This is a genomic window from Pseudomonas endophytica (assembly GCF_001411475.1).
Taxonomy (GTDB): domain Bacteria; phylum Pseudomonadota; class Gammaproteobacteria; order Pseudomonadales; family Pseudomonadaceae; genus Aquipseudomonas; species Aquipseudomonas endophytica.
In genome coordinates this window covers 1-114,528 of record NZ_LLWH01000112.1, presented here as the reverse complement: position 1 = coordinate 114,528, position 114,528 = coordinate 1, and the positions used below count along the sequence as shown (strand labels likewise).

The 114,528-nt window shown below is 53.6% G+C and carries 106 protein-coding genes, 6 tRNA genes, 3 rRNA genes and 1 pseudogene (1 of these 116 only partly in view); 84 read left to right on the top strand and 32 right to left on the bottom strand.

Going from position 1 to position 114,528, the window contains the following annotated elements; genetic code table 11:
• On the bottom strand, positions 1-946 hold the 5' portion of the coding sequence (locus tag AQS70_RS08885) for a carboxyl transferase domain-containing protein (RefSeq protein WP_055102445.1). 659 nt of this gene lie to the left of the window's left edge; the window shows 946 of its 1,605 coding nt (coding positions 1-946); the start codon lies at positions 944-946; the stop codon falls past the left edge of the window.
• Positions 947-1,090: 144 nt separating this feature from the next.
• The gene (locus AQS70_RS08880; RefSeq protein WP_055102444.1) at positions 1,091-2,254 is read right to left on the bottom strand and encodes an isovaleryl-CoA dehydrogenase; all 1,164 of its coding nucleotides are present in this window, start codon (positions 2,252-2,254) and stop codon (positions 1,091-1,093) included.
• Positions 2,255-2,459: 205 nt separating this feature from the next.
• On the opposite strand from AQS70_RS08880, the gene AQS70_RS08875 reads away from it, so the two are divergent.
• Positions 2,460-4,142: an AMP-binding protein gene (locus AQS70_RS08875; protein WP_055102443.1), complete on the top strand. Its 1,683-nt coding sequence runs from the start codon at positions 2,460-2,462 to the stop codon at positions 4,140-4,142.
• 638 nt (positions 4,143-4,780) lie between these two features.
• Here the strand turns inward: AQS70_RS08875 and AQS70_RS08870 are convergent.
• The 3 genes from AQS70_RS08870 to AQS70_RS08860 all read right to left on the bottom strand — a co-directional run bounded on the left by AQS70_RS08870 (position 4,781) and on the right by AQS70_RS08860 (position 7,158).
• A complete protein-coding gene (locus AQS70_RS08870) occupies positions 4,781-5,677 on the bottom strand; it encodes a hydroxymethylglutaryl-CoA lyase (protein ID WP_055102442.1) in 897 nt (298 codons plus the stop codon).
• 90 nt (positions 5,678-5,767) lie between these two features.
• Positions 5,768-6,166, bottom strand: coding sequence for a MerR family transcriptional regulator (locus tag AQS70_RS08865; RefSeq protein ID WP_055102441.1), 399 nt, complete (start codon positions 6,164-6,166; stop codon positions 5,768-5,770).
• 38 nt (positions 6,167-6,204) lie between these two features.
• Positions 6,205-7,158 (bottom strand): LysR family transcriptional regulator, encoded by a 954-nt coding sequence (locus tag AQS70_RS08860; RefSeq protein ID WP_055102440.1) that lies wholly within the window; start codon positions 7,156-7,158, stop codon positions 6,205-6,207.
• Between the two features lie 156 nt (positions 7,159-7,314).
• Between AQS70_RS08860 and AQS70_RS08855 the strand changes: the two genes are divergently transcribed.
• Positions 7,315-8,529 carry an acyl-CoA dehydrogenase gene (locus AQS70_RS08855; RefSeq protein WP_055102439.1) on the top strand — a complete coding sequence of 405 codons (1,215 nt, stop codon included), beginning with the start codon at positions 7,315-7,317 and terminating at the stop codon, positions 8,527-8,529.
• Here the strand turns inward: AQS70_RS08855 and AQS70_RS08850 are convergent.
• Both AQS70_RS08850 and xthA read right to left on the bottom strand, forming a co-directional pair.
• Positions 8,526-9,842, bottom strand: coding sequence for a substrate-binding domain-containing protein (locus AQS70_RS08850; protein WP_055102438.1), 1,317 nt, complete (start codon positions 9,840-9,842; stop codon positions 8,526-8,528). The genes AQS70_RS08855 and AQS70_RS08850 overlap by 4 nt on opposite strands.
• A gap of 225 nt (positions 9,843-10,067) precedes the next feature.
• On the bottom strand, positions 10,068-10,880 hold the full coding sequence (gene xthA, locus AQS70_RS08845; RefSeq protein WP_055102437.1) for an exodeoxyribonuclease III: 813 nt from the start codon (positions 10,878-10,880) through the stop codon (positions 10,068-10,070).
• Positions 10,881-11,047: 167 nt separating this feature from the next.
• Here xthA and AQS70_RS08840 point away from each other — a divergent pair, with 167 nt between their 5' ends.
• The 3 genes from AQS70_RS08840 to AQS70_RS08830 all read left to right on the top strand — a co-directional run bounded on the left by AQS70_RS08840 (position 11,048) and on the right by AQS70_RS08830 (position 17,166).
• Complete coding sequence (locus AQS70_RS08840; protein WP_055102436.1) at positions 11,048-11,698, top strand: GNAT family N-acetyltransferase; 651 nt, start codon at positions 11,048-11,050, stop codon at positions 11,696-11,698.
• A gap of 63 nt (positions 11,699-11,761) precedes the next feature.
• Entirely contained in the window at positions 11,762-13,489 is a 1,728-nt protein-coding gene (locus AQS70_RS08835; RefSeq protein WP_055102435.1) for an autotransporter assembly complex protein TamA, read from the top strand.
• Entirely contained in the window at positions 13,486-17,166 is a 3,681-nt protein-coding gene (locus AQS70_RS08830; RefSeq protein WP_055102434.1) for a translocation/assembly module TamB domain-containing protein, read from the top strand. The genes AQS70_RS08835 and AQS70_RS08830 overlap by 4 nt, the downstream gene beginning before the upstream one ends.
• A gap of 108 nt (positions 17,167-17,274) precedes the next feature.
• Here the strand turns inward: AQS70_RS08830 and AQS70_RS08825 are convergent, their stop codons facing one another.
• Positions 17,275-18,270, bottom strand: coding sequence for an aldo/keto reductase (locus AQS70_RS08825; protein ID WP_055102433.1), 996 nt, complete (start codon positions 18,268-18,270; stop codon positions 17,275-17,277).
• Positions 18,271-18,380: 110 nt separating this feature from the next.
• On the opposite strand from AQS70_RS08825, the gene AQS70_RS08820 reads away from it, so the two are divergent.
• Both AQS70_RS08820 and AQS70_RS08815 read left to right on the top strand, forming a co-directional pair.
• Positions 18,381-19,310 carry a LysR family transcriptional regulator gene (locus tag AQS70_RS08820; RefSeq protein WP_055102432.1) on the top strand — a complete coding sequence of 310 codons (930 nt, stop codon included), beginning with the start codon at positions 18,381-18,383 and terminating at the stop codon, positions 19,308-19,310.
• A 98-nt stretch (positions 19,311-19,408) separates the two neighbouring features.
• On the top strand, positions 19,409-19,597 hold the full coding sequence (locus tag AQS70_RS08815) for a hypothetical protein (protein ID WP_055102431.1): 189 nt from the start codon (positions 19,409-19,411) through the stop codon (positions 19,595-19,597).
• Here AQS70_RS08815 and AQS70_RS08810 read toward each other — a convergent pair.
• A complete protein-coding gene (locus tag AQS70_RS08810; RefSeq protein ID WP_055102430.1) occupies positions 19,594-19,980 on the bottom strand; it encodes a hypothetical protein in 387 nt (128 codons plus the stop codon). The genes AQS70_RS08815 and AQS70_RS08810 overlap by 4 nt on opposite strands.
• 332 nt (positions 19,981-20,312) lie before the next feature.
• Positions 20,313-21,314, bottom strand: coding sequence for a FecR family protein (locus tag AQS70_RS08805; protein ID WP_055102429.1), 1,002 nt, complete (start codon positions 21,312-21,314; stop codon positions 20,313-20,315).
• 161 nt (positions 21,315-21,475) lie between these two features.
• Between AQS70_RS08805 and AQS70_RS08800 the strand changes: the two genes are divergently transcribed.
• Complete coding sequence (locus tag AQS70_RS08800) at positions 21,476-21,748, top strand: PepSY domain-containing protein (protein WP_055102428.1); 273 nt, start codon at positions 21,476-21,478, stop codon at positions 21,746-21,748.
• Positions 21,749-21,981: 233 nt separating this feature from the next.
• Here the strand turns inward: AQS70_RS08800 and AQS70_RS08795 are convergent, their stop codons facing one another.
• Positions 21,982-22,239, bottom strand: a complete 258-nt coding sequence (locus AQS70_RS08795) for a DUF2790 domain-containing protein (RefSeq protein ID WP_055102427.1) — start codon at positions 22,237-22,239, stop codon at positions 21,982-21,984.
• Between the two features lie 210 nt (positions 22,240-22,449).
• The gene (locus AQS70_RS08790; RefSeq protein ID WP_055102426.1) at positions 22,450-22,692 is read right to left on the bottom strand and encodes a DUF2790 domain-containing protein; all 243 of its coding nucleotides are present in this window, start codon (positions 22,690-22,692) and stop codon (positions 22,450-22,452) included.
• 267 nt (positions 22,693-22,959) lie between these two features.
• Here AQS70_RS08790 and zapE point away from each other — a divergent pair, with 267 nt between their 5' ends.
• A complete protein-coding gene (gene zapE / locus AQS70_RS08785) occupies positions 22,960-24,075 on the top strand; it encodes a cell division protein ZapE (protein WP_055102425.1) in 1,116 nt (371 codons plus the stop codon).
• Between the two features lie 55 nt (positions 24,076-24,130).
• Here the strand turns inward: zapE and dkgB are convergent, their stop codons facing one another.
• From dkgB to AQS70_RS08755, 6 genes are all read right to left on the bottom strand, one after another.
• Positions 24,131-24,937 carry a 2,5-didehydrogluconate reductase DkgB gene (gene dkgB / locus AQS70_RS08780; protein WP_055102424.1) on the bottom strand — a complete coding sequence of 269 codons (807 nt, stop codon included), beginning with the start codon at positions 24,935-24,937 and terminating at the stop codon, positions 24,131-24,133.
• Positions 24,938-25,146: 209 nt separating this feature from the next.
• Positions 25,147-26,064 carry a hypothetical protein gene (locus AQS70_RS08775; RefSeq protein WP_055102423.1) on the bottom strand — a complete coding sequence of 306 codons (918 nt, stop codon included), beginning with the start codon at positions 26,062-26,064 and terminating at the stop codon, positions 25,147-25,149.
• Between the two features lie 165 nt (positions 26,065-26,229).
• On the bottom strand, positions 26,230-27,126 hold the full coding sequence (locus AQS70_RS08770; RefSeq protein WP_055102422.1) for a hypothetical protein: 897 nt from the start codon (positions 27,124-27,126) through the stop codon (positions 26,230-26,232).
• Between the two features lie 319 nt (positions 27,127-27,445).
• Positions 27,446-28,840: an efflux transporter outer membrane subunit gene (locus AQS70_RS08765; protein ID WP_055102421.1), complete on the bottom strand. Its 1,395-nt coding sequence runs from the start codon at positions 28,838-28,840 to the stop codon at positions 27,446-27,448.
• A gap of 7 nt (positions 28,841-28,847) precedes the next feature.
• Positions 28,848-30,818, bottom strand: coding sequence for a MacB family efflux pump subunit (locus AQS70_RS08760; protein ID WP_055102420.1), 1,971 nt, complete (start codon positions 30,816-30,818; stop codon positions 28,848-28,850).
• Positions 30,819-31,991, bottom strand: a complete 1,173-nt coding sequence (locus tag AQS70_RS08755; protein WP_055102419.1) for an efflux RND transporter periplasmic adaptor subunit — start codon at positions 31,989-31,991, stop codon at positions 30,819-30,821. It abuts the gene before it with no gap.
• A gap of 310 nt (positions 31,992-32,301) precedes the next feature.
• On the opposite strand from AQS70_RS08755, the gene AQS70_RS08750 reads away from it, so the two are divergent.
• From AQS70_RS08750 to AQS70_RS08725, 6 genes are all read left to right on the top strand, one after another.
• Positions 32,302-32,781 (top strand): sigma-70 family RNA polymerase sigma factor, encoded by a 480-nt coding sequence (locus AQS70_RS08750; RefSeq protein WP_055102487.1) that lies wholly within the window; start codon positions 32,302-32,304, stop codon positions 32,779-32,781.
• Positions 32,782-33,448: 667 nt separating this feature from the next.
• Complete coding sequence (gene mgtA, locus AQS70_RS08745) at positions 33,449-36,211, top strand: magnesium-translocating P-type ATPase (protein ID WP_055102418.1); 2,763 nt, start codon at positions 33,449-33,451, stop codon at positions 36,209-36,211.
• 367 nt (positions 36,212-36,578) lie between these two features.
• The gene (locus tag AQS70_RS08740; RefSeq protein WP_055102486.1) at positions 36,579-37,205 is read left to right on the top strand and encodes a response regulator transcription factor; all 627 of its coding nucleotides are present in this window, start codon (positions 36,579-36,581) and stop codon (positions 37,203-37,205) included.
• A complete protein-coding gene (locus AQS70_RS08735; RefSeq protein ID WP_055102417.1) occupies positions 37,206-40,475 on the top strand; it encodes a transporter substrate-binding domain-containing protein in 3,270 nt (1,089 codons plus the stop codon). It abuts the gene before it with no gap.
• Between the two features lie 109 nt (positions 40,476-40,584).
• The gene (locus tag AQS70_RS08730; protein WP_055102416.1) at positions 40,585-40,914 is read left to right on the top strand and encodes an ANTAR domain-containing protein; all 330 of its coding nucleotides are present in this window, start codon (positions 40,585-40,587) and stop codon (positions 40,912-40,914) included.
• 82 nt (positions 40,915-40,996) lie between these two features.
• On the top strand, positions 40,997-41,482 hold the full coding sequence (locus tag AQS70_RS08725; RefSeq protein ID WP_055102415.1) for a GNAT family N-acetyltransferase: 486 nt from the start codon (positions 40,997-40,999) through the stop codon (positions 41,480-41,482).
• A gap of 62 nt (positions 41,483-41,544) precedes the next feature.
• Here the strand turns inward: AQS70_RS08725 and AQS70_RS08720 are convergent, their stop codons facing one another.
• Positions 41,545-43,287, bottom strand: coding sequence for a phosphoethanolamine transferase CptA (locus tag AQS70_RS08720; protein ID WP_055102414.1), 1,743 nt, complete (start codon positions 43,285-43,287; stop codon positions 41,545-41,547).
• A gap of 352 nt (positions 43,288-43,639) precedes the next feature.
• Here AQS70_RS08720 and gnd point away from each other — a divergent pair, with 352 nt between their 5' ends.
• From gnd to nudC, 5 genes are all read left to right on the top strand, one after another.
• A complete protein-coding gene (gnd, locus tag AQS70_RS08715) occupies positions 43,640-44,620 on the top strand; it encodes a phosphogluconate dehydrogenase (NAD(+)-dependent, decarboxylating) (RefSeq protein WP_055102413.1) in 981 nt (326 codons plus the stop codon).
• A complete protein-coding gene (gene zwf, locus AQS70_RS08710; RefSeq protein ID WP_055102412.1) occupies positions 44,617-46,140 on the top strand; it encodes a glucose-6-phosphate dehydrogenase in 1,524 nt (507 codons plus the stop codon). Before gnd ends, zwf begins: the two co-directional genes overlap by 4 nt.
• On the top strand, positions 46,137-46,958 hold the full coding sequence (locus AQS70_RS08705) for a Cof-type HAD-IIB family hydrolase (RefSeq protein ID WP_055102411.1): 822 nt from the start codon (positions 46,137-46,139) through the stop codon (positions 46,956-46,958). The genes zwf and AQS70_RS08705 overlap by 4 nt, the downstream gene beginning before the upstream one ends.
• 122 nt (positions 46,959-47,080) lie before the next feature.
• Positions 47,081-47,893: a crotonase/enoyl-CoA hydratase family protein gene (locus AQS70_RS08700; protein WP_055102410.1), complete on the top strand. Its 813-nt coding sequence runs from the start codon at positions 47,081-47,083 to the stop codon at positions 47,891-47,893.
• A 43-nt stretch (positions 47,894-47,936) separates the two neighbouring features.
• On the top strand, positions 47,937-48,767 hold the full coding sequence (gene nudC / locus AQS70_RS08695) for an NAD(+) diphosphatase (protein ID WP_055102409.1): 831 nt from the start codon (positions 47,937-47,939) through the stop codon (positions 48,765-48,767).
• Here nudC and AQS70_RS08690 read toward each other — a convergent pair.
• Together AQS70_RS08690 and AQS70_RS08685 are read right to left on the bottom strand one after the other, a co-directional pair.
• Positions 48,735-49,520, bottom strand: coding sequence for a TSUP family transporter (locus AQS70_RS08690; RefSeq protein WP_055102408.1), 786 nt, complete (start codon positions 49,518-49,520; stop codon positions 48,735-48,737). The two genes, nudC and AQS70_RS08690, sit on opposite strands and share 33 nt — an antisense overlap.
• A gap of 175 nt (positions 49,521-49,695) precedes the next feature.
• Positions 49,696-50,805, bottom strand: a complete 1,110-nt coding sequence (locus AQS70_RS08685) for a sigma-54 interaction domain-containing protein (protein WP_055102407.1) — start codon at positions 50,803-50,805, stop codon at positions 49,696-49,698.
• A 333-nt stretch (positions 50,806-51,138) separates the two neighbouring features.
• Between AQS70_RS08685 and AQS70_RS08680 the strand changes: the two genes are divergently transcribed.
• Both AQS70_RS08680 and AQS70_RS08675 read left to right on the top strand, forming a co-directional pair.
• Positions 51,139-52,308, top strand: a complete 1,170-nt coding sequence (locus AQS70_RS08680) for a cysteine desulfurase family protein (RefSeq protein WP_055102406.1) — start codon at positions 51,139-51,141, stop codon at positions 52,306-52,308.
• A 55-nt stretch (positions 52,309-52,363) separates the two neighbouring features.
• Positions 52,364-54,175 (top strand): aminopeptidase P family protein, encoded by a 1,812-nt coding sequence (locus AQS70_RS08675; protein WP_055102405.1) that lies wholly within the window; start codon positions 52,364-52,366, stop codon positions 54,173-54,175.
• A 62-nt stretch (positions 54,176-54,237) separates the two neighbouring features.
• Here the strand turns inward: AQS70_RS08675 and AQS70_RS08670 are convergent, their stop codons facing one another.
• Complete coding sequence (locus AQS70_RS08670; RefSeq protein WP_055102404.1) at positions 54,238-54,519, bottom strand: hypothetical protein; 282 nt, start codon at positions 54,517-54,519, stop codon at positions 54,238-54,240.
• 162 nt (positions 54,520-54,681) lie between these two features.
• The gene (gene rhtA / locus AQS70_RS08665) at positions 54,682-55,569 is read right to left on the bottom strand and encodes a threonine/homoserine exporter RhtA (RefSeq protein ID WP_055102403.1); all 888 of its coding nucleotides are present in this window, start codon (positions 55,567-55,569) and stop codon (positions 54,682-54,684) included.
• Positions 55,570-56,170: 601 nt separating this feature from the next.
• On the opposite strand from rhtA, the gene AQS70_RS08660 reads away from it, so the two are divergent.
• The 54 genes from AQS70_RS08660 (at position 56,171) to bfr (ending at position 97,016) form a co-directional block, all read left to right on the top strand.
• A 16S ribosomal RNA gene (locus AQS70_RS08660) occupies positions 56,171-57,707 on the top strand.
• A 122-nt stretch (positions 57,708-57,829) separates the two neighbouring features.
• Positions 57,830-57,906, top strand: a tRNA-Ile gene (locus AQS70_RS08655).
• A 30-nt stretch (positions 57,907-57,936) separates the two neighbouring features.
• Positions 57,937-58,012, top strand: a tRNA-Ala gene (locus tag AQS70_RS08650).
• Between the two features lie 236 nt (positions 58,013-58,248).
• Positions 58,249-61,142: ribosomal RNA gene (locus tag AQS70_RS08645) — 23S ribosomal RNA — on the top strand.
• Between the two features lie 152 nt (positions 61,143-61,294).
• Positions 61,295-61,410, top strand: a 5S ribosomal RNA gene (gene rrf, locus AQS70_RS08640).
• Together the 16S, 23S and 5S rRNA genes with 2 tRNA genes alongside form the textbook arrangement of a ribosomal RNA operon.
• A gap of 177 nt (positions 61,411-61,587) precedes the next feature.
• Positions 61,588-62,538, top strand: coding sequence for a bifunctional biotin--[acetyl-CoA-carboxylase] ligase/biotin operon repressor BirA (birA, locus tag AQS70_RS08635; RefSeq protein WP_055102402.1), 951 nt, complete (start codon positions 61,588-61,590; stop codon positions 62,536-62,538).
• Positions 62,528-63,268, top strand: coding sequence for a pantothenate kinase (locus tag AQS70_RS08630; protein ID WP_055102401.1), 741 nt, complete (start codon positions 62,528-62,530; stop codon positions 63,266-63,268). Before birA ends, AQS70_RS08630 begins: the two co-directional genes overlap by 11 nt.
• 10 nt (positions 63,269-63,278) lie before the next feature.
• The gene (locus AQS70_RS08625) at positions 63,279-63,728 is read left to right on the top strand and encodes a hypothetical protein (RefSeq protein WP_241492816.1); all 450 of its coding nucleotides are present in this window, start codon (positions 63,279-63,281) and stop codon (positions 63,726-63,728) included.
• A gap of 141 nt (positions 63,729-63,869) precedes the next feature.
• Positions 63,870-63,954, top strand: a tRNA-Tyr gene (locus AQS70_RS08620).
• Between the two features lie 24 nt (positions 63,955-63,978).
• Positions 63,979-64,052, top strand: a tRNA-Gly gene (locus AQS70_RS08615).
• A 24-nt stretch (positions 64,053-64,076) separates the two neighbouring features.
• A tRNA-Thr gene (locus AQS70_RS08610) sits at positions 64,077-64,152 on the top strand.
• A 243-nt stretch (positions 64,153-64,395) separates the two neighbouring features.
• Positions 64,396-64,471: transfer RNA gene (locus AQS70_RS08605), tRNA-Trp, on the top strand.
• A gap of 45 nt (positions 64,472-64,516) precedes the next feature.
• Positions 64,517-64,885, top strand: coding sequence for a preprotein translocase subunit SecE (gene secE / locus AQS70_RS08600; protein WP_055102400.1), 369 nt, complete (start codon positions 64,517-64,519; stop codon positions 64,883-64,885).
• Between the two features lie 9 nt (positions 64,886-64,894).
• Complete coding sequence (nusG, locus tag AQS70_RS08595; protein ID WP_026014126.1) at positions 64,895-65,428, top strand: transcription termination/antitermination protein NusG; 534 nt, start codon at positions 64,895-64,897, stop codon at positions 65,426-65,428.
• Positions 65,429-65,548: 120 nt separating this feature from the next.
• Positions 65,549-65,980 (top strand): 50S ribosomal protein L11, encoded by a 432-nt coding sequence (gene rplK / locus AQS70_RS08590; protein WP_008008888.1) that lies wholly within the window; start codon positions 65,549-65,551, stop codon positions 65,978-65,980.
• Positions 65,980-66,675: a 50S ribosomal protein L1 gene (gene rplA / locus AQS70_RS08585; RefSeq protein WP_055102399.1), complete on the top strand. Its 696-nt coding sequence runs from the start codon at positions 65,980-65,982 to the stop codon at positions 66,673-66,675. Before rplK ends, rplA begins: the two co-directional genes overlap by 1 nt.
• 195 nt (positions 66,676-66,870) lie before the next feature.
• Positions 66,871-67,371: a 50S ribosomal protein L10 gene (gene rplJ / locus AQS70_RS08580; protein ID WP_003444392.1), complete on the top strand. Its 501-nt coding sequence runs from the start codon at positions 66,871-66,873 to the stop codon at positions 67,369-67,371.
• 80 nt (positions 67,372-67,451) lie between these two features.
• On the top strand, positions 67,452-67,817 hold the full coding sequence (gene rplL, locus AQS70_RS08575) for a 50S ribosomal protein L7/L12 (RefSeq protein WP_048373854.1): 366 nt from the start codon (positions 67,452-67,454) through the stop codon (positions 67,815-67,817).
• Between the two features lie 219 nt (positions 67,818-68,036).
• Complete coding sequence (gene rpoB / locus AQS70_RS08570; RefSeq protein WP_055102398.1) at positions 68,037-72,110, top strand: DNA-directed RNA polymerase subunit beta; 4,074 nt, start codon at positions 68,037-68,039, stop codon at positions 72,108-72,110.
• A gap of 64 nt (positions 72,111-72,174) precedes the next feature.
• Positions 72,175-76,374, top strand: coding sequence for a DNA-directed RNA polymerase subunit beta' (rpoC, locus tag AQS70_RS08565; protein ID WP_048373851.1), 4,200 nt, complete (start codon positions 72,175-72,177; stop codon positions 76,372-76,374).
• Positions 76,375-76,590: 216 nt separating this feature from the next.
• Complete coding sequence (gene rpsL / locus AQS70_RS08560) at positions 76,591-76,962, top strand: 30S ribosomal protein S12 (protein WP_002555494.1); 372 nt, start codon at positions 76,591-76,593, stop codon at positions 76,960-76,962.
• A 123-nt stretch (positions 76,963-77,085) separates the two neighbouring features.
• Positions 77,086-77,556 carry a 30S ribosomal protein S7 gene (gene rpsG / locus AQS70_RS08555; protein WP_055102397.1) on the top strand — a complete coding sequence of 157 codons (471 nt, stop codon included), beginning with the start codon at positions 77,086-77,088 and terminating at the stop codon, positions 77,554-77,556.
• A gap of 30 nt (positions 77,557-77,586) precedes the next feature.
• A complete protein-coding gene (gene fusA / locus AQS70_RS08550; RefSeq protein ID WP_055102396.1) occupies positions 77,587-79,692 on the top strand; it encodes an elongation factor G in 2,106 nt (701 codons plus the stop codon).
• A 35-nt stretch (positions 79,693-79,727) separates the two neighbouring features.
• A complete protein-coding gene (tuf, locus tag AQS70_RS08545; RefSeq protein ID WP_048373848.1) occupies positions 79,728-80,921 on the top strand; it encodes an elongation factor Tu in 1,194 nt (397 codons plus the stop codon).
• A 143-nt stretch (positions 80,922-81,064) separates the two neighbouring features.
• The gene (rpsJ, locus tag AQS70_RS08540; protein WP_003186070.1) at positions 81,065-81,376 is read left to right on the top strand and encodes a 30S ribosomal protein S10; all 312 of its coding nucleotides are present in this window, start codon (positions 81,065-81,067) and stop codon (positions 81,374-81,376) included.
• 81 nt (positions 81,377-81,457) lie between these two features.
• Positions 81,458-82,093, top strand: coding sequence for a 50S ribosomal protein L3 (gene rplC / locus AQS70_RS08535; RefSeq protein WP_055102395.1), 636 nt, complete (start codon positions 81,458-81,460; stop codon positions 82,091-82,093).
• A gap of 12 nt (positions 82,094-82,105) precedes the next feature.
• Positions 82,106-82,708: a 50S ribosomal protein L4 gene (gene rplD / locus AQS70_RS08530; RefSeq protein ID WP_048373846.1), complete on the top strand. Its 603-nt coding sequence runs from the start codon at positions 82,106-82,108 to the stop codon at positions 82,706-82,708.
• Positions 82,705-83,004, top strand: a complete 300-nt coding sequence (gene rplW, locus AQS70_RS08525; RefSeq protein WP_003444375.1) for a 50S ribosomal protein L23 — start codon at positions 82,705-82,707, stop codon at positions 83,002-83,004. Before rplD ends, rplW begins: the two co-directional genes overlap by 4 nt.
• A 14-nt stretch (positions 83,005-83,018) precedes the next feature.
• Complete coding sequence (rplB, locus tag AQS70_RS08520) at positions 83,019-83,843, top strand: 50S ribosomal protein L2 (RefSeq protein ID WP_055102394.1); 825 nt, start codon at positions 83,019-83,021, stop codon at positions 83,841-83,843.
• A 16-nt stretch (positions 83,844-83,859) separates the two neighbouring features.
• Entirely contained in the window at positions 83,860-84,135 is a 276-nt protein-coding gene (gene rpsS / locus AQS70_RS08515; protein ID WP_003232420.1) for a 30S ribosomal protein S19, read from the top strand.
• Positions 84,136-84,148: 13 nt separating this feature from the next.
• On the top strand, positions 84,149-84,481 hold the full coding sequence (gene rplV, locus AQS70_RS08510; protein ID WP_003444373.1) for a 50S ribosomal protein L22: 333 nt from the start codon (positions 84,149-84,151) through the stop codon (positions 84,479-84,481).
• A 13-nt stretch (positions 84,482-84,494) separates the two neighbouring features.
• The gene (rpsC, locus tag AQS70_RS08505; protein ID WP_003176422.1) at positions 84,495-85,181 is read left to right on the top strand and encodes a 30S ribosomal protein S3; all 687 of its coding nucleotides are present in this window, start codon (positions 84,495-84,497) and stop codon (positions 85,179-85,181) included.
• Between the two features lie 12 nt (positions 85,182-85,193).
• On the top strand, positions 85,194-85,607 hold the full coding sequence (gene rplP / locus AQS70_RS08500; protein ID WP_019409905.1) for a 50S ribosomal protein L16: 414 nt from the start codon (positions 85,194-85,196) through the stop codon (positions 85,605-85,607).
• Positions 85,607-85,798: a 50S ribosomal protein L29 gene (gene rpmC, locus AQS70_RS08495; RefSeq protein WP_003444371.1), complete on the top strand. Its 192-nt coding sequence runs from the start codon at positions 85,607-85,609 to the stop codon at positions 85,796-85,798. Before rplP ends, rpmC begins: the two co-directional genes overlap by 1 nt.
• 2 nt (positions 85,799-85,800) lie before the next feature.
• Positions 85,801-86,067, top strand: a complete 267-nt coding sequence (gene rpsQ / locus AQS70_RS08490) for a 30S ribosomal protein S17 (protein WP_003444370.1) — start codon at positions 85,801-85,803, stop codon at positions 86,065-86,067.
• Between the two features lie 23 nt (positions 86,068-86,090).
• Positions 86,091-86,459 carry a 50S ribosomal protein L14 gene (gene rplN, locus AQS70_RS08485; protein WP_002555479.1) on the top strand — a complete coding sequence of 123 codons (369 nt, stop codon included), beginning with the start codon at positions 86,091-86,093 and terminating at the stop codon, positions 86,457-86,459.
• Between the two features lie 11 nt (positions 86,460-86,470).
• Positions 86,471-86,785, top strand: coding sequence for a 50S ribosomal protein L24 (gene rplX, locus AQS70_RS08480; protein WP_048373841.1), 315 nt, complete (start codon positions 86,471-86,473; stop codon positions 86,783-86,785).
• A gap of 22 nt (positions 86,786-86,807) precedes the next feature.
• On the top strand, positions 86,808-87,347 hold the full coding sequence (rplE, locus tag AQS70_RS08475) for a 50S ribosomal protein L5 (RefSeq protein WP_003186044.1): 540 nt from the start codon (positions 86,808-86,810) through the stop codon (positions 87,345-87,347).
• 13 nt (positions 87,348-87,360) lie between these two features.
• Positions 87,361-87,666 carry a 30S ribosomal protein S14 gene (gene rpsN / locus AQS70_RS08470; RefSeq protein ID WP_019409906.1) on the top strand — a complete coding sequence of 102 codons (306 nt, stop codon included), beginning with the start codon at positions 87,361-87,363 and terminating at the stop codon, positions 87,664-87,666.
• A gap of 212 nt (positions 87,667-87,878) precedes the next feature.
• Complete coding sequence (gene rpsH, locus AQS70_RS08465) at positions 87,879-88,271, top strand: 30S ribosomal protein S8 (protein WP_048373837.1); 393 nt, start codon at positions 87,879-87,881, stop codon at positions 88,269-88,271.
• A gap of 12 nt (positions 88,272-88,283) precedes the next feature.
• Positions 88,284-88,817, top strand: a complete 534-nt coding sequence (gene rplF / locus AQS70_RS08460) for a 50S ribosomal protein L6 (RefSeq protein WP_003176412.1) — start codon at positions 88,284-88,286, stop codon at positions 88,815-88,817.
• A gap of 10 nt (positions 88,818-88,827) precedes the next feature.
• Positions 88,828-89,178: a 50S ribosomal protein L18 gene (rplR, locus tag AQS70_RS08455; protein ID WP_003444364.1), complete on the top strand. Its 351-nt coding sequence runs from the start codon at positions 88,828-88,830 to the stop codon at positions 89,176-89,178.
• Between the two features lie 3 nt (positions 89,179-89,181).
• Positions 89,182-89,682 carry a 30S ribosomal protein S5 gene (gene rpsE, locus AQS70_RS08450; RefSeq protein ID WP_003186035.1) on the top strand — a complete coding sequence of 167 codons (501 nt, stop codon included), beginning with the start codon at positions 89,182-89,184 and terminating at the stop codon, positions 89,680-89,682.
• Positions 89,683-89,684: 2 nt separating this feature from the next.
• Positions 89,685-89,861 (top strand): 50S ribosomal protein L30, encoded by a 177-nt coding sequence (rpmD, locus tag AQS70_RS08445; protein WP_003176408.1) that lies wholly within the window; start codon positions 89,685-89,687, stop codon positions 89,859-89,861.
• Between the two features lie 3 nt (positions 89,862-89,864).
• The gene (gene rplO, locus AQS70_RS08440) at positions 89,865-90,302 is read left to right on the top strand and encodes a 50S ribosomal protein L15 (protein WP_003176407.1); all 438 of its coding nucleotides are present in this window, start codon (positions 89,865-89,867) and stop codon (positions 90,300-90,302) included.
• Positions 90,303-91,631, top strand: a complete 1,329-nt coding sequence (secY, locus tag AQS70_RS08435; RefSeq protein ID WP_055102393.1) for a preprotein translocase subunit SecY — start codon at positions 90,303-90,305, stop codon at positions 91,629-91,631.
• A 28-nt stretch (positions 91,632-91,659) separates the two neighbouring features.
• A complete protein-coding gene (rpmJ, locus tag AQS70_RS08430) occupies positions 91,660-91,776 on the top strand; it encodes a 50S ribosomal protein L36 (RefSeq protein WP_002555468.1) in 117 nt (38 codons plus the stop codon).
• Between the two features lie 129 nt (positions 91,777-91,905).
• Positions 91,906-92,262: a 30S ribosomal protein S13 gene (gene rpsM / locus AQS70_RS08425; RefSeq protein ID WP_019409909.1), complete on the top strand. Its 357-nt coding sequence runs from the start codon at positions 91,906-91,908 to the stop codon at positions 92,260-92,262.
• A 30-nt stretch (positions 92,263-92,292) separates the two neighbouring features.
• Positions 92,293-92,682, top strand: coding sequence for a 30S ribosomal protein S11 (gene rpsK / locus AQS70_RS08420; protein WP_002555466.1), 390 nt, complete (start codon positions 92,293-92,295; stop codon positions 92,680-92,682).
• A gap of 18 nt (positions 92,683-92,700) precedes the next feature.
• A complete protein-coding gene (gene rpsD, locus AQS70_RS08415) occupies positions 92,701-93,321 on the top strand; it encodes a 30S ribosomal protein S4 (RefSeq protein WP_003444359.1) in 621 nt (206 codons plus the stop codon).
• A gap of 22 nt (positions 93,322-93,343) precedes the next feature.
• A complete protein-coding gene (locus AQS70_RS08410) occupies positions 93,344-94,345 on the top strand; it encodes a DNA-directed RNA polymerase subunit alpha (RefSeq protein WP_003176403.1) in 1,002 nt (333 codons plus the stop codon).
• Positions 94,346-94,387: 42 nt separating this feature from the next.
• Complete coding sequence (rplQ, locus tag AQS70_RS08405; RefSeq protein WP_047277870.1) at positions 94,388-94,774, top strand: 50S ribosomal protein L17; 387 nt, start codon at positions 94,388-94,390, stop codon at positions 94,772-94,774.
• 173 nt (positions 94,775-94,947) lie between these two features.
• Positions 94,948-96,396, top strand: a complete 1,449-nt coding sequence (locus AQS70_RS08400) for a catalase (RefSeq protein WP_055102392.1) — start codon at positions 94,948-94,950, stop codon at positions 96,394-96,396.
• A gap of 155 nt (positions 96,397-96,551) precedes the next feature.
• Entirely contained in the window at positions 96,552-97,016 is a 465-nt protein-coding gene (gene bfr, locus AQS70_RS08395; protein ID WP_048373825.1) for a bacterioferritin, read from the top strand.
• Positions 97,017-97,104: 88 nt separating this feature from the next.
• Here bfr and uvrA read toward each other — a convergent pair whose 3' ends face one another.
• Positions 97,105-99,939: an excinuclease ABC subunit UvrA gene (gene uvrA / locus AQS70_RS08390; RefSeq protein WP_055102391.1), complete on the bottom strand. Its 2,835-nt coding sequence runs from the start codon at positions 99,937-99,939 to the stop codon at positions 97,105-97,107.
• A 225-nt stretch (positions 99,940-100,164) separates the two neighbouring features.
• On the opposite strand from uvrA, the gene AQS70_RS08385 reads away from it, so the two are divergent.
• From AQS70_RS08385 to AQS70_RS08365, 5 genes are all read left to right on the top strand, one after another.
• Positions 100,165-101,556 (top strand): MFS transporter, encoded by a 1,392-nt coding sequence (locus AQS70_RS08385; RefSeq protein ID WP_055102390.1) that lies wholly within the window; start codon positions 100,165-100,167, stop codon positions 101,554-101,556.
• Between the two features lie 9 nt (positions 101,557-101,565).
• Positions 101,566-102,090, top strand: coding sequence for a single-stranded DNA-binding protein (locus AQS70_RS08380; protein ID WP_055102389.1), 525 nt, complete (start codon positions 101,566-101,568; stop codon positions 102,088-102,090).
• A gap of 267 nt (positions 102,091-102,357) precedes the next feature.
• The gene (locus AQS70_RS08375; protein WP_055102388.1) at positions 102,358-104,481 is read left to right on the top strand and encodes a mechanosensitive ion channel family protein; all 2,124 of its coding nucleotides are present in this window, start codon (positions 102,358-102,360) and stop codon (positions 104,479-104,481) included.
• A 134-nt stretch (positions 104,482-104,615) separates the two neighbouring features.
• Positions 104,616-105,500, top strand: a complete 885-nt coding sequence (locus tag AQS70_RS08370; RefSeq protein ID WP_055102387.1) for a sugar nucleotide-binding protein — start codon at positions 104,616-104,618, stop codon at positions 105,498-105,500.
• Positions 105,493-106,422 (top strand): NAD-dependent epimerase/dehydratase family protein, encoded by a 930-nt coding sequence (locus AQS70_RS08365; protein ID WP_055102386.1) that lies wholly within the window; start codon positions 105,493-105,495, stop codon positions 106,420-106,422. The genes AQS70_RS08370 and AQS70_RS08365 overlap by 8 nt, the downstream gene beginning before the upstream one ends.
• Before the next feature lie 68 nt (positions 106,423-106,490).
• On the opposite strand, the gene AQS70_RS08360 is transcribed toward AQS70_RS08365, so the two are convergent.
• The 5 genes from AQS70_RS08360 to AQS70_RS08340 all read right to left on the bottom strand — a co-directional run bounded on the left by AQS70_RS08360 (position 106,491) and on the right by AQS70_RS08340 (position 110,491).
• Entirely contained in the window at positions 106,491-107,189 is a 699-nt protein-coding gene (locus AQS70_RS08360) for an OmpW/AlkL family protein (RefSeq protein WP_055102385.1), read from the bottom strand.
• 119 nt (positions 107,190-107,308) lie between these two features.
• On the bottom strand, positions 107,309-107,833 hold the full coding sequence (locus AQS70_RS08355) for a DUF3299 domain-containing protein (protein ID WP_055102384.1): 525 nt from the start codon (positions 107,831-107,833) through the stop codon (positions 107,309-107,311).
• Between the two features lie 10 nt (positions 107,834-107,843).
• A complete protein-coding gene (locus tag AQS70_RS08350) occupies positions 107,844-109,109 on the bottom strand; it encodes an ABC transporter permease (RefSeq protein ID WP_055102383.1) in 1,266 nt (421 codons plus the stop codon).
• A gap of 1 nt (position 109,110) precedes the next feature.
• Complete coding sequence (locus AQS70_RS08345) at positions 109,111-109,821, bottom strand: ABC transporter ATP-binding protein (RefSeq protein WP_055102382.1); 711 nt, start codon at positions 109,819-109,821, stop codon at positions 109,111-109,113.
• Positions 109,822-109,924: 103 nt separating this feature from the next.
• A complete protein-coding gene (locus AQS70_RS08340) occupies positions 109,925-110,491 on the bottom strand; it encodes a DUF2796 domain-containing protein (protein WP_055102381.1) in 567 nt (188 codons plus the stop codon).
• Between the two features lie 133 nt (positions 110,492-110,624).
• On the opposite strand from AQS70_RS08340, the gene AQS70_RS08335 reads away from it, so the two are divergent.
• The gene (locus AQS70_RS08335; protein WP_055102380.1) at positions 110,625-110,966 is read left to right on the top strand and encodes a hypothetical protein; all 342 of its coding nucleotides are present in this window, start codon (positions 110,625-110,627) and stop codon (positions 110,964-110,966) included.
• 95 nt (positions 110,967-111,061) lie between these two features.
• Here the strand turns inward: AQS70_RS08335 and trxA are convergent, their stop codons facing one another.
• The 3 genes from trxA to AQS70_RS08320 all read right to left on the bottom strand — a co-directional run bounded on the left by trxA (position 111,062) and on the right by AQS70_RS08320 (position 113,104).
• Entirely contained in the window at positions 111,062-111,937 is an 876-nt protein-coding gene (gene trxA / locus AQS70_RS08330; RefSeq protein ID WP_055102379.1) for a thioredoxin, read from the bottom strand.
• A 67-nt stretch (positions 111,938-112,004) separates the two neighbouring features.
• On the bottom strand, positions 112,005-112,658 hold the full coding sequence (locus AQS70_RS08325) for a class I SAM-dependent methyltransferase (RefSeq protein ID WP_055102378.1): 654 nt from the start codon (positions 112,656-112,658) through the stop codon (positions 112,005-112,007).
• Positions 112,655-113,104 (bottom strand): YbaY family lipoprotein, encoded by a 450-nt coding sequence (locus tag AQS70_RS08320; RefSeq protein WP_055102377.1) that lies wholly within the window; start codon positions 113,102-113,104, stop codon positions 112,655-112,657. The genes AQS70_RS08325 and AQS70_RS08320 overlap by 4 nt, the downstream gene beginning before the upstream one ends.
• 194 nt (positions 113,105-113,298) lie before the next feature.
• Between AQS70_RS08320 and nrdR the strand changes: the two genes are divergently transcribed.
• Both nrdR and ribD read left to right on the top strand, forming a co-directional pair.
• On the top strand, positions 113,299-113,763 hold the full coding sequence (nrdR, locus tag AQS70_RS08315) for a transcriptional regulator NrdR (protein WP_003444283.1): 465 nt from the start codon (positions 113,299-113,301) through the stop codon (positions 113,761-113,763).
• Positions 113,760-114,528 (top strand): annotated as a pseudogene (ribD, locus tag AQS70_RS08310) (bifunctional diaminohydroxyphosphoribosylaminopyrimidine deaminase/5-amino-6-(5-phosphoribosylamino)uracil reductase RibD); the annotation flags it as partial. The gene nrdR and the pseudogene ribD, both read left to right, overlap by 4 nt.

Below are 114,528 nucleotides of genomic sequence, written 5' to 3'. Positions count from 1 at the left end.
CGAGTACCGAACCGTCCACCAGCCGGGCGATGACTTCGCGAACATCAAAAGGCTGTTTGGCATCCGCCGGCACGATGCCGTACAGATCGTTAGCGGGGTAGAGCGGCGCCAAGGGTGTGCGGTATTGCACTTGACCCAATTTGCGCCAATTGAGGTTGGCCACGCTGCGTCGGGCAAGCGCCAAAGCATGCTCGTCACTGTCGGCGTAATGGTCGGCGACGCCAGAAACCTTGCAGTGCACATCAGCACCGCCCAGATCTTCTGCACTGACCACTTCGCCGGTTGCTGCTTTAACCAAAGGTGGCCCGGCTAAGAAAATCGTGGCTTGTTGGCGCACCATAATCGCTTCGTCGGCCATGGCGGGCACATAGGCACCGCCGGCGGTGCACGACCCCATGACCACCGCAATTTGCGGGATCCCAGCCGCGCTCATGTTGGCTTGATTGAAGAAAATCCGCCCAAAGTGCTCGCGGTCTGGGAATACTTCATCCTGGCGCGGCAGGTTGGCGCCGCCCGAGTCCACTAAATAAATACAGGGCAAGCGATTTTGTTCAGCAATGGTCTGTGCCCGCAGGTGCTTTTTTACCGTAAGTGGGTAATAAGAGCCGCCTTTGACCGTGGCATCGTTGGCCACAATCATGCATTCCACCCCTTCAACCCGACCAATACCCGCGATAATTCCGGCTGCCGGAACGTCTTCACCGTACACGCCGTAGGCGGCAAGCTGGCTCAGTTCCAGGAAGGGTGAGCCGCTGTCGAGCAGGCGTTCAATGCGCTCGCGGGGCAGTAACTTACCGCGTGAGGTGTGACGTTCTTGTGCCTTGGCGCCGCCGCCTTGCTGCACGTGCTCAAGCAACGCGTGCAAAGCGTCGACGTGTTTGAGCATGGCGTCGCGGTTAGTTGCGAACTCCGCTGAGCGCGGGTTGACCGTCGTCTTCAAAATCATGGGTTTATTCCAAAAAGTGTTGCAGACAAGCTGCAAGCGCTAAGCCTCAAACGCCAAGTGTAGAGCGCAAGGGCTAGAGGCCCTTGCGCTTACTGGCAGCTTGAAACTTGAAGCAGTCGCCCAGCGACCGACACCTGACGAAATTCATTTCGTCTCATTAAAGAGTTCGCGACCAATCAGCATGCGACGGATCTCGCTGGTGCCCGCACCGATTTCATACAGTTTGGCGTCACGCAGCAGACGCCCGGCGGGGAACTCATTGATGTAGCCGTTACCGCCCAGAATCTGAATGGCGTCGAGAGCCATTTGGGTGGCGCGTTCAGCGCTATACAAGATCACCCCAGCGGCGTCTTTACGTGTGGTTTCGCCGCGCTCGCAGGCTGCGGCAACCGCATACAGATAGGCGCGGCTAGCGTTGAGCTGGGTGTACATATCCGCAACCTTGCCTTGGATTAGCTGGAATTCGCCAATGCTCTGGCCAAACTGTTTGCGGTCATGGATATACGGCACCACCAGATCCATGCATGCCTGCATGATCCCGGTCGGGCCGCCCGAGAGAACGACGCGTTCGTAGTCGAGGCCGCTCATTAATACTTTTACCCCTGCGTTGAGGGGGCCTAGTAAGTTTTCTTGCGGAACTTCAACGTCGTCAAAAAACAACTCGCAGGTGTTAGAGCCGCGCATGCCTAGCTTGTCGAAATGGGTGCTGCGGCTGAAGCCTTTCCAGTCGCGCTCGACAATAAACGCGCTGATACCGTGTGGGCCTTTTTCTAGGTCGGTCTTGGCGTAAATCACATACGTGTTGGCGTCAGGGCCGTTGGTGATCCAGGTTTTGCTGCCATTGAGCACGAAATGTTCACCGCGCTTGTCGGCACGCAATTTCATTGACACCACGTCTGAACCAGCGTTTGGCTCGCTCATGGCCAAGGCACCAATGTGCTCGCCGCTGATTAGCTTGGGCAGGTATTTAAGTTTTTGTGCATGGCTACCGTTCCGGTTGATCTGGTTCACGCACAGGTTTGAATGTGCGCCGTACGAGAGGGCTACCGAGGCAGAGCCGCGGCTGATCTCTTCCATGGCAACCACGTGGGCCAAGTAGCTGAGGCCAGCACCACCGTACTCTTCAGATACGGTAATCCCGAGCAGCCCCATGTCACCAAATTTGCGCCACATGTCAGCCGGAAACAGGTTGTCTTTGTCGATTTGTGCCGCGCGTGGGGCCAGCTCGGCAGCTACGAAAGACTGCACTTGGTCGCGCAGCATGTTGATGGTTTCGCCTAGCGCGAAGTTTAAAGTCGGGTAGCTCATGGGGCACCTTGGTCGTTGTTCTTGTAGGGGCGTTAACAGCATCGCCATGGATAAGCTTTACGTTAACGTAAGCTTGGCGCTTAAAGCTGTCAACGACCTTTACGTTAACGTCAACTTGGTTCAGAGTAACTGCGACTCTGTACAGCGAGAACGCGCGGGTGAGCGCATTACTCGTACTCCCAAAACAATCACAAAAGGAGTTGTCATGAAGCCGCAATCTGTTCCCAGTTACAGCCAGGGCGCGCAAGATAAGCCGTTGCTGGCGATGACCATCGGTCAGGCGTTTGATCAAACCACTGCCCGTTACCCCAAAGGTGAGGCGCTGGTGGTGCGTCATCAACATCAGCGTTACAACTGGACTCAGTTGGCTCAGGCCGTGGATGTGCATGCCAGAGCGATGCTGGCGCTGGGCATGCAAAAGGGCGATCGTTTGGGCGTATGGGCGCCTAACTGTGCCGAGTGGTTTATCTGCCAATTTGCCAGCGCGAAAATTGGCGTGATCTTGGTCAATATTAATCCGGCATACCGCTTGTCAGAGTTGAAGTACGTGCTCAAACAATCGGCGTGCCAATGGATCGTCAGTGCGAGTGCGTTCAAAACCTCGAACTACCACGCCATGCTTCAGACGTTGCTCCCGGAGTTGGGCGAGCATCCGGTTGGGCAGCTTGAGAGTCAGTGTTTCGAAGATTTGCGCGGCGTGATCAGTCTCGACGCTCAGCCCCCGGCGGGTTTCTTGCCTTGGCCGCAGTTGGCCACATTAGCCCAAGGCGTTAAGGCACAAGACCTGTATGCGCGGCAGGCCAGTTTGCAGCTCGACGAGCCGGTGAACATTCAATACACCTCGGGTACTACCGGATTCCCCAAGGGCGCGACCCTCAGTCACCGCAACATCCTTAATAACGGCTACATGGTAGGCGAGAGTCTGGGGCTGACGTCCGCAGACCGACTGGTGATTCCGGTGCCGTTGTATCACTGCTTTGGCATGGTGATGGGTAACTTGGGTTGTGTGACCCATGGCACCACCATGATTTACCCGAGTGAGGCCTTTGACCCGACCCACACTCTGCAAGCTATCGCTGAGGAGCGGGCCACCGGGTTATACGGGGTGCCGACTATGTTTATTGCCTTACTCGACCATCCGCAGCGTGCCGATTTTGACTTATCGAGCCTACGTACCGGGATCATGGCTGGCGCAACTTGCCCGATAGAAGTGATGCGCCGCGTCATCAGTGAGATGCACATGCGCGAGGTGCAAATCGCGTATGGCATGACCGAAACCAGCCCGGTGTCTATGCAGACCGGGCCTGATGATGATCTGGAGTTGCGTGTTACGACCATTGGGCGTACCCAGCCACACCTTGAAAACAAGGTGATCGACGCCGAAGGTAATGTCGTTGCTCGAGGTGAGATCGGAGAGTTGTGCACCCGTGGTTACAGTGTGATGTTGGGCTATTGGAACAACCCGCAGGCGACCCTTGAAGCCATCGACAATGAAGGTTGGATGCACACGGGTGACTTGGCCGAAATGAATGAACAGGGGTATGTGCGCATTGTCGGGCGTAACAAGGACATGATCATCCGTGGCGGAGAGAACATTTACCCACGTGAGCTGGAAGAGTTCTTTTTCACTCACCCTGCGGTAGCCGATGTGCAGGTGATTGGTATTCCTGATGAGAAATACGGCGAAGAAATTGTGGCGTGGATCAAGTTTCATCCAGGGCATACGGCCAACGAACTTGAGCTGCAAACCTGGTGCAAGTCGCGGATCGCCCACTTCAAAACGCCTCGCCACTTCAAGTTTGTTGAGGTGTTTCCGATGACCGTGACGGGCAAGATCCAAAAATTCAAAATGCGCGAAATCAGTATTCTGGAGATTCGCAACGTGTAGGTCCTGTAGGAACTGCCGAGGTACGATGGCTGCGATCTTATGCTTTTGAAGGTCATAAGATCGCGAACAAGTTCGCTCCTACACAGGGAAATGCAGAAAGCACAAAGGGGAGCCTAAGCTCCCCTTTAACGTGTCGTTGCGTGCTCTTTTTTTATTATTGAAGGGCGGTTTATTGTTGTTTTTGGAACTCACCCTTTGCTGCGTTTTTGGCGATCCCCATTCGGGATCAAGAGCAAACGTATTTTTTTGAGCGCTGATCCACTTTTATCACTGGCTATCAAACCTGTGATCCAACCTGAACGGGTGCTACCTGAGGGTAGTTTTATTGTTCTCTGCCCGGTTGCGAGGTGGCTCTTAAGCTCCCCGGAAAAGTAAACCTTCTCCAAAAAAATCTGTTAGCTGCGTCTCTGCCGTGTTGTTTTTGTTATGTCAGAGTCGTTTCGTATTGTTCTTATTATGTTGCTGCGGTTTTTATTCTTGTTATGCCATAGAGATAGCAGGAGCCGTGCCAACTTTATAAAACCCTTTAAAATCAATGACTTGAAATTTAAGGTATTAAAAAACCGGCCTGGACAAGGGCCGGTTTGTTTCCGTGTTACTCGTTTGGGTGAGGGTGCGGTAACACAAAGCCACACTTTTTAGCCCTCACGAGCCTTCGCCACCCGTGACCCGGTAACACGTCCCAGCACGTTGCAGATGTGCTCGCCGGCCAGTAGCAGTTTGTCCATGTCGACCCCCGTCTCAATGCCCATACCGTTGAGCATGTACAGCACGTCTTCAGTCGCAACGTTACCGCTGGCGCCTTTTGCATACGGGCAGCCGCCCAAGCCCGCAACCGAGCTGTCGAAGACGTTTATACCTTCGAGCAAACTGGCGTATATGTTGACCAGTGCCTGTCCGTAGGTGTCATGAAAGTGCCCGGCGAGTTTTTCGCGTGGGATAAACGCCCCTACGGCCTCAAACATCGTGCGGGTTGCGGTTGGGGTGCCGGTGCCGATGGTGTCACCCAGTGACACTTCGTAACAGCCCATGGCGTATAGCTCTTTGGCCACAGCGGCGACTTGTTGTGCAGACACTTGGCCTTCATACGGGCAACCCAGTACGCAAGAAACATAACCGCGCACGCTGATGCCATGTTGTTTGGCGGCCTCAATGATGGGCACAAACCGCTCCAGGCTTTCACTGATCGAGCAATTAATATTGCGCTGTGAAAACGCTTGCGACGCGGCCGCGAACACGGCAACCTCTTTTACTCCAGCGGCGACGGCGTCCTCAAAACCACGCATATTCGGCGCCAGTGCCCCATAGACAACGCCCGGCTTGTGCTTGATCTGGGCAAAGACTTCAGCCGAACCGGCCATTTGCGGCACCCACTTTGGTGAGACGAAACTTCCCACTTCGATATAACCCAATCCGGCGTCTGTCAGGGCATTAACCAACTGCACCTTATCGGCCACGCTGATGGGCTGGGCTTCATTTTGCAAACCGTCGCGCGGGCCGACTTCAATCAGGCGTACATGGGTGGGGAATGTCATGGGGGATCACCTGTCACTATGGCTAGCCCTGTGGGAGCGCTTTTGGACGATCAAAAAATCGCGATCAAGCGCGCTACAGGGGTTGGATGTTTAGAGGGCTGTCTGATTTTTTATTGTGTGCTCAAGCGCTTGAATACAGCGCTCTTCAGCGGTATCCAGCTCAAGTTGCATTTGCTGAATATCCAAAAGCTGTTGTTCCAGTTGTTCGCGGCGCTCGGTTATTTTAGCCAGCATGCTGTTCAACTGTTTCTGATTGCCGCTGCTTGGATCGTAAAGCTCAATCAGCTCACGGCATTCAGCCAGCGAAAAACCGATGCGTTTACCTCGTAAGATCAGCTTCAAGCTGACTTTATCCCGCGCACAATACACCCGCTCCTGTCCCCGCCGTTCGGGAGCAAGCATGCCTTGCTCTTCATAAAAACGAATGGCGCGGGGGGTGATATCAAGTTCGCGGGCAAGATCGGAAATGCTGTACGTCTGGCTGCTCATGGGCATGCTCTAAAAGGATCATGCCGTAAAACTAAGGGTTAGTTGACGTTTACGTCAAGCAAGCGCTGTGTCTCGGCCTTTTTCTCCAGCGCCACTTGCTGCTGGCACACCTCTATCAATTGCTCGCGCATCCAGCGATTAGCTGGGTCTTGCTCGGTGCTTTCGTGCCAGTACAAATGGGTTTCCACATTCGGTAACTCGCTGATAGGCAGCGCTACAAAATGTAAACCGTGGCGCCGAGCAAAACGCTCTGGCACGGTCATGACCATGTCGGTTTGCTGCAAAACATTCGAGGCCATCAGGTAATGCTGCGAGCGCAGTGTGATTTTGCGTTGCAGACCGATTTTACCCAGCGTCAAATCCACTTGGCCCAGCCCGTTGCGGCGGGTCGAAATGTGTACATGGGTCAGCGCCAAATACTCATCGAGGTTGATGCTGCTCTTGTTAGCCAAGGGATGGCCTTGGCGCATGGCGCACACAAAACGGTCTTCCATCAGCTTGATGTGGCGCACTTGTAGATCAGCATTTAGCGGTGCATCAATCGTGAAATCTAAACGTCCTGCTGCTAGGTCGCTGGTTGTCTCACGGCGGTGGGCCAAAAAGCTTTCAATCACGACCGCCGGTGCCTGTCGACGCAGGCGCTGAAACAGCGGCGGCAAAATAACCGCCTCGCTCAGGTCGGTCATGCTGATACGAAACGTCTTATTCGCTTGTAACGGATTAAACGTGCGGCTTTCTTGCACCGATACGCGCAATAAGGCCAAGGCGCTGCGAACCGGGCTGATGATGTTTTGCGCCATCGGCGTAGGCACCATGCCCTGAGCCGTGCGCACAAATAACGGGTCGTTGAAGGTTTCACGCAAACGGGCCAGCGCGTTGGAGACCGCAGGCTGTGTAATGCCGATAATTTGTCCGGCGCGGGTCAGATTGGCTTCGGTGTAAATGGCGTCGAAGACGATAAACAGATTGAGGTCGACCTTGCTCAGATTCATGGTGCGGGCTCTTGCTATTAGAAATAAGACAGCCTGGTGAGTTTTATTTTGCTTATGAATGGTCATACAGACTGTTAATGCACGGCGTAAATGGCGCGACGCTGAATTAGCATCACGACAACGCCTACTCGCATTCACAGTAAAAGGTAGCCACCTATGGATTTCGCTTACTCACCGAAAGTTCAGGCTCTGCGCGAACGTGTGATCGCGTTCATGGACGCTTATGTCTATCCGGCGGAGGCGATTTTTGAGCAGCAGGTGGCAGAAGGCGATCGCTGGCAGCCGACTGCGATCATGGAAGAACTCAAATTTAAGGCTCAAGCCGAGGGCCTATGGAACCTTTTTTTGCCGGAGTCTGAGCTGGGCGCCGGTTTAACTAACCTGCAATACGCGCCCTTGGCCGAGATTATGGGCCGCTCGATGCTCGGATCTGAGCCGTTCAACTGCTCCGCACCGGACACTGGAAACATGGAGGTGTTGGTGCGCTACGCCACTGGGCAGCAAAAACAACAATGGTTAGAGCCGTTATTGCGTGGCGAGATTCGCTCGGCGTTCGCCATGACCGAGCCGGAGGTCGCCTCATCCGATGCCACTAATATGGCTGCCCGTGCCGTGCGTGACGGTGATGAATGGGTAATCAACGGTCGCAAGTGGTGGACCTCAGGGGCGTGCGATCCACGCTGCAAAATCCTGATCTTTATGGGCATGAGTCATCCTGACAATGCGCGGCATCAGCAGCACTCAATGATCTTAGTGCCCGTCGAGACACCCGGCGTGAACATCGTGCGCCCGTTGCCGGTGTTCGGTTACGACGATGCGCCGCACGGGCACGCCGAAGTGCAGTTCAATAATGTGCGTGTGCCTTATGAAAACGTCTTGCTTGGCGAGGGGCGGGGGTTTGAGATTGCCCAAGGCCGTCTTGGCCCTGGCCGCATCCATCACTGCATGCGCTCAATCGGCATGGCTGAACGCGCATTGGAGCTAATGTGTCAGCGCTCGCTCCAGCGCACGGCGTTTGGAAAACCGTTGGCACGCTTGGGCGGCAATATCGACAAAATCGCCGACTCGCGGATGGAGATCGACATGGCACGGCTGCTTACCTTGAAAGCGGCCTACATGATGGACACCGTGGGTAATAAAGTGGCGAAAAGCGAGATCGCGCAAATTAAGGTGGTTGCCCCTAACGTCGCGTTGAAGGTGATTGATCGAGCGATTCAGATCCATGGCGGAGCAGGGGTTTCACAAGATTTCCCGCTGGCCTACATGTACGCCATGCAACGCACGTTGCGCTTGGCGGATGGCCCGGACGAAGTTCACCGGGCGGCAGTGGGTAAGTTTGAGTTAGCTAAATACGCGCAAGCGGCACCTTAGTCTACCCAGACCTCAACCCGACGATTCTTCATTCGGCCTTCATCTTCGGTGTTGGTCGCCACCGGCATGTTCGCGCCATAGCCGCGAATATCGCGCAGCACCACGCCGAACTTTTCCAGCTCACGGCGCACGGTCATGGCCCTGAGTTTTGACAGCAGTTGTGCGCGTTCAGGGTTGTCTTTGACATCACCAAAGCCCACCAGCGTCACGTGTTTGTTGAGTTTGTCGTGCGACTTTAAGTAGTCAATCACGCGTAACAGATCTTGGCGGGCTTTGTTATCGAGCGTGGCGCTGCCTTCGGCAAAACGAAAATTGACCGACAGACGCTGGGCCTGATGGGTCAGTGCCTGATATTGCGCGGGCATGTGTGCGCCGGGTTGAACGTGGCTGGCCCGGACGCTTTGTGCGACAAAACCATTTTGCGCCACGATGGCCTGCCCTCTAGGGCTTTGCGTGAACGTGACTAGCGCCTTAGCCAGTGCATTTTGGCTGGTGGGCGGCAGATAAAAAAACAGGCGTCGAGACAGCGGATAATCTTCGCTGGCGATCAGGCTGTTGAGTGGCAGCATTGGCTGCGACGGCCCATCAACAATGGCCAAAGCTTTGGCGTTGCGAATGTAAGGCAAGCCGATAAAACCAATAGCATGTGGGTCTTGACTGACTGCATCGGTCAACGCTTCGCTGGATTCAAAACGCTGTGCGGTGGCGCTCAGGGGGTGGTTGGCTGGGCTTAGCACCAGCTCTTTAAATGTGTCCCAAGTACCGGACTGATCATCTCGGGCATACAGATTAATTCTCCCGCCAATACCGCCCAATGCCTCCCACGTGTTGATTTCACCGTTAAAGACCTTGGCCAACTGTTCCGTGTTGAGCTGACTTAACGGGTTTTGCGGGTGCACGATAATTGCCAGCCCATCAATGGCAATGACATGCTCTGCTTCAGGGCTTTTTAGATCGCCGAGCGCTCGGAGCGCGAGCAGTTCGCTGTCTTTGATCGGTCGTGATGAAGCCACCAGATCGGCTTGCCCTGCTTTGAGTGAGCTAAAGCCAGTGCCAGAGCCATGCGCACTGACATCGACACGGATCTGCTGGCCCAAGGTTTTGGTCGCCACGATGCTGTATTCATTGGGCGGTGTTACCGGGACGCTATGAACATCGTGAAAGCCTTGCTCAATCAGCATCTGGGTCACCAGCGCGGGGCTGAGGTTGGCGCCGATGGTGTTAGAGCCCTGAATACGCAAATCCGCAACAGGTCGAGCCAAGGCCAGTTGCGTGATTGCGCATAGCAGGATCAGTGACTTAAAACGCAACATTAGCGGGCACCTTCGTGGGGCCATAGAAATGCCAGCAATTTAAGTCAAAATTGTTTCAGTTCAATTACCTGATCGGCTTCTGAACTGCCGAAGGCTGCGAGCTTTTGTTTTTAGAGATCAAAAGCTCGCAGCCTGCGGCAGCTCCTACGAAAAAAGCCGTTGCGCGCTTTTAGCTGACGAATACCCCTGTAGGAGCTGCCGAAGGCTGCGAGCTTTTGGGGCAGTTCAGCTCAATTCCAGCCAGATCGGCGCATGATCTGACGGCTTCTCCATAGCGCGCAGGTCGTAGTCAACCCCAGCAGCTTTGAGCCGTGGCAGTAGACCCTGAGAGGCGAGGATCACGTCAATGCGCAGGCCACGTTTGGGCTCATCTTCAAAGCCGCGGCTGCGATAGTCAAACCAACTGAAGCGATCTGCCACCTCGGGGTGCAAATAGCGGAAGCTATCGACCAAGCCCCAGTTCTTGAGGCGCTCAAACCATTCGCGCTCTTCAGGTAAAAAGCTGCACTTACCGGTTTTTAGCCAGCGCTTGGCGTTGTCCGGGCCGATGCCAATGTCGCAGTCTTGTGGGGAAATATTGACGTCGCCCATCACCACCAGCGGCTGTTCATTGCTGAACTGGCCTTCTAACAACTGTTGCAAGTCGCTGTAAAAACGTTGCTTGGCCGGGAACTTCGTCGGATGGTCGCGGCTTTCGCCTTGGGGGAAGTAACCGTTCATGATGGTCACCGGCTGGCCATTTTCGTCAGCATAGGTGCCCCAAATGAAACGTCGCTGCGCATCTTCTTCGTCACTGGCAAAGCCTTTGTGCAGCGCCAATGCGGGCTTGCGTGAAAGCAGGGCAACCCCGTAATGACCTTTTTGCCCATGGAAATACACGTGGTAGCCCAAGGCTTCAATATCGGCGAAGGGGAATTGATCGTCGCTGACTTTGGTTTCTTGCAGGCCAATCACATCCGGCTGATGCTTTTCGATCAGCGCTGCCAGCTGATGGGGCCGAGCGCGCAGGCCATTGATATTGAATGAAACGATTTTCATGAGCTGGCAGTCCTGAATAAAATTGCGATGTTAGCGGTCAGCGTGCAGTGGGGCAAATGGGCTGCTAACGTAGGAAGCATCCAGCAAGATGGAACTGTTGCGGCTCTTGCAGGCTCGTACACACGAGAAGTGCCCGCACCCAAGCGACGCCAGGGAGATTGACCTTCATGACCCAAACGCTGAATGCCACCTGCCAGATACAAATGCTCGACAGGGGCTACTCCAAAGAAACCCGTGCCTTGCTGTATGAGGCCTACCTACATGACCCAACCTTTCGTTATGTGTTTGAAGCGCATCGCAAGGGCTATGCGCAACGCGTTCGGGCCACGGTACGGGCGTTAGTCAAACAGCATTTTTTTCAACAGTTACCCGCGCTGGGGTTGCTGGTTGATGATCGCCTGATAGGCGTGGCCCTGATAGCTCCGCCGCAGCGGCGCTTGGGTATTACCGAAAGTTGGGCGTGGCAACTGCGCATGATCATTACCGCTGGCTTGCGGGGTACGCAGCGTTACCTTCAATACCATCAAGCGGTTTTGGCCTGTGTACCGGGCGATGCGGTGCATATGTTGCCGCTGTTAGCGGTCGATCCAAAATTTCAAGACGCGGGCTACCCCGAGCAGTTGCTCGAAGCGGTGCATAACTGGTGCGCTGTGGACGAGCACTCAGAAGGTGTTGTACTCGACAGCAGTAACCCGCGTTACCAAGCGTTTTATAAACGTCATGGTTATGTTGAGATTGGCGAGGTGGCATTGGGCTCCGTTGTTGAACATGTATTTTTCCACGCCAAGCCACAGGTGTTACACGCTGCAACGGCTTAAGGACAACCTTTTGCCGATTAGCGCGCTCTATGACCCCCTCAGCCCGTGATAGCATCCGCGCCTATGAAGTTTCCAGGAAGATTTACCAGTGGTGTTGTCCTGCTGATCAGCAGCTTTGCGGCGTTTGCCCAAAGCGAGCTGGTGGTCAGAGTCAAACCGGCAAACGATGCCCTCAAGGCCAACGTGGAAGGCTATATCGGCAGCCTCGGCGATCGTGACGAGGCGGCCTTGTCGCGTTTTAAGCGTGGCGCTGAAGACCAAGCCCTTAAAGCGTTGCAGGCCTTAGGCTATTACCAACCTAAAATTGAAGCAGATGTCACGGGCGGTGACAAACCGCGGCTGGTGCTTGAGATTGACCCCGGCGAGCCGGTGCATCTGCGCAATGTGAATGTCCGTGTTGAAGGCCCGGCGGCCTCACTTAAAGCCTTTCAAATCCCCGCCAGTGATGACCTTAAACCTGGTGTCGTGCTCAATCAGGGCAACTACGAAGCAGCCAAACGCATGATCCAAAATCGTGCGCTGCGCTATGGTTTTTTTAACGGCAAGTTTCTTAAACACGAACTCTTGGTCGACCCTAAAGGCGGGTTTGCCGATATCAACTTGATCTACGAAAGCGGCCCGCGTTACTCACTGGGCAAAGTCACTTTTGCCGGTGACGCCCCCTTTGATCAAACCCTGCTGGACCGCTTGGTGCCCTTCAAGCCCAATACCCCTTATGACTCTGAGTTGGTGGCCGAGCTCAACCAGAACCTGCAATCGAGCGGTTATTTTGAAACAGTACGCGTCGATGCGGCGCCGAGTACTGCCGTGGGGCAAGTGATCCCGGTCGATGTTGACCTCGACACGCGCAAGCCGCGCACCATGACCTTGGGTCTTGGTTATTCAACCGATACCGGCCCACGCGGTAAAGCCAGCTGGACTCGGCACTGGGACAATCCGCGGGGCGACAGCTACGGCTTTGAATCTGAAATTTCCCAGCCCAAGCAAAATATCGGCGCTTGGTATGACATCCCGCTCGATCCGCCGCTGACGGACAAACTGCGCTTTGCCGCGGGTTATCAGTACGAAGAAATTGCCAATACCGACACCCTGAGCAAACTGCTAACGGTCGGCCCGGAATGGCACAGCAAACTGGATAACGGTTGGACGCGAGTTGTTTCTCTGCGATGGCAGCACGAAGAATACCGCTTGGGTGATGACTCCGGCATCAGCACCTTGTTGATGCCCGGCGTCTCCTACGCGGTATTGCGCAGCGATAACCGAATTGATCCCAGCCATGGCTACAGCGTTAATCTGAGCGCCCAAGTGGCCAAGGAAGGGTTGATGTCAGACACCAACCTGTTGCACGGCGATGTTCAATTCAGGGCCTTGAAAACGGTGTGGGACAAGCACCGCTTTCTGGGCCGCATTGAGTTTGGCGGCAGTGCCACCAACGGTTATGACTCGGTCCCTCCGTCTTTGCGTTTCTTCGCCGGTGGCGATCAAAGTGTGCGCGGCTATGACTATCAAAGTTTGTCGCCTAAAAACTCAGACGGTGATCGCATTGGTGGGCGCTATCTGTTAGCCGGCAGTGTTGAGTATCAGTATCAATTTGCAGATAAATGGCGGTGGGCGGCGTTTGTCGACAAAGGCAACGCTTTTAAAACCCTCGACTTTCCTAGCTTGAAAACCGGGGTCGGTGTGGGTATCCGCTGGATCTCGCCAGTCGGCCCCATACGTCTCGACCTGGCCCATGCGCTGGATGACGATGGCGGTGTTCGTTTGCACTTCGCGATGGGGCCAGAACTGTGATTCGTGGTTTGAAAATTGTAGGTCTGGCGCTGTTAACGTTGCTGTTGCTAGTGATGATCAGCGCCGGGGTCATTTTGGGAACGCAAGCGGGCAGTCGTTGGGTGCTGACCCAAGTACCTGGTTTGCAGGTCGACAACTTTGCCGGGCGTCTTGGCGCGCAGTGGAGTGCGGATCAACTGGTCTGGGAGGCCGGTGCTAACCGCGTTGAAGTGAGTCGGCCGATTTTTGCCTGGTCGCCTTCATGCCTGACGCGCATGACCCTGTGCATTGACCAACTGCAGGCTGACAAAGTCAGTTTGCAGTTTGCCCCGAGCACCGAAGACAGCAGTGGGCCGATCAACTTGCCTGACCTGAAGTTGCCACTGGCAATAGAAGTGGGCGTGATCAAAGTCGGCAGCATTGTGTTTGACGGCGTTGAACAACTCAAAGGCGTGCAAATTGCCGCGAAATGGACTGCCCAAGGTCTTCAAATAGACTCGGCGCAGGTTGAGCGTGAAGACCTGAGTGTTGAACTGTCGGGTCTATTACAACCCGTTGGCGATTGGCCTTTGACTTTACAAGGCACGGTGAACCTGCCGGAACAAGATAAAAAGCCCTGGGCGCTGGCGCTAAAGGTTGACGGAAACCTGCGTACCTCGCTCAACCTGACGGCGGACAGCACGGGCTATCTGAATGCTCATTTAAACGGCGCAGTGCAACCGTTGGCCGAAAATCTGCCTGCGCAAGTGACGGTTACTTCGGCTCAGTTCGCCCCCAGCAGCGAGCTGCCCGACACCTTGCAATTCAATCAGTTGGTGTTGTCAGCCAAGGGTGACCTCACTGACGGCTTTGAGCTCAATGGCAGTGCGAGTTTGCCTGCCGAGCAAGCCCCCGTGAACCTCCTGCTTAAGGGGCGGGTTGACGCTAAAGGTGCGCAAATTACGGCGCTGGATTTGACCGCTAATGCACAGCAGCACCTGAAGCTGTCGGGCCAAGTGGATTGGCATTCAGGTTTGAGTGCCGAGGCCAAGATCGACTGGCTGCAATTCCCTTGGCACAACCTGTACCCCGTGATTGACAAGCCAGACGTCGACTTGCAAAAGCTCACGGGTGAAGTGTCATACAGTGACGGCAAGTACCTGGGCAACATCAAGGCGGATCTCACGGGGCCAGCTGGCGCTTTCAGCGTCAACACGCCGTTCAGTGGCGACCTCGAAAAAATCTTCATGCCGCAACTGGAACTGGTGGCGGGCCAAGGCAAAGCTCGAGGCCACGTTAATGTGCAGTTCGCTGATGGTATCGCTTGGGACACTGCACTGGATTTAAGCGCTATCAACCCGGCGTACTGGGTCGCTGAATTACCCGGTACGTTGGCGGGCCCGTTGCGCAGCACCGGCTCGTTTAAAAATGAACAGCTGAAATTGGACGCCAATCTCGACCTTAAAGGACGCCTTCGCGGCCAGCCAGCCATCCTTCAAGCTAAAGCGGTGGGTGAGGGCGAAGCGTGGACGGTTAGCGCTTTAGAGGTTCGTTTGGGCGACAACCGGATTAACGGCACTGCCGGTTTGCAGCAGCAAATCAAGGCCCAGCTGGATATCAACATGCCGCGTTTGGGCCAGTTGTGGCCAGAGCTGCGTGGTCAGTTAAAAGGCCGCGTCGATGTGGCGGGCACGCTTAAGGCGCCGCAAGGCAAGGTGACGTTGCAAGGCCAGCAATTGGCCTTTGCCGATAACCACCTGCAACGCCTCACTCTGGATGCGAGCCTAGACAAATCGCAACGTGGCCGCTTCGACCTTAAAGGTAGCGGGATTCAAGCGGGTGATACCCAACTCGGCGTGTTAACGGCCACTGGCAGTGGCGACATCAAGCGTCAACAGCTGCAATTGGCCTTGCAAGGGCCGATGCTGCAACTGGGCTTGGCGCTGGACGGCGCGCTGGATAAAGACAACTGGCGTGGACGCTTGCGTAGCGGTGATATCAAGTACGCTTCGCAAGCGTGGGTGCTGCAAAATCCGGCGCGACTTGAACGTCTGGCCAATGGTCGGATCAACCTTGGCGCGCAGTGCTGGAACTCTGGCCCAGCCAGCTTGTGTGCTGAAGAGCAGCGCCTGATGCCAGACCCCAAGCTACGCATGCATCTCAAGCAGTTCCCGCTCGACAGCCTCGCCGAGTGGTTCCCCAAAGACTTCCAGTGGCAGGGCAACCTCAATGCCGACTTGGTGCTCGATCTACCCGCCAGTGGGCCAAAAGGCCAAGTGGTGGTGGATGCCAGTGGCGGCACCCTGCGCATCAAAGACAAGGGGCAGTGGGTTGATTTCCCATATCAAGCGTTCAAGTTAACCAGCAACTTGAATCCTAATCGGGTCGACGCGCGGTTCGACTTTGATGGCGGCAAGCTGGGGCAAATAATGCTCTCTGCGCGGATTAACCCGCTGCCTAAAAATAAACCGATTACTGGAGATTTCCGCCTGACAGGCTTGGATATATCGGTGGTTCGACCGTTCGCTCCGATGGTAGAAAAACTCACTGGGCAGTTAAACGGTTCGGGGTCAATTTCGGGGGCGTTGGTTGCGCCGTACATCACCGGCGATGTCTCACTCACGCAAGGTGAAATTTCTGGGCCGGAATTACCGACCAGCTTCGAAAACCTCCAACTTAAAGCTCACATCATGGGTGAGTCGCTGCAACTGGACGGTGGTTGGACCAGTGGCAAACAAGGGCAGGGCACGATTTCGGGTGATGTGGCTTGGGGCAAGGAAATGGCGGTAAATGTTGTCTTAAAGGGCAATCAGTTGCCGGTGACGGTGGAACCCTATGCCAAGCTCGAAGTGGCCCCGGACTTAAAGATCTCGCTCAAACCGGACAACACACTGCTAGTTGCGGGCACGGTGAACATCCCTAAAGGTGAAATCATCGTGCGCGAGTTGCCGCCTTCCACGGTCAAGGTATCGGACGACACTGTGATCGTCGGGGATGGCGATGACGTAGACTCGGGGTCGCCGCCGATGGTGGTCGATATGGACATCAACGTAGTGGTCGGGCAAGAGTTGCTGACCTTCTCTGGGTTCGGCTTAAACGCTGACCTGGCGGGGCAGTTTCACATTGGCAACAATTTGGACACCCGCGGTGAATTACGTTTGATCAATGGTCGCTACCGTGCCTATGGCCAGAGATTAACCATTCGCCGTGCCCGTCTTTTGTTCGACGGGCCTCTTGATCAGCCTTACTTGGACATCGAGGCGGTGCGCCAAACCGATGATGTGATTGCCGGGATTCGCTTAACCGGCAGCGCAGAACAGCCCACCACGCAAATCTTCTCCGAGCCAGCCATGAGCCAGGAGCAGGCGTTGTCGTATCTGGTGCTGGGGCGTCCGCTGACCGGTTCAGGCGAAGACGACAATATGTTGGCGCAAGCAGCGCTGGGGTTGGGCTTGATGGGCAGTTCTGGAGTGACGACCAGTTTGGCCAATCACCTTGGACTTAAAGATTTTGAACTGGACACGCAGGGCAGTGGCGATAACACCGCCTTGGTGGCCAGCGGCAAAATCAATGATCGGCTAAGCGTGCGTTACGGCTACGGAGTCTTTGAGCCTGCCAGCACCATCGCCTTGCGCTACAAACTGAGTAAAAAAGTCTATGTCGAAGTGGCCAGCGGCTTGGCAAGCTCGTTGGATGTTTTCTACAAGCGAGACTTTTAACGGCTACAAAGCCCTGTAGTGGTTGACGGGGTACACAGGCTGCGGCTCGCATCGCAGCCTGTGTACCCCGTCAGCCACTGCACCCTTTGCGCCAATCGGCGTGCCCACTCAGCGATTAAGCTGCTTCATAGACTCTTCTGCGTAGCGCATGCCCGATACGGCGTTGGCCGGAAAGATGGCGGTCAAGCCCGCCGATTCCTCAGCACTGAGTTTGATTTCCAGCGCGGCGACGTTTTCTTCCAAGTACTTGCGCTGTTTGGTGCCCGGAATCGGGATCAAATAATCCCCTTGCGCCAGTACCCACGCCAATGCCAGTTGCCCAGCGGTTACACCTTTAGCGCTTGCGAGGGCTTGGACTTGTTCGACGAGCAACAGGTTTTTAGCGAAGTTTTCGCCTTGAAAGCGCGGATTGCTACGTCGGAAATCGTCTTGCGCAAAGTCATCAGGGCTTTTCAGCGCGCCCGTCAAAAAACCGCGCCCCAGCGGGCTGTAAGGCACGAAGGCTATACCCAGACGCTCGCAGGTGGCTAAGCAAGCGTTATCTTGCGGCTCGCGGCTCCACAGGGAGAACTCACTTTGCAGTGCGCTGATAGGGTGCACCTTATGCGCCCGCTCAAGCGTTGCAGCCGACGCTTCGCTAAGGCCCAAGTAGCGAACTTTGCCTGCCTGAACTAACTGCGCCATCGCGCCAACCGTTTCTTCAATCGGCACGTTGGGGTCCATGCGGTGTTGGTAGTACAGATCAAGGGTTTCGACCCCTAGGCGTTTTAAGCTGCCTTCAATCGACGCTCGAATATACTCGGGCCGACCGCTGATACCGCGTGCTGCCGGGTTGGCAGGATCGCGGAGGATGCCGAATTTGCTGGCCAAAAAAACCTGATCACGTTTGCCGCGGATGGCGTGGCCGATGAGTGCTTCGTTGGTGTGTGGACCGTACATGTCTGCGGTGTCGAGCAGGTTGATACCTAGCTCAAGGGCGCGATGCAGGGTGGCCACGGCTTCCCGGGTGTCGCCTCCGGTGGTGTAGAAATCAGTCATGCCCATGCAGCCTAAACCGATAGCGCTGACGAGCGGGCCGTTTTTACCGAGTGGGCGAGTGTGCATAGTGAGGTGCTCCTAAGTGAGGGATGCCTATTCTTAACCTCGACACGTTCTGGATAAACCGGGTAAAACTGCTATCACTGTTCGTATTTTCTAAACAATAGGCGCGAGAGATGGATCGACTTAACGCGATGTTGGTTTTCACCCGTATCGTCGAGTTGGGTGGCTTCGCCAAGGCCGCTGATAGCCTGAAAATGCCCCGAGCATCGGTGACGGTATTGATCAAGCAACTAGGGTCGCACCTTGGGGTACAGCTGTTGCACCGCACCACGCGTCAGGTCAGCCCGACTCTAGATGGAGCTGCGTACTACCAGCGATGTGTGCGGTTGCTCTGCGACCTTGAAGAGTCAGAAGGCTTGTTCAGGGGCGCCCAGCCCAAAGGCACGCTGCGAGTTGAAATGCCGTCCGGTGTTGGGCGTTTGGTGGTATTCCCGGCGCTGTCGGAATTTACCGACCGTTACCCGCAGATCGAATTGGAAATTGGCTTGAGTGATCGCCCTGTGGACCTGATTCGTGAAGGCATAGATTGTGTGATTCGCGGCGGTTTGACCTTGGACGACTCGTTGGTGGCGCGCCCGTTGGTGCAAATGGAGCAGATCACCTGTGCCAGCCCGGGGTATTTGGCCAAACATGGCGTCCCACGCTCGCTTGACGACTTGGACGGGCATCGAATGGTTGAGTATTTTTCCAGCGCTTCAGGTAAGCGCTATGGGCTTGAGTTTTTGGTCGGTGATCAAGTGCGCCTGATTAACTTGCCCAAGCAGGTGTCGGTTAACAGTGCGCAAGGGTATATAGCAGCCTGTGTCGCAGGTTATGGGTTGGTGCAATCACCGCGTTATCACCTAGCGCAGCAGCTACGAGACGGGCATTTGCAAGAGGTGCTGAGCGATTGCTCCGCGCCGCGTCTGGCGTTGACGGTGTTGTATCCACCGCACCGGCAGTTGTCGCCACGGCTGCGGGTGTTCGTCGACTGGCTGGTGGAACTCTGTCATCGGCCCTCTAGCGGCTTTTCAGGTGAGGTGAACGCAAGCCCGAGATGCTGAGTACCGGAGGCAGCCAAAAAGCTTCACCGGCTGTAAGATGAGGCCTCGTTTATTTCCATTCACCTACGACAGTTCATCTTATTTTTCAGGAACAGCTAATGACTCCCAAGCAACGATTGGTGTATTCGCTTTTGATCGCCCTAGTGGTACTGGGCATCATGTTTGGTCTTTCGTACCTGCAAAACACCGGCGTGATCACCGAGAAAACCTTCCAGTACCTTGCCATTGGCGTGGCGGTGGTTGTGGTGGTAATCAACGGTGTCATGCGCCGCAAGACCAAGTTTTAAGCGTCGATTTTACCTATCAGAACGGCTTCAGCCTGTGGGTGCAGGCTGTAGCTTTTATCACTGTTAAGCACCACCACGCCTTCACTGCACAAGCGTTTGAGCACTTCGCGAACGCTCAGAAACGAGAGCGGGATATCCAGCGCGAGCAAATGGCTGTGCATGCCGCGCACGCCCAGTCGACGCTCATTTCCAGCGGCAGTCAGCAACGCATCAATAACCTTGAGCCGTACCAAGCTGGTACGCAGCCCAAAGCACTTGAGCAACTGGCGGATCCGTTCATTACCTTGCAAGGGCGCAAGCGCTTCCAACAGATCCGGGTCGGGCTGAAAATCGCTATTACGATGCTGCGGGTTGCCATCCGTTGGCATTTGCGGGTTTTGCATGCAAAAACTCCTTTTCAGAGCCTGATCAGGAAAATAAAAAAGTGCTCTTACTTAACTAGACGAATGAGCGGCTTAAATCATGAACATCGACATGTAGAAATTTTGTCGAGCATTGTGCTCATTAGCGGTTCGGCCCTGCATGGCCGGGGGTTAAGGCGATTATTAATTTTTTTTTATCTGCTTCGTTTCAAGTAAGGCGCACTGCACAGTGGAGCAATCCGCTGGGGTGTTCGGAACGAGCGAGGCTGGCCCGGACCTTAGGCAACAACACGTTTATAGAGGCCGCGCAGTGACTGGCTAAGCACCGAACGTTGTGAGGGAAGAGCGCAGGATTAATCCCGTGATAAGGCGCTGATGACCGCCCGGCCTTGCTGATCGGTGTACACAGTCACCGGCAGTACTTTGGACAAGGAAGCCACCAAGCTAGGGATTTGCTGGGTGTTGAATACCCCGCCAATCCGTAACTGCCCCGTGGCCGTATCAGCCAGTGATAGCGGTGTACTGAGATAGCGGTTGATCAAAGGCAAGGCGTCAGCCAATGTCAAATTGTCCAGAATCAACTTGCCATTACGCCAAGCCAACTCGGGCGCATTGGCGCGGGTCTGACTGATGTGCGGCGCGTTGTCACCAGCCTTGTAGCGTGCTTGCAGGCCAGGTTCGAGGCGCAAGCCGTCGCCATTTAAGTTCGTATTGCTGGTGACCAGCACCGAACCCTCTATGAGTGTGACGCGTACCTGATCATCGTAGCGCCACACATTAAATTGGGTGCCCGTCACCCGGATACGCCCCTCAGCCGCTTGAACCACAAAAGGATGGGCGAGATCGTGGCTCACTTTAAAAAATGCCTCGCCTTTGCTCAGGGCGATTTGGCGCTGATCTTTGTAATTGAGGTAAGTCAGTTGTGTGCCCAGGTTCAGTTCGACTTGGCTACCATCGGGCAACGTCGCGTTGAGCACGCTATTTCCAGCCTCTAGGCGTTCATAAGCGTTAGGGATCCATCCGAGCTGCCAACCGCTGTACGCCGCCAAAGGGACGGCGACCACCGCAATGGCTGCAGCAATTGCTAGGCGTTGCCAAGGTGTGCGATGAGGTGGGCGAGGCAGAGCAATGACTTGCGGCGCGACCGGTTCGGATCGGGGCAGATGCTCGCTGGTATCCCAAATATCGAGCATCGCCTCGTATTCGAGTGCGTGCAGTGGATTAGCGTTTAACCACACAGAAAAAGCTTCGCGCTCGGTGTCAGAACAGTCGGGCTCGTGTAGGCGCATACACCACTGAGCAGCCGCTTCAGTGATGGCGTCATAGTCGGCTTCGGTGAGGGGTGTTTCGCTCATGTGTGCTCCTGGGTGCGGTGCATTCTAACCCTGTGCTTGCACTCACGAGAACATGACCTCTGTCAAAGGATGTCATTTATTTTTGTGCGACTCTTTTTCTCTGCTACGGTTACTTCGGCAACCTAGTACCAGACGCAACATCAATTAATGGAGTTAATCACATGTTGAAGAAAACTTTTGCTGCTGTTGTCACAACTGCTGTTTTGCTGGGCTCCAGCGTTGCGATGGCCGAACCAAATCTGGATCCAAACTGGGCGTTCTCCAAAGAGCTCGTTCAAGTCCTCAAAGACAAAAACGGTTACACCGTGATCAAGAAAATTGAAGCGGAAAACCCAGCCAATGGCATCTGGAAAGCCGAAGGTGTGAAAGGGGCGGAGCAGTACGAAATCATTTTTGACTCGACTGGCAAAGTGATTTCCGAGAAGAAAGACTGATTCTCGCTGATTTCAGTAAAAGCACTCATACAGTGTTTTCAGCCCGATCCAGCCTATGCGGATCGGGCTTTGTATTGGGCTAGCGTCTACCGTGTTCAACCAACGCTTGGCGCTACGCTCAAAGGCTGCAAGAACAAACCTAGGTTGAGCTAGGCAAGCAAGCAAGGGGCTTGTTGCGGCACACAGCCTCCGTTATGCGCAGGCTAATGCGCGTTTAACAATTGCAGCGCACGTTAACCGTTGGTGCAGCCATTGCCCATGACGCTGTACTCAAGCACGTGTCGCTTACCCTGATGGTCTTCGTAAGTCATTTTTGCCGGAACCACTGCGCACACGTCGTCAACAGGCGATAGGTTAATGACCTTGGCAATATCCAAGTCAGTGGCGTAAGTGTAGTGCTCAACGGCAGGTTGAGAGTGGGTAACATTAGACCCGTCAGCCATCGCTAAGGTAGACAAACCCATCAATGCAAGAGCAATCAAACGTTTCATTTTTAATAAGACCTTAAAACAATCACGACTAACTGACTTCATGTGCCGGTTGGCGGTAGAAGTTGCCAGACAGCAGAGAGTGTGTCTGACACGAAGTACCGTGCCCTGTTTCAATCGTGTGGCGAGGGGTAGTGCTATAGGGCCTGCTGTTAGCGTTGAAGACTCACGCTAGAAGAGCTGTTATTGCGTTTTTGAACAATCGCTGAAGAGTTAACTTTCGCTGCAGCCATCGCCCATTACTTTGTATTCGAGGACGTGGCGCTGACCTTGGTGGTCTTCATAGGTCATGGTGGCCGGAACCACTTGGCATACATGCGGGATCTCAGACATGCTGATGACGTGGGCAATATCCAATGTGTCCCCATAAGCGTAATGCTCAACGGCAGGCGATGTTTCATTGGCGAAGGCGACGGTTGTCATACTTGCCAAACATAGAGCAATTAGAGTTTTCATAGTCCTGTTTATACCTTTAGATAATAACGGTTCATACGATCTAATTTGATCGTGCCGCTAAGCGTGTTTGAAGAGAGTTGCTGTGGCTGATGTTTATCAGTTGCTGTGAATAAGGTTACGCCGATGCGTCTATTTAAAAAGACCCAATATCAACATGCTCTTTTACTGATTGAGTAAGAATGCGATGACCTGTTGCAGGTTAAAGTGCCGAAAACCGTGGGCTTACTGGCATACTGCCGCGTCTGAACTCAGGAGCCTGTGCTACCCATGAATGTCGAGTCCCCCCTCTCTGCCTGGCAACGGGCGGTTGAACAACAAGGTTTTGTCCATGATCCGGCTCAATGGCGAGCCGTGCAGGCGTTGCAGCAGTGCCATGAGGCAGTGCATTGCGGGGCCGGTTCAGTCAAAGGCGTGTACCTGTGGGGGCCGGTTGGGCGAGGCAAAACTTGGTTAATGGATGAGTTCTATCAAAGCTTGCGAGTACCGGCTCGGCGTCAGCATTTCCATCACTTTATGCAGTGGGTGCATCAGCGGCTGTTCCAACTGACGGGCAACGCTGATCCGTTGAAAGTGATTGCTCAAGGGTTGGGCAAAGAACTGAAGGTGCTGTGTTTCGATGAACTGTTCGTCAATGATATTGGCGACGCGATTATTCTCGGCCGGTTGTTTCAAGTGATGTTCGATGAGGGGGTGGTGCTGGTCTGTACCTCAAACATGCCACCGGAGCAGCTTTACAGTAACGGTCATAACAAAGAGCGTTTTGCCCCCGCGATCACTGCCATCCTCAGCCATATGGATATTGTCTCGGTGGACGGTGCACAAGACCATCGCTTGCACCCAGGTATCGCACAACAACGCTATTGGGTGAAAGAGCCGAATCAACCCAGTGCGATTGGGCAGGTGTTCAAGGAGCTCACACAAGGGCAGGCACTTTCAGACGCTTCTATTGCTCTAGGTCACCGTTCATTGAACGTGGTGCAAGCCGGTGCGACGGTGGTGTGGTGCAATTTCCATGAGTTATGTGAACAACCGCTGGCCGCCAGTGAGTTTATGGACCTTTGCGATCGCTACGCTGTGATCTTGCTTAGTGATGTGCCTTGCCTGAGTGCAGAGCAGCGCGAGGGCAAAATTGCTCGAGGCACGGAAGACGGTCCGGTTAAGGTTGAGGCGGGTGATCGCCAATTGCCACAATTGTCTATTTATGACGACAGCGTGCGGCGTTTTATTGCGTTGGTAGACGAATGCTACGACCGCAAAGTGCCGCTGTGTATTGAAGCTGAGGTACCGATGGAGCAGTTGTACACCCAAGGCTACTTGGAGTTTGCGTTCCGCAGAACGCTTAGCCGGTTGCAAGAAATGCAATTACAGCGCTTTGGGATGTGAACATGTCGAGTGTGTAGCCACTGCCAGCGGCAGTGGCAGCGGCTACAGGGTGTGCTTACTTATCCCACTCAGGCGCTACGCTCTGAGGGCTGGTCAAACGGTGCCCACGATCCAGTTCGGCGATCTGTGCCATGTCATGATCGGTCAGCGTGAGGGTTTGCGCCTTGAGATTGCTCTCTAGATTGGCGCGTTTGGTTGACGATGGAATCACGGAGTAACCCAGTTGCATCGCCCATGCCAAGGTCACTTGTGCGGGGGTAGCGTTATGGCGTTTAGCTATTTCGACAATCACGGGGTCTTTTAAGACTTCGCCATAGGCCAGCGTCATGTACGACGTGATATGGATACCGTGGCGCTGCGCGAACTCCACCACTTTGTGGTTTTGCAAGTACGGGTGCACTTCGATCTGATTAGTCGCGATATTCTCAGCACCCACGGCGGCAATTGCTTCTTTCATCAGCTCGATGGTGAAGTTAGAAACGCCAAACTCCTTGGTTAGACCTTGTTGCTTGGCTTCAAGCAACGCGCCTAAAAACTCGGCGACGGGTACTTCATGGTCAGGCGACGGCCAGTGAATCAGCGTCAGGTCCAAGTGGTCTGTACGCAGTTTTTTCAGGCTTTCTTGCAAACTGGGAATCAGCTTGTCTTTAGCGAAGTTGCTGACCCAAATTTTGCTAGTGATAAACAGTTCATCACGTGCAACGCCGCTTTCAGCAATCGCTAAGCCAACCTCAGCCTCGTTCTCATAAATTTGCGCCGTGTCGACGGCCCGATAGCCCAGCTCAAGGGCGTTCTTGACCGAATCAATAACGACTTGGCCCTTGAGGCGGTAGGTGCCGAGGCCGAATGCAGGGACTGTCATGGATAACTCCTTGGTGGTCGTAAGAATAAGATTGAGTATCTATCGCTTGAGCAATGGGAAAAACCATTGTCTAAGCAAAGCAATCTTGACCACACGTCATGAGTGTTTGATCCCTGAACCTATGCGTAGCGTTTTAAAACGTCGTAACACGCGCACAACGCGGGCTTTGTGCCTACGGTGCGCGTGTTGGTGTAATAAGCCGCGGGTGTTTAAGCTTGCATTGCGCAATCAAGGTTGAATACCGAGATAGCGAGGTCATTGCACGGACGTTTGCCAATCAAATAAAAGCCGTCCAGGTAACGAGTAAGGCACGGCGGGGAGAGGTAGGTGCCGGCAGTGTCGTAGTAGTCTGGGGGCGACGTGAGGGGGGGTATCAGCTCAGTGGTGTAACGGTTGTTGGGATGTTTAAGAGAGGCAATAACCATAAGGTGATTCCATGCGTGAAGCGCTGGCGATTCATATACCTCAGTGTGTTGAGAAGTGAATACGGGGTGCCACTGGTTATCTATAAAGCAAAAGATATATGAGTGCCCATCTAAGCCTCTTACTGCGACGTGAACTTTATTGTCATAAATACACAGTGAAGGGCTATCGGAAAAGCTAATGTGAGGGGCAGGCACGTTTGGATGCCAACCGTAGGTGTCGAGAACGGTGTGATAGAACTCGCCACCGACGGTTCCTTGCAGCGCAACATACAGCTTATCGGCGTGTGCGACTACCGAAGGTGCATCGGCGGTTAACACGTTGGGCACTGTGTCAATGGGTGACCAGCCATTGTCCATTAGAACGCTAAAGCGCAGGGTTTTATCAGTGGCGGTATAAAAACAAAACAAGCGATTTTGATAAACAGTGACTGCGGGTCGAAAATGCCCAGCATCTTGAGCGGGAAGTTCATTGGTGCTTTTGACAATCAGCTTGTTGTCTGAGTTTTTAACCACAACGGTATAACCCAGCTTAAATAAATCGGGTCCTTTTTCTTTGGTGTAGAAAATATATAACTGGCCTTCAAACTCAACGGCACAGGTATCACTGGTCTTGCCTGTGCCTTCAATGGGCATCACAAGTTCCCAAGGCTGGCATGCAATAGTCTCGGTGAGAACAGTGTTGCTGTCGAATGAATTGCTCATATGAAGCTCCCTTCAGCACGAACGTAAGCCGGTGCTTTTGATAAATATTTTAGATAGACCAATGTCCGTAAATAGTGCGTTGTGCCGTCAGTTGTTTTTGCTGTCCTTGTGCACACGCTTGACTGTTACGACTGCGTGGAATGTAAGGCTGATCACTCGCACGACTTACTGTTGTTTAATCGGATTGAACAGTGAAATACCTAGGTCGTCACAAGTGCGTCGCCCGATTAAATAGAGTTCATGCAAGTAAGTAGTGAGGCAGGGAGGCGAGCGATAGGAACCGGCTGTCGAGTAAATATCATGCGTGTGCGTTTCTCGATGCATGAGTTCCGTTGAGTAGCGGTTACCATCATTCATGTGCGTGGCGCTGATTATAAATTTCGCCCACGCGTGAAGTGATGGAGCATCATAGGGATTGCTTTGTTCTGACCTGAATATAACCTGCCATTGGTTGTTTTCAAATATTAAAAGGTACAAGTGCTCATCCAGCCCATGTATCGCTACGTGGGGTGTGTCGGCGTAAATACACAGTGCGGGGCTGCCGTTGAATTTTATAGTGTGTTGAGGGATGTTGGGGCCCCAACTGAAGTTTTCGAATACTTTGTGATAAAGCACCCCATTGGATGTTCCTCGCAGTGCTAAGTATAATTGCTCGCCACGGGTCGCGACCGACGGCGCATCAGCAGAAAGTGTCTGCGGCACGATATCAACGGGTGACCACTCAGTTCCTGTGAATACGCGGTAACGTACGGTTTGGTCTGTGGCGGTATAAAAACAAAACAAGTGATCGTTATACACCGTGACGGAAGGTCGGAATTGCGCTACCTCTTTAGTAGGCAGTTCATTCAGGCTTTCCAGAAATAAGGTGTGTTGTGCGTTTCTGGAAAGTACGGCGTAGCTGATCGTAAAGGGATCATTTACGCCAGCCTTTATATAGAAAACATACAGCTTGCCCTTGAATTCAATTGCCGAAACACCACTGCTGATATGTGTACCTTCGATGGGGATAATAAGTTCCCAAGGATGGCGTGGGTCAATAAGGTTGCTGGATTCGCTACTCATGGAGTACTCCCTTGTGCTCATGGTGTGCAGATTTTTTAAATAAGCTTATTTTCAAAGGGATTCCCTTGATTTTAGCCTGTTGCAACAACTGCATTGATTGTTTGGTTGCGGGGGTGGAGCTTAAGATCGGTAATTTTAAAAAGCGTCGAGCGTGACTTAGATATTAAAACAGGGGCAAGGCTGCCGTGAGTCGCTTTGATTGATCGGTTCCAACTCTTGTTTTGTCAACGCGGTATTGGAACGATAAGTCGAGGGGGATTTACTAAGGGAGTACATATGTATGACGTGCTAAATAAGAGGGGGTTAACCTTTGGAACCATCACATCACCTGCCACCCCCCACCTAAAGCTTTGTATAAGGCAATACTTGCTTGCAGTCGGGCCATGCGTAGCTGGACGTGCTGGTCTTGTGCTTGGTATAGCGTGCGCTGGGTTTCAAGCACGGTTAGCAAGACTTCGGCCCCTGCCTGATAGCGGCTTTGGGCGATATTAAAGGCGTGCTGTGCCTGCTTGAGCTCTTCGTCTTGCCATTGCCGTTGCTGGTCTAGGCCGCTGGCGCTGTTGAGGGCTTTTTCAACGTCACCGAAGGCATTGATGATGCTCGCGCGATAGGTGTTCAACAGCTCTTGTTGACGCGCCGTGGCTTTATCGCGCTCAGCGCTGAGGCGTCCGTTGTTGAAGATCGGCGCTGCAAGACCGGCCGCCAGGCTGTAGAAGGGGCTGCGCAACACATCGCTGAAGCGATCTGCGCCTGAGCCGACTGTCGCACTCAAGGTCAGGCTGGGAAGCATGGCCGCTCGTGCCACCGTGATGTTAGCCGAGGCCGCAGCCAGTTTAGCCTCGGCGCTCGCTATATCCGGGCGTCGACTCAGGAGTTCGCTGGGCAGCCCGCTGCCGATGTCTGGCCACTGCAGTTGCGCGAACGCTGCGTCGCCCAGCGCTAGCTGTTGTACGGGCTCACCCAGCAGGACAGCAAGGGTGATGCGAGCTTCTTGCGCCTGTTGTGCCATCAATGGCAGTTGCCGATGTTGAGCTGCGACCACGCTTTTTTGCTGAGCCAGTTCCAGCGCTGTAGCGGAGCCTGCGTCATAGCGGGTTTGCACGACATGCAGCACACCCTGTGCATTCGCCAGATTGAGCCGGGCAATGCGCAGTTGTTCGTCAAAGGCCAAGGCTTGCACGTAGAAGGTGGCAACGCTGCTGAGCAAGGTCAACTCGACAGTGGCCTGATCAAACTCACTGGCATTGAGCATTTGCAATGCGCCATCACGAGCTGCGGTTTTTGCGCCCCAAAAATCCACTTCATAACTGGCTGTTAGGTTGGCGTCGAAAGAGTCAGACGCTGTGTTGTCATCAGACGCGTCCAGTTGGCTATAACCTTTGCCCCGCAGCAGTTTTTCTCGCTTGGCGCTGCTCCCGAACGTCACTTCGGGTAGTAGTGGCGCGCCTGCGATAACCGCTATGGCGCGGGCTTGCTGGACGCGTGCAACCGCTGCCGCCAAATCGTAACTGCCGATCCGTGCCTGATTAATCAGACGGTCCAGTTGTGGGCTGGCAAACTGGCTCCACCATTGCTGATTGTTCAGTTGGCTGTTTTGAGTGTGAGGTGATTGCCATGCCGCAGGCGCGAGGACCGGGTTTTCGTCACTGGGTGGAGTTTGGCTGCACGCAGTCAATAGCAAGCACGTGGTCAACAGACTTAAGGAAGGCTTCATCAATTGTTTATTCACTGGTAAGAGCCGTCACCGGATCAAGCCGGGCAGCTTTGCGGGCGGGCATAAAGCCGAAAATAACGCCGGTCACCAGCGCGCAACCCAATGCACCGAAGACCGCAACCATTGAGAACGCCACGGCCACATCGCATAGCAGCAATAGGCCACCGACGACAAACGCCAGAGCGATGCCTGTGACGCCACCCACCACTGAAAGCATCAGCGCCTCGGTCAAGAACTGACGCAAGATGTCACGCTGACGGGCGCCTGTGGCCATGCGAATGCCAATTTCGCGGGTGCGTTCGCGCACGGTCATCAGCATGATGTTCATCACTCCGATACCGCCCACTAAGAGCGAAATGGCGGCAATTGAGCCGAGCATCAACGACAACGTATTACGGGTTTTGGCCTCGGCCTGGATCAAGGCAGCGTTGTTGGTAACCTCGAAGTCACGCTGACCGTTGTGCAGTTTGAGCATCAGTTGATCAATGGCCTTTTCGGTTTGTTTGACCTTGCTCGCATCAGCAGCAGCAATCACCACATATTCCGGGTCGTGGGTGCCGAACAGTCGCACGCTGGCTGCGGAGTAGGGCACTACGATGCGTGTGTCGCTGTCCGAATCGCCTGCACTGGCGCCTTTTTCAGCCAAAATGCCCACCACTTTAAAAGGCACGTTCTCCAGCAAGATGTATTGGCCAATGGGGTTGGGTACGCCCTTCAAGACTTTGTCGCGGACTTTCTTGCCGATCACCGCTACGGCGGCGGCAGCGTCTTCGTCGGCTTGGGTGAAAAAGCTGCCCTGTACCACCGGCCAGTTGAAAATAGCCGAGAAGTCGATGCTGTTACCGCCGGTGTACATCGTGTGGTCGACGTTGCCATAACGCACCCCGATCAAGTCGCCATTGATCGGCATGATCATTTTTACCTGCGGCAGGGTCGCGAGCGCGGCCACGTCACTCAGGCTGACGACCCCTAGAGGTGCCCGAGGGCGGGGGGACATACCGTTGAGGTAGATGATGTTGGAACCGAACGCGCCCATCTCAGCCATGACCTGGCGTTTGCTGCCTTCGCCGACGGCCAGCATTACAACGACAGAGGCCACCCCAATGACGATCCCCAGTAAGGTTAGGGCGGTTCGAAAGCGGTTAACCCACATCACCCGCCAAGCGGCCTGCAGGGCATCGACCAGCTCGCCTTTCCAAGCGCCACGGGCCTCGCTGCCTGCGTTGAGGCGCTGACGCAGGTCTATGGCTTGCAGTGTCTTAGGGGCGTCAGTGGGTGAGGGCGCTTGGCCATTAGCGCGATCGCTGATAATTACGCCGTCGCGCACTTCAATGATCCGGTTAGCCCGCGCCGCGACTTCGCGGTCGTGAGTAATCAGAATAATCACATGGCCTTGGCTGGCCAGTTCATCGAGCAGCGCCATAACCTGCGCACCGCTGTGGGTATCAAGCGCACCGGTAGGTTCATCCGCGAGGATGATATGCCCGCCATTCATTAAGGCGCGGGCAATCGACACCCGTTGTTGCTGACCGCCCGACAGTTGGTGCGGGCGATTGGTGCTGCGAGTGCCCAGGCCCAGGCGTTCGAGGAGGGCTGCGGCGCGGGCGTGGCGCTCCGCGGCCGGTGTGCCCGCGTAAATAGCGGGCATTTCGACGTTTTCTTGGGCCGATGCCGAGGGAATCAAATGGTAGCCCTGAAACACAAAGCCAAACGCTTCACGGCGTAGCCAGGCCAGCTCATCGGTGTTGAAGTGAGCCACATCCTCGCCTGCAAAGACATAGCGCCCCGAAGTCGGCCGATCAAGACACCCCAGGATGTTCATTAAAGTGGACTTGCCCGAGCCTGAGGCTCCGACGATGGCGACGAATTCACCGGCGTGGATCGACAGACTGATGCCTTTAAGGACGTGAACTTCGGGCGCATCAATGCCGCCATAGACTTTGCGAATATCTTGCAGGTCGATCAAGGGAGTAGGCATTTAGTCCCCGCTGCCGGTAGCGGGGCCGATCAGCAGATGATCCCCCTCGTTCAACCCGTCTAGCACCTGCACCTGTAAACGGTCACTGATGCCGGTACGAATAGAACGCTGCTCGAGCTTGCCGTTTTTAGTGACCACGTTTGCGGTTTGCCGATGGCTGTCGGTGCTGCCCTGAAGCGCAACAATCGGCGCCAGCAGCACGTTTTTGGCTTGATCAGCCACGAAAAAAACCTGGGTTGTCATTTCTGGCATTAAGGCCTGATCGGTGTTGTCGACATCCAGTAGCACGGTGTATAGCACCACCCGCGCACTTCCGCTTTTGCCAGTGCTGGCCGGGCCGCCGCCGCCCAAACTCGCTTCATTCAGGGGCGTGGGCGGGACTGGCAAAATTTGCCGCACGCTGCTGTTCCAACGCCGATTACCGCTGCTCAAGGTGGTGAAGTACGCCTGCATACCGGCTTTGACATGGCCGATATCGGCTTCTGACACCTCGGCCCAGACCGTCATAGGCGACAATTTGGCAATCCGCAGAATGAGCGGTGTTTGCTGTTGCGCATTGAGGGTCTGACCTTCACGTGCATCCAGCGCCACGATAGTGCCCGACATAGGCGCATAAATGCGGGTGTACCCCAGCTCGGCCTCATCGCTGCGCAAACTGGCTTGGGCTTGGTGGATTTGCGCTTGGAACATGTCGACCCGAGCCCGAGTGGTCCGTACTTCTGCCAACGCAGACTGAACGTCTTCAGTGCGGGTCGCTCCACCTTTGGCTAAGTCTTGTTGGCGCTGGTATTTCTGTTTGGCCAAGTCATGCAGGGCGCGTTGCTCTTGCCATTGAGCCTTGAGATTTTCAATGGCATAGCGGCCAGCATCGAGCTTGGCCTTTTGCGTCGAAGGATCAATCTCGACCAGCAATTGACCTTCTTTAACCTCGTCACCGACCTCGACGTGAATCGTATTGATTTGCCCGGATGCTTGCGCGCCAACGTCGACGTACTGTCGGGGCTGCAGCGTGCCTAGTGCAGTCACACTGCTTTCAATGTCACCGCGGATCACGGGTAGGGTGTCAAAAGCATCCCGGCTAGCTGTCAGAGCAGGCCAGGCAAACCACGCGATGATAAACACTAAGCACACAGTCACAAGCAGCGCATGGCGGGTCTGTCGGGGGCGTTTCATTCGGGGTTCCGGCCAATGAGGATCGGCCCGTCTTCATTGCACTGGGCTAAAACGCCTTGAGTGAATGCTGTCGAACAATCGACAGACACGGGGAGCTGTTAAGTAAACGTAGGATTTAGCTAGATATTTAGGCGTTTATTTGCCCGGTTGTGACTGAATATTTCAGTGTTGCAGCTGCAATGGGCTTTAAATCTATATGAGAATTACTATAAATTGCGTCGGTATAAGTGCCATCATCCTGTCGCTAACTCATTCGGCCTGTGGCTGCGCTCATGGAATGTTGCCGCTGCTGTTGCGGCCGGGAGTCATGTTGGAAAACTACTATCGCGAACTGGTGAGTTTTTTGAGTGCCAGGTTGGGCAGCGCTCAAGCGGCTGAAGATGTGGTGCATGACGCTTACGTGCGGGTGTTAGAGCGCACCAGTCATGAGCCGATTGAGCAACCCCGGGCGTTTCTGTATCGCACAGCGCTCAATTTGGTGATCGACGGCCATCGACGCAACGCTTTGCGGCAGTCTGAGCCGCTGGAGGTGCTGGACAACGAAGAGCGTTTTTTCAGCCCCTCGCCGCACTTGTTAATGGACCATGAGCAGCGTCTGGCGCTGATTCAGCAGGCACTGTCCGAGTTACCAGCCGCGTGCCGTGACAGCTTCTTGCTGCGTAAGCTTGAAGGCTTGTCCCACAATGAAATTGCCGAGCGTCTCGGGGTTTCGCGCAGTGTGGTTGAAAAACACATCGTTAATGCCATGAAGCATTGTCGGATTCGGATTCGCCAGTGGGAAAAGTCTTGAGTTGATTTTCTCAATTCGATTCGTAGCCATCTGCAGAACAGCGCCTAATCAGTCGTAGATGGCCCCCAAACTGAACTCTTGCTGAAGGGAAATCTGATTCATATAGCAGAAGCTTTCCTACGGTTTACTCTCCTAAATGCCGGGCGTAAGCTGCCGGCGTTTTCAACAACTACGCAGGTCCTAAGTGAGTGACAGTTCGAGTGACAGGTGTCAGCCGACTCTAAATGTCGGCACATTCTCGGCAAGCTAATACGCAGATTCCCCTGCTGTTACTTGCTGATCAGCGAGTAGCGGCATCTTAAGCGAGGGTTAGCATACCCCGCGTCGAAGTCCTCTCAATTGACACTAAAACGTGTATGACCGACGCCTTGCGGTGTTGCTCGCGAAACGTCGTGCGCGCGCGCCTGTTGGCACGGGCCATGTGCTTGGCTGTCACGCGCTCAGGGCTTCGTTGACCGTTAGGGAAAGCCTCATGAAACTCTGTTTAATGCCGATTCGCCGTCGCCTGCACCGACCCGCTTTGCCAGATAGCCTTGGCGCCAATTATTGACGGCGGGCATCAGGTCCGCCTCCCGAGACTTAAAAAATGAATGATGACTCGAGATTTAGATCGCCTGCGTAGGCACTCTCAACAGAGTGACTACGTGGGCGTCGCAGGGGTAGCACCATGAAACTCACTCTGAAAGAATTTTTCGCAGGTTTTCTGCGCACTCGCCATATTGGTCGGCACTTTCGCCGTTTGGTCGTGCTCGATAGCCTGACCAACACGACAGTCAGCCGCGAAGTCCCTCCCACGTTGGCGCACACGTTGGTGACCTGCGCCAATAGCGACAGCGCGGCGTTGATCGACACGCTCGGCACCCACACTGACGGGCTCAGCGAGGCCGAAGTCGAAGCACTGCGTCAGCAACATGGGCTCAATGAGATTGAGCACGAACAGCCCCTCAGTCGTTGGGTGCATCTGTGGCATTGCTACAAAAATCCGTTCAATTTGCTGCTGACCTTGCTCGCTGGCGTCTCGCTGGCTACTGATGACATCCAGGCGGCAGTCGTGATCAGCACCATGGTGGTGCTATCGACCTTGCTGCGTTTTTGGCAAGAAGCCCGGTCAAATAAAGCGGCCGATGCGCTCAAGGCCATGGTAAGTAATACCGCCACGGTGCTGCGGCGTGATTTCAGCGCAGAAGCATCGCCGATGTTCGGCAAGTTCTATGGCGCAGCGCAGCACATAAAAGGTGCGCAACGCATTGAGTTGCCGATTAAACACTTGGTGCCAGGTGACCTGATTGTGTTGTCGGCAGGGGACATGATCCCCGCAGATTGCCGGGTGTTGAGCGCCAAGGACTTATTCGTCAGCCAAGCGGCTATGACGGGTGAGTCGATGCCAGTGGAGAAGTTTGCGCATCACTCTGACAACCAAACTCTCAACCCGCTGGAGCTAGAGAATATTCTGTTCATGGGCACCAACGTGGTGTCTGGCGCCGCCACGGCGGTGGTGCTGAAAACCGGTAATAACACCTACTTTGGCGCTCTGGCGCAGCGTGTCGGGGCGACTGATCGCGGCCCAACCTCGTTTCAGACTGGGGTTAACAAAGTCAGCTGGTTGTTGATCCGTTTTATGTTGGTGATGGCGCCGCTGGTGCTGTTCATCAATGGTTTTACCAAAGGTGACTGGACCGAAGCATTGCTGTTTGCCTTATCAGTGGCGGTAGGGTTGACGCCAGAAATGCTGCCGATGATCGTGACCTCGACGCTGGCCAAGGGCGCGGTGTTTCTATCGCGCAAAAAAGTCATCGTTAAACGCTTGGACGCGATCCAGAACTTTGGCGCGATGGATGTACTGTGTACTGACAAAACCGGCACCTTGACCCAAGACAAAATTTTCCTAGCTCGGCATGTGGATGTGTGGGGTGAGGAGTCTGATGATGTGTTGGAAATGGCTTACTTAAACAGCTATTACCAGACCGGTCTGAAAAATCTGTTGGACGTCGCGGTGTTGGAGCATGTTGACGTGCATCGTGAATTGAATGTGGCCACGGCCTTCAACAAAGTGGACGAGATTCCATTCGATTTCACCCGCCGCCGAATGTCGGTAGTGGTGGCCGAGCAAGATCAGCCCCACGTACTGATTTGCAAAGGCGCGGTCGAAGAAGTCCTATCGGTATGTAAGAACGTTCGTCACGGTGATTCGGAACACGCCCTGAATGACGATCTACTGGCACGTATTCGTCAGGTGACTGCGGCGTTCAACGAGGAGGGTTTGCGGGTAGTGGCGGTGGCTGCGCGCCCGATGCCTGCGGGCCGTGATACTTACAGCTTGGCGGATGAGCAAGCGCTAACGCTGATTGGTTATGTCGCGTTTTTGGATCCGCCAAAAGAGAGCACTGCGCCCGCACTCAAAGCGTTAGCCGAGCACGGTGTGGCGGTCAAAGTGCTGACGGGTGACAACGAGTTAGTGACCGCCAAAATTTGCCGAGAAGTGGGCCTAGAGCAGCAAGGCTTGCTAATGGGCAATGACATCGAGCGCATGAACGATGCCGAGCTGGCAGCCGCCGTCGAAACCACTAACGTTTTTGCCAAGCTGACCCCCACCCATAAGGAACGCATCGTGCGTTTGCTCAAGGCTAATGGCCATGTGGTGGGTTTTATGGGGGACGGCATCAACGACGCCCCAGCGTTACGCACGGCTGATATCGGGATTTCGGTAGACAGTGCGGTGGATATCGCCAAGGAAGCGGCAGACATCATCCTGTTGGAAAAAAGCCTGATGGTGCTAGAGGAGGGCGTGCTGGAAGGCCGTCGCACCTTCGCCAACATGCTCAAGTACATCAAAATGACCGCCAGTTCGAACTTCGGCAACGTGTTCTCAGTGTTGATTGCCAGTGCATTTATCCCGTTTTTACCGATGTTGCCGATGCACCTGCTGGTGCAGAACTTGCTGTACGACGTGTCTCAAATCGCGATTCCATTTGATAACGTCGATGACGAGATGCTGAAAAAGCCACAACGTTGGCAGCCGGGGGAAGTCGGGCGTTTCATGCTGTTTTTTGGGCCAATCAGTTCGATATTTGACGTACTGACCTTTGGCTTAATGTGGTACGTGTTCAACGCTAATACCCCTGAGCATCAAACCCTGTTCCAGTCGGGCTGGTTTGTGGTCGGGCTGCTGACACAAACCTTGATCGTGCACATGATCCGCACACCGAAAATTCCGTTCTTACAAAGCCGTGCGGCGATGCCGCTGATCGTGATGACGGGGGTGATCATGGCCATCGGTATTTTCCTGCCAATGGGGCCATTAGCCAGTTACTTCAAGTTGGAGGCACTGCCACCGCTGTACTTCGTGTTCTTACCGATCATCTTGCTGGCCTACATGGGGCTAACCCAAGCGGTTAAGGGCTTCTACATCCGCAAATTTGGCTGGCAGTAAAGCCTGCGCAGTGGCTCAGGTTCGGCTCGCCATTGGGCTTCAGGCTTTTGAGCCTGAAGGTGCGACGAGACAATGCCTAAGGGGATGTTATTCATCCCCTTGGGAAATTCCCTACAAGGCAAGTATCAAATTCCCTTCTCGTAAGTGATAACTGAATAGCGATCATCCGCGGCTGGATTTCAATCGGGTATCGGTATGGTGCGTTTAAATTACGGTGAGGATGCAAAGGGGTTTTGTAGGAAATCTCCTATACTTCTTCTGTCATTCATTGAAACGTCAAAGGTGAGATTTTTACGCGCAAATCTATCCAAAAAGATAGTTTGTTCTGGCGTGACTTCCGCTTATGACCGTGCTGGCAGGGGGGCAGATGTATAGCGTCTTAATTGCTGATGATCATTCCTTAATCCGTGCGGCTGTACGAATGCTCTTGGAGAACCAAGGGTTTAACGTCGTGGCAGAGGCGATGAATGGAACTGATACGGTGCACTTGGCACGTCAGCACGCGGTGGATCTCATTATTCTGGACATCACCATGCCTGGCCTTGATGGCTTGGAAGTGATCAAACGGATTAGGGCGTGTGGGTTGAAGTGCCGCATTTTGATCCTCACATCTCAATCATCGTTGCTGTACTCAATGCGTTGCATGAAAGCAGGAGCGGCAGGGTACGTGACTAAAGATCAGGAGCTCAGTGAGTTGATTAGAGCGGTCAAAAACATCATGGACGGTTATACGTTCTTCCCGAATCTGGCGATCAGTTCGGTTCGTCACAGCGATGCAACGTTGTCTGACCTTGAGTTGATTGAACGTTTATCTTCACGCGAATTGAGTATTTTGCAGCAACTTGCCCGAGGCGCGAGTAACAAACAGATTGCACAGGACATGATCCTGAGTGACAAAACCATTAGCACTTATAAGTCGCGTCTAATTGAAAAGCTCAATATTAAATCGGTTGTGTATTTAGCGGATTTTGCTAAACGTAATGGCTTGATTTAAATGAATGTCCTTGTGCGTCAGGGGCTTTTAATCATGCTGCTGATGCTGAGTTTGCCCTGCGCCGTTGCACAACCGACGGTGCAGCCGTTGCAATTGCTGGGGCGTTCAAATGTTGAAGCCTATAGCGTGAAGCTTGAGGTCTCAGACTGGCAATGGCTTAAACAGCACGGCACCTTGCGCTTGGGTATTTCAGCACCTGATTACGCGCCTTTTGATATGACGGGTAACGATCAGGACTTTGAAGGTCTGACGGCAGACTACGTGCAGCTGTTGTCCGAGTTATTGCAGGTTAATGTTGACGTTAAGCGCTATGCCTCAAGGGCGCTGGCGATAGACGCACTTAAGCGTGGCGAATTAGACCTGCTAAGTAGCGCCAATGGGTTTGAAGCGCAAGATCGCGATTTAGTGTTGAGCCAAGCTTATGCCGACGATTCGCCGACGCTGGTGACCCGCAGGGGTGACCAACAGGCGTTGCCAGCCGATCTGGCAGGCAAACGCTTGGCCATGCTCGATCACTATTTACCGCCACAAAACGTCAAGGCGTTTTATCCCAAAGCGGTTCTGCAGTTGTATCCCTCGACATTGAGTGCTATTGGCGCTGTTGCGTTTGGTCAGGCTGATGCGTACCTCGGTGATTTCATCAGCGCCAACTACCTCATCAACAAAAACTATCTCAACAACGTGCAGTTGGCTGATTTCTCGCGCATTGAAGTAAGGCCTTTTTCGTTTGCGCTGCAGCGGGGCAACCCCCGGTTGCTGAGTATTATCAATACCGCCCTGGCGGTGATACCGGCCAGTGAGAAGATCACGATTTTGCGTCGCTGGAGCTCAGAAGGTGCGCAAGTGGGTAGCCATTCACGCCTGAGCCTGACGCCTAATGAGCAGCGTTGGTTGGCTGAGCATCCGCGCCTACGGGTGGCAATCAATGATCAATACCGACCACTGTCCTTTATTGACGATCAAGGCGTATTTAAAGGCGTGAGCGCTGATGTCCTGTTTGCGATTAGCGCCCGTACCGGTATCGAGTTTGAGGCAGTTAAAGGCAACTCGGTGCAGGACCTGATTGGGCTGGTGAGCAACGGCAAAGCCGACGTCATCGGCGCCTTTACCCCCAGTACTGATCGAGCGTCGCAGTTACTGTTTACCCGGCCTTATCTGACGACCCCTTTTGTGCTGGTCACGCGCTCCCTTCCTGAAGGCCCTCGTACCTTGGATGAGATGGCTGATAAGCGTTTGGTGCTGGTGCGCGGTAATGTACTTCGAGCGTTTGTGTCGCAACACTATCCGCGTATTCAGTTGCTTGAAGCAGACAATGCCGCCGAGGCCATGAAGTGGGTGGTTGAAGGTAAAGCGGATGGCGCCATCAATGCGCTGATTAGTGCGAGCTATATGATTTCGCAACGTTTTAGTGAGCAGTTGCACATCACCAGTACGATCGGTACTCAGCCGGCGCAGATTGGTTTTGCCACTGCCCATGATGAACCCGAGCTCAATTCAATTCTGGACAAGGCGTTACGCAGCATTACCCCTGAGGACATGAGCGTGCTGACCAGCCGTTGGCGCGATGATTCGCGTGAAGGTGACAGTTACTGGTTGCGTAATCGGGCGGCGATTCTCCAAGGCTTTGCTATTGCGGCGGCCCTGCTGTTGGTAGCGCTGGGGTGGATTGCCTACTTGCGCAGATCTATAGCCAAGCGCCAGCAATTGTTAGAGCAACTGCAAATGGCCAAACAACGTGCAGACGAAGCGAACCGCGCCAAAACGACATTTTTAGCGACCATGAGTCATGAAATCCGCACGCCTATGAATGCGGTGATCGGGATGCTTGAGTTGGCGATGAAAAAAGCCGATCAGGGTGTAATGGATCGCTTGGCAATTGAGGTGGCGTCCAGTGCTGCACGCGAGTTGCTGGATTTAATTGGCGACATTCTAGACATCGCACGCATTGAGTCCGGGCATCTGTCATTAAGCCCTAAGCCCGCTAATGTTGAGGGCTTGGTGACGTCGGTCATGCGCATGTTTGATGGCTTGGCGCGGCATAAACATCTGAGCTTGGTTTATGAAAAATCTGCGTCGGCAGCGATTGTCGACGTCCTGATCGACCCTATGCGCTTCAAACAAATTATTTCCAATGTAATGAGTAATGCCATCAAGTTCACCGATCAGGGCGAGGTGCGGTTGACGTTATCCGTGCAGCCCGATGCTGATGGGGCGCAGGTGCAGATTGGCATCATCGTTGAGGACACGGGTGTTGGGATTAGCGAGCAGGATCAGCGTCGGCTTTTTAGTCCGTTTGTTCAGGCCAGCAATAACAGCCAGTCGGCGCGCAGCGGTTCAGGGCTTGGGTTGGTGATTTGTCGCACGCTGTGCGAAATGATGGGCGGCACGATTCATTTGAGCAGTCAGTTGTCAAAGGGAACGCGGGTTGAAATAACGCTCAACCAGCCAAGCTGTACAACTGACGCTGGGCAGCCGGTTGTCGAGGCTGACAGTTTGGCTCTGCCGCGTTCGCTGAGCGTGTTAGTGGTGGATGATTACCCGGCCAACCGGCTGTTGCTTGCCCAGCAGTTGAGTTATCTGGGGCACCGCGTTCAAGATGCCGAAAATGGCGCCCAAGGGTTTGCTGCATGGCGCGCAGGTAGGTTTGAGGTGGTCATTACCGATTGCAACATGCCCGTTATGAATGGCTATGACTTGGTCCGCGCTATCCGTCGCGACGAGGCTGAACGAGCGCTTGAACCGTGTCATGTCGTCGGTTTAACGGCCAATGCGCAGCCCGAAGAAGTTGAGCGCTGCCTACAAGCCGGTATGGATCAGTGTCTGTTTAAGCCAATCAGCTTGCAGGACTTAAACGTTTGTCTAGCCGCCGGGACGTCAGGGTCATCACACATGGCTTGTGCCGAGCCTGTTTCAGATAAGCGCGATGACATTGATCTGGCCTACCTCAAACAATTGGCGCAGTGCGATGACCTACAGGTGCAGCAACTGCTCACTGATTTAGCCGCGAGTAACAGTCAAGACCTTGTGCGCTTGATTCAGCTGTTTGTGAGTGACGATGTTGAAGGGTTGGCAGCACTGGCACATAAGATTAAAGGTGGGGTTGCACTGGTCAACGCTAAAGCGTTAGTGCGCTGTTGTGAGCAACTTGAAGCCGCATGCGTACGGGCAGATCCGCCGTTAATCACGGCCTGTGTTGATGCACTGCATTCGGAGATGGAGCACTTTGGTGAGGCGCTTATGGTCTATCTGAAGGAAGAGCACTCGTTTTAATTTGTAGAAAAATTATTTTATGAGGTGTACACAATCGCGCGATTTGTCGTTACGACGGGCTGTTTTGCTAAGCGTTTAAGCACAATAAAACCAGACGACGGGCACCATCATGCCAAATAAATCTTTACGAATACTCATCGCCGACTCGGATAACGACCAGGCGTTAAAAATAGAAAGAGCGCTCAATCAAGCGGGATACTTCCGCGTGGCCCCTTTGCGCGGCAACGATGCATTGAAAGGGTTGCGTGATGCAAAGGCCGGTGTTTTCGACTTACTGTTGATTAGTCAGAAAATGGCCGGTGGCGCGGGTGTCGATCCAGCGCACTACCATCGGGAAAACGCGCAGTTTTGTCATATCCGCATTTATCAGGATGCGGATGCGTTGATCGCTCACTTAGTGGCAATAATGAAGAACATTGACCCGCCAGAGCGCATTTGATTTGAGTACTTGTTTGCGCCACTGCCAGCACGCTAAGGTTTGAGGCTAGGTCAACAACACCCGCCCTTATGGAAGATGTGCAATGTCGCAAGTGTTAATCGTACAAGCAAGTTATACAGACCCGGTGCACGCTCAAGCACTCAGAGATGTGTTGAACCACTACGCCCAAGACCCAATGGGTGGCGGGGTGGCGCTGCCTGTTGAGGTGCTGGAGCAATTGCCTGGCGAATTGGCCAAGCGTCCCCATGCGTTTAGTGTGCTGGCTTTTGTGGATGGACACGCCGCAGGCTTGGTGAACTGTTTTGAAGGCTTCTCTACATTTGCGGGTAAGCCGCTGGTTAACGTCCATGACGTCTCGGTGGTTGATACCTATCGCGGTTTGGGGTTAAGCCAAAAAATGTTGGATAAGGTTGAAGACATTGCCCGCGAACGCGGTTGCTGCAAAATCACCCTCGAAGTGCTTGAGGGCAACCCTGTTGCCCAAGGCTCTTACCGCAAGTTTGGGTTTAGCGATGGGCAGTTGGACCCGAATCACGGACGCATGTTGTTTTGGAAAAAATCGCTCTAACAGCCACGCAAACGGCCGTGCAGACAGAAACAAAGGGGCGCCGGTTGCGCCCCTTTGTGTGTTCACAGATTAAGTGCAGTTTGTTGCTTAGGCGGTTTGGGCTTGATCAAGCTGAAGTCGATCAAGGCTTTTTGCGCACGTGTGTACGGGTTACCAATCAGTTGCGCACGCGCCACAAATGCGTCGCTTACTAGGCTTTTTTTGTCATCCAACTCTTTTGCGCTTAGCCCGGCCAAGTCTGCCCAGGTGTGGATGAACTGTGAGCTGCTGTAGGGGCGGCTTAAGTCGCTAGCGAAGTTCCAAGCGTGGTCTGCGCGCCACTTGGGTGAGGCCCACACCATAAATGGAATGGTGTACATCGGCGCAGTTGGTTTGGATTCATTGCGCCCTAATGTGTCGTGGCCGACTGAGTCGAACACGTCCTCACCGTGGTCGGACAAATACAGCAGAAAGCCATTCGGGTCGGTTTTAGCGAAGTCTTTAATCAGGCTCGACACCACGAAGTCGTTGTACAGCACTGCATTGTCATAGCTGTTGTAGGTGGGCACTTGGTCGTCGCTCAACCCAGCAGGAGCACCGGTACGGTCGGTGAATTTGTTGAAGGTGGGCGGATAACGGTACTGGTAACTCATGTGCGTGCCGAGCAGGTGAATGACGATCAGTTTGCGCGGTGCGCTGTCGGCCAGAATTTTATTAAACGGCGCTAAGACATCTCCGTCGTATTGGCGGGCATTTTGGTTGCGGTTGTTGTTGAGATAGACCTGTTGATCAGCTTGCTCAGAGAAGGTGGTGAGCATGGTGTTGCGTTTTGTCATGGTCTGCTGGTTGGTGACCCAGAAGGTTTTGTATCCCGCTTGCTTCATCACACTGACCAATGACGGAGTGCTGAGGTACAAGTCGGGGTTATCTTCGTCAGCAAACGTCAACACTTGCTGCAAGGCTTCGATGGTGTAAGGACGCGGCGTGATGACATTGTCAAAGATCGCCAGTTGATCGCGCATTTTGTCCAAGTTAGGCGTGGTTTCACGCGGGTAGCCATACAGGCTCATGCGTTGCCGGTTGGTGGATTCACCAATGACCAGCACCAGCGTGGTGGGTTTGCCGGCTTCTTGATCTTTAAGGTGAGTCAGAGGCGGGATTTTGCTGGCGCTAGCGAGCATGCCTTGCATGCTGTCCAACTGCTGTAGATAGCGACGATACGCAACCACCATCTGCCACGGCACCGCGGGTTCGACTCGGCTTTCAAAGCTCTCAAAGGCTGAGGCGAACGTGTCATGTTTAAGGGTTTGTTTGATCAGCGGGTAGCCCACCACGGCGAGTAAAACTGCCGCTGCTGCGAGCCACGCTTGAGCGCGAGGCAGGTATACCGGGCGCAGACGCGTCCATAGAAACACCGCGAAGGCGGTGTGGGCCAAGAAGGCCAGCACCATCCACCAAGCGAAGTATTGAGTCATGTATTCGCCAGCTTCAGAGGTGTTCGACTCGAACATGATGAAGATGACGCTTTGCGAGAACTCTTGCTGATAGATAAAGAAATAGCCCAAGCTGGCCATTGAGCAGGCCCATAGCACCACGCCAATGACCGCGGCCAATATTCGGGTGCGAGCCGGGAACATCAACATCGGCGCCAGCCAGACGGCGCTCATCACGAACGCTTGACGGAAACCTGAAAAGCCGGAGGTGCCCGTCAGAAGTATCAATAACTGAGTGATGCCGGAAAAGTACCAGAAGAATAGAAACAGCCAGCCCAAACCGGCCCAATCGAATCCACTCGCAGATGCATGACTGCGCTTAAACAACCCCATAAAGCACTCCAACCGCTAACAACTTGAATGGTTAATGCCGTCATTGCCGACACAACACGTGAGAGCTGTCTGTAAAGAAAACAGCCGCAAAGTGATTAATTGTCACGAAAGTGATGTGAAAACTTTGTTCGAGATGCGAGCTAGAAGGGCTGAAGGTGGTTTCAGGCGTGAACGCAGACTTTTAGGGGCTTACTCGTCATCCGTCCACTGTGCGTATTCAATCGGGAATCTGTCACCCCGCTTGTGCGAAACTATGCGCCATGCGATAGGACTAATCCTTAGCCGAGCATCTTAAGCCTCGTTGAACTAAGGTGCTGTACACCTATTTATTTGCCGTTGGGAGCAACAGTACATGCAGTTGGGAATTATTGGATTGGGCCGTATGGGCGGGAATATCGCACGGCGTCTGATGCTCAATGGGCATACAACCGTGGTTTTTGACCGCAATACCGACTTCGTCAGTGCCCTTGAACAAGACGGCGCTACCGGCGTTGCTGACTTACCCGCGCTGGTGGCTGGCTTGGCCAAGCCCCGCGCTGTATGGGTCATGCTGCCGTCTGGTGCGCCGACCGAGGACACCATAGAAACCCTGAGCCAATTACTCGATGCCGATGACATCATCATTGATGGCGGCAACACGTTTTATAAAGATGATATTCGTCGTTCTAAAGCGCTGGCTGAAAAAGGCATTCGCTATGTCGATGTCGGCACTTCGGGCGGTGTATGGGGGCTGGAGCGCGGTTACTGCATGATGATCGGCGGTGACACGGCAGTGGTTAAACATCTGGATCCTTTGTTCGCCGCTTTGGCGCCAGGATTGGGTGATATCCCTCGCACTAAAGATCGTGTGTCTGACGATGCTCGCGCTGAGCACGGTTACATCCACGCCGGCCCAGCGGGTGCAGGGCATTTCGTCAAAATGGTGCACAACGGCATTGAGTACGGCCTGATGCAGGCTTATGCCGAAGGTTTCAACCTGATGAAAATGAAGGGCGGCGAAAACCTGCCTGAAGAGCAACGCTTCGACCTGAACTTGGGCGATATCGCTGAAGTATGGCGACGTGGCAGCGTCGTGTCGTCTTGGCTGTTGGACCTGACCGCCGATGCCTTGGCCGTTGATGCGCCGCTGGACGGTTATTCGGGGGCCGTGGCAGACAGCGGTGAAGGCCGTTGGACCATTGAGGCCGCCATGGAGCAGTCAACACCGGTGCCTGTTCTGTCAAATGCCTTGTTTGCCCGTTACAGCTCACGCCAGCAAAGCCTGTATGGCGACAAATTGTTGTCGGCTATGCGCTTTGGTTTCGGCGGCCACGTGGAGACGCCTAAAAAATGACCCAACTGTCCAGCAAGTCGAACGTTAAACCTGCGCCTCCAACGACGCTGTTTTTGTTTGGGGCCCATGGTGATTTGGTAAAGCGCTTGCTCATGCCTGCGCTGTACAACTTGACTCGGGACGGTTTGCTGGACGACGGCTTACGCATTGTGGGGGTTGACCACAATGCGATCAGCGATGAGGGCTTTGCTAAAAAACTGGAGGACTTCATTCGTACTGAGGCCGCCAGCAAGGTCCAACATCCTGATGGTCAGGGCTTGAGTGCCGACTTATGGGCCCGCTTGGCGAAGAACATCAGTTATGTGCAAGGCGATTTTCTCGAAGACAGTACCTATGAGGCGCTGGAGCAGAAGATCTTGGCCAATAGCACAGGTAATGCGGTGTTCTATCTGGCCACGGCCCCGCGTTTTTTCAGCGAGGTAGTGCAGCGGCTGGGGGCCAGCGGGCTGCTTAAAGAAACCCCGGATGCCTTTCGCCGGGTAGTGATTGAAAAACCTTTTGGCTCGGATGTCGACACCGCGCAAGCGCTTAATGCTTGCCTGTTGAGTGTGATGAGCGAGAAGCAGATTTATCGAATTGACCATTATTTGGGCAAAGAAACCGTCCAGAACATTTTGGTCAGTCGTTTTTCCAATGGGCTTTTCGAGTCCTTTTGGAACAACCATTACATTGATCATGTGCAGATCACGGCCGCTGAAACAGTGGGGGTCGAGACCCGTGGCAGTTTTTACGAAAACACCGGCGCTTTGCGCGACATGCTGCCCAATCATCTGTTTCAACTGTTGGCGATGGTCGCGATGGAGCCGCCCGCTGCGTTTGGAGCAGATGCGGTGCGTGGCGAAAAAGCTAAAGTGGTTGGGGCGATTCGCCCATGGTCGCCTGAAGACGCACGCAAAAACTCGGTTCGCGGTCAATACACGGCGGGTGAATCGGGTGGTAAGCCTGTGCCTGGTTATCGCGAAGAAAACAACGTGGCCGCTGATAGCACGACCGAGACGTTTGTCGCACTCAAAGTGATGATCGATAACTGGCGCTGGGTGGGTGTGCCGTTTTACCTACGCACCGGCAAACGCATGAGCGCACGTGACACTGAAATTGCAATTTGCTTTAAGCCTGCGCCGTACGCGCAGTTCCGCGACACCGAAGTTGAGCGCTTGAAGCCTAACTATTTACGTATCCGCATCCAACCCAACGAAGGCATGTGGTTTGACTTGCAAGCCAAACGCCCAGGGCCGGGTTTGAATATGGCCAATATTGAGTTGGGTTTTGCCTACAAAGATTTCTTCGAAGTCCAGCCCTCTACAGGCTACGAGACACTGATTTATGACTGCCTGACGGGCGATCAAACGTTGTTTCAGCGTGCCGATAACATTGAGAATGGCTGGCGCGGAGTACAGCCTTTTCTGGATGCGTGGCAAGAAAATACCGATGTTCATCTCTATAAAGCGGGCGAAGATGGGCCGCAGGCTGCCAAAGATCTGTTGGCTCGGGATGGCCGTGTGTGGCTCAACATAGGATGAGCGAGATGACCCAAGAGCCGATTCAACTGGTGCTGTGCGATATGGACGGCACCTTGTTGATGCCAGATCACAGCATCAGTTCACGGACGTTGGCGGCGGTTAAGGCATTGCAGGCGATGGGGGTGTATTTCACCTTGGCCTCTGGCCGACCGCCTAAAGCCATGCGCGATCAGATCAAACAGCTGGGTATAGAGCTACCGAGCGCAGCCTTTAACGGCGGGGTGCTGGTCCATGCCGATGGCAGCTACTTGCAATCGTATCCATTGCCCTATGAAGCAGTGAAAATGACGTTGCAGATACTGCTGGCGCAACCTGAAGTTGAAGTGTGGGTATTTGCCGACGATCAGTGGATATTGCGCGATCCCCTTGGGCCCATGGTGCCTCGAGAGCATGCGGCGTTAGGGTTTGATCCGCTGGTCGTGACAGATTTCGAGGCGTATAGCCAGCGTGTTGAAAAAATTGTAGCTGCCAGTGGCAATGCTTCTCTGTTGATTGAACTTGAGCATCAGTTACAAGGCGCATTGGGCGATCAGGCGATTGCCAGTCGCTCGCAGGCTTTTTATCTGGATGTGACGGCCCTGCAGGCGAACAAAGGCGATGCCTTGGTGACGTTGTCCGGTCTTTTAGAGGTGCCGCTGGCTAACACCTTGGTGATCGGTGATGGAGGCAACGACCCTGCCATGTTCAAACGTGCAGGCATATCGGTCGCCATGGGCCAAGCAGATGGAGAGATTCGCCGTCAGGCCGACTACGTGACGAGCGCTAATGATGAAGAGGGTGTGGCGCAGGCACTTGAACGATTTGTCCTGAAACGTTAGTAGCTGTTTCAGGTGTCACTTTGTCCGATTTTTGGCGTAATCACGGTCTTTTTTTGCGGGCGGTGCTTGTTATAGTCGGCCGCTCATTGACCGGCGGCAGCGCCCAATAAAGGATTCAGGTTATGTCCGACTACCAGGCTTTTAAGGTTGAGTTAAACGACAATATTGCACACGTGATCATTAATCGACCTGAGAAGGTTAATGCAATGAATGCGGCGTTCTGGACTGAAATCGTCGAGATTTTCCAGTGGGTTGATGAAACCGATGCCGTCCGTGTAGTGGTGATCAGTGGCGCAGGTAAGCACTTCTCTGCGGGTATTGATCTGATGCTGCTGGCTTCGGTAGCTAACGAATTGGGTAAGGATGTCGGGCGCAACGCTCGTCTGCTTCGGCGCAAAATTTTACAAATGCAGGCTTCTTTTAACGCCGTCGACCAGTGTCGAAAGCCCGTCTTGGCGGCTATTCAAGGGTATTGCCTAGGCGGCGCTATTGATTTAATCGCCGCCTGCGATATGCGTTATGCGGCTGAAGACGCGCAGTTTTCGATCAAAGAAATTGACATGGGCATGGCGGCTGATGTCGGCACCTTACAACGTTTACCGCGCATTATTGGTGACGGAATGCTTCGCGAGCTAGCCTTTACAGGGCGCATGGTCGCCGCCGAGGAAGCGCGCAACATTGGCTTGGTCAACCGCGTCTACAGTGACCATGAACGTTTGCTGCAGGGGGTGATGAGTATTGCTCAAGACATCGCCAGTAAATCGCCGATAGCGGTGGGCGGTACCAAGCAGATGATCAGTTATATGCGCGATCACCGTGTCGATGATGGCCTTGAATATGTTGCCACTTGGAACGCGGCCATGTTGCAATCCACCGACTTGCGTTTGGCGATGGCTGCGCATATGAGCAAACAAAAGCCTGAATTTCAGGATTGACGCGCTCGCCGCGTCGCACCTCAACTTGACTTGGGATGTTGTGATGATTTCGCGTTGGATTACGGCAGTACTGGACACTGACCTTGCTGGCGGCCTAGCCGTAGTGCGCGGCCCCGAAGGTTTTTTGCTCGATGACAATGGCCCGTTGTTTCCACGTGAATGGCTCAAACGTCAGCCGCTTGCGGTCATGGCTGAGCATGGTATTGGCCACTTGGACGGGGAGCCGGTGTATCTGCTCGAGCTTGGGGCGGCTGCCGACGTTGAAGGTTGTCATTGGCAAGGGCTGCGTTCGTTCATGTTGCAAGGCGATCACACGCTCTACAAAGTGCTGGGTTACGCCGCGCAAATCGGCACTTGGGCCCGTGAGCATCGGTTTTGTGGCAGTTGCGGCCAGGCTATGACGCAAGTGCCAAGGGAGCGCGCCATGTACTGCGCCACTTGCGACTTGCGCAGCTATCCGCGTATTTCACCAAGCATGATTGTGTTGATTACCCACGGTGATGAAATCCTGCTAGCCCGTTCGCCACGTTTTGTGACGGGTGTTTACAGCACATTGGCTGGCTTTGCCGAACCCGGAGAGTCTGCTGAGGACTGTTTGATTCGCGAAGTGCGCGAAGAGGTGCAGGTTGAGGTCAAGAACATTGAGTATGTGGGCAGCCAGTGCTGGCCGTTCCCGCACTCGATGATGTTGGGTTTTCATGCGCAGTATGCTGGGGGACAGATCGTCCCCCAGGCCGATGAGATTGAGGATGCGCAGTGGTTCAACATTCACCACTTGCCGCCGCTACCCGCGTCGCGCTCGATTGCGCGATATCTCATCGACCTTTACGTGGCGAGGCGTTTAGGCCATGCCGAACCAGTGTTGCCAAGCTAGGCGCACGGTCAGTCCTAAGACCACGGTGATAAACACCGGGCGAATGAATTTGGCCCCGCCGCTGATTGCGCTGCGGGCGCCAAAGAAGGCTCCGACCATGACGGCAAAACCCATGGTCAGACCGATGATCCAGTCCACGTGCCCTGAAAAGATAAAGATCGACAGTGCCGCGATGTTACTGACGAAGTTCATGCTGCGAGCCACACCGCTGGCCTTTACCAAGTCGATGGGGTACAGCAGCATGCTGCTGACGGTCCAGAACGCACCTGTTCCCGGGCCAGCAACGCCATCATAGAAGCCGAGGCTAAAACCTTGGGGCAGTTGCCATTTCTTTTTGATCGGTGCGTCGTTGTCGATAGGGGTTTTGGGTGTACCACCGAACAACAAGTACAGACCGCAAGCGAAGACAATCACCGGCAGCATCTTGTTGAGCCATTCTGCGGGCATGTAATGGGCGGCGATAGCGCCAATTAGGGCGCCTGCCAAGGTGCCAAAAATAGCTAACTTCCACTCGCGGGGGTGGAATAACTTGCGGCGATAAAAAGTAAAGCTGGCAGTGGCCGAGCCGAAGGTCGAACTCAACTTGTTGGTGCCTAACACCAAATGCGGCGGCAAGCCTGCTGTCAGCAGAGCAGGGGTAGTGAGCAAACCCCCGCCTCCGGCGATCGCATCAATAAAACCTGCGATAAATGCAACGGCGGCCAGAATGGCCAAGGTGGTCAAATCTACGCTGAGGCTGAGATCAAAAGGCATGAGGTCGACTTAATTCGGCGGGACGTGTGCGCGATGCGCTCGTGAAGGTCGCCATCTTACCCATAACGGTGCGTAGCTGCGACAAAGTGTTGCAGGGGTGACAGCCCCTCTACTCAGCGCGCTAGCTGTTAAGTCGGACTCAGCAGCAGCCGTCATAAGGCCGCTGCTGCTTTTCTCAGAGGGATTGTTGCAAGTAGGGCGAGGACGTTGTTGTGTCAGATCGGCGCGTATTCACTGAAAGCGCGCCTAGTTTTATAAGGCGTGTGCGTGTCACGTTGCGACTTAAGCCCAAGAGTTTGGCCGTGTGTACCTGGTTGTGATGGCAAAACTCGTAAGCCGCACGCAGCAGGGTGTCTTCAACTGTTTCATGCAAAGCGCCGGGTTCTTCTTCGAAGAGTTTTCGAAACGCCCGTTGCAGCAGGTCCAGTGCGCCGTCTTGCGATTGTGTATGTGAAGGCGTGGGGGCCTCATGGCGCCTCACACGCGAGGATGACAAGCGCAGATCTTGCACGGTTATGGTCTGGTTGCGGCATAGCAACAGACTGTGGTGCATGACGTTTTCGAGTTCACGAATGTTGCCTTGCCAAAGATGTTGCGTCAGAGCCTCTTCAGCGCATGGGCTTAAAGTTGTCGGTCCGTGCTGCAAGCGCTGTCTGTAGGTGTGCAAGAAGTGTCTGGCCAGCGGCAAGATATCTCCTGGACGTTCGCGTAATGGATGCAGTTCTAGGCTGACCACATTGAGTCGGTAATAGAGATCTTCTCGGAAGTGTCCCGCCTCAATGGCTTGCTCGAGGTTCACATTGGTGGCTGCCAGCACTCGAACATTAATCGGTGTGCTTTTGCGCGAGCCGAGCCTTACGACTTCCTGTTCTTGCAAAACGCGCAGTAATTTCACTTGAATGGCTAGCGGTAAATCGCCGATTTCATCTAGAAACAGCGTGCCGCCATCGGCTTCTTCAAACCAGCCTGCTTTAGCCGCCAATGCGCCCGTAAATGCGCCTTTCTCATGACCAAACAATTCTGCTTCAACCAGTGATTCGGCAAACGCTCCGCAGTTGACAGCGACAAAGGGTTGTTTATGGCGATGGCTGAGTTGGTGAACGTGCCGAGCCACCAGCTCTTTGCCTGTGCCTGTTTCGCCAATGATTAATACGCTGGCGTCACTGGGCGCTATTTGCCGTAGGTGCGCTAATAATGCCCTGGACACTGGGTCTTCAAATACTTGGGCTGTTGCCCTTATAGAAGTCGCGAGTGCAGGAGTGGACGGTAACGTTAATAGCTGCAATGGACAGCTCCTTTTATCGGGGGCTCTGCCCACAAAAGGAAAGCCGAAGATGACGTTATAAAAGCATTTTGTTATTCCGTAAACTAACGTAATTCCATATTTATATATCCTTATGGCATATAAGACCTGTACAAGACTCTGCTTTTGGCGCTTCATAAGGCCATGGGCAGACGGTTTTCTGGATTTGGGAATGGTCCTACATCCTTTCTCAGCCCTGCCTCTTTTATTGGCTTGTTCAATCGAGTATTTCTAATCGCCGCGCTTGTAACGTGGTTTAACTTTTCTGCTATCAGGCATTGCTTGATTCCGGAACGCGCTCTGTGGATGTGCACAATGAACAAACGACCTCTTTATTTCGATTACGCCGCCACCACGCCTGTGGACGATCGTGTCATTCAGGTGATGGTCGATTGTTTAGGCTTTGAAGGTAATTTTGGTAATCCGGCGTCGGGTTCGCACTTTTTCGGGCAGCAAGCCCGGCTTTCCGTAGAGCTCGCTCGTGAGCAGGTTGCGCAGTTGGTCAATGCCAAGCCCGAGCAGATTATTTGGACTTCAGGTGCTACCGAGTCAAATAACTTGGCGTTGAAGGGCGTTGCCCAAACCAATCGGGAATCGCGCGGGCACATTATTACCAGTCAAATTGAGCATAAAGCGGTATTGGATACGGCGTTATTTTTAGAAGAGTCAGGTTTCGATGTGACGTACTTGGCTCCAGACCACGATGGGTTGGTGAGTGCTGAGAAAGTTAGTGCGGCTCTGCGTAATGACACGCAGCTGGTATCGCTGATGCTGGTCAACAATGAGTTGGGAACGGTGAACGATATTCCCGAAATTGGGCGGCTTGTACGCGAACATGGCGCTTTGTTTCATGTTGATGCAGCACAAGGCGCAGGCAAGGTCGCAATCGATCTTGAAGCGTGGGCGGTAGATTTAATGTCCTTTTCGGGGCACAAAATTTACGGACCTAAAGGTATTGGCGCTTTGTATGTTGGGCCGCGGGCGCATGATCGTTTACAGGCGCAGATTCACGGCGGAGGTCATGAGTCCGGGTTGCGTTCTGGTACCTTGGCCACGCATCAGATCGCTGGTATGGGAGCGGCTTTTGCGCTTGCTCACGAGTCGTTTGGCTCGGAGTTGGCACATATCCAGAGGTTGGGTCAGCGTTTGCTCAAGCAGTTGGTAGGGATAAGCGGACTCCAGTGCAATGGATCTCCAACCAAACGAATCCCTCATACGTTGAGCCTGACATTCAGCCAGGGGCATTTTAATAGTTCGGCACTAAGTGCTGTGCTGGCGTATTCAGCAACCTCCGCGTGTAACTCGGCTAGCAAGGCGCCGTCACATGTACTGCTTGGCATCGGCCATGACGCCGAGAGGGCCGCTAAAACTATCCGTTTGAGCCTTGGGCGTTTTACACGTGAGCAAGATATTGATAATGCGGCAGATGCTATCAAGGCGGCAGTGGAAGCCCCTGCGCCTTTTTGGGCGGTTGCCCAGTCTTGATGACTGCTCCATTATCCGTCGAGAAGAACACTAATCGAGGCCAGCAGGAGAGAGGATGAGTATTCAGTCGTTGAATCAGGAATCTGTGGTGCAGCGTTTGGCGCTTACTCGCGCCGTGATGGAACAGAATGGCATCTATGCGCTGTTGGTTCCGTCCGCCGATCCACACCTCTCCGAGTACTTACCTGTCTACTGGCAGGGGCGCCAATGGCTATCGGGCTTTCAGGGTTCGGTGGGCACGCTGATCGTGACCCCGACCTTTGCCGGATTATGGGCTGACAGCCGTTACTGGGAGCAAGCAAGTAAAGAGCTTGCCGATAGCACAATCGAATTGGTCAAATTGCAACCCGGCCAACCAGGTCCTTTGGAGTGGTTAGCTGAACAAGCTCCTGCAGGTGCGACAGTTTCTGTTGATGGCGCGGTCTTTGCCCTGGCCTCAGCGCGAACTCTGGAGGGCCAGCTCAACGATCGGGGCGCAAAGTTGCGCACCGATATAGATGTATTGAACTTGGTATGGACTGATCGTCCCGAACTCCCGAATCAGTCGATTTACGAGCATTTGCCGCCTCAGGCGACGGTAAGTCGTGTAGACAAGCTAAACCTGTTACGCGAAACACTTCATGCACGTAACGCCGATGCACATTTCATCGCAACGCTGGATGACATTGCTTGGCTATTCAACTTGCGTGGCTCTGATGTCTCTTTTAATCCGGTCTTTGTTTCGTTCGCATTGATTGAGTCTGAACGGGCGACCTTGTTTCTTGACTTGAATAAAGTGGATGTTGAATTGCAAGGTCGTCTCCAGCGTGATGGCGTCACGTTACGTGATTACGCCGAGATCAACGCGGCGCTGGCAGCATTGCCAGTGACAACTCGTCTTTTGATTGATCCGGCACGAGTCACGTGTGGTTTGCTCAGCAACGTCAACAGTGAGGTCGCGTTCGTTGAGGGGTTGAATCCGACTACGATCGCGAAATCTCAAAAGAGCCTTGATGATGCGTTTCATATCCGCCAAGCCATGGAGCAGGATGGTGCTGCGCTGTGCGAGTTTTTTGCCTGGTTTGAAAAAGCTCTGGGGCATGAACGCATCACGGAGCTGACTATTGATGAGCGGTTGAGTGCTGCGCGAGCAAGGCGTCCGGGCTTTGTATCGCTAAGCTTTAATACCATCGCTGCCTTCAACGCCAATGGCGCAATGCCCCATTATCATGCGACCGAGCAAGAACATGCCGTGATTGAGGGTGACGGTTTGCTGCTTATTGATTCTGGCGGCCAGTACTTGGGCGGTACGACTGATATTACGCGCATGATTCCTGTTGGCACCCCTAGTCGAGAACAAAAGCACGACTGTACGCGGGTACTCAAAGGTGTGATTGCGTTGTCCAAGGCTCAGTTTCCTAAGGGGATTTTGTCGCCTTTATTGGACTCAATCGCGCGAGCGCCTATTTGGGCCGATAACGTTGATTACGGTCATGGCACAGGGCATGGCGTAGGCTATTTCTTAAATGTGCATGAAGGGCCGCAGGTTATTGCTTATCAAGCCAAGGCGGCTCCTCAAACAGCGATGCTGCCTGGGATGATTACTTCAATTGAGCCGGGGACCTATCGTCCAGGTCGCTGGGGAGTGCGAATCGAAAACCTCGTGTTGAATCGTGAGGCCGGAGTTTCGGAGTTTGGAGCGTTTCTGAAATTTGAAACCCTGACGCTTTGTCCGATTGATACGCGTTGCCTAGAGCCTTCGCTGCTAACGCATGAAGAATTGGAGTGGCTTGATGCTTATCACGCACAGGTACGTGATCGTTTGAGCCCGTTGCTCAAAGGGGCTGCATTGGAATGGTTGGAGACTCGAACTGAGGCGATTTCTTAAATTGCTCGACGACAATCTGTCACGTAATCGGCTAAAACGGCTACGTGACAGAGGTTTGGGTGTTACTTGCAGATAACGATCATGCTGCGGCTGGTGTAGCCGGCAGGGTTTAAACCAAAAGGATAGTCTCCAGGCTCTTCGGTGCCATCTCCCGATTTAGCGACAACGCGGTACCCTTTTTTCCCGCAAGACTTAACGGCCTCGGCGTAGCACTTTTCCCAAGACGATGATAAGCCTGAGCAGTTGATATGTAAGCCACGTTTACCTCGTTTGACGGCGGTTTCGGAGGTCGCAGCGCATCCAGTTATCATGAGCACAGCTAAAACTACCAAAAATCGTTTCATTCCTGTCCTTGAGCATTTACGTCAGATTTGCGCGGTGCGGGTATTGATTGATCATTTGATGGCTGTGATGAGCTTCTATGTCCGAAATCAGCCCGTGTCGTTTTCAGGGCGTAAACATCTCCTAATTGAGAGTCAATTACCAGAACTGTGTCAAAAGGAGGTCTACTTGTCTGTGGTAACAGGGCTTGAATGACCCCGCATTGTGAGAGTCGCGCCCACAGAAGCCATAATGATGCAGAGAATAGCTATCCACTGTGTGACGGATAGAACTTCATGTAGGAATAGCAACCCTGAAAGTGCTCCAAACGCAGGCTCAATGCTCATAAGGGTTCCAAATGTTCGGGTGGGCATGCGTGTTAGAGCAATCATCTCTAGCGTGTAGGGGAGAGCGGTTGACAAGATCGCGACACCAATAGCAATAGGAATCAAAGCTGGGTTCAACAATGCACTGCCAGCATGGACAATACCAACAGGGGCTATAAATAGTGCGGCAATTATTACGCCAAGAGCCGCTGTCTGAACGCCATTGTCTGCGCCGGCTTTTTGTCCAAAGAGGATATAAAGCGCCCAGCACACGCCTGCACCCAATGCGTAGCATGCGCCGACAAGGTCGATGCCTTGGGCACTCTCGCCTAGTGGGATGAGAAGTAAAAGGCCTGTAATTGCCAAACCGATCCAGACAAAGTCGATAGCTTTGCGTGAAGAGTAAATAGCAACGGCTAACGGACCTGTGAATTCAAGCGCGACAGCAATCCCCAGCGGTACGCTACGCAGTGACATATAGAAGAGGAGGTTCATGCCTCCTAGCGCTATTCCGTAGACAATGACGGTCTTAAGGGATTTCGCCGTAAGCTTGGCTCTCCAGGGGCGCAGTATCAGTAGCATGATGATGCTGGCAAATATCAGGCGCATGGTTGTTGTGCCTTGAGCGCCCACCACAGGGAACATGCTTTTTGCGAGGGAAGCCCCTGATTGAATTGAGGCCATGGCTATAAGAAGTAAGCCTACAGGTAATAGCGTCTTTGCGAGGCTATGGGGGGACTTTGTCATTGCGAAGTTTGCCTAGGCGATAAGTGTTATGAGGTCAGGCATCATGCTTAAGAGATGCGCTATGTGCAATATAGTGCGCAGTTTGGTGCGGATTCTTCTTATTTATAGATGCTATGAATTAAGACTTGACTCTAATTTCTAGCGGCCTATAATTCGCACCACTTCCGGCGCAGTCCGAAACGGAAAACTCCTTGAATATCAATGAGTTGGATGTGTTTTGACGGTGCTAGCTTCAAATCATCGAAGCAGGAAATGAGGTGTTGACAGCAGCGTGTAACGCTGTAGAATTCGCCTCCCGCTAACGAGAGATCGAAAGCGCAAGTGGTTGAAGTTGTTAAAGATTTCCAAATGAAACTTTGAAAACTTCTTAAATAACCGCTTGACAGTAACAGAGGCTGCTGTAGAATGCGCGCCTCGGTTGAGCGAAAGCTTAACCAACCGCTCTTTAACAACTGAATCAAGCAATTCGTGTGGGTGCTTGTGGAGTCAGACTGATAGTCAAAAAGATTATCAGCATCACAAGTTACTCCGCGAGAAATCAAAGATGTAACCAACGATTGCTGAGCCAAGTTTAGGGTTTCTTAAAAACCCAAAGATGTTTGAACTGAAGAGTTTGATCATGGCTCAGATTGAACGCTGGCGGCAGGCCTAACACATGCAAGTCGAGCGGTAGAGAGAAGCTTGCTTCTCTTGAGAGCGGCGGACGGGTGAGTAATACCTAGGAATCTGCCTGATAGTGGGGGATAACGTTCGGAAACGGACGCTAATACCGCATACGTCCTACGGGAGAAAGCAGGGGACCTTCGGGCCTTGCGCTATCAGATGAGCCTAGGTCGGATTAGCTAGTTGGTGAGGTAATGGCTCACCAAGGCTACGATCCGTAACTGGTCTGAGAGGATGATCAGTCACACTGGAACTGAGACACGGTCCAGACTCCTACGGGAGGCAGCAGTGGGGAATATTGGACAATGGGCGAAAGCCTGATCCAGCCATGCCGCGTGTGTGAAGAAGGTCTTCGGATTGTAAAGCACTTTAAGTTGGGAGGAAGGGTATTAACCTAATACGTTAGTACTTTGACGTTACCGACAGAATAAGCACCGGCTAACTCTGTGCCAGCAGCCGCGGTAATACAGAGGGTGCAAGCGTTAATCGGAATTACTGGGCGTAAAGCGCGCGTAGGTGGTTTGTTAAGTTGAATGTGAAATCCCCGGGCTCAACCTGGGAACTGCATCCAAAACTGGCAAGCTAGAGTATGGTAGAGGGTAGTGGAATTTCCTGTGTAGCGGTGAAATGCGTAGATATAGGAAGGAACACCAGTGGCGAAGGCGACTACCTGGACTGATACTGACACTGAGGTGCGAAAGCGTGGGGAGCAAACAGGATTAGATACCCTGGTAGTCCACGCCGTAAACGATGTCAACTAGCCGTTGGGAGTCTTGAACTCTTAGTGGCGCAGCTAACGCATTAAGTTGACCGCCTGGGGAGTACGGCCGCAAGGTTAAAACTCAAATGAATTGACGGGGGCCCGCACAAGCGGTGGAGCATGTGGTTTAATTCGAAGCAACGCGAAGAACCTTACCAGGCCTTGACATCCAATGAACTTTCTAGAGATAGATTGGTGCCTTCGGGAACATTGAGACAGGTGCTGCATGGCTGTCGTCAGCTCGTGTCGTGAGATGTTGGGTTAAGTCCCGTAACGAGCGCAACCCTTGTCCTTAGTTACCAGCACGTAATGGTGGGCACTCTAAGGAGACTGCCGGTGACAAACCGGAGGAAGGTGGGGATGACGTCAAGTCATCATGGCCCTTACGGCCTGGGCTACACACGTGCTACAATGGTCGGTACAAAGGGTTGCCAAGCCGCGAGGTGGAGCTAATCCCATAAAACCGATCGTAGTCCGGATCGCAGTCTGCAACTCGACTGCGTGAAGTCGGAATCGCTAGTAATCGTGAATCAGAATGTCACGGTGAATACGTTCCCGGGCCTTGTACACACCGCCCGTCACACCATGGGAGTGGGTTGCACCAGAAGTAGCTAGTCTAACCTTCGGGAGGACGGTTACCACGGTGTGATTCATGACTGGGGTGAAGTCGTAACAAGGTAGCCGTAGGGGAACCTGCGGCTGGATCACCTCCTTAATCGACGACATCAGCTGCTCCATAAGTTCCCACACGAATTGCTTGATTCATTGAAGAAGACGATAGAAGCAGCTTTAAGCTACAAGCTGATAGCTCACGCTAACAGTTGCAAGCTCGAAATTGGGTCTGTAGCTCAGTTGGTTAGAGCGCACCCCTGATAAGGGTGAGGTCGGCAGTTCGAATCTGCCCAGACCCACCAATTTTGTGTGGATAGTACCTGTAGAAATATGGGGCCATAGCTCAGCTGGGAGAGCGCCTGCCTTGCACGCAGGAGGTCAACGGTTCGATCCCGTTTGGCTCCACCATAAACTGCTTCTGTATCGTAAAGCTTAGAAATGAGCATTCCATCAAATGATGGTGAATGTTGATTTCTGATCTTTTGATTAGATCGTTCTTTAAAAATTTGGGTATGTGATAGAAAGATAGACTGAATAGCACTTTCACTGGTGTTTATTCAGGCTAAGGTAAAATTTGTGAATCAAATAGCAAATTTTCGGCGAATGTTGTCTTCATAGTATAACCAGATTGCTTGGGGTTATATGGTCAAGTGAAGAAGCGCATACGGTGGATGCCTTGGCAGTCAGAGGCGATGAAAGACGTGGTAGCCTGCGAAAAGCTTCGGGGAGTCGGCAAACAGACTTTGATCCGGAGATGTCTGAATGGGGGAACCCACCTAACCTAAGTTAGGTATCTTAAGCTGAATACATAGGCTTAAGAAGCGAACCAGGGGAACTGAAACATCTAAGTACCCTGAGGAAAAGAAATCAACCGAGATTCCCTTAGTAGTGGCGAGCGAACGGGGACCAGCCCTTAAGCTGTATTGATGTTAGCGGAACGCTCTGGAAAGTGCGGCCATAGTGGGTGATAGCCCTGTACGCGAAAACATCTTTGCAGTGAAATCGAGTAGGACGGAGCACGAGAAACTTTGTCTGAATATGGGGGGACCATCCTCCAAGGCTAAATACTACTGACTGACCGATAGTGAACTAGTACCGTGAGGGAAAGGCGAAAAGAACCCCGGAGAGGGGAGTGAAATAGATCCTGAAACCGTATGCGTACAAGCAGTGGGAGCCCACTTTGTTGGGTGACTGCGTACCTTTTGTATAATGGGTCAGCGACTTATTTTCAGTGGCAAGCTTAACCGAATAGGGGAGGCGTAGCGAAAGCGAGTCTTAATAGGGCGTCTAGTCGCTGGGAATAGACCCGAAACCGGGCGATCTATCCATGGGCAGGTTGAAGGTTGGGTAACACTAACTGGAGGACCGAACCGACTACCGTTGAAAAGTTAGCGGATGACCTGTGGATCGGAGTGAAAGGCTAATCAAGCTCGGAGATAGCTGGTTCTCCTCGAAAGCTATTTAGGTAGCGCCTCATGTATCACTGTAGGGGGTAGAGCACTGTTTCGGCTAGGGGGTCATCCCGACTTACCAAACCGATGCAAACTCCGAATACCTACAAGTGCCGAGCATGGGAGACACACGGCGGGTGCTAACGTCCGTCGTGAAAAGGGAAACAACCCAGACCGTCAGCTAAGGTCCCAAAGTTATGGTTAAGTGGGAAACGATGTGGGAAGGCTTAGACAGCTAGGAGGTTGGCTTAGAAGCAGCCACCCTTTAAAGAAAGCGTAATAGCTCACTAGTCGAGTCGGCCTGCGCGGAAGATTTAACGGGGCTCAAACCATACACCGAAGCTACGGGTATCATCTTATGATGATGCGGTAGAGGAGCGTTCTGTAAGCCTGTGAAGGTGAGTTGAGAAGCTTGCTGGAGGTATCAGAAGTGCGAATGCTGACATGAGTAACGACAATGGGTGTGAAAAACACCCACGCCGAAAGACCAAGGTTTCCTGCGCAACGTTAATCGACGCAGGGTTAGTCGGTCCCTAAGGCGAGGCTGAAAAGCGTAGTCGATGGAAAACAGGTTAATATTCCTGTACTTCTGGTTATTGCGATGGAGGGACGGAGAAGGCTAGGCCAGCTTGGCGTTGGTTGTCCAAGTTTAAGGTGGTAGGCTGAAATCTTAGGTAAATCCGGGATTTTAAGGCCGAGAGCTGATGACGAGTTGTCTTTTAGACAACGAAGTGGTTGATGCCATGCTTCCAAGAAAAGCTTCTAAGCTTCAGGTAACCAGGAACCGTACCCCAAACCGACACAGGTGGTTGGGTAGAGAATACCAAGGCGCTTGAGAGAACTCGGGTGAAGGAACTAGGCAAAATGGCACCGTAACTTCGGGAGAAGGTGCGCCGGTGAGGGTGAAGCATTTACTGCGTAAGCCCACGCCGGTCGAAGATACCAGGCCGCTGCGACTGTTTATTAAAAACACAGCACTCTGCAAACACGAAAGTGGACGTATAGGGTGTGACGCCTGCCCGGTGCCGGAAGGTTAATTGATGGGGTTAGCTAACGCGAAGCTCTTGATCGAAGCCCCGGTAAACGGCGGCCGTAACTATAACGGTCCTAAGGTAGCGAAATTCCTTGTCGGGTAAGTTCCGACCTGCACGAATGGCGTAACGATGGCGGCGCTGTCTCCACCCGAGACTCAGTGAAATTGAAATCGCTGTGAAGATGCAGTGTATCCGCGGCTAGACGGAAAGACCCCGTGAACCTTTACTATAGCTTTGCACTGGACTTTGAATTTGCTTGTGTAGGATAGGTGGGAGGCTTTGAAGCGTGGACGCCAGTCTGCGTGGAGCCAACCTTGAAATACCACCCTGGCAACTTTGAGGTTCTAACTCAGGTCCGTTATCCGGATCGAGGACAGTGTATGGTGGGTAGTTTGACTGGGGCGGTCTCCTCCTAAAGAGTAACGGAGGAGTACGAAGGTGCGCTCAGACCGGTCGGAAATCGGTCGTAGAGTATAAAGGCAAAAGCGCGCTTGACTGCGAGACAGACACGTCGAGCAGGTACGAAAGTAGGTCTTAGTGATCCGGTGGTTCTGTATGGAAGGGCCATCGCTCAACGGATAAAAGGTACTCCGGGGATAACAGGCTGATACCGCCCAAGAGTTCATATCGACGGCGGTGTTTGGCACCTCGATGTCGGCTCATCACATCCTGGGGCTGAAGCCGGTCCCAAGGGTATGGCTGTTCGCCATTTAAAGTGGTACGCGAGCTGGGTTTAGAACGTCGTGAGACAGTTCGGTCCCTATCTGCCGTGGACGTTTGAGATTTGAGAGGGGCTGCTCCTAGTACGAGAGGACCGGAGTGGACGAACCTCTGGTGTTCCGGTTGTCACGCCAGTGGCATTGCCGGGTAGCTATGTTCGGGAAAGATAACCGCTGAAAGCATCTAAGCGGGAAACTTGCCTCAAGATGAGATCTCACTGGAACCTTGAGTTCCCTAAAGGGCCGTCGAAGACTACGACGTTGATAGGTTGGGTGTGTAAGCGCTGTGAGGCGTTGAGCTAACCAATACTAATTGCCCGTGAGGCTTGACCATATAACACCCAAGCAATTTGAGTCGAATAGACCAGATTGCGGTGTGTGAAGACGATACAAACCGAAAGTTTGCGACTCACAAAACACCGACTCTATTACATACCCATTCGCTGGAACGTTAACCACTAGGTCAACGCGCTGGCTACCGAATTTCTTGACGACCATAGAGCATTGGAACCACCTGATCCCATCCCGAACTCAGTAGTGAAACGATGCATCGCCGATGGTAGTGTGGGGTTTCCCCATGTGAGAGTAGGTCATCGTCAAGATTAAATTCCAGAACCCCTGTTTGCTCACGCAAACAGGGGTTTTGTTTGTGTGCTCGAAAAAACTTCTTCGCTCAGCGATGCTATTTTGTCAGTTGGGCGAGCACCGGGTACGCAGGTTTCTATGCAATGGCTTATCTCGTCGTTATTATGCGTGCCTGATTGTGAGGCGGAACTTGCATGCTGACGTTGTTGAAACTCCTTAAAGATGGTCGCTTTCATTCTGGGCAAGCACTGGGTGCTGCGCTCGGTATTAGCCGTAGTGCTGTCTGGAAGCAACTGCAACGCTTGGAGTCCGATCTCAAGCTCTCTATCTACAAAGTTCGTGGGCGTGGCTATCAATTGGCATCACCACTTGAGCTTCTAGAGCAAGAGCTGCTTGTCGATAGTCCCTATCCTGCATTCATTTATGAATCCTTAGATTCAACGAATGCTGAAGCACTGCGCGTAGTTGCCAGTGAGGAAATGCTAGCGCCTTTTTTGATTCTTGCGGAACAGCAAAGTGCAGGGCGTGGGCGCAGAGGGCGACATTGGATTAGTCCATTTGCAGAGAATATCTACTACAGCCTAGTTCTTAGAGTTGACGGGGGCATGCGTCAGCTTGAAGGGCTCAGCTTAATTGTCGGTTTAGCGGTTATGAGTTCACTTCATGAATTTGGTATTAATGATGCGGGGTTGAAATGGCCCAATGATGTATTGGTAGCAAACAGTAAAGTTGCCGGCATTTTACTGGAGTTAGTGGGTGATCCTGCTGACGTCTGTCACGTCGTTATCGGCATCGGAATTAACGTTAATATGATAGCCGCTAGTAATGTCGACCAGGCATGGACATCAGTACGCTTGGAAACAGGCCGCACTGTAAGTCGTAATGAACTTATCATCGAGTTAGGGCGGAAGCTGCAGAGCTATCTTATTCGGCACGAGGCTGAGGGGTTCGCTGCTATTCAGGCCGAGTGGGAGTCGAATCATTTATGGCAAGGTCGTGAGGTTACGTTGATCGCGGGTACACATACTGTTGACGGGATAGTAATAGGCGTTGATAGGCAGGGTGGATTGCGTCTCAACGTGGCCGGTCAAGAAAAAATCTTCAATGGTGGCGAGCTGAGTTTGAGGTTGCGCCATGATTCTTGAGATGGACTGCGGTAATAGTTTTATCAAGTGGCGAGTACTTGATGGCCTGAAAGTAGTCGGCGGCGGGGTTGTAGACTCGGGTCAGGAACTGGTAGCTGCTCTTCTGGCTAGTCCGCTTCTGCATATCACAAGTTGCCGCTTGGTTAGCGTGCGCAGCGATGAAGAAACTGCGAGTTTGATTACCGTTGTATCGTCTCGGTTCTCGGTAGCGGTCAAATGTGCTTCACCAGCCAAGGTTATGGCTGGTGTAACAAATGGCTATGAGCATTTTGAGCGGCTTGGGCTTGATCGCTGGCTAGCTTTAGTCGGTGCATATGAGCTTTCTCGGCGAGCGTGCCTTGTACTTGATTTGGGGACGGCAGTCACGGCTGATTTTGTAGCTCGGGATGGTCAGCATCTAGGTGGATTTATATGCCCTGGTTTGCCGCTAATGCGCAATCAATTGCGTACACATACTCGGCGTATCAGGTATGACACCCTTTCTGCTGAGCAGGCGCTACAGCGTAATACTCCTGGTCGTACAACCGTTGAGGCTGTTGAGCGCGGATGTTTGATGATGTTGCGAGGTTTTGTACTGAGTCAGCTGGAGTTGGCCGGTGATTATTGGGGGGAAGATTACGAGGTGTTTCTCACTGGAGGAGATGCTGACCTAGTAGCTTGTGCTGTGCCTGACGGTCGTCTTGTGAAGGATCTTGTATTCATAGGATTGGCTGCAGCTTGCCCCGTTTAGAGAGGTATTTATGCGCTGGTTGTTCTTGCTACTGGTTGTATTGAATATTTTTTACTTTGTATGGCTCCAGCAAGAAGCGCCGTTAAAAGCTAAAGAAGTTTTGTCTCTATCGCTTTATAAAGGCAGTAAACAGGAGATACAGCTGCTGAGCGAAGCGCAAGGGGGGCGGAAAGCAGGTGAAACCACGCGTAATGAGAGTGGCGCACGAGTTGCATGCTTTTACTTGAGCGGGCTCATGAGTATCGACGAACAAAATAAAGTTAAAGGGAGTTTGGCTGCTGCAGGCCTAAATGGTGAGTTGGAGGCTGTAGATAATGCTGGCCCCGGGAATTTTGTCATAGGCGTACCCTCATCTTATGAGGCGCAGGCAGTTGAAAGAGTTTTACAAAACCTTCTCAATGAATTCAATGAGTTAAAATACGAAAAAAAGCAGTGCCGGGGGGTTGCGGGCACTCGATAGTTTGCATAGAATGGCGCCCGCTCCACAGTGAACACCGGCAACGGGTTGAGTTGTGGAGAAAGTTAACAAGCTAACTTAATGATTTAATTGAGAAAAGCGGTTGACAAAGAGTTGGGATGATGTAGAATCCCGCTCAGCTCAGGAGGGGTTCCCGAGCGGCCAAAGGGATCAGACTGTAAATCTGACGTCTACGACTTCGAAGGTTCGAATCCTTCCCCCTCCACCATATTTGCGCAAATCAGCAAGATTTGCGGGTGTAGTTTAGTGGTAGAACCTCAGCCTTCCAAGCTGATGATGCGGGTTCGATTCCCGCCACCCGCTCCATTATGTTGGTTTCAGTGGTGTTTTGCTCTTGTAGCTCAGTTGGTAGAGCACACCCTTGGTAAGGGTGAGGTCAGCGGTTCAAATCCGCTCAAGAGCTCCATATAACAAGGCAGATATGTGAATATCTGCCTTTGTTTTAACAGGCTTAATAGTCTGTCTGGAGTGTTTGCTGGTGATGCTTTTGTTTGGTGTCGCTGCTCTGGTTGGTGGTTACTTCAGTTGGTGGCCTGCATTCTGCTGCTGACGTGTCATCTAGCTGATTTGGCTTGTTGATAAAAGTAATTGCATTGATGGTTGAAAAGTCTCTCTCGGGTCTGCATAATCGGCGGCTCGATAATGTTTTAGGTCAGTAGCTCAATTGGCAGAGCGACGGTCTCCAAAACCGTAGGTTGGGGGTTCGATTCCCTCCTGACCTGCCAGATTCGTTTAATGCGTCTGGCTTTCTTTTCACAGGATCCTCTTTGATGACTCCCAAGGCTGAAGTTCAAGGCTCTCGCTTCGATCTCCTCAAGTGGCTAGTAGTGGTTGCGCTTGTGGTTGTTGGCGTTGTTGGGAATCAGTATTATTCTGGTTCGCCGATCCTGTATCGCGTCATTGCGCTTCTTGTGATTGCTGCTGCTGCTGCCTACGTTGGCTTGCAGACTGCAAAAGGCAAGTCGTTTGCTGTCCTGGTAAAGGAAGCTCGCACTGAGATTCGTAAAGTCGTATGGCCAACTCGCCAAGAAACTACACAGACTACGTTGATCGTTGTTGCTGTTGTTCTTGTTATGGCGTTGCTGTTGTGGGGGTTAGATTCTCTGCTCGGCTGGCTTGTTTCCTTGATTGTTGGCTAAGGGTGTCCCGTGGCTAAGCGTTGGTACGTAGTGCATGCTTATTCGGGTTACGAAAAGCATGTTATGCGCTCTTTGATTGAGCGCATTAAGCTGGCAGGCATGGAAGATGGCTTCGGCGAAATTCTGGTTCCCACTGAAGAAGTGGTTGAAATGCGTAATGGCCAGAAACGCAAAAGTGAGCGTAAGTTCTTCCCTGGTTATGTGCTTGTCCAGATGGACATGAGCGAAGGCACTTGGCACTTGGTCAAGGATACTCCTCGTGTAATGGGGTTTATCGGCGGCACAGCTGATAAGCCTGCACCGATTACCGATAAAGAGGCAGAAGCGATTCTGCGTCGCGTTGCTGACGGTAGCGATAAGCCTAAGCCGAAGACCTTGTTCGAGCCAGGTGAAGTTGTTCGTGTTACCGACGGTCCGTTTGCCGACTTCAATGGCACGGTCGAAGAAGTTAACTATGAAAAGAGTCGCATCCAAGTGGCTGTGCTCATTTTCGGACGTTCCACTCCGGTGGAGCTAGAGTTTAGCCAGGTCGAAAAGGTCTAGCTGGACACGCATCCCAACCCCACGGTTTCGGTCGTGGGGTTTTGTCGTCACTGGGATAAACACGCAAGTAACCGGGGAGCCTTTTGATTTAGGCGTCTGAACCCGTAATTGGAGTGCCTCATGGCCAAGAAGATTACCGCTTACATCAAGCTGCAAGTGAAGGCCGCTCAGGCCAATCCAAGCCCACCTGTTGGTCCAGCTCTGGGTCAGCATGGTGTGAACATCATGGAGTTCTGCAAAGCTTTCAACGCCCGTACTCAGGGTATTGAGCCAGGCCTGCCGACTCCAGTGATCATCACTGTTTACAGTGATCGTAGCTTCACGTTCGAAACTAAGTCGACCCCTGCTTCGGTTCTGCTGAAGAAGGCTGCTGGTCTGACTAGCGGTTCCGCTCGTCCAAACACCGTTAAGGTTGGCACTGTTACCCGTGCTCAGCTGGAAGAAATCGCGAAAACCAAAAACGCGGATCTGACTGCAGCTGATATGGAAGCGGCCGTGCGTACCATCGCCGGTTCTGCTCGTAGCATGGGCCTTAACGTGGAGGGTGTGTAATGGCTAAGCTGACTAAGCGTCAAAAGGCAATCGCCGGTAAAATTGAAGCTGGCAAGTCTTACAACTTTGTAGACGCTGCTGCTCTGCTGGCTGAGCTGTCGACTGTTAAATTCAACGAGTCTTTTGACATCGCTGTTAACTTGGGCGTTGACCCACGTAAATCTGACCAGGTCGTTCGTAGCGCTACTGTGCTGCCACACGGTACTGGTAAGACTGTACGCGTTGCAGTTTTCACCCAAGGCCCGGCTGCTGAAGCTGCTCTGGCTGCTGGTGCTGATCGCGTTGGTATGGACGACCTGGCTGCTGAAATGAAAGCCGGCGACCTGAACTACGACGTAGTTATTGCATCTCCAGATGCTATGCGCGTTGTTGGTCAGTTGGGTCAGATCCTCGGTCCACGTGGTCTGATGCCTAACCCTAAAGTTGGTACAGTAACTCCAGACGTAGCTAACGCAGTTAAGAACGCAAAAGCTGGTCAGGTTCGTTATCGCACAGACAAAAACGGTATCATTCACACTTCCGTTGGTAAGGTCGGTTTCGACGCTGAACAACTGAAAGAAAACGTTGAAGCGCTGATCGCTGATTTGAAGCGTATCAAGCCAGCTTCGTCGAAAGGTATTTACGTTAAGCGCGTCACCCTGAGCACCACTATGGGTCCTGGCTTGGTCATCGACCAAGGCTCTTTGAACGCGTAAGACAAATTGGCACAGCATGCTGCGTCAATGAAAGATTGGGGTCCCTGCCTGGCGGGGGCTATCCAAGACCGTAGGCGACGTAAGTCTTAAACCTCAAGCCTACGCAGATGGTGCTCCCGGTTCCTTACCGAATCAGACACCAAAACGACATCCGACTCAGGTCAGATGAAACGGTAACAAGCAGGAGTTAAACCCGTGGCAATTAAACTCGAAGACAAGAAGGCCATCGTCGCTGAAGTCAACGAGGCTGCCAAAGTTGCTCTGTCTGCTGTTGTGGCTGATGCCCGCGGTGTGACAGTAGGCGCTATGACCGGACTCCGTAAAGAGGCTCGTGAAGCTGGCGTTTACGTACGTGTTGTACGTAACACCCTGCTCAAGCGCGCAGTTGCTGACACTGAATACAGTGTTCTCAACGACGTGTTCACTGGCCCGACCTTGATCGCATTCTCCAACGAACATCCAGGTGCTGCTGCCCGTTTGTTCAAAGAGTTCGCTAAAGGTCAGGATAAGTTCGAGATCAAGGCAGCTGCGTTCGAGGGCAAGTTCCTCGCAGCTAATCAGATCGACGTACTGGCAAGTCTGCCGACCCGTGACGAAGCAATTTCTCAGCTGATGAGCGTGATTCAAGGCGCTACCAGCAAATTGGCTCGTACTCTGGCGGCCCTTCGCGACCAGAAAGAAGCAGCTGCAGCTTAAGGCTGAGCGACTCCTTTCAGCGTTTATTGTTTATTTCGATGGCCGCTTAGGCTGTCACCCCAATACAGGAATTTATAGTCATGTCTCTGACTAACGAGCAAATCATCGAAGCAATCGGCGAGAAATCCGTTCTGGAAATCGTTGAGCTGATCAAAGCAATGGAAGAGAAGTTCGGCGTTTCTGCTGCTGCTGCTTCTGCTGGTCCTGCTGTTGCCGCTGCTGTCGTTGAAGAGCAAACTGAATTCAACGTCATGCTGCTGGAAGCTGGCGAGAAGAAAGTTAACGTGATCAAGGCTGTTCGTGAACTGACAGGTCTGGGCTTGAAAGAAGCCAAGGCAGTAGTTGACGGCGCTCCAGCAATGGTTCTGGAAGCTGTTGCTAAAGACGCAGCTGACAAAGCCAAAGCTGCTCTGGAAGAAGCAGGCGCTAAAGTCGAGCTGAAGTAAGCATCGACCTTGCGTCTCCAGCCCAAGCGTTAAGCTGAGGCTGATGGCTGGTGGCTCTTGCCACCGGCCTTTTTCCGTTCTTGGCAGCCGACTGGGTTGGCGCCATAAACGAGCTGTAACCACCCTGTGCGGTGGAGCAAACCAAGGGGTTTGCACGATTTTCTGGCTGCTCCCGTCGGGAGGGGCCAAACAAGCAGGTGACCAAGCTGGGGAACGCTGATGGCTTACTCATATACTGAGAAAAAACGTATCCGCAAGGACTTTAGCAAGTTGCCGGACGTCATGGATGTGCCGTATCTCTTGGCAATCCAGCTGGATTCGTATCGTGAATTCTTGCAGGCGGGAGCGACTAAAGATCAGTTCCGCGACGTGGGCCTGCATGCGGCCTTCAAATCCGTTTTCCCGATCATCAGCTACTCCGGCAATGCTGCGCTGGAGTATGTCGGTTATCGCTTGGGCGAACCGGCATTTGATGTCAAAGAATGCGTGTTGCGCGGTGTAACTTACGCCGTACCTTTGCGGGTGAAGGTTCGTTTGATCATTTTCGACAAAGAATCGTCGAACAAAGCGATCAAGGACATCAAAGAGCAAGAAGTCTACATGGGTGAAATCCCCCTGATGACTGAAAACGGTACCTTCGTAATTAACGGTACCGAGCGTGTGATTGTTTCCCAGCTGCACCGTTCCCCGGGCGTGTTCTTTGACCACGACCGCGGCAAGACGCACAGCTCCGGTAAGCTGCTTTACTCCGCGCGTATCATTCCTTACCGTGGTTCGTGGTTGGACTTTGAGTTCGACCCTAAAGACTGCGTGTTCGTCCGTATTGACCGTCGTCGTAAGCTTCCTGCATCTGTATTGCTGCGAGCGCTGGGCTATACAACTGAGCAAGTACTGGAAGCGTTTTACACGACTAACGTATTCCACGTTCAGGGCGAAACAATTAGCCTAGAACTTGTGCCTCAGCGTCTGCGCGGTGAAATCGCGGCCATTGATATCACTGATGACAAAGGCAAGGTGCTCGTCGAGCAAGGCCGTCGTATTACAGCTCGTCATATCAACCAGTTGGAAAAAGCCGGCATCAAAGAGCTGGTTATGCCATTGGACTATGTCCTAGGCCGCACAACGGCTAAGGCCATCGTGCATCCGGCGACTGGCGAAATAATTGCTGAGTGCAACACTGAGCTGACAACTGAGATCCTGGCAAAGGTTGCTAAGAGCCAAGTTGTACGCATCGAAACGTTGTACACCAACGACATCGACTGCGGGCCGTTCATTTCCGACACTCTGAAAATAGACTCCACCGGCAACCAATTGGAAGCCTTGGTAGAGATCTATCGCATGATGCGTCCTGGCGAGCCTCCAACTAAGGATGCTGCTGAAACTCTGTTCAACAACCTGTTCTTCAGCCCTGAGCGTTATGACCTGTCTGCGGTCGGCCGGATGAAGTTCAACCGTCGTATCGGTCGCACCGAAATCGAAGGTTCGGGCGTGTTGTGCAAAGAGGACATCGTTGCCGTACTGAAGACACTTGTCGATATCCGTAACGGTAAAGGCATTGTCGATGACATCGACCACTTGGGTAACCGCCGTGTTCGCTGCGTAGGCGAAATGGCTGAAAACCAGTTCCGCGTTGGCCTGGTGCGTGTTGAGCGTGCGGTCAAAGAGCGTCTGTCGATGGCAGAAAGCGAAGGCTTGATGCCGCAAGACTTGATCAATGCCAAGCCAGTAGCTGCTGCAGTGAAAGAGTTCTTCGGTTCCAGCCAGTTGTCTCAGTTCATGGACCAAAACAACCCGCTGTCCGAGATCACCCACAAGCGCCGTGTTTCTGCACTGGGCCCGGGCGGTCTGACGCGTGAGCGTGCAGGCTTTGAAGTTCGTGACGTACACCCGACTCACTATGGTCGTGTATGCCCGATTGAAACGCCAGAAGGTCCGAACATTGGTCTGATCAACTCCTTGGCTGCCTATGCGCGCACCAACCAGTACGGCTTCCTTGAGAGCCCGTACCGCGTGGTGAAAGACGCTTTGGTCACCGACGAGATCGTGTTCCTTTCGGCTATCGAAGAAGCGGATCACGTTATCGCTCAAGCTTCGGCCACCATGAACGACCAGAAAGTTCTGGTTGATGAATTGGTAGCTGTACGTCACTTGAACGAATTCACCGTTAAGGCGCCAGAAGACGTCACCTTGATGGACGTTTCGCCGAAGCAGGTAGTTTCGGTTGCTGCGTCGCTGATTCCGTTCCTTGAGCACGATGACGCCAACCGTGCCTTGATGGGTTCGAACATGCAGCGTCAAGCTGTACCAACACTGCGCGCCGACAAGCCGCTGGTAGGTACTGGCATGGAGCGTAACGTAGCGCGTGACTCCGGCGTTTGTGTCGTAGCTCGTCGTGGCGGCGTTATTGATTCCGTTGATGCTAGCCGTATCGTGGTGCGTGTTGCAGATGATGAAGTTGAGACCGGCGAAGCTGGTGTTGATATCTACAACCTGACCAAATACACCCGCTCCAACCAGAACACTTGCATCAACCAGCGCCCGCTGGTTCGTAAAGGTGATCGGGTTCAGCGCAGCGACATCATGGCCGATGGTCCGTCCACCGATATGGGTGAATTGGCTCTGGGTCAGAACATGCGTATCGCCTTCATGGCATGGAACGGCTTCAACTTCGAAGACTCCATCTGCCTGTCGGAACGCGTTGTTCAAGAAGACCGCTTCACCACGATCCACATTCAGGAACTGACCTGTGTGGCCCGTGACACCAAGCTTGGCCCAGAGGAAATCACTGCAGACATCCCGAACGTGGGTGAGGCTGCACTGAACAAACTGGACGAAGCCGGTATCGTTTACGTTGGTGCCGAAGTCGGCCCAGGCGACATTCTGGTGGGTAAGGTCACCCCGAAAGGCGAGACCCAGCTGACTCCAGAAGAAAAACTATTGCGTGCAATCTTCGGTGAGAAAGCCAGCGACGTTAAAGACACTTCCCTTCGTGTACCAACCGGTACTAAAGGGACTGTCATTGACGTGCAAGTCTTCACTCGTGATGGCGTTGAGCGTGATGCTCGTGCTCTGTCGATCGAGAAGACTCAGCTGGACGAAATCCGCAAAGATCTGAACGAAGAGTTCCGTATTGTTGAAGGCGCTACTTTCGAACGTCTGCGTTCTGCTTTGGTTGGCCAAATTGCAGAGGGTGGTGCTGGTCTGAAGAAAGGCCAAGAAATCACCAATGAAGTCCTGGACGGTCTTGAGCACGGTCAGTGGTTCAAACTGCGCATGGCTGAAGATGCTCTGAACGAGCAACTTGAGAAAGCTCAGGCTTACATCATTGATCGCCGTCGTCTGTTGGATGACAAGTTCGAAGACAAGAAGCGCAAACTGCAGCAGGGCGATGACCTGGCTCCAGGCGTGCTGAAAATCGTCAAGGTTTACCTGGCAATCCGCCGTCGCATCCAGCCGGGTGACAAGATGGCCGGTCGTCACGGTAACAAAGGTGTGGTCTCCGTGATCATGCCGGTTGAAGACATGCCGTACGATGCCAATGGCACCCCGGTTGATGTCGTCCTCAACCCGTTGGGCGTACCTTCGCGTATGAACGTTGGTCAGATTCTTGAAACCCACTTGGGCCTTGCAGCCAAAGGTTTGGGCGAAAAGATCAACCTCATGATTGAAGAGCAGCGTAAGGTCGCTGAACTGCGTACGTTCTTGCACGAGATCTACAACGAAATTGGCGGTCGTCAAGAAAGCCTGGATGACTTCTCGGATCAAGAAATTCTTGATCTGGCGAAGAACCTTCGTGGCGGTGTACCGATGGCTACCCCGGTGTTCGATGGCGCTAAAGAAAGCGAAATCAAGGCAATGCTTCGTTTGGCAGATCTGCCAGACAGCGGCCAAATGGTGCTGACTGATGGCCGTACCGGCAACAAGTTTGAGCGTCCGGTTACCGTTGGCTACATGTATATGCTGAAGCTGAACCACTTGGTAGACGACAAGATGCACGCTCGTTCTACTGGTTCTTACAGCCTGGTTACTCAACAGCCGTTGGGTGGTAAGGCGCAGTTCGGTGGTCAGCGTTTCGGGGAGATGGAGGTCTGGGCGCTGGAAGCTTATGGCGCGGCATACACTCTGCAAGAAATGCTCACAGTGAAGTCGGACGATGTGAACGGTCGTACCAAGATGTACAAAAACATCGTGGACGGCGATCACCGTATGGAGCCGGGCATGCCCGAGTCCTTCAACGTGTTGATCAAAGAAATTCGTTCCCTCGGCATCGATATCGATCTGGAAACCGAATAACACGTGACGCGAATCGAGAGCGGGGCTGCACTGCCCGCTCTCTGCTCCGCCAGGAGGAAAGGCCTTGAAAGACCTACTGAATTTGCTGAAAAACCAGGGTCAAGTCGAAGAGTTCGACGCCATCCGTATTGGATTGGCATCGCCTGAGATGATCCGCTCGTGGTCGTTCGGTGAAGTTAAAAAGCCGGAAACCATCAACTACCGTACGTTCAAGCCTGAGCGTGACGGCCTGTTCTGCGCCAAAATCTTTGGCCCGGTAAAGGATTACGAGTGCCTGTGCGGTAAGTACAAGCGCTTGAAGCACCGCGGTGTGATCTGTGAGAAGTGCGGCGTTGAAGTTGCACTGGCCAAGGTCCGTCGTGAGCGCATGGCTCATATTGAACTGGCTTCGCCAGTTGCACACATCTGGTTCCTGAAATCGCTGCCGTCCCGTATCGGTTTGCTGATGGACATGACCCTGCGTGATATCGAACGTGTTCTCTACTTCGAGAGCTATGTCGTTATCGATCCAGGCATGACTACCCTTGAAAAAGGTCAGCTGCTGAACGATGAACAGTATTTCGAAGCGCTAGAAGAGTTCGGCGACGACTTCGATGCCCGTATGGGTGCAGAGGCTGTTCGTGAGCTGCTGCACGCTATCGACTTGGAACACGAGATTGGACGTCTGCGTGAAGAGATTCCGCAAACCAACTCCGAAACCAAAATCAAGAAACTGTCCAAGCGCTTGAAGCTGATGGAAGCCTTCCTGGGCTCCGGAAACCTTCCAGAGTGGATGGTTCTGACCGTTCTGCCGGTTCTGCCGCCAGACCTGCGTCCTTTGGTTCCGTTGGATGGTGGTCGTTTCGCGACTTCCGACCTCAACGATCTGTATCGCCGAGTGATCAACCGTAACAACCGTTTGAAGCGCCTGCTTGATTTGTCCGCTCCGGACATCATCGTGCGTAACGAAAAACGTATGTTGCAAGAAGCTGTCGACGCCCTGCTGGACAACGGTCGCCGTGGCCGCGCTATCACTGGTTCGAACAAGCGTCCTCTGAAATCCTTGGCTGACATGATCAAGGGTAAGCAAGGTCGTTTCCGTCAGAACTTGCTCGGTAAGCGTGTTGACTACTCGGGTCGTTCGGTAATTACCGTAGGTCCGACCCTGCGTCTGCACCAGTGCGGTCTGCCTAAAAAAATGGCTCTTGAGCTGTTCAAGCCGTTCATCTTCGGCAAGCTAGAAATGCGTGGTCTTGCAACCACCATTAAAGCGGCCAAGAAAATGGTTGAACGCGAGTTGCCAGAGGTGTGGGACGTTCTCGCTGAAGTGATTCGCGAACACCCGGTACTCCTCAACCGTGCTCCTACGCTTCACCGCCTGGGTATTCAGGCATTTGAACCGGTACTTATCGAAGGTAAAGCTATTCAGCTTCACCCTCTGGTCTGTGCTGCGTACAACGCCGACTTCGACGGCGACCAGATGGCTGTACACGTACCGCTGACACTGGAAGCTCAGTTGGAAGCACGTGCGTTGATGATGTCGACCAACAACATTCTGTCGCCAGCGAACGGTGAGCCAATCATCGTACCTTCGCAGGACGTTGTATTGGGTCTGTACTACATGACGCGTGAAGCGATCAACGCCAAAGGCGAAGGTCGTGTATTCGCTGATTTACAAGAAGTTGACCGTGTGTTCCGTGCCGGCGAAGCCGCACTGCACGCAAAGGTCAAAGTGCGAATTACCGAAACTGTCAATGACCGTGATGGCGGCAGCGTGACCAACACTCGTATCGTCGACACGACTGTCGGCCGTGCGCTGTTGTTCCAAGTTGTTCCAAAAGGCTTATCGTACGACGTCGTCAACTTGCCGATGAAGAAAAAGGCAATCTCCAAGCTGATCAACCAGTGCTACCGCGTGGTTGGTTTGAAAGAGACTGTGATCTTCGCTGACCAGTTGATGTACACCGGTTTCGCTTACTCGACTATTTCCGGCGTTTCGATCGGTGTTAACGACTTCGTTATCCCGGATGAGAAGGCTCGCATCATCGGCGCTGCTACCGATGAAGTGAAAGAAATCGAAAGTCAGTACGCCTCGGGCCTGGTAACTCAGGGCGAGAAGTACAACAAAGTAATCGACCTTTGGTCGAAAGCTAACGATGAAGTGTCCAAGGCGATGATGTCGAACCTCTCGAAAGAGAAGGTTATTGACCGTCACGGTGATGAAGTTGAGCAAGAGTCGTTCAACTCCATGTACATGATGGCCGACTCCGGCGCACGGGGTTCTGCTGCGCAGATCCGTCAGTTGGCCGGTATGCGTGGTCTGATGGCTAAACCAGATGGCTCCATCATCGAAACGCCGATTACTGCGAACTTCCGTGAAGGTTTGAGCGTACTTCAGTACTTCATCTCGACTCACGGTGCTCGTAAGGGTCTGGCGGATACCGCCTTGAAAACTGCTAACTCCGGTTACTTGACGCGTCGTCTGGTAGACGTTGCGCAGGATCTGGTCGTGACTGAAGTCGACTGCGGTACCGAGCACGGCCTGCTGATGACTCCGCACATTGAAGGCGGTGACGTTGTAGAGCCGTTGGGTGAGCGCGTACTGGGTCGAGTAATCGCCCGTGACGTATTCAAACCAGGTACTGATGAAGTTATCGTTCCTGCAGGCACCTTGGTTGACGAGAAATGGGTTGAGTTCATCGAGCTGAACAGCATCGACGAGGTGATCGTTCGCTCGCCAATCAGCTGCGAAACCCGTTTCGGTATTTGTGCCAAGTGCTACGGCCGCGATCTAGCCCGTGGTCACCAGGTGAACATCGGTGAAGCTGTCGGCGTAATCGCTGCTCAGTCGATCGGTGAGCCGGGTACACAGCTGACAATGCGTACGTTCCACATCGGTGGTGCGGCAAGCCGGACTTCTGCTGCTGACAGCGTTCAGGTGAAGAATGGCGGTACTGTTCGTCTACACAACCTGAAGCACGTTGAGCGTGTAGATGGTTGCCTGGTAGCTGTATCGCGTTCGGGTGAGCTGGCAATCGCCGATGACTTCGGTCGTGAGCGTGAGCGTTACAAGCTGCCGTACGGTGCAGTAATTTCGGTTAAAGAAGGTGACAAGGTTGACGCTGGCTCGATCGTAGCCAAGTGGGATCCGCACACTCACCCAATCGTTACCGAAATGAAAGGTACCGTGACCTACGTAGGCATGGAAGAAGGCATCACGATCAAGCGTCAGACCGACGAATTGACCGGTATGACCAACATTGAAGTGCTTGACGCCAAAGACCGTCCAGCTGCCGGTAAAGAAATTCGCCCGGCCGTTAAGATGGTAGGTGTTGATGGTAAGGATCTGTTGTTGCCAGGTACTGACGTACCCGCTCAATACTTCCTGCCAGCCAACGCATTGGTAGGTGTAGCGGATGGTGCGGAAATCGCGATCGGTGACGTAATCGCTCGTATTCCACAAGAAACTTCGAAAACTCGAGACATCACGGGTGGTCTGCCACGCGTTGCTGACTTGTTCGAAGCGCGTCGTCCGAAAGAAGCCTCTATTTTGGCTGAAGTCAGCGGCACCATCGCGTTCGGTAAAGAAACCAAAGGCAAGCGCCGCTTGGTTATTACTCCGAACGACGGCACGGATCCATATGAAGAGCTGATTCCAAAGTGGCGTCACCTGAACGTCTTCGAAGGCGAGCAAGTGAACCGCGGCGAAGTTATCTCTGACGGTCCAAGCGATCCGCACGACATCCTGCGTCTGTTGGGTGTGAGTGCGCTGGCCAAGTACATCGTTAACGAGATTCAAGACGTTTACCGTCTGCAAGGCGTGAAGATCAACGATAAGCACATCGAGACCATCCTGCGTCAGATGCTGCGTAAAGTTGAAATTTCCGAGTCTGGCGATTCTTCTTTCATCAAGGGCGACCAGATGGAGCTGACGCAGGTACTGGTCGAGAACGAGCGTCTGGGTAACGAAGACAAATTTGTGTCTAAGTTCACTCGCGTTCTGTTGGGTATCACCAAAGCGTCGTTGTCGACAGAATCGTTCATCTCTGCGGCCTCTTTCCAAGAGACAACCCGCGTACTGACCGAAGCTGCGGTAACCGGCAAGCGCGATTACTTGCGCGGCCTGAAAGAAAACGTTGTCGTGGGTCGTTTGATCCCGGCTGGTACTGGTTTGGCTTACCACAGCGAGCGTAAGCGCCGCCGTGATGCTGACAAGCCTTTGCGCGTAAGCGCCAGTGAAGTGGAAGCAGCGCTGACCGAAGCGTTGAACTCAAGCGGTAACTGAGTTCTGCGATAAATGAAGGGCAGGCCCTGACCGTTCCGTTCATCGAATCGAGACAATAAGTCGAGCTTTGATGAGCGGGAAGGTCGGGGCCTTGCCTTGACTGGGGGCAGGATCCTCTTTAGACTCTTGTACCCCTAAATTTGGCGGGGATTCGTTCCCGTCATTTTGCTTTTCTTGTAAGACAATAGCGTCGCAAGACAACAGTGGAGCTAGTAGATGGCAACTATCAACCAGCTGGTACGTCAGCCGCGTAAGCGTATCGTCGAGAAATCCGACGTACCTGCGCTGCAAAACTGCCCGCAACGTCGTGGCGTATGCACCCGTGTGTATACAACTACGCCGAAAAAACCTAACTCGGCACTGCGTAAAGTATGCCGTGTGCGCCTGACCAACGGTTTCGAGGTTTCCTCGTACATCGGCGGTGAAGGTCACAACCTGCAAGAGCACAGCGTGGTACTGATTCGTGGTGGTCGTGTAAAAGACTTGCCAGGTGTTCGTTATCACACCGTCCGCGGCTCTTTGGATACTTCCGGCGTTAAAGGTCGTAACCAAGGTCGTTCGAAGTACGGTACCAAGAAGCCGAAGTAGTTTTCGGTAGTTGGTAAAAAATGCAGATTTCTTTTTTTCTGAGTCGATAAGAGTAAGGTCGGGCGTGCATCCCTAGGGTGTAGTGGTCCCGAGCTAACCTGAAGACCGTTTGAGGGCTTATCCATGCCAAGAAGACGCGTAGCAGCCAAGCGCGAAGTGCTTGACGATCCAAAATACGGAAGCCAAATTCTGGCCAAGTTCATGAACCACGTGATGGAAAGCGGCAAAAAAGCCGTTGCCGAGCGTATCGTTTATGGCGCGCTGGAAAAGGTTAAAGAACGTAAGAACGCCGATCCCCTGGAACTCTTCGAGAAAGCACTCGACGCCATCGCTCCGCTGGTCGAAGTGAAGTCGCGCCGTGTAGGCGGTGCTACTTACCAGGTTCCGGTCGAAGTTCGTCCTTCCCGTCGTAACGCGTTGGCAATGCGCTGGTTGGTAGACTTCGCACGCAAGCGTGGCGAAAAGTCTATGGCTTTGCGTTTAGCTGGCGAACTGCTGGACGCTGCTGAAGGCAAAGGCGCAGCAGTTAAGAAGCGTGAAGACGTGCACCGTATGGCTGAGGCCAACAAAGCTTTCTCGCACTACCGCTTCTAATTTCAGCGCTACTCACTTTGCGAGGGCTTTATGGCTCGTACTACTCCGATTAATCGCTACCGTAACATCGGTATCGTTGCTCACGTGGATGCTGGTAAAACCACCACCACTGAGCGCGTCCTTTTTTACACTGGCAAAAGTCACAAAATGGGCGAGGTGCATGACGGCGCCGCGACCACAGACTGGATGGTTCAGGAGCAGGAGCGTGGTATTACCATTACTTCTGCTGCTATTACCGCCTTCTGGCAGGGTTCTGTTAAGCAGCACAAAGACCAGTACCGTTTCAACGTAATTGATACACCGGGTCACGTTGACTTCACTATTGAAGTTGAGCGCTCCCTGCGTGTACTCGACGGCGCGGTCGTGGTGTTCTGTGGTACTTCAGGTGTTGAGCCTCAGTCGGAAACCGTATGGCGTCAAGCCAACAAGTACGGTGTTCCACGTCTTGTTTATGTGAACAAGATGGACCGTGCTGGCGCTAACTTCCTGCGCGTGATCGGTCAGATCAAGCAGCGTCTGGGTCACACGCCTGTGCCAATCCAATTGGCTATCGGTTCAGAAGATAACTTCCAAGGTCAGATCGACCTTATGACTATGGAAGCTGTTTACTGGAATGATGCTGATAAGGGTATGGTTCCACGTCGTGAGGCGATTCCTGCTGAACTGCAAGAGTTGGCTGAAGAGTGGCGCGGTAACATGGTTGAGGCTGCTGCCGAAGCCAACGAAGAACTGATGAACAAGTACCTTGAAGGTGAAGAACTCACCAACGAGGAAATCAAGGCCGCTCTGCGTCAGCGTACTATTGCTGGTGAGATCGTTCTGGCTGTTTGTGGTTCCTCCTTCAAGAACAAGGGTGTTCCTCTTGTTCTCGACGCCGTTATCGACTACCTGCCTGCACCTTCCGAGATTCCGGCCATCAAGGGTACTGACCCGGATGACGAGACCATCGAGTTGGAGCGTCATGCAGACGACAGCGAGCCGTTCTCGGCTCTGGCGTTCAAAATCGCTACTGACCCATTCGTGGGTACTTTGACCTTCGTCCGTGTTTATTCGGGCGTGTTGAGCTCCGGTGACGGCGTGATCAACTCGGTTAAAGGTAAGAAAGAGCGTGTGGGTCGTATGGTGCAGATGCACGCAAACGCCCGCGAAGAGATCAAGGAAGTACGCGCTGGTGACATCGCGGCCTTGATCGGCATGAAGGATGTCACCACTGGTGAGACCTTGTGCAACGCTGACAAGCCAATCATCTTGGTTCGTATGGACTTCCCGGAGCCGGTTATTTCGGTTGCTGTTGAGCCTAAGACCAAAGATGACCAGGAAAAAATGGGTATTGCGCTGGGCAAGCTTGCTCAGGAAGACCCGTCTTTCCGTGTTAAAACTGATGAAGAGACTGGTCAAACGATCATCTCCGGTATGGGCGAATTGCACCTCGACATCCTGGTTGACCGGATGAAGCGTGAGTTCAACGTCGAAGCCAACATCGGCAAGCCTCAGGTTTCCTATCGTGAGCGCATCACGAAGAACTGTGAGATCGAAGGCAAGTTCGTTCGTCAGTCCGGCGGTCGTGGTCAGTTTGGTCACTGCTGGATCCGTTTTGCACCTGCTGACGAAGGTCAGGAAGGTCTGCAGTTCGTGAACGAAGTGGTAGGTGGTGTGGTTCCTAAGGAATACATCCCGGCTATCCAGAAGGGTATCGAAGAGCAGATGAAGAACGGTGTTGTTGCCGGCTATCCGCTCATCGGCCTGAAGGCTACCGTGTTTGATGGTTCTTACCACGACGTCGACTCCAACGAGATGGCGTTTAAGGTGGCTGCTTCCATGGCTACTAAGCAACTGGCCTCCAAAGGTGGTGGTGAGCTGCTTGAGCCAATCATGGCGGTAGAGGTTGTTACACCTGAAGACTATATGGGTGACGTGATGGGCGACTTGAATCGTCGTCGCGGCATGATCCAGGGTATGGAAGATACGGTCTCCGGCAAAGTTATTCGTGCTGAAGTTCCGTTGGGTGAAATGTTCGGTTATGCGACTGACGTTCGTTCCATGTCTCAGGGTCGCGCAAGCTACTCTATGGAATTCAAAAAATACGATACAGCGCCGTCGCACATCGTCGATGCTGTTACTAAAAAACAAGGCTGATTTAGTTCAGTCCTTTAGGCAAGGAGTTAATTGTCGTGGCTAAAGAAAAATTTGATCGTTCCCTACCGCACGTCAACGTTGGCACTATCGGTCACGTTGACCATGGTAAAACCACGCTGACCGCAGCTCTGACTCGTGTTTGCTCCGAGGTTTTCGGCTCTGCTCGTGTTGACTTCGACAAGATCGACAGCGCACCAGAAGAAAAAGCTCGTGGTATCACCATCAACACTGCTCACGTTGAGTACAACTCGACTATTCGTCACTACGCTCACGTTGACTGCCCAGGTCACGCTGACTACGTGAAGAACATGATCACTGGTGCTGCCCAAATGGACGGCGCGATCCTGGTTTGTTCGGCCGCTGATGGTCCGATGCCACAAACTCGTGAGCACATCCTGCTGTCCCGTCAGGTAGGCGTTCCGTACATCGTGGTTTTCCTGAACAAGGCTGACCTGGTAGACGACGCTGAGCTGCTGGAACTGGTTGAGATGGAAGTGCGCGATCTGCTGAGCACTTACGACTTCCCAGGTGACGACACTCCGATCATCATCGGTTCTGCTCGTATGGCTTTGGAAGGCAATGACGAAAACGAAATGGGCACCACTGCCGTTCGTAAGCTGGTTGAAACTCTGGATACTTACATTCCAGAACCAGTTCGCCTGACCGACAAGCCGTTCCTGATGCCAATCGAAGACGTATTCTCGATCTCTGGTCGCGGTACTGTTGTGACTGGTCGTATCGAGCGCGGTATCGTTCGCGTTCAAGATCCACTGGAAATCGTTGGTCTGCGTGACACAACTGTTACCACCTGCACCGGCGTTGAAATGTTCCGCAAACTGCTCGACGAAGGTCGTGCAGGCGAGAACTGTGGCGTTCTGCTGCGTGGTACCAAGCGTGACGACGTTGAGCGTGGTCAGGTTCTGGTTAAGCCAGGCACTGTTAAGCCTCACACCAAGTTCACCGCAGAAGTATACGTTCTGAGCAAGGAAGAAGGCGGCCGTCATACTCCGTTCTTCAAAGGCTATCGTCCACAGTTCTACTTCCGTACTACTGACGTGACTGGTAACTGCGAGCTGCCAGAAGGCGTTGAAATGGTAATGCCAGGTGACAACATTCAAATGACTGTTACCCTGATCAAAACCATCGCAATGGAAGATGGTCTGCGTTTCGCTATCCGTGAAGGCGGTCGTACCGTCGGCGCTGGCGTCGTAGCCAAAATCATCGAGTAATCGTTGATTGCATGAAAAAGCCCCCGCTCAGCGGGGGCTTTTTTTATTGAGTTGACACCTAGTGGGGTCGTCTATAGAATTGCGCCTCCTTTTAACGGGCGTATTGCGCTCGGTGGGAACAGCAATCTGGAGTCTGAAATCCAATGCAAAATCAGCAAATCCGTATCAGGTTGAAGGCTTTTGACCATCGCCTGATCGACCAATCAACCCAGGAAATCGTGGAAACCGCGAAACGTACTGGTGCTCAAGTGCGTGGTCCAATTCCACTGCCTACCCGTAAAGAGCGGTTCACCGTTCTGGTCTCTCCGCACGTCAACAAAGACGCGCGCGACCAGTACGAGATCCGTACTCATAAGCGCGTTCTGGACATCGTTCAGCCAACGGATAAAACCGTTGATGCACTTATGAAGCTTGATCTTGCGGCCGGTGTGGAAGTGCAGATCAGCCTCGGCTAAGACTTGGGTCTTAGTCGTGTAACGCTCTGAAATGGGCGGCCATAGCGGGTGAAAGCCCCGTACACTCATGAGGTTTACAACATGACTATTGGTGTAGTCGGTCGTAAATGCGGTATGACCCGTATTTTCACCGAAGAAGGTGTCTCCATTCCGGTCACGGTCATTGAGATCGAGCCGAATCGCGTCACCCAGTTCAAAACTGAAGAAACCGATGGCTATCGTGCAGTGCAAGTCACTGTCGGCGAGCGTCGCGCTTCGCGTGTAACAGCTGCTCAGGCGGGTCACTTCGCCAAGGCAAACGTTGCTGCTGGTCGTACCGTGCTGGAATTCCGTCTTGAAGAAGGCGAATACGCAGCAGGCGATCTGATTAACGCTGAAATCTTCGCTGCTGGTCAACTGGTTGATGTAACCGGTCAGTCCAAAGGTAAAGGCTTCCAGGGTACGATCAAGCGTTGGAATTTCCGTGGCCAAGACAACACTCACGGTAACTCCGTTTCCCACCGCGTCCCGGGCTCTATTGGCCAGTGCCAGACTCCTGGTCGTGTATTCAAGGGCAAGAAAATGTCCGGTCATATGGGCGCTGAGCGCGTGACCGTGCAGTCCCTCGAAGTAGTGCGCGTCGACGCTGAACGCAATCTGTTGTTGGTCAAGGGTGCTGTTCCTGGCGCTACTGGCGGCAACCTGGTTGTACGTCCAGCGGCCAAGGCTCGCGGTTAAGGGGAAGCTGACATGCAATTAAACGTAAATGACGCTCAAGCGATTGAAGTTTCCGAACTGACTTTCGGCGGCGAATTCAACGAGACGCTGGTTCACCAAGCAGTCGTGGCCTACATGGCCGGCGGCCGTCAAGGTAGCAAGCAGCAAAAGACCCGTTCTGATGTCCGTGGTGGCGGTAAGCGCCCTTGGCGTCAGAAAGGTACTGGCCGCGCTCGTGCTGGTACTATCCGTAGCCCAATCTGGCGTGGCGGCGGTACCACTTTCGCAGCTCGTCCACAAGATCACTCTCAGAAGCTCAACAAGAAGATGTACCGCGCAGCACTGCGCTCCATCCTTGCTGAACTAGTGCGTACTGATCGTCTGGTCGTGGTTCAGGACTTCGCTGTTGAAGCGCCAAAAACCAAAGATCTGCTGAACAAACTGAATGGCATGGGTCTGACAGACGTCCTGATCGTGTCCGAAGTTGTTGATCAGAACCTGTACCTGGCTGCTCGTAACCTACCACACGTTGATGTACGTGACGTGCAAGGTTCCGATCCAGTTAGTCTGATCGCATACGACAAGGTGTTGATCACCGTGTCGGCCGTGAAGAAATTCGAGGAGCTGCTGGGATGAACCAGGAACGCGTATTTAAAGTTCTGCTTGGCCCGCACGTTTCCGAGAAGGCTACGGTTCTGGCAGACAAGAAAGGCCAGTTCGTTTTCAAAGTTGCTACTGACGCAACCAAGCTGGAAATCAAGAAGGCCGTCGAAAGCCTGTTCAGCGTGAAAGTTGAGCGTGTTACTACCCTGAATGTTCTGGGTAAGAGCAAGCGCACCGCTCGCGGCGTGGGCAAGCGTAATGACTGGAAGAAGGCAGTTATCTCCCTTCAGCCAGGCCAAGATCTCGATTTCAGCAGCAGTGCTGAGTAAGGAAGGGGTGCATCATGGCAATCGTTAAATGCAAACCGACTTCCCCTGGCCGCCGTCATGTGGTCAAGGTGGTCAACCAGGAGCTGCATAAAGGCGCTCCTCACGCACCGCTGCTCGAGAAAAAATCGAAGTCTGGTGGTCGTAACAATAATGGCCGTATTACCACTCGTCACATTGGTGGTGGTCATAAGCAGCACTATCGTTTGGTCGACTTCCGTCGCAACGACAAAGATGGCATTCCAGCCACTGTTGAGCGCATCGAATACGATCCAAACCGTACTGCTCACATTGCTCTTATGCTTTACGCAGACGGCGAACGCCGTTACATCATCGCCCCTAAAGGCGTGAGCGCTGGTGACCAGCTGATCTCGGGTGCTTTGGCTCCGATCAAGCCAGGTAACTCGCTGCAACTGCGTAGCATTCCAGTAGGTAGCACCGTACACGGCATCGAATTGAAGCCAGGTAAAGGCGCGCAAATCGCACGTTCCGCTGGTGCTTCGGCTCAGCTGGTAGCTCGCGAAGGTGTCTACGTGACCCTGCGTCTACGCTCTGGTGAAATGCGTAAAGTATTGGCTGAATGCCGTGCAACGCTAGGTGAAGTCTCGAACTCCGAGCACAGCCTGCGTTCGTTGGGTAAAGCTGGTGCCAAACGCTGGCGTGGCGTTCGCCCAACCGTTCGTGGTGTTGCCATGAACCCGGTTGACCACCCACATGGTGGTGGTGAAGGTCGTACCTCTGGTGGTCGTCATCCGGTATCGCCATGGGGCTTCCCGACTAAGGGCGCGAAGACTCGTGGTAATAAGCGTACCGACAAAATGATCGTCCGTCGTCGCAAGTAAATAGAGGGATACGACAGTGCCACGTTCTCTGAAAAAAGGTCCTTTTATTGATCTTCACCTACTGAAGAAGATCGAAGTGGCGGCGGAAAAGAACGATCGCAAGCCGGTGAAAACCTGGTCGCGTCGTTCGATGATCCTGCCACAAATGGTCGGTCTGACCATCGCTGTGCATAACGGTCGTCTACATGTTCCAGTTCTCGTGAACGAAGACATGGTTGGCCATAAACTAGGCGAGTTTGCCGGTACCCGCACTTATCGTGGGCACGTGGCTGACAAGAAAGCCAAGCGTTAAGGGGTAAGGAACGATGGAAGTAGCCGCTAAGTTGTCGGGCGCTCGAATCTCCGCCCAGAAAGCCCGCTTGGTCGCCGACCAGATCCGCGGGAAGAAGGTGGGCGAAGCGCTCAACCTGTTGGCTTTCAGCAACAAGAAAGCCGCCGAGATCATCAAAAAAGTGCTGGAGTCGGCCGTAGCCAACGCCGAGCATAACGAAGGCGCAGACGTTGACGACCTTAAAGTCGCCACCGTTTTCGTCAACGAAGGGCGTTCGCTGAAGCGTATCATGCCGCGTGCTAAAGGCCGCGCTGATCGCATCGTCAAGCGGTCTTGCCATATCACTGTCAAGGTTGCTGACAAGTAACGGAGTCGAAGAGATGGGTCAGAAAGTACATCCCATTGGCATTCGCCTGGGAATCGTCAAGGAGCACACCTCCGTCTGGTACGCAGACGGTCGGACTTATGCGGACTACCTGTTCGCAGATCTGAAGGTGCGTGAATACCTCCAAGACAAACTAAAAAGCGCGTCCGTAAGCCGTATCGATATCCATCGTCCGGCCCAAACTGCACGCATCACCATCCACACTGCTCGTCCAGGTATCGTTATCGGGAAGAAAGGTGAAGATGTTGAGAAGCTGCGTCAGGACCTGACCAAGCAAATGGGTGTGCCTGTGCACATCAATATCGAAGAGATCCGCAAGCCGGAACTCGACGGTATGCTGGTTGCGCAGAGCGTAGCTCAGCAGCTGGAGCGTCGTGTAATGTTCCGTCGCGCTATGAAGCGCGCTGTACAGAACGCTATGCGCATTGGTGCCAAAGGCATCAAAATCCAAGTGAGCGGTCGTCTCGGCGGTGCTGAAATCGCACGTACTGAATGGTATCGCGAAGGTCGTGTGCCGTTGCACACCCTGCGTGCCGATATCGACTATGCCAACTACGAAGCTCACACCACTTACGGTGTGATCGGTGTCAAGGTTTGGATCTTTAAAGGCGAAGTAATTGGTGGTCGCCAAGAAGAACTGAAGCCACAAGCACCAGCGCCTCGTAAAAAAGCTGCTAAGTAAGGGGTACGCCAAATGTTACAACCTAAGCGTACGAAGTTCCGCAAGCAAATGACTGGCCACAACCGTGGCTTGGCATTGCGCGGTAGCAAAGTCAGCTTCGGCGAGTATGCGCTGAAGTCTGTTGCTCGTGGTCGCCTCACCGCTCGTCAGATCGAATCAGCGCGTCGTGCTCTGACCCGTCACGTTAAGCGTGGCGGTAAGATCTGGATCCGTGTATTCCCGGACAAGCCTATTTCCAAAAAGCCTCTCGAAGTTCGGATGGGTAAAGGTAAGGGTAACGTCGAATACTGGGTTGCCCAGATTCAGCCAGGCAAAGTCCTGTATGAGATCGAGGGTGTTTCTGAAGAGCTGGCGCGTGAGGCTTTCGCCCTGGCTGCTGCAAAGCTGCCGCTCGCCACCTCCTTTGTTAAACGGACGGTGATGTGATGAAAGCGAATGAACTTCGTGAAAAATCCGCACAGCAGCTGAACGAGCAACTGCTCGGCTTGCTGCGCGACCAGTTCAATCTGCGTATGCAGAAAGCAACTGGCCAGTTGGGGCAGTCTCATCTGCTCTCGCAAGTTAAGCGTGACATCGCTCGCGTGAAGACTGTGCTCAAACAGCAGGCAGGTAAGTAATCATGGCTGAAGCCGAAAAAACTGTCCGTACGCTGACTGGCCGTGTTGTCAGCGACAAGATGGACAAGACCATCACCGTTCTGATCGAGCGTCGTGTTAAGCACCCGATCTACGGTAAATACGTTAAGCGTTCGACTAAGCTGCACGCGCACGACGAAACCAATCAGTGCCACATCGGCGACAAAGTCACTATTCGTGAAACTCGTCCGCTGGCCAAGACTAAGTCTTGGGCTCTGGTTGATATTCTCGAACGTGCTGTGGAAGTCTAAGGACTAGGGGTCGGAGAAATTATATGATTCAGACTCAATCCATGCTCGATGTGGCCGATAACAGCGGCGCACGCCGTGTTATGTGCATCAAGGTGCTGGGTGGCTCCCATCGTCGTTACGCTGGTATCGGTGACATCATCAAAGTTACCGTGAAGGAAGCAATTCCTCGCGGTAAGGTGAAAAAAGGCCAAGTGATGACTGCTGTTGTAGTCCGCACTCGTCACGGTGTTCGCCGTGCAGATGGCTCCATTATCCGCTTTGATGGCAACGCTGCTGTTCTTTTGAACAACAAGCAAGAGCCGATCGGCACCCGTATCTTTGGGCCAGTGACCCGTGAACTTCGTACTGAGAAGTTCATGAAGATCGTCTCGCTCGCCCCAGAAGTGCTGTAAGGAGATCCGACATGCAAAAGATTCGTCGTGACGACGAGATCATCGTGATCGCCGGCAAAGACAAAGGTAAGCGCGGTAAGGTGCTTAAGGTTCTCGCTAACAACCGTCTGGTTGTAGGTGGTTTAAACCTGGTTAAGCGTCATACCAAGCCTAACCCGATGTCGGGCGTGCAAGGCGGTATCGTCGAAAAGGAAGCTCCGCTGGACGCTTCTAACGTCGCCATTTTCAACGGCGAAACCAACAAGGCTGATCGCGTTGGTTTCAAAGTAGAAGAAGGCAAAAAAATTCGTGTCTTCAAGTCGACCCAAAAAGCGGTTGATGCTTGAACACTGCTAGGTAGATGAGACCATGGCACGACTAAAAGAGATTTACCGGAAGGAAATCGCTCCGAAACTTAAGGAAGAACTTAAGCTTTCGAACGTGATGGAAGTTCCGCGCGTTACCAAAATCACCCTGAATATGGGTCTGGGCGAAGCGATCGGTGACAAGAAAGTCATCGAGCACGCGGTTGCTGATTTGGAAAAAATCACCGGTCAAAAAGTTGTTGTGACCTACGCTCGTAAATCCATCGCTGGCTTTAAAGTCCGCGAGGGATGGCCGATCGGCGTCAAAGTAACCTTGCGCCGTGAGCGTATGTATGAATTCTTGGATCGTCTGCTGTCGATCTCCCTGCCTCGGGTTCGCGACTTCCGCGGCCTGAATGCCAAGTCCTTCGATGGTCGTGGTAACTACAGCATGGGCGTTAAAGAGCAGATCATTTTCCCGGAAATTGACTACGACAAAATTGATGCCCTTCGCGGTCTGGACATCACCCTGACCACCACTGCTCGGACAGATGATGAAGGTCGCGCATTGCTGCGTGCTTTCAAATTCCCGTTCCGCAACTGATTGGAGTAGGACCATGGCCAAGATGAGCATGAAAAACCGCGAGCTGAAACGTCAGCTTACGGTTGCTAAGTTCGCCAAAAAGCGTGCTGAGCTTAAAGCTATCATCGTTGATCTGAACGCAAGTCCAGAAGCGCGTTGGGAAGCTCAAGTAGCTCTGCAGAAGCAGCCACGTGACGCAAGCGCTGCGCGCATGCGTAACCGCTGCCGCCTGACTGGTCGTCCGCATGGTGTTTACCGCAAGTTCGGCCTGGGCCGTAACAAATTGCGTGAAGCAGCAATGCGCGGCGACGTACCAGGTCTGGTTAAAGCCAGCTGGTAAGGCGTACAGACAAAGTCTTCGCTGTTGGGGTCGTAAGATCCTGACAGTCGGTGATCTTGGATATGAATCAGGCCCCTATTGGGGCTTGATTCATTTCTGACGTATGTCTAGAATGACCGGCTCGCCAGAGCCCGTGCTTTTTGGGTGCGGAGTCACTCGGCGACAGTTGTAGCCGCAAGGCTAATTCTTTTTGTATCAGGAGCGTCTAGCCCATGAGTATGCAGGACCCGTTAGCGGACATGCTAACTCGAATCCGTAATGCCCAGATGGCTGAAAAGTCTGTCGTAAGCATGCCGTCTTCCACGTTGAAGGTGGCTGTAGCTAAAGTTCTTAAGGACGAAGGTTACATCGCGGATTTTCAGATCAGCAGCGAAATTAAGCCACTGCTGTCTATCGAGCTGAAGTACTTCGAAGGCCGTCCGGTAATCGAAGAAGTTAAGCGCGTTAGCCGTCCAGGCCTGCGTCAGTACAAGTCCTCCGATGATCTGCCCAAAGTTCGTGGCGGCCTCGGTGTGTCTATCGTCTCCACCAACAAAGGTGTGATGACGGATCGTGCTGCGCGCGCTGCCGGTGTCGGCGGCGAAGTTCTTTGCACAGTGTTCTAAGGGGGGATAAGCATGTCACGCGTCGCTAAGAACCCCGTAAAGCTGCCAGCTGGTGTCGAAGTAAAATTCGCAGGCCAACAGCTTTCGGTGAAGGGTGCCAAGGGTACTCTAGAACTGAACATCCATTCGTCGGTTGAAATCGTTGAAGAAGCTGGTGAGCTGCGTTTCGCTGCTCGCAATGGCGATCAACAAACTCGCGCAATGGCTGGTACCACTCGTGCGTTGGTAAACAACATGGTCCAAGGCGTAAGCCAAGGCTTCGAGCGTAAGCTCCAGCTGGTCGGTGTTGGTTACAAAGCGCAAGCAAAAGGCACAGTGCTGAACCTAGCTCTTGGCTTCTCGCACCCAGTGGATTACGAACTGCCGGAAGGCATCACCGCTGAGACTCCTAGCCAAACCGATATCCTGATCAAGGGCATCGACAAGCAGCTAGTAGGTCAAGTGGCCGCTGAGATCCGCGACTTCCGTCCGCCAGAGCCTTACAAAGGTAAAGGTGTGCGTTACGCGGACGAAGTCGTCCGCCGTAAAGAAGCCAAGAAGAAGTAGGGCCTAGCAAATGACCGACAAAAAAGTTACTCGACTGCGTCGCGCTCGCAAAGCACGTCTGAAAATGCACGAATTAGAAGTCGTGCGTCTCTGCGTGTTCCGCTCTTCGCAGCACATCTATGCCCAGGTCATCTCGGCCGACGGCAGCAAAGTCTTGGCAAGCGCCTCGACTTTGGACAAAGAACTGCGTGATGCTGCCACTGGCAACATCGACGCGGCCACAAAGGTTGGCCAGCTGGTCGCTACGCGTGCAAAAGCCGCTGGCGTCTCGCAGGTGGCTTTCGACCGCTCTGGCTTCAAGTACCACGGCCGCGTGAAAGCGCTGGCTGAGGCTGCTCGTGAAGCTGGGCTGGAGTTCTAAGTTATGTCAAATAACGACCAAAAGCGCGACGAAGGCTACATTGAGAAGCTGGTTCAAGTTAACCGCGTAGCCAAAACCGTTAAAGGCGGCCGTATCTTCACTTTCACTGCGTTGACCGTAGTGGGTGATGGTAAAGGGCGTGTTGGCTTCGGCCGTGGCAAGTCACGTGAAGTGCCTGCTGCGATCCAGAAGGCAATGGAAGCTGCTCGCCGCAACATGATTCAAGTAGATCTGAACGGCACTACTCTGCAATACGCTATGAAGTCTGCCCATGGCGCTTCGAAGGTGTACATGCAGCCTGCCTCTGAAGGTACCGGTATCATCGCTGGCGGCGCAATGCGTGCTGTCCTCGAAGTTGCTGGCGTTCAGAACGTTCTGGCTAAGTGCTATGGCTCGACTAACCCGGTAAACGTGGTTCACGCCACTTTTAAAGGTTTGAAAGCTATGCAATCTCCTGAGTCCATCGCTGCTAAGCGTGGCAAAAGCGTCAAGGAGATCTTCTGATCATGGCTACCGTAAAAGTAACGCTGATCAAAAGCATGACCGGCCGTATCCCTAACCACAAATTGTGCGTTAAGGGTCTGGGTCTGCGTCGCATCGGTCACACTGTAGAAGTCCAGGATACTCCCGAGAATCGCGGGATGATCAACAAGGCTTACTACATGCTGCGTGTCGAGGGTTAATCGATGAAACTCAATGATCTGAGTCCAGCGCCGGGTTCCCGTCGCGAAAAGCATCGTCCGGGCCGTGGTATCGGTAGTGGTTTGGGTAAGACTGGTGGCCGTGGTCACAAAGGTCAAACCTCCCGCTCCGGTGGCACAATTGCTCCAGGCTTTGAAGGCGGTCAACAGCCGCTGCATCGTCGTCTGCCTAAGTTCGGTTTCGTTTCCCTGAAAGCTATGGATCGCGCAGAAGTGCGTCTGTCCGAGCTGGCTAAAGTGGAAGGCGACATCGTTACTGTGCAGACCCTGAAAGATGCCAACGTGATTAACGTCAATGTACAGCGTGTGAAAATCATGCTGTCCGGCGAAGTTACTCGCGCTGTCACTATCGGCAAGGGAATCGGCGCCACCAAAGGTGCGCGTTCGGCTATCGAAGCAGCTGGCGGCAAGTTCGAGGAATAAATGGCTAAGCAAGGTGCTCTCTCAGCGCTCAGCAAAGGCGGGTTGTCCGAGCTCTGGGCTCGTCTGCGTTTTCTATTCCTGGCGATTATCGTCTATCGAATAGGCGCACACATTCCAGTTCCAGGCATCAACCCGGACCGGCTAGCGGACCTGTTTCGACAGAATGAGGGGACCATACTTAGCTTGTTCAATATGTTTTCCGGCGGTGCGCTGGAGCGGATGAGTATTTTTGCGCTGGGGATCATGCCGTATATTTCGGCATCGATCATCATGCAGCTTATGTCCGCTGTCAGCCCACAGCTGGAGCAGTTGAAGAAGGAAGGTGAAGCTGGCCGTCGCAAGATAAGCCAGTACACCCGCTACCTCACCGTCGCTCTTGCTCTCGTTCAGGCTATTGGCATGTCCATTGGCTTGGCGGGGCAGGGCGTAGCGTTCACTGGTGATCTTGGCTTCCATTTCGTTGCAATAACCACCTTCGTGGCGGGTGCAATGTTTATGATGTGGCTGGGTGAGCAGATTACTGAGCGTGGTGTTGGCAACGGTATCTCGATGTTGATTTTTTCGGGTATCGTCGCCGGTCTTCCGAGAGCAATTGGGCAGTCTTTCGAGTCTGCGCGTCAGGGTGATATCAATATCTTCGCCTTGGTTGCTATCGGTTTGCTGGCAGTAGCGATTATCGGTTTCGTGGTGTTCATTGAGCGTGGTCAGCGTCGTATTGCTGTTCACTACGCCAAGCGTCAGCAAGGCCGCAAGGTGTTTGCTGCTCAGACTAGCCACCTACCGCTGAAAGTGAATATGGCCGGTGTTATTCCGGCTATTTTTGCGAGCAGCATTTTGCTGTTCCCGGCTTCGTTGGGTGCCTGGTTTGGTCAGTCTGAAGGTATGGGCTGGTTGCAGGACATCTCGCAGTCGATCGCTCCTGGTCAGCCGTTGAATATTCTGCTGTTTAGTGCAGGGATTATTTTCTTCTGCTTCTTCTATACGGCGTTGATGTTCAATCCGAAAGACGTAGCGGAAAACCTGAAGAAGTCCGGTGCCTTTATTCCGGGTATCCGTCCAGGTGAGCAGTCTGCGCGCTATATTGATGGCGTTTTGACTCGCTTGACTCTGTTCGGTGCTCTTTATATGACGGCCGTCTGTCTGCTGCCCCAGTTCCTGGTGGTTGCGGCAAACGTTCCGTTCTACCTTGGCGGGACCTCGTTGCTGATCGTGGTCGTGGTTGTTATGGACTTTATGTCGCAAGTACAATCGCACCTCGTTTCGCACCAGTACGAATCCCTGATGAAGAAAGCCAACCTGAAGGGCTACGGCAGCGGCATGCTGCGCTGAAGTTTCCATAAGGTTAGAGGAGTTGGTGATGAAAGTTCGTGCATCGGTGAAAAAGCTGTGCCGTAACTGCAAGATTATTCGCCGCGAAGGTGTTGTTCGGGTAATTTGCAGCGCGGAACCACGTCACAAACAGCGCCAAGGCTGAGTGTGATCTGTTTGAAGCCCAGCAGCTAGTGCGCTGCTGGGTTGATTATTTGTTATTACAGCGATATTATCTCGCGCCCTATTTCTTGGCTTCCGGGGCGTAGGTAGCTGTCAATTGGAGTCCCACTGAATGGCCCGTATTGCAGGCGTTAACATTCCAGATAACAAGCACACTGTTATCTCGCTGACCTACATCTATGGTGTTGGTCGCACTACTGCACAGAAAATCTGTGTGGATGCTGGTGTAAACCCAGCCGCTAAGATCAAGGATCTGAGCGACGAGCAGATTGAGTTGCTGCGTGGCGAAGTGGCAAAGTTCACCACTGAAGGTGACCTGCGTCGTGAAGTCAACATGAAAATCAAACGCTTGATGGATTTGGGCTGCTACCGCGGTCTGCGCCATCGTCGTGGTCTTCCAGTGCGCGGTCAGCGTACCAAGACCAACGCGCGTACTCGCAAAGGTCCGCGTAAGCCGATCCGCAAGTAATCGCACCAGCGAATCGACAGGAATTTAGTCATGGCAAAACCTGCTGCTCGTCCTCGTAAAAAAGTAAAAAAGACAGTGGTTGATGGCATCGCCCACATCCACGCGTCTTTCAACAACACCATCGTGACCATCACCGACCGTCAAGGTAACGCTCTTTCTTGGGCAACCTCCGGTGGTTCGGGTTTCCGCGGTTCTCGCAAGTCCACCCCGTTTGCTGCTCAAGTAGCTGCTGAACGTGCTGGTCAAGCTGCGCTGGAATATGGCCTGAAAAACCTTGACGTTAACGTTAAAGGTCCAGGTCCAGGTCGTGAGTCCGCTGTCCGTGCTTTGAACGGCTGTGGCTATAAGATCGCCAGCATCACCGACGTGACGCCAATCCCGCACAACGGGTGCCGTCCGCCGAAGAAGCGCCGCGTGTAATCCAGGAGACTGTAAAGAATGGCTCGTTACATTGGTCCAAAATGCAAACTGGCACGTCGTGAAGGCACTGATCTCTTCCTGAAGAGTGGTGTGCGCGCTATCGAATCGAAGTGCAATATTGAAGCTGCTCCAGGCATCCACGGCCAACGCCGCGGTCGCCAATCCGACTACGGCACCCAACTGCGTGAAAAGCAGAAGGTCCGTCGTATCTATGGCGTTCTCGAGCGTCAGTTCAGCGGCTACTACAAACAAGCTGCTGGCAAAAAAGGTGCAACTGGCGAAAACCTGTTGCAACTGCTCGAATGCCGCTTGGATAACGTCGTATACCGTATGGGTTTCGGTTCTACTCGTGCCGAATCTCGTCAGTTGGTATCGCACAAGTCGATCAGCGTAAACGGTCAAACCGTTAACGTACCGTCCTACCAGGTTCGTGCTGGTGACGTGGTCGCTATCCGCGAGAAAGCAAAAAACCAGCTTCGCATTGTCCAAGCTCTCGATCTGTGTGCCCAACGTGGCCGCGTAGAATGGGTAGAAGTAGACACTGAGAAGAAGTCGGGCGTTTTCAAGAACGTTCCAGCTCGCAGTGATCTGTCCGCCGACATCAACGAAAGCCTGATTGTCGAGCTCTACTCCAAGTAAGGGCTAGAAAATAGGTGCATCCATGCAGATTTCGGTAAATGAGTTCCTGACACCCCGCCATATTGATGTGCAGGTTGTCAGTCCAACCCGCGCTAAAATCACTCTCGAGCCTCTCGAGCGTGGTTTTGGCCACACCCTGGGCAACGCGCTGCGCCGCATCCTGTTGTCCTCAATGCCAGGCTGTGCAGTAGTCGAGGCCGAGATTGATGGTGTGCTCCACGAGTACAGCGCCATCGAAGGTGTACAGGAAGACGTAATTGAAATCCTGTTGAACCTTAAAGGTCTGGCTATCAAGCTGCACGGCCGTGACGAAGTTACGCTGACCTTGTCGAAGAAGGGTTCGGGGGTGGTTACCGCTGCCGATATTCAGCTGGATCATGATGTCGAGATCGTTAATCCCGATCACGTAATCGCCAACCTGGCGTCTAACGGCGCCTTGAACATGAAGCTCACTGTAGCTCGTGGTCGTGGTTATGAACCAGCCGACTCGCGTCAGAGCGATGAAGACGAAAGCCGCAGCATTGGTCGCTTGCAGCTCGACTCTTCGTTCAGCCCGGTTCGCCGTATTGCATACGTGGTGGAAAACGCCCGTGTCGAGCAGCGTACTAACCTGGACAAGTTGGTAATTGATCTGGAGACCAACGGTACACTGGATCCTGAAGAGGCTATCCGTCGTGCTGCAACCATTCTGCAACAGCAGTTGGCTGCATTCGTCGACCTCAAAGGTGATAGCGAGCCAGTGGTTATCGAACAGGAAGACGAGATCGATCCGATCCTGCTTCGTCCGGTTGACGATCTGGAACTGACCGTGCGTTCGGCCAACTGCCTTAAGGCGGAGAACATTTACTACATTGGTGACCTGATTCAGCGCACTGAAGTAGAACTGTTGAAGACTCCGAACCTGGGCAAGAAATCCTTGACCGAAATCAAGGACGTTCTGGCCTCCCGTGGTCTGTCCCTCGGCATGCGCCTCGACAACTGGCCGCCTGCAAGTCTTAAGAAGGACGACAAGGCGACTGCCTGATCGTCGTAATCACCGAACGTTGTGTTTGGTAAGGAATGAACCATGCGTCATCGTAAAAGTGGTCGTCACCTGAGCCGCACTAGCTCGCATCGCAAGGCTATGTTTCAAAACATGGCAGTGTCGCTGTTCGAGCACGAGCTGATCAAAACGACTCTGCCGAAAGCTAAAGAACTGCGTCGCGTTGCTGAGCCGCTTATTACCCTGGCCAAGAACGATTCTGTTGCTAACCGCCGTTTGGCTTTCGACCGTACTCGTTCGAAAGCTATCGTTGGTAAGCTGTTCAACGATCTGGGCAAGCGTTATGCAACTCGTGAGGGTGGCTACCTGCGCATCCTCAAGTGCGGTTTCCGCGCTGGCGACAATGCGCCTATGGCGTACGTCGAGTTGGTTGATCGTCCAGTTGGCGGCGAAGCTGTATCCGCTGAGTAAGACGTCAGTCTCTACAAAGAACCGGGCCTAGTGTCCGGTTTTTTGTGTCTGCTTTATTGCTTTTTTCTATAGCTTACGTTCAGGTAATGCATTTGCCCATGTGAAATAAGTGGTCAATAATCTTCCTCAGCCGATTAGCCGGCAACATAAAGACTGACTGAGGAAGGATAAGCATGAGCCAGACCAAAACGCTTACGACTGCCAGTGGCGCACCTGTTCCTGACAACCAAAACTCTCGCTCGGCTGGGCCTCGTGGCCCGTTGTTGCTCGACGATTTTCACCTCATTGAAAAGCTCGCACACTTTAACCGCGAAAATATTCCAGAGCGACGTGTGCACGCTAAAGGTTCAGGAGCGCACGGCACCTTCACCTTGACCCGTGACATCAGCCAATACAGCAGTGCCAAGTTGTTCGACACTGTTGGTAAGCAAACCCCAACATTCTTGCGTTTCTCGACAGTGGGCGGCGAGCGCGGCTCTGCTGATACTGAGCGTGATCCGCGTGGTTTTGCTATCAAGTTTTACACCGAAGAAGGTAACTGGGACATTGTAGGCAACAACACCCCGGTCTTCTTTATCCGTGACCCGCTGAAGTTTCCTGACTTTATTCACACCCAAAAGCGCTTGCCGCAAAGCAACCTCAAAAGTGCACAAATGAAGTGGGACTTCTGGTCGCTCTCACCTGAGTCGCTGCACCAAGTCACGATTCTGTTTTCTGATCGCGGTATTCCAGACGGTTTCCGTCATATGCATGGCTTTGGCAGCCACACCTACAGTCTGATCAATGCTGCGGGTGAGCGTCATTGGGTCAAGTGGCATTACAAAACCAAGCAAGGTATCAAAAACCTGCCGCCAGAAGAGGCAGCGCGCCTCGCCGGTACAGATCCAGACTACGCTCAGCGCGACCTGTTCGAAGCCATTGAGCGCGGTGACTATCCGAAGTGGCGTGTGTGCATGCAAATCATGACTGAAGCACAGGCAGCTTCTCATCGTGATAACCCGTTTGATGTGACCAAGACTTGGTCACAAAAAGAGTTCCCGTTGATTGAAATTGGCGAGCTTGAACTGAACCGTAATGCGCTGAACTACTTCGCGGAAGTTGAACAAGCGGCCTTCGGTCCTAGCAACATGATCCCGGGTGTCGGTCTGTCCCCTGATCGTATGTTGCAAGGTCGGGTGTTCGCTTACGCAGATGCGCACCGTTACCGTGTAGGCACCAACCATCAACACCTGCCAATCAATGCCCCGCGAGTACCCGCTCACACGTATCAGCGCGACGGCTCGATGGCCTATGGCAACAATGGTGGCGCAGCGCCTAACTATGAGCCTAACAGCTACGCAGATGCACCTAAGCAAGCGCCTCAGTACGCTGAGCCTGCACTGCCGCTCAATGGTGCTGCTGATCGTTACGATCACCGTGAAGACACCGATTACTACAGCTATGCCGGTGCACTGTTCCGGTTGATGAACGATGATCAGAAAACCTTGCTCATCAACAACATTGCGGGCGACATGGATGGAGTGACAGAGGATGTTGTTCAGCGTCAGTTGCAACACTTCTACAAGGCAGATCCGGCCTACGGGGAAGGTGTCGCCAAAGCGTTGGGTGTAACCGTTAAGTAAGTCTAAGTGAGAAGCAGAACCGCCCTCAAATGGGCGGTTTTTGCGTTATTTAAGCGTGTTTTCTGCGCAATTTAGCGTTTTTAATGCGATTGAGCCGTGACCTGCCAGTCAGCTTGGTTCAAACTACAGCCTTTCAAGCAGGGAGATGTGGGGCGATGCTAGGGCACCCGGACGTAATCGATTACCTCAACACGTTGTTAACCGGCGAGCTGGCTGCACGTGACCAATATTTTGTCCATTCCCGTATGTACGAGGACTGGGGTTTCACCAAGCTCTACGAGCGCATTAACCATGAAATGGAAGAAGAGGCACAACACGCTGATGCGTTGATGCGCCGGATTCTCATGCTCGAAGGCACGCCTCGCATGCGCCCAGATGACTTAGACGTTGGCACAACCGTGCCAGAAATGCTCGCCGCGGATTTACGTTTGGAATACAAGGTTCGCGCCGCATTGTGTAAAGGCATTGAGCTGTGTGAGCTGCACAAAGACTACGTGAGCCGCGACATCTTGCGTATTCAGTTGGCGGATACCGAAGAAGACCACACCTACTGGCTAGAAAAACAGCTAGGTCTGATCAAGTCGATCGGTTTGCAGAATTATCTGCAATCGCAGTTCTAAGGAGCTACAAACCTTTAACTGCATCTCGTAAAGAACAATAAAAAACCCCTGTCATCTCGCAATGACAGGGGTTTTTTCGTACAGCGATTTAAGGTCTGTCGCGTATCAACAAAGGCTTCAGGTAGAAGCCTGTGTGTGACTGCTTCATCTCAGCCACGTCTTCCGGGGTGCCGGTTGCAATGATCTGCCCACCTTTTGAACCGCCTTCAGGTCCGAGATCCACCAACCAGTCTGCGGTCTTGATCACATCTAGGTTGTGCTCAATCACCACCACAGTGTTGCCGTGGTCGCGCAGTCTGTGCAGCACATCCAGCAACTGTTGGATGTCAGCAAAGTGCAAGCCGGTTGTAGGCTCATCAAGGATATACAGCGTCTTACCAGTGTCACGCTTTGACAGCTCGCGGGACAGCTTCACCCGCTGCGCTTCGCCGCCTGAAAGCGTGGTAGCCGACTGGCCGAGCTTGATGTAAGACAAGCCTACATCCATCAAGGTTTGCAGCTTACGCGCCAGTGCGGGGACGGCGTCGAAGAACTCGCGCGCCTCTTCGATAGTCATCTCCAGTACTTCATGGATGCTCTTGCCCTTGTATTTGATCTCAAGGGTTTCACGGTTATAGCGCTTGCTCTTGCACACATCGCAAGGGACGTAGATATCGGGCAGAAAGTGCATTTCAACCTTGATCAGGCCGTCACCTTGGCATGCCTCGCAGCGCCCGCCTTTGACGTTAAAGGAGAAGCGCCCAGGGCCATAGCCTCGTGAGCGGGACTCTGGCACTCCTGAGAACAACTCACGGATCGGGGTAAAGAGCCCGGTGTAGGTTGCAGGGTTGGAACGCGGTGTCCGACCAATCGGGCTTTGGTCGATATCGACCACTTTATCCAGATGCTCCAGCCCTTTAATGCTGTCATGAGCGGCGGCCTCCAACGTGGTCGCGCCATTCAGGGCTGTAGCACTAAGGGGGTAAAGCGTATTATTGATTAGCGTTGACTTACCCGAACCCGAAACGCCGGTTACGCAGGTCAGAAGACCAATCGGAATCTCAAGGTCGACATTGCGCAAGTTGTTGCCGCGTGCGCCCTTGAGCGACAACGTCAACTTCTTGTTACGCGGCGTGCGTTTAGCCGGGACTTCAATTTTGACCCGACCAGACAGGTATTTGCCGGTAAGCGAGTCAGGGTGCGCCATCACCTCGGCAGGCGTACCTTCAGCCACGATATGTCCGCCATGTACCCCGGCTCCCGGGCCTATATCGACGACATAGTCTGCCAAACGAATGGCATCTTCATCGTGTTCCACCACAATGACGGTATTACCTATGTCGCGCAGGTGCTTGAGTGTTCCGAGCAAGCGATCATTATCACGTTGATGCAAGCCAATAGAGGGCTCATCGAGGATATACAAAACACCCACCAGCCCCGCACCAATCTGGCTAGCCAGACGAATTCGCTGCGCTTCACCGCCCGATAAGGTGTCGGCACTGCGATCCAGTGACAGGTAGTCGAGGCCCACATTCACCAAAAACTGCAGACGCTCGCGTATTTCCTTAAGGATCTTGTCGGCGATCTCGCCACGACGCCCCGTCAGGCTCAACGTGCTGAAGTATTCAGTCGCGTCACCAATCGGCATATTGGTCACCGCAGGCAGATTTTTTTCGCCTACCCACACATGACGAGCCTCACGACGCAGGCGGGTTCCACGGCAATCTGGGCAAGCCTGGGTGCTTAGGAATTTGGCCAGCTCTTCGCGGACAGTGGCTGACTCAGTTTCGCGATAACGACGCTCAAGGTTCGGGACGATGCCTTCAAACGGATGCGCACGTTTCACAATGTCGCCGCGATCATTTAGATAGCGGAAATCAACATTTTGGCTCCCGCTGCCATACAAAATGACTTTCTGCTTATCAGCAGGCAATTCATTAAACGGGACTTCAAGGCTGAAATCGTAGTGTTTGGCTAGCGCTCCGAGCATCTGGAAGTAATAGACGTTGCGCCGATCCCAGCCGCGAATGGCACCCTCTGCCAGCGTTAGCTCGCCATTCACCAAACGTTTGATGTCAAAAAACTGTTTTACCCCTAAACCGTCGCAGGTAGGGCACGCGCCAGCCGGGTTGTTGAAAGAAAATAGCTTGGGCTCAAGTTCGCTAATAGCATGGCCGCAGATCGGACAAGCAAAGCGCGCGGAAAAGATGATCTCTTCACCGGGTTCATCGTCCATTGGCGCCACTAAAGCAATACCATCGGCTAGCTTCAGGGCCGTTTCAAACGATTCAGCCAAACGCTGCTGCAAGTCCGCACGTACTTTAAAGCGATCAACAACCACATCAATGGTGTGCTTCTTCTGTTTGTCGAGCTTAGGCAGTTCATCCAGCTCACAGAGTTTGCCGTCTACGCGAGCGCGGACGAAACCTTGGGCACGCAACTCCTCAAACACCGACAGGTGTTCACCCTTGCGCTCACGAATAACCGGCGCCAGCAGCATCAATTTGCTGCCTTCGGGTTGTGCCAACACTAAGTCAACCATTTGGCTGACGGTCTGGGCTTCCAGTGGAATGTCGTGGTCAGGGCAGCGCGGGATACCCACGCGGGCGTACAGCAGGCGCAGGTAATCGTAAATCTCGGTGATCGTACCCACCGTGGAGCGGGGGTTGTGCGAAGTCGACTTTTGCTCGATAGAAATCGCGGGTGACAACCCTTCGATGGTATCGACGTCAGGCTTTTCCATCATAGACAGGAACTGACGGGCGTACGCCGACAAAGACTCGACATAACGCCGTTGTCCTTCGGCATATAAAGTGTCAAAGGCCAGAGATGATTTGCCGGAGCCAGACAGTCCGGTGATAACGATCAGTTTGTCCCTAGGCAGGGTCAGGTCGATGTTCTTCAGGTTGTGGGTTCGTGCCCCACGTATCAGGATCTTGTCCACTGCGGCCTCGCTTGGCGGGCATAACGTAAACGACTGAGTATACGTATCTGCGTGAAAACTGTGCAGACCTTGATGGCTGCATGTCATAAGGGATTGCTGACGCTTCGTTTTGAACTGTCAGGAGTTTCTTAACTTTTGCGTGACAAAGCGTCGCGCTTCGCTCCTGTGTGTGCTGTTACTCGATGGGACTGGTAGAATCGCCGCCGGTTCACATGAGGTTTTTCCATGCACGATCCCCTAAGCGAACGCATGAGTGGCAGCGAAACCCGCGCAGCCGGCGGTCTGGCACTTGTGTTTGCGTTCCGTATGCTTGGCATGTTTATGGTTTTGCCGGTTTTAGCGACCTACGGGATGGACTTGGCAGGCGCTACCCCAGCGTTGATTGGCTTGGCGATAGGCGCTTACGGCCTGACTCAGGCTCTTTTTCAGATCCCCTTCGGGATGATTTCTGATCGCATTGGTCGACGCCCGGTTATTTATTTCGGACTCATCGTATTTGCCTTGGGCAGCATGCTGGCGGCTAACTCTGACTCGATCTGGGGCGTGGTTGCAGGACGCGTTCTGCAAGGCGCTGGCGCGATTTCTGCTGCCGTGATGGCTCTACTTTCTGACCTGACCCGTGAGCAGCACCGCACCAAAGCCATGGCCATTATCGGCATGACCATCGGCTTGTCATTTGCTATAGCAATGGTGGTTGGGCCGCTGTTGACCCGTGCTTTCGGCTTGTCAGGCTTATTTCTGGCCACCGGTGCAATGGCGTTGCTGGGTATCTTGATCATCATGTTTATGGTGCCGCGCTCGACTGACACCTTGCAGCACCGCGAATCGGGTGTCGCCAAGCAAGCACTGATCCCGACGCTGAAACATCCCGATCTGCTCCGTCTGGATCTGGGCATCTTTGTGTTACATGCCATGTTGATGTCCAGCTTCATTGCTGTGCCGTTGGCATTGGTCGAAAAAGCCGGCCTGCCTAAAGAGCAACACTGGTGGGTCTACCTGACCGCATTGCTGATTTCTTTCTTCGCCATGATCCCGTTCATCATCTATGGCGAAAAGAAACGCAAAATGAAACGAGTTTTGCTTGGCGCCATCGGTACCTTGATGCTGACTGAGCTATTCTTCTGGCAGTTCGGTAACAGCTTGCGGATGTTGGTGATTGGCATTGTCGTGTTCTTCACCGCGTTTAACCTGTTGGAGGCTTCACTGCCTTCACTCATCAGCAAGGTGTCACCTGCTGGCGGCAAAGGTACGGCGATGGGGGTTTACTCCACTAGCCAATTTTTAGGTTCGGCACTGGGCGGCATACTCGGTGGCTGGTTTTTCCAGCATGGCGGTCTGTCGGCAGTGTTCCTAGGATGCGCTGCGCTGGCTGCACTCTGGCTAGCCTTTGCTGTTACCATGCGCGAACCACCTTACGTAAAAAGCCTGCGCTTGCCGTTATCACCGCAAGCGCTGCGTGAAACAGGTCTGGCTGAGCGTTTAAAGGCTGTTAAGGGCGTTACAGATGCAGTGATCGTGGCTGAAGAGTCCGCGATTTATATCAAATTGGACACCGAACTATTGGATCGCGCGACACTCGAGCAGTTGGTTAACCCAGCTCCGGCGCGCGAAGCCTAGGAGAACGTTATGGCCCGTGGGGTTAACAAAGTTATATTGGTCGGCACATGCGGCCAGGATCCCGAAGTTCGCTACTTGCCTAACGGTAATGCCGTGACCAACCTGAGTCTGGCAACCAGCGAACAGTGGACTGACAAGCAAACCGGTCAAAAAGTCGAAAAGACTGAATGGCACCGTGTTTCGATGTTCGGCAAAGTAGCCGAAATCGCTGGCGAATACCTGCGTAAGGGCTCGCAGGTATACATCGAAGGCAAACTGCAAACCCGTGAGTGGGAAAAAGACGGTATCAAGCGTTACACCACCGAAATCGTGGTCGACATGCAAGGCACCATGCAATTGCTGGGTGGCCGTCCGCAGGGCGATCAACAAAACCAGGGCGGCGGTAACAACTACCAGCAATCCGCTCCGCGTCAACAGGCTCAACGCCCTGCGCCGCAGCAGCAACAGCAACAACAGTCGCGTCCAGCACCGCAACAGCAGCCGCAACAGCCAGCCGCAGACTTCGATAGCTTCGACGACGATATCCCGTTCTAGAGTCAAGCCCTTGGGTTACGCACTCTGAGCCACATAAGGCCCGCCGCAGATCCTGCGTCGGGCCTTTTGTTTGGGCCCCCTGTGCGTAGTCTTTAATCCATCGCATCACAGTCGCACGAGATTACACAAGGTATGTGAGGGAAGTTGCTGAGCCCGCTCGGCAATTGACTACGCTGTAGCGAGGTGACGTGTCATTGAGCTATTTCTCTAAAGTAGCTATGCGTATTCGAGCCACTTATTACTGACGTTTATGAGGAGCCTGCGATTTTGTCCACTTTTAAAACAGCCATCTTATTGGTGATCCTGTTGCTGGCAGGCGTCGGAACTGTTCAGGCCGCCCCGACTCTAGCGTCAATGATGAAGGCCGAAGAAACCGACGGTAAACCGCCAGTATTGGTCGATGGTGGCCTATTAGGCGCTTTGGGATCTAGCATCGACAGTGTTCAAGACAGACTGGGTCTAAGCGTTCATTTGCTCGACATTTGGCGTTTGCGTGCAGAGCAGGCAACCGATGAAGCCGAAGTATTAGCCGAAAAAGTCGTCAACCAGCCTGAGGGAAGCGGAGTTGGGGACTTTTTCGTCGTGTTGCTCACTTGGGCTGGGGTATTTGCAGGGCTGATGCTTGTCGGCAAATTACTAGTGCGCTCTCTGAGCAAAACCCGTGCTGTCCACGCTCGACCACGACTACAAAGGTTCTTGGGGTGCGGAGTCTCGTATCTACTGCCTGCGGTGCTGTCTTTAGCACTGATACTGTTTGGCAGCCATTTACTGCCCAACTCTGTTGGTCGCGCCTTAGGCGTGTGTTTGATCTATGCCACTAGTAGCGGTGTATTTTGCGCCGCGTTGGTGTTGTCACTGATTGCCATGCTCGATATAGGCCACAAACGAACTGCTGTTCGGATCATTCGTCAATATTCTGTGCGCCCGCTATTTGTGATTGGATGCTTTGCGGCCCTGAGTGATGGGATGGCCAGCCCTCAGGTTGCGCTGGTAATCGGTACTCATCTCGCGAGTTGTGTCTCAATACTGGCGGGGTTAGTGGCGTGTGTCGTGTTTGCTTATCTGGCGATCAAGTTGCGTCGGCCTGTGGCGCACCTGATTCGCGATCGCGCATTGGCGCAGCGTTTGGGGCAGCCTGCCTTACAAGAGTCGCTGCGTATTTTTTCGGTACTTTGGTATTGGCCCATTCTTTTGATGCTCTTGGTTTCGGCGCTTAACCTTTTAGGTGTCGGGGAAGGCAGTGGGCGTGCGCTGCGCAGTGCGTTGCTGACCTCGGGATTGCTGATTACAACCGTATTTTTGAGCACCATTTTGCACCACTCATTCAATACGCTATTGCGTTCGAACGGTATTTATAAAGCGCGCTTGATGACGGTGGTTTACGTACTGTTACGTATCACGCTAGCCGTGACTTTTATCGAGTTGTTGGCTCAAATCTGGGGTTTTTCAGTGTGGGCGTTTGCCTCTGATAGCCATACAGGGCAAGTCATCAGTGACTCTCTGGGGCACATCCTGATGATTTTTCTCTCCACATGGCTGGCTTGGGTGGTGCTTGATACTGCGATTCAGCAAGTGCTGGAGCCATCGGCCTCGCGACGTGGTACGCATGCGCCGAGCAGCCGCCTAAAAACTATCTTGCCGATGATCCGCAATGCCGTAAAAGTGGTGTTGGCCGTCATCTTTATCATCAGCACAATGGCTAACTTGGGCGTGAACGTAACACCGTTTTTGGCTGGGGCCGGGGTTATTGGTTTGGCCATTGGCTTTGGCTCTCAACAATTGGTGCAAGACGTCATTACCGGGCTCTTCATCCTGATCGAGGACACCATTTCAGTCGGCGACTGGGTAGAAGTCGACTCCAGCCATGCGGGCACCGTCGAGGGGTTGACCATTCGCACGTTGCGCCTGCGTGACTCGCGCGGTTATGTGCATTCGGTGCCCTTTGGCCAGATCAAGGCGGTAGTCAACCATTCTCGTCAGTTTGCCTACGCCTACTTCGCCGTTCAGTTCACCTATGACACCGATGTCGATAAAGCGACGGACTTAATCTACGAGGCCGGTCGACAGATCAGCGACGACCCTCTGCTCAGCCTCCATTTGCAAGGCCCGTTAAGCGTATTTGGTATCGACAGTATGAACCTCGATGGCGTCACGATTACCGCTCAGTTTAGAACCATGTCTGGTGCTCAGAGCTCAATAGCTAGGGCGTTTAATAACCGCCTTAAGAAGCTTGTGGATAAGTCGGCAGATGTACATTTTGCACAACATTACCCACAAGGCTTTTTAATGCCGGCTCGTGACACAGAACAAACCGAGCAACAGACGGTCGAACCGCAACAATCGGCACTTTTGCTGCCCGATATGCCACCTGCGACACAGGGTGGCAAGTGATCAGCGATGCACTTTGTCAGTGACGACCGGCACATAAACCCGCAAAATGCGGGGATCTTGATCATGGCCAACAGCTTCCACGGTTGGTTTTCTGGTATATACACCGTTCTGAATAGACTGAGCCTGCACACTCTATGCGAATGCGCCTTATGTTATTGGGCGGCGGAAATGCTCTCGGGCAGGCGCTGATTCGTCTGGGTGCCGAGGAAGACATTAATTTCCTCGCCCCGCGTCCGCCGCAAGACGGCTGGGACGCCGCGAGCCTGACGCAGCTGCTGGATGAAACGCGTCCGGATGCCGTCATCAACCTTGCATACTACTTCGACTGGTTTCAGTCGCAGAGCGTGAGCGACACGCGCCTTGCCGAACAAGAGCGGGCTGTCGAACGCCTCTCTGAACTGTGCCAGCACCACAACATGACCTTGCTCCAGCCTTCCAGCTATCGAGTGTTCGATGGCTCACGGGCTACCGCTTACAGCGAAAAGGACGAACCTGTCCCGCTTGGTTTACGCGGTCAAGCGTTGTGGCGTATTGAGCAAAGTGTCCGGGCCATTTGCCCACAACATGTTTTGCTGCGATTCGGTTGGTTGCTTGATGACAGCCCGCAAGGCAGCTTAGGCCGGTTTCTGGCCCAGGCTGAAAAGCCAGGCGAACTGCTGATGGCCGATGATCGACGCGGCAACCCGACACCGGTCGATGACGCCGCACGGGTCATCCTCTCCGTCCTCAAACAACTCGATTGCGCGGCTCCCTTGTGGGGCACCTATCATTACGCTGGGCACGAAGCCACCACGCCGCTGGCGCTGGGCCAAGCCATTCTTGATGAAGCTCGTCACCTGCGTCCGTTAGTTGTTCAAGCACCTACCCCTCAGGCCCATGCGGCATGCCCTGATGCGGCTGAAGAGCCACAGCATGCGGTGCTGGCCTGCAAGAAAATTCTTCATACCTTCGGGATCAAGCCTCGCGCCTGGCGGGCGGGGCTCCCGGCTTTACTAGATAGGTTTTATCGTCATGGTTGATGCTCCCGTTTTAATCGCCGGCGGTGCCGGCTTTATTGGTTCCAATCTAGTGGACAGCCTGCTAGCTAAAGGGTACGCCGTGCGAATCCTCGACGACTTGTCGACGGGCAAACGCAGTAACTTGGCGCTCGATAACCCCAAGGTCGAACTCATCGAAGGCAATGTGGCTGATGCGGCCTTGGTCAAACGCGCGATGGCGGGTTGTAGCGCAGTCGTGCATTTAGCTGCAGTGGCTTCGGTGCAGGCATCAGTAGACGATCCGGTCAGCACCCATCAAAGCAACTTTGTCGGCACGCTCAACGTGTGTGAGGCCATGCGCGAAGCGGGCGTCAAACGGGTGGTATTCGCCTCCAGTGCCGCGGTCTACGGCAATAACGGTGAAGGTGAGTCGATTGTTGAAGACACGCCCAAAGCACCACTCACGCCCTATGCGTCAGACAAACTGGCCAGTGAATACTACCTAGACTTCTATCGCCGTGAGCACGGCTTGGAGCCTGTAGTTTTCCGCTTCTTCAATGTTTACGGGCCGCGCCAAGATCCGTCCTCGCCGTACTCTGGCGTGATCAGTATCTTCAGTGAGCGTGCTGAAAAAGGTCTGCCGATCACTATCTTTGGTGATGGCCTGCAAACCCGCGACTTCATCTACGTGGGCGACTTGGTGCGCATCCTGATTCAGGCCGTTGAAGCACCCCAAGCAGAAGAGGGCGCCATTAACGTGGGCCTGAATCAAGCCACCAGCCTTAAGCAAATGCTGGACGCTTTGGGCGAAGTCGTCGGCGAACTGCCCGCGATCACTTACGGCCCGGCTCGTGCCGGTGATATCCGCCATTCACGTGCTGACAATAGCCGCCTCTTGCAACGCTTTACGCTGGGCGAGACGACCCCGATGAATGTTGGCTTGGCTCGATTGCTAGGCCGCTAAGTCTGAACGCTTAAAGCAAAAAGGCGCCTTGTAAGGCGCCTTTTTGCTTGCCGCTAAACGCGTAGCGCTTAGAACTTATAGCCCAGACCCACCATGTAAACGAACGGATCAACGTCGACATTGACCTTGGCGCGGGTGCCATCGCCCACGGCACTGTTGTTCACATAAGCGTGAGTATCAATATCGAGATAGCGCGCTTGGGCGTTGATCATGATGTTGTCGGTCAGCATGTAGTCAGCACCGACCTGCCAAGCTACGCCCCACGAGTTAGAAGCCCGGAAGTGATCGAAACCTTCAGCGCTTGCGCGGCTGCCAACGTGTTCGTCGTAGATCCAGGTGTAGTTAATACCGGCGCCGACATAGGGTTGGAATACCGACTTGGGGTCCAGCGGGTAGTAAACAACGCTCAGGGTTGGCGGCAAATGCTTGAGGCTGCCTAGTTTGCCGTTGGCCTGAGGCAAGCCTGTGTTTTTGAGCTTCACATCATGCTCAAACGGTGTCGCAGCCAGCAGTTCGATCCCTACGTGATCGGTGATCATGTAGGCAAAGTTAAGGCCCAACTGAGTATCGCTGCTCATGGTCGCCTTGCCGCCCAAGTCGGTGCCCCCCAACGAGCCGCGATCCACTTTGACGTGGGAGCTGTCAGCTTTCGGGTTGACGGTAATGGCACCGGCACGAAGGATGATGTCACCCTCAGAATGTGCTTGGGCCAGTGGCGCTACAACGACGAGCGCAAGGGCAGCAGCGCTGAGCAGAGACTTTTGCATGGGAGCTCCATTGGATATTTAAAATTTATATAACCAATGGTAATGAGCAGCGGGGTCCGCTCCGTTGACCCAGCTCAATGAAAATGTGAAGTCGTGAAAATTTCGTGAACGAACTTGGGTCAGTCCGGCAGTTCGTAAACCACGATCTTTTGCGCGTCCATCTGATAGCCCGCGTCGGCCAAGTCACTGGTACTGGGTTTGACCTGCATAGCACCGACGATCCAGTACGGCTGATACAGCTCGTCAACCTGAACCCCGGTTTTACTGGTGACATGCACGATTTGATTGGACGGAGGCGGGGGGACATGAATGCAGGCGCCAAAGTATGGCACCAGCAGAAACTCAGTGGTCCGGCCTGCTTCATTGACCTCTAGCGGCACGATATACCCCGGTAAGCGAATCAGTTGCCCGTTCAGCTCAGGGACCACAGGCGCATTGGGCAAGTCTTGCTTGGCTGCGGGAGCAGACTCCATGTCGCCGATTTGCGACAAGTCGTGCAGCGGCGTCATGTCAGGGGCTTCAGGCGGCGCGTCTGCCGGAATCATTTCTGACCACGTCAGCTCTTTCGGCTCGGCCGCCCACAAAGGTGTGCTTACCCACACCAATAGCGCCAACAGCACGCGATATATCGCAGCTTTTTTCATCACTCTCAGCTCATAAACGAATAGACAGACCATCGGCCAGCGATTGTCGGTAGGCGCGCCATGCCGGTACGCAGCCCATCAGCAGGGCTGCGGCCAGAATACCGCCGAGCAACGTCCATTCATATTCACTTGGCCAAGCCAGCGGTAAATAGATCCCGTAGTTCGATTGCACATAGCCTTGAGCCAGCGCGATGCAGACATATAGCAAACCAACACCAGCCACGACCCCTGCCAAGGCCAAGGCCAGCGCTTCGAACACCAATAAGGTCGCGATGTGCCAAGGTCGCGCCCCGACCGAGCGCAGAATGGCCATCTCGCGGCGGCGCTCATTGAGGCTGGTCAAAATAGCCGTCAGCATGCCAATCAACCCGGTCAGCACCACAAACAGTGACACCACAAATAACGCCTTCTCGGCAGTGCTCATCAGGCTCCAGAGTTCCTGCAAGGCAACGCCGGGCAAAATCGCCATCATCGGTTCGCCACGAAACTCATTAATTTCGCGTTGCAAGGCAAAGGTCGAAATTTTGCTGTTCAAACCCAGCATAAATGCAGTAATGGCCTGCGGCTTCAGGTCCATGTTGCGTGCCTGCTCGGCGCTGATCCGCGCCTTCCCTTGGGCGGGAACGCCGTTGTGCCAGTCGACATGAATCGCCTCCATACCGCCGAGGCTGATATGCAGCGTGCGGTCGACCGGCGTACCGGTGCGCTTGAGAATGCCGACCACGGTAAAGGGTTTGTCGTCGTGTTTGACGAGGCTGATCGCAGCCACTCCATGGGCTAACACGAGCTTGTCACCGAGTGTGTAATGCAGCGCTTGCGCGACCTCTGCGCCGAGTACGACCTCAAAAGGGTCTGTCTGAAACGCCCGTCCAGTGGCTAATTCGAGGTTTTGCCGATGGCCGTATTGGTAGTGGTCAAAGTACGCCTCGCTGGTGCCCATTACGCGATAACCACGGTGGGAGTCGCCCAAAGACATCGGGATCGCCCATTTCACCTTTGGGTTATTGGCGAAGTGCTCAAAGCTGTCCCAGCGAATATTGTTAGTGGCATTGCCAATACGAAATACCGAATACAGCAGCAAGTTGACCGAGCCTGAGCGCGCGCCGACGATCAGATCGGTGCCGCTGATGGTGCTGGCAAAGCTGGCGCGGGCTTCAGTGCGCACGCGCTCGACCGCCAACAGTAAACACACCGACAGCGCGATGGCGAACGCGGTGAGTATCGCGGTGAAGCGTCGGTTGGCCAGGCTGGCCAAGGCTAGACGAAACAAATACATCTCAGACCTCTGCCGATGTTGCGGCGCGATTAAGTTCAGACAACGACAGATTACGATCGAATAACGTGGCCAGGCTTTGGTCGTGACTCACAAACAGCAAGCTGGCCCCCGCCTCTCGGCATTCTGCAAACAGCAGATGGATAAAGGCTTCGCGGGCGTCTGCATCGAGAGCAGACGTCGGCTCATCAGCGATCACCAGCTCCGGTTGACCGATCAGCGCCCGAGCGGCGGCGACTCGTTGTTGCTGGCCGATAGATAAAGAGTCGGCGCGCCGCTCCAGCAGGCCAGGGTCTTTAAGGCCCAAATGGGCGAGCAGTGTTTGCGCGGCCTTATCCACGCTGCCGTGGCGTTGCGCGGCGCGGCTGGCGCGCACGGTTGAGAAGTGGCAAGGCAACTCAACGTTTTCGCGCACGGATAAAAACGGCAACAGGTTGAATTGCTGGAAAATATAGCCCGTGTGATCGACCCGAAATCGGTCGCGAGCGCCCGAGCCTAACTCACTCAGTTCTTGCCCCAGCAAACGAATCGTCCCGTGATTGGCTTTTTGCACGCCGCCCAGTAAGCCCAGTAGCGTGGTCTTGCCGCTGCCACTCGGGCCTTTCAGAAACAAGGTTTCGCCGGGTTCAAGACGAAATGCAGGAATATCCAGCAGCACCGGTTGCCCGGGCCAGCTGAAGCTCAAGTCGCTGAGTTCGATAAGTGCTTGGGTCATGGAGAAGAGCTATCACCTGCAGTTGAATGGAGAGGATGAAGGCGCGAGCTGGCTCGCGATCTTTTGATCTTTTAAAGGTCGCCAGCCAAGCTCACACCTATCATTAAAACGTCAAGCTAGGCGATTTTGGTGTCAGCTCGCTGCCTTTCTGGCCGCTGTCGCCAATTAATTGAGCCTTGATTTTATGGGTGCCCGGGAAGGTCTTAAAGAACTGAGTCAGGTCCAGCGTTTTCAACGCCTCAGGCTTAGCGCAGGTGAACGCATAGTGCGCTTCTATATCGTTGTGGTGGTGTTCTGTTTGTGTTGCAGCCGCTTCTTCAGGCGCTGCTTCAAACAATGGGCTTTCGAGTTCTTGTGCCTCAACCGCGCATTCGGCAGCTTTAGGCAAGCTGAACAGCGCCAGTGGGTTTTCCAGTTGGGTGCGTGCGGAATTAACCTTGGCTTTATCAGCATCGGTGGTGGCGATGTGTTCAAAGCCCAGCAAATTTATCGCAGGGCCATCGAGGTCAAGCTCAAGCGTTTGGCCATCCAGTGCCACATTCAACGTCCCGACACCATGTTCGTGAGGCTCAAGGCTTCCGTGTTCGTGGTCATGATCATGGCCGTCCGCGGCGTGAGCCATGGCCAGCGGCAGCAGAGCAAACGGCAAAGCAAGAAGTAAGCGACGCATAACATGACTCCAGCAATAGAAGGTAATGGTTGTTATGTGATCTTATAACAATAAGGCGAGGAGTTTGCCCGTGTGCTTGGCGTTCTGCAACCCACATGGGAGCATGCGCGTATGAAAATTGAGGAGCATGGCGATGATGCGTATTCGCGGAGTGATAGGTGACTGGCCTGTTGATTTAACCGTCGAGCTGGACGACAGCGACTGGGCGAAGCTGGGTGCGCAATTGCAGGTCAGCGAAGCCCCTGAGGCCTCGCCACCTGCCAAGTCGGTCAGTCAGGACGATGCTCTATGGAACACCACAAAAGAGCTACTGCGCAAAGCCGGACAACTCAGTGGGCCTGAACTACTGAGCCAACTAGAAGCTCTGACGGGCAGCACCGGCGCAGGCAAGCGCTTACTGGTGCGCTTGCGCCACAGCAGCGAAGTCAAAGTCACGAGTGGTGCGGACTCACCGGTTTACAGCTGGATCGAATAACCCGTAGGAGCTGCCGAAGGCTGCGATGGTTTGATCTTGAAAACAAAAGATCGCAGCCTTCGTACCTCGGCAGCTCCTACGCAGGGTTTGCGGTCTTAATACAACGCTGCAAACAGCTTGCGGCGATAGGTCGTGACCAACGGATGGTCATTGCCCAACAGGTCAAACACTTGCAGCAAGGTTTTGTGAGTGATGCCTTCGTTGTAGCTGCGGTTACGGGTAAACAACTTCAGCAACCCATCCAAAGCGGCTTCATATTGCTGACGTGCCAATTGCTGAATCGCCAACTGATACGCCGCCTCATCATCCTGCGGGTTTTGCGCCACGCGGGTTTTTAGGTCGGCCACGTCGGGCAACTCCGCCGCTTGGCGCAGGAACGTCAATTGCGCCTTGGCACCCGCCAGCTCAGCTTTGTACTCATCGCCTTTAACCGCATCCAGCACAGCCTGAGCTTCTGTCAACTCATTGCGCTCAGCCAAGCAACGGCCGTACAAAATCAGCGCTTTGGCGTTGGTGTTGTCTTCAGTCAGGATGGTTTGTAGCAGCGCCTCAGCATCGGCAAAACGGCTCTCGGCAAACAGTGCTTGAGCTTGTTCCAAAGGATCTGCCGCTGCAGGGGCGGGCATTATTACGTGGGGGGCAAGCATGGCGCGAATGGCTGATTCGGGTTGTGCTTGCTGAAAGCCATCAACCACTTTGCCGTCTTTAAACAAGACCACAGTCGGCAAAGTTTGAATGCCAATACGGCCAACGACATCTTGCTCTACATCGCAATTAACCTTGGCCAGCAGCAACTCGCCCTGATATTCCTCAGCGATCTGCTCCAGAATCGGAAGCATCACCTTGCACGGCGCGCACCACTCAGCCCAAAAATCTACCAGAACCGGTTGATCAAAAGAGGCTTCAACGACCAGCTTGTCGAAGTCAGCGGAAGTCACGTCGAAGCTGTAAGAATGCGTAGGCTGATTCATTAGGTGTCTCGAAACAGGTAAATGAAGGCAACTATAAAGGCTGTTCGGGCAGGCCGAAAGCCGCATGCTAGCGTTGCGCGTGATACAGACTTACGTTGCGAAACTCATGAGGCTCGGCCAAATCCGGCAAAGTCAGCGCTTTAAGGCTGTCCAGTTGTTGATACAACGGATGGATGAAGTCACGCACTCGGGAGTCAGCGACCAGCGTTTGCAGACCACGGGTCAAAAACTGATCCAGCAGCGGCAAATTTTCGCGGTCATAAAGCACATCTGCCACCAGCACCAAGTCGAAGCGATCATCTTCGGCAAAGAAATCGCTGGAGTACTGCAACTGCACCTCATTGAGTTCGGCATTCGCCCGGCAAGCCGCCAGCGCCAAGGGGTCAAGATCACACGCCACCACTTCCAGCGCGCCAGCTTTGGCCGCAGCTATCGCCGCAATGCCCGAACCGGCCCCAAAATCCAGCACGCGCTTGCCCCGCACCCACTGCGGTTGCTCGGCCAAATAACGCGCCAAGGCCAAACCACTGGCCCAGCAAAAAGCCCAATACGGAGGCTCATAAAGAATGCGCCGGGTTTCATCAGCGGTGAAAGCGCGGTCCATATTCAGCGCATCAATCAGCCACAGCTTGAGTGAGGTGCCTGGCAAGTCTGTGATCACCAGTCGCGCATCGCCCAGCAATGCGCTCAACGACTGTTGCAGGTCGAACGGTGTGTTCATGGTGCGGTGACAAAGGCCAGAGTGCCCAGATTTTGCGTCGATGGCTGGCCGATGATACGGCTAGGCAGGTGCAGAATTAATTGCCCGGACTGGCTCGCCCGCCCGCGCAGTTCAACCCGAGCGCCGGTAGGGAAAGCTTCGGGGTTAAAACGCAAGGTAAAGGGCAGTGGCTGGTTATTGCCGGTGATCTTACTGCTGGCCATCAGCCCTTGTGGGCGCCCGCGCTCGTCAACGATCAGCATCGCCAGCTCAACCTCGGCGCCTTTTGGGGCGCCGGTGAGCACGCCACTCAGCTCGCGCTGAAAGGCTGGTAGCGGCCCCAGATCGACCGGTGCGTCGGTTTCTGGTTTGGGTAGCACTTGGGGTTGTTGCGTTTGAGATGGCCCGCTGGCGCAGGCGGCCAGCAAGCTGACGAAACACAGCAATACACACGTTCTTAGTGACATGAAAGGCTCCAGCGGCGGGTCAGTCGGCGTCTAAAATTGTTTAAAAAGGTAGTCGGCGGACTGTATACCGTAAAGCCTATGGCTTGTCTTGCCAGCGGGATGCGCTAGGGTCTGTTGCCGTTTCATTGCGTCGCGGTTGCAATGAAACGGGAACAGACCCTACCATGGCCCTCCCATTTTTTGTTGCCGCCACCATGCACTGTCCATTCTGCGGTGCCAACGACACTAAAGTCATCGACTCGCGTCTGGTCGCCGAGGGCGATCAGGTGCGCCGCCGGCGCGAATGCCTGGCCTGTGGTGAGCGTTTCACCACCTTTGAAACAGCCGAGTTGGTGTTACCGCGACTCATCAAGCAAGACGGCAGTCGTCAGCCTTTTGACGAAGAAAAACTACGCGCCGGTATGCAGCGAGCCCTCGAAAAGCGCCCGGTCAGTGTCGAGCGCCTTGAAGCTGCGCTGGCCCATATAAAGAGCAAGCTGCGCGCCACTGGCGAACGTGAAGTCAAATCGCTGGTGGTGGGTGAGCTGGTCATGGGCGAGCTGCAAAAGCTCGACGAAGTGGCCTATATCCGATTCGCCTCTGTCTATCGACGCTTCCAGGACCTTAACGAGTTCCGCGAAGAGATTGATCGACTCGCCCGTGAGCCTTCCAAAGAATGACACTTTGCGCCGAACAAACCGTTTTAGATGCCCATTACATGGCGCGCGCGATTGAGCTGGCGCGTAAAGGGACGCCTTGCGCGCGGCGGGCCAGTGGGCCCGTGGGGCGACGGCCTACGGCACGTTGGAACCCTGCAGCCATCATGGCCACACACCGCCGTGTGCCGATGGCTTGCTCCATGCTGGCATCGCGCGAGTGGTTGCGGCCATGCAAGACCCCAACCCGGAAGTCGCGGGGCGCGGGCTAAAACGCTTGGCCGATGCCGGTATTGAGGTGCTCAGCGGCGTGCTAGAGCAAGAAGCTCGTGCGCTGAACCCCGGGTTTCTCAAGCGCATGGAGCATGGCTTGCCGTTTGTGCGCGTAAAAATGGCTATGAGCCTTGATGGCCGCACGGCGATGGCCAACGGCGAAAGCCAATGGATCACCGGCCCTGCTGCCCGCTCTGCGGTGCAGCGCCTGCGAGCCGAGGCCAGTGTGGTGTTGACCGGCGCTGATACGGTATTAGCCGACGGCGCGCGGCTTACCGTGCGCGGGCCAGAACTGGGCTTAAGCCCTGAACTGACGGCGCTGGCGCTTAGCCGCCCACCGCTGCGGGTGTTGATTGACGGGCGCTTGCGAGTGCCGTTGGATGCGCCGTTTTTCAAAGCGGGCCCGGCCTTGGTCGCCACCTGTGTCCCTCCGGCGGAACAGTACCGCACAGGGCCGGAGTGTTTGGTGATCCACGGCGCCAATGGCCAAGTGGACTTGCGCAAACTGCTGTTGGC

Bases quoted from the DNA above. Each gene is read 5' to 3' on its own strand.
- AQS70_RS08880 (WP_055102444.1), bottom strand. From the start codon at position 2,254: ATGAGCTACCCGACTTTAAACTTCGCGCTAGGCGAAACCATCAACATG.
- AQS70_RS08875 (WP_055102443.1), top strand. From the start codon at position 2,460: ATGAAGCCGCAATCTGTTCCCAGTTACAGCCAGGGCGCGCAAGATAAG.
- AQS70_RS08870 (WP_055102442.1), bottom strand. From the start codon at position 5,677: ATGACATTCCCCACCCATGTACGCCTGATTGAAGTCGGCCCGCGCGAC.
- AQS70_RS08865 (WP_055102441.1), bottom strand. From the start codon at position 6,166: ATGAGCAGCCAGACGTACAGCATTTCCGATCTTGCCCGCGAACTTGAT.
- AQS70_RS08860 (WP_055102440.1), bottom strand. From the start codon at position 7,158: ATGAATCTGAGCAAGGTCGACCTCAATCTGTTTATCGTCTTCGACGCC.
- AQS70_RS08855 (WP_055102439.1), top strand. From the start codon at position 7,315: ATGGATTTCGCTTACTCACCGAAAGTTCAGGCTCTGCGCGAACGTGTG.
- AQS70_RS08850 (WP_055102438.1), bottom strand. From the start codon at position 9,842: ATGTTGCGTTTTAAGTCACTGATCCTGCTATGCGCAATCACGCAACTG.
- xthA (WP_055102437.1), bottom strand. From the start codon at position 10,880: ATGAAAATCGTTTCATTCAATATCAATGGCCTGCGCGCTCGGCCCCAT.
- AQS70_RS08840 (WP_055102436.1), top strand. From the start codon at position 11,048: ATGACCCAAACGCTGAATGCCACCTGCCAGATACAAATGCTCGACAGG.
- AQS70_RS08835 (WP_055102435.1), top strand. From the start codon at position 11,762: ATGAAGTTTCCAGGAAGATTTACCAGTGGTGTTGTCCTGCTGATCAGC.
- AQS70_RS08825 (WP_055102433.1), bottom strand. From the start codon at position 18,270: ATGCACACTCGCCCACTCGGTAAAAACGGCCCGCTCGTCAGCGCTATC.
- AQS70_RS08820 (WP_055102432.1), top strand. From the start codon at position 18,381: ATGGATCGACTTAACGCGATGTTGGTTTTCACCCGTATCGTCGAGTTG.
- AQS70_RS08815 (WP_055102431.1), top strand. From the start codon at position 19,409: ATGACTCCCAAGCAACGATTGGTGTATTCGCTTTTGATCGCCCTAGTG.
- AQS70_RS08810 (WP_055102430.1), bottom strand. From the start codon at position 19,980: ATGCAAAACCCGCAAATGCCAACGGATGGCAACCCGCAGCATCGTAAT.
- AQS70_RS08805 (WP_055102429.1), bottom strand. From the start codon at position 21,314: ATGAGCGAAACACCCCTCACCGAAGCCGACTATGACGCCATCACTGAA.
- AQS70_RS08800 (WP_055102428.1), top strand. From the start codon at position 21,476: ATGTTGAAGAAAACTTTTGCTGCTGTTGTCACAACTGCTGTTTTGCTG.
- AQS70_RS08795 (WP_055102427.1), bottom strand. From the start codon at position 22,239: ATGAAACGTTTGATTGCTCTTGCATTGATGGGTTTGTCTACCTTAGCG.
- AQS70_RS08790 (WP_055102426.1), bottom strand. From the start codon at position 22,692: ATGAAAACTCTAATTGCTCTATGTTTGGCAAGTATGACAACCGTCGCC.
- zapE (WP_055102425.1), top strand. From the start codon at position 22,960: ATGAATGTCGAGTCCCCCCTCTCTGCCTGGCAACGGGCGGTTGAACAA.
- dkgB (WP_055102424.1), bottom strand. From the start codon at position 24,937: ATGACAGTCCCTGCATTCGGCCTCGGCACCTACCGCCTCAAGGGCCAA.
- AQS70_RS08775 (WP_055102423.1), bottom strand. From the start codon at position 26,064: ATGAGCAATTCATTCGACAGCAACACTGTTCTCACCGAGACTATTGCA.
- AQS70_RS08770 (WP_055102422.1), bottom strand. From the start codon at position 27,126: ATGAGTAGCGAATCCAGCAACCTTATTGACCCACGCCATCCTTGGGAA.
- AQS70_RS08765 (WP_055102421.1), bottom strand. From the start codon at position 28,840: ATGAAGCCTTCCTTAAGTCTGTTGACCACGTGCTTGCTATTGACTGCG.
- AQS70_RS08760 (WP_055102420.1), bottom strand. From the start codon at position 30,818: ATGCCTACTCCCTTGATCGACCTGCAAGATATTCGCAAAGTCTATGGC.
- AQS70_RS08755 (WP_055102419.1), bottom strand. From the start codon at position 31,991: ATGAAACGCCCCCGACAGACCCGCCATGCGCTGCTTGTGACTGTGTGC.
- mgtA (WP_055102418.1), top strand. From the start codon at position 33,449: ATGAAACTCACTCTGAAAGAATTTTTCGCAGGTTTTCTGCGCACTCGC.
- AQS70_RS08740 (WP_055102486.1), top strand. From the start codon at position 36,579: ATGTATAGCGTCTTAATTGCTGATGATCATTCCTTAATCCGTGCGGCT.
- AQS70_RS08735 (WP_055102417.1), top strand. From the start codon at position 37,206: ATGAATGTCCTTGTGCGTCAGGGGCTTTTAATCATGCTGCTGATGCTG.
- AQS70_RS08730 (WP_055102416.1), top strand. From the start codon at position 40,585: ATGCCAAATAAATCTTTACGAATACTCATCGCCGACTCGGATAACGAC.
- AQS70_RS08725 (WP_055102415.1), top strand. From the start codon at position 40,997: ATGTCGCAAGTGTTAATCGTACAAGCAAGTTATACAGACCCGGTGCAC.
- AQS70_RS08720 (WP_055102414.1), bottom strand. From the start codon at position 43,287: ATGGGGTTGTTTAAGCGCAGTCATGCATCTGCGAGTGGATTCGATTGG.
- gnd (WP_055102413.1), top strand. From the start codon at position 43,640: ATGCAGTTGGGAATTATTGGATTGGGCCGTATGGGCGGGAATATCGCA.
- zwf (WP_055102412.1), top strand. From the start codon at position 44,617: ATGACCCAACTGTCCAGCAAGTCGAACGTTAAACCTGCGCCTCCAACG.
- AQS70_RS08705 (WP_055102411.1), top strand. From the start codon at position 46,137: ATGAGCGAGATGACCCAAGAGCCGATTCAACTGGTGCTGTGCGATATG.
- AQS70_RS08700 (WP_055102410.1), top strand. From the start codon at position 47,081: ATGTCCGACTACCAGGCTTTTAAGGTTGAGTTAAACGACAATATTGCA.
- nudC (WP_055102409.1), top strand. From the start codon at position 47,937: ATGATTTCGCGTTGGATTACGGCAGTACTGGACACTGACCTTGCTGGC.
- AQS70_RS08690 (WP_055102408.1), bottom strand. From the start codon at position 49,520: ATGCCTTTTGATCTCAGCCTCAGCGTAGATTTGACCACCTTGGCCATT.
- AQS70_RS08680 (WP_055102406.1), top strand. From the start codon at position 51,139: ATGAACAAACGACCTCTTTATTTCGATTACGCCGCCACCACGCCTGTG.
- AQS70_RS08675 (WP_055102405.1), top strand. From the start codon at position 52,364: ATGAGTATTCAGTCGTTGAATCAGGAATCTGTGGTGCAGCGTTTGGCG.
- AQS70_RS08670 (WP_055102404.1), bottom strand. From the start codon at position 54,519: ATGAAACGATTTTTGGTAGTTTTAGCTGTGCTCATGATAACTGGATGC.
- rhtA (WP_055102403.1), bottom strand. From the start codon at position 55,569: ATGACAAAGTCCCCCCATAGCCTCGCAAAGACGCTATTACCTGTAGGC.
- birA (WP_055102402.1), top strand. From the start codon at position 61,588: ATGCTGACGTTGTTGAAACTCCTTAAAGATGGTCGCTTTCATTCTGGG.
- AQS70_RS08630 (WP_055102401.1), top strand. From the start codon at position 62,528: ATGATTCTTGAGATGGACTGCGGTAATAGTTTTATCAAGTGGCGAGTA.
- AQS70_RS08625 (WP_241492816.1), top strand. From the start codon at position 63,279: ATGCGCTGGTTGTTCTTGCTACTGGTTGTATTGAATATTTTTTACTTT.
- secE (WP_055102400.1), top strand. From the start codon at position 64,517: ATGACTCCCAAGGCTGAAGTTCAAGGCTCTCGCTTCGATCTCCTCAAG.
- rplK (WP_008008888.1), top strand. From the start codon at position 65,549: ATGGCCAAGAAGATTACCGCTTACATCAAGCTGCAAGTGAAGGCCGCT.
- rplA (WP_055102399.1), top strand. From the start codon at position 65,980: ATGGCTAAGCTGACTAAGCGTCAAAAGGCAATCGCCGGTAAAATTGAA.
- rplL (WP_048373854.1), top strand. From the start codon at position 67,452: ATGTCTCTGACTAACGAGCAAATCATCGAAGCAATCGGCGAGAAATCC.
- rpoB (WP_055102398.1), top strand. From the start codon at position 68,037: ATGGCTTACTCATATACTGAGAAAAAACGTATCCGCAAGGACTTTAGC.
- rpsL (WP_002555494.1), top strand. From the start codon at position 76,591: ATGGCAACTATCAACCAGCTGGTACGTCAGCCGCGTAAGCGTATCGTC.
- rpsG (WP_055102397.1), top strand. From the start codon at position 77,086: ATGCCAAGAAGACGCGTAGCAGCCAAGCGCGAAGTGCTTGACGATCCA.
- fusA (WP_055102396.1), top strand. From the start codon at position 77,587: ATGGCTCGTACTACTCCGATTAATCGCTACCGTAACATCGGTATCGTT.
- rpsJ (WP_003186070.1), top strand. From the start codon at position 81,065: ATGCAAAATCAGCAAATCCGTATCAGGTTGAAGGCTTTTGACCATCGC.
- rplC (WP_055102395.1), top strand. From the start codon at position 81,458: ATGACTATTGGTGTAGTCGGTCGTAAATGCGGTATGACCCGTATTTTC.
- rplD (WP_048373846.1), top strand. From the start codon at position 82,106: ATGCAATTAAACGTAAATGACGCTCAAGCGATTGAAGTTTCCGAACTG.
- rplW (WP_003444375.1), top strand. From the start codon at position 82,705: ATGAACCAGGAACGCGTATTTAAAGTTCTGCTTGGCCCGCACGTTTCC.
- rplB (WP_055102394.1), top strand. From the start codon at position 83,019: ATGGCAATCGTTAAATGCAAACCGACTTCCCCTGGCCGCCGTCATGTG.
- rplV (WP_003444373.1), top strand. From the start codon at position 84,149: ATGGAAGTAGCCGCTAAGTTGTCGGGCGCTCGAATCTCCGCCCAGAAA.
- rpsC (WP_003176422.1), top strand. From the start codon at position 84,495: ATGGGTCAGAAAGTACATCCCATTGGCATTCGCCTGGGAATCGTCAAG.
- rplP (WP_019409905.1), top strand. From the start codon at position 85,194: ATGTTACAACCTAAGCGTACGAAGTTCCGCAAGCAAATGACTGGCCAC.
- rpmC (WP_003444371.1), top strand. From the start codon at position 85,607: ATGAAAGCGAATGAACTTCGTGAAAAATCCGCACAGCAGCTGAACGAG.
- rpsQ (WP_003444370.1), top strand. From the start codon at position 85,801: ATGGCTGAAGCCGAAAAAACTGTCCGTACGCTGACTGGCCGTGTTGTC.
- rplN (WP_002555479.1), top strand. From the start codon at position 86,091: ATGATTCAGACTCAATCCATGCTCGATGTGGCCGATAACAGCGGCGCA.
- rplX (WP_048373841.1), top strand. From the start codon at position 86,471: ATGCAAAAGATTCGTCGTGACGACGAGATCATCGTGATCGCCGGCAAA.
- rplE (WP_003186044.1), top strand. From the start codon at position 86,808: ATGGCACGACTAAAAGAGATTTACCGGAAGGAAATCGCTCCGAAACTT.
- rpsN (WP_019409906.1), top strand. From the start codon at position 87,361: ATGGCCAAGATGAGCATGAAAAACCGCGAGCTGAAACGTCAGCTTACG.
- rpsH (WP_048373837.1), top strand. From the start codon at position 87,879: ATGAGTATGCAGGACCCGTTAGCGGACATGCTAACTCGAATCCGTAAT.
- rplF (WP_003176412.1), top strand. From the start codon at position 88,284: ATGTCACGCGTCGCTAAGAACCCCGTAAAGCTGCCAGCTGGTGTCGAA.
- rplR (WP_003444364.1), top strand. From the start codon at position 88,828: ATGACCGACAAAAAAGTTACTCGACTGCGTCGCGCTCGCAAAGCACGT.
- rpsE (WP_003186035.1), top strand. From the start codon at position 89,182: ATGTCAAATAACGACCAAAAGCGCGACGAAGGCTACATTGAGAAGCTG.
- rpmD (WP_003176408.1), top strand. From the start codon at position 89,685: ATGGCTACCGTAAAAGTAACGCTGATCAAAAGCATGACCGGCCGTATC.
- rplO (WP_003176407.1), top strand. From the start codon at position 89,865: ATGAAACTCAATGATCTGAGTCCAGCGCCGGGTTCCCGTCGCGAAAAG.
- secY (WP_055102393.1), top strand. From the start codon at position 90,303: ATGGCTAAGCAAGGTGCTCTCTCAGCGCTCAGCAAAGGCGGGTTGTCC.
- rpmJ (WP_002555468.1), top strand. From the start codon at position 91,660: ATGAAAGTTCGTGCATCGGTGAAAAAGCTGTGCCGTAACTGCAAGATT.
- rpsM (WP_019409909.1), top strand. From the start codon at position 91,906: ATGGCCCGTATTGCAGGCGTTAACATTCCAGATAACAAGCACACTGTT.
- rpsK (WP_002555466.1), top strand. From the start codon at position 92,293: ATGGCAAAACCTGCTGCTCGTCCTCGTAAAAAAGTAAAAAAGACAGTG.
- rpsD (WP_003444359.1), top strand. From the start codon at position 92,701: ATGGCTCGTTACATTGGTCCAAAATGCAAACTGGCACGTCGTGAAGGC.
- AQS70_RS08410 (WP_003176403.1), top strand. From the start codon at position 93,344: ATGCAGATTTCGGTAAATGAGTTCCTGACACCCCGCCATATTGATGTG.
- rplQ (WP_047277870.1), top strand. From the start codon at position 94,388: ATGCGTCATCGTAAAAGTGGTCGTCACCTGAGCCGCACTAGCTCGCAT.
- AQS70_RS08400 (WP_055102392.1), top strand. From the start codon at position 94,948: ATGAGCCAGACCAAAACGCTTACGACTGCCAGTGGCGCACCTGTTCCT.
- bfr (WP_048373825.1), top strand. From the start codon at position 96,552: ATGCTAGGGCACCCGGACGTAATCGATTACCTCAACACGTTGTTAACC.
- AQS70_RS08385 (WP_055102390.1), top strand. From the start codon at position 100,165: ATGCACGATCCCCTAAGCGAACGCATGAGTGGCAGCGAAACCCGCGCA.
- AQS70_RS08380 (WP_055102389.1), top strand. From the start codon at position 101,566: ATGGCCCGTGGGGTTAACAAAGTTATATTGGTCGGCACATGCGGCCAG.
- AQS70_RS08370 (WP_055102387.1), top strand. From the start codon at position 104,616: ATGCGAATGCGCCTTATGTTATTGGGCGGCGGAAATGCTCTCGGGCAG.
- AQS70_RS08365 (WP_055102386.1), top strand. From the start codon at position 105,493: ATGGTTGATGCTCCCGTTTTAATCGCCGGCGGTGCCGGCTTTATTGGT.
- AQS70_RS08360 (WP_055102385.1), bottom strand. From the start codon at position 107,189: ATGCAAAAGTCTCTGCTCAGCGCTGCTGCCCTTGCGCTCGTCGTTGTA.
- AQS70_RS08355 (WP_055102384.1), bottom strand. From the start codon at position 107,833: ATGAAAAAAGCTGCGATATATCGCGTGCTGTTGGCGCTATTGGTGTGG.
- AQS70_RS08350 (WP_055102383.1), bottom strand. From the start codon at position 109,109: ATGTATTTGTTTCGTCTAGCCTTGGCCAGCCTGGCCAACCGACGCTTC.
- AQS70_RS08345 (WP_055102382.1), bottom strand. From the start codon at position 109,821: ATGACCCAAGCACTTATCGAACTCAGCGACTTGAGCTTCAGCTGGCCC.
- AQS70_RS08340 (WP_055102381.1), bottom strand. From the start codon at position 110,491: ATGCGTCGCTTACTTCTTGCTTTGCCGTTTGCTCTGCTGCCGCTGGCC.
- AQS70_RS08335 (WP_055102380.1), top strand. From the start codon at position 110,625: ATGATGCGTATTCGCGGAGTGATAGGTGACTGGCCTGTTGATTTAACC.
- trxA (WP_055102379.1), bottom strand. From the start codon at position 111,937: ATGAATCAGCCTACGCATTCTTACAGCTTCGACGTGACTTCCGCTGAC.
- AQS70_RS08325 (WP_055102378.1), bottom strand. From the start codon at position 112,658: ATGAACACACCGTTCGACCTGCAACAGTCGTTGAGCGCATTGCTGGGC.
- AQS70_RS08320 (WP_055102377.1), bottom strand. From the start codon at position 113,104: ATGTCACTAAGAACGTGTGTATTGCTGTGTTTCGTCAGCTTGCTGGCC.
- nrdR (WP_003444283.1), top strand. From the start codon at position 113,299: ATGCACTGTCCATTCTGCGGTGCCAACGACACTAAAGTCATCGACTCG.